The organism is Chitinolyticbacter meiyuanensis (genome assembly GCF_008033135.1).
GTDB lineage: Bacteria > Pseudomonadota > Gammaproteobacteria > Burkholderiales > Chitinibacteraceae > Chitinolyticbacter > Chitinolyticbacter meiyuanensis.
Genome location: NZ_CP041335.1, coordinates 4,004,434 through 4,114,348 on the forward strand (window position 1 = coordinate 4,004,434; position 109,915 = coordinate 4,114,348).

At 63.1% G+C, this 109,915-nt stretch carries 121 protein-coding genes (2 of these 121 running past the window's edge); 38 read left to right on the forward strand and 83 right to left on the reverse strand.

The features are described from left to right. From FLM21_RS19025 to phnG, 7 genes are all read right to left on the reverse strand, one after another. Positions 1-56, reverse strand: the 5' portion of a protein-coding gene (locus tag FLM21_RS19025) for an alpha-D-ribose 1-methylphosphonate 5-triphosphate diphosphatase (protein ID WP_187360000.1). 1,081 nt of this gene lie to the left of the window's left edge; the window shows 56 of its 1,137 coding nt (coding positions 1-56); its start codon is at positions 54-56; its stop codon lies off the left edge, out of view. Then, the gene (gene phnL, locus FLM21_RS19030; RefSeq protein ID WP_148717081.1) at positions 53-754 is read right to left on the reverse strand and encodes a phosphonate C-P lyase system protein PhnL; all 702 of its coding nucleotides are present in this window, start codon (positions 752-754) and stop codon (positions 53-55) included. The genes FLM21_RS19025 and phnL overlap by 4 nt, the downstream gene beginning before the upstream one ends. Before the next feature lie 746 nt (positions 755-1,500). Further along, positions 1,501-2,271: a phosphonate C-P lyase system protein PhnK gene (phnK, locus tag FLM21_RS19035; RefSeq protein WP_148717082.1), complete on the reverse strand. Its 771-nt coding sequence runs from the start codon at positions 2,269-2,271 to the stop codon at positions 1,501-1,503. Next, positions 2,268-3,131 carry an alpha-D-ribose 1-methylphosphonate 5-phosphate C-P-lyase PhnJ gene (locus FLM21_RS19040; RefSeq protein ID WP_148717083.1) on the reverse strand — a complete coding sequence of 288 codons (864 nt, stop codon included), beginning with the start codon at positions 3,129-3,131 and terminating at the stop codon, positions 2,268-2,270. Before FLM21_RS19040 ends, phnK begins: the two co-directional genes overlap by 4 nt. Further along, positions 3,128-4,243: a carbon-phosphorus lyase complex subunit gene (locus FLM21_RS19045; protein ID WP_148717084.1), complete on the reverse strand. Its 1,116-nt coding sequence runs from the start codon at positions 4,241-4,243 to the stop codon at positions 3,128-3,130. Before FLM21_RS19045 ends, FLM21_RS19040 begins: the two co-directional genes overlap by 4 nt. Continuing rightward, positions 4,243-4,833, reverse strand: coding sequence for a phosphonate C-P lyase system protein PhnH (gene phnH, locus FLM21_RS19050; protein ID WP_148717085.1), 591 nt, complete (start codon positions 4,831-4,833; stop codon positions 4,243-4,245). Before phnH ends, FLM21_RS19045 begins: the two co-directional genes overlap by 1 nt. 1 nt (position 4,834) lies before the next feature. Next, on the reverse strand, positions 4,835-5,281 hold the full coding sequence (phnG, locus tag FLM21_RS19055) for a phosphonate C-P lyase system protein PhnG (RefSeq protein ID WP_148717086.1): 447 nt from the start codon (positions 5,279-5,281) through the stop codon (positions 4,835-4,837). A gap of 335 nt (positions 5,282-5,616) precedes the next feature. Here phnG and phnF point away from each other — a divergent pair, with 335 nt between their 5' ends. The 4 genes from phnF to phnN all read left to right on the forward strand — a co-directional run bounded on the left by phnF (position 5,617) and on the right by phnN (position 8,833). Then, positions 5,617-6,345, forward strand: coding sequence for a phosphonate metabolism transcriptional regulator PhnF (gene phnF, locus FLM21_RS19060; protein ID WP_148717087.1), 729 nt, complete (start codon positions 5,617-5,619; stop codon positions 6,343-6,345). A gap of 108 nt (positions 6,346-6,453) precedes the next feature. Further along, positions 6,454-7,608 (forward strand): alpha-D-ribose 1-methylphosphonate 5-triphosphate diphosphatase, encoded by a 1,155-nt coding sequence (locus tag FLM21_RS19065; protein ID WP_148717088.1) that lies wholly within the window; start codon positions 6,454-6,456, stop codon positions 7,606-7,608. Beyond that, positions 7,605-8,294, forward strand: a complete 690-nt coding sequence (locus FLM21_RS19070; protein ID WP_148717089.1) for a DUF1045 domain-containing protein — start codon at positions 7,605-7,607, stop codon at positions 8,292-8,294. Before FLM21_RS19065 ends, FLM21_RS19070 begins: the two co-directional genes overlap by 4 nt. After that, the gene (gene phnN, locus FLM21_RS19075; RefSeq protein ID WP_148717090.1) at positions 8,291-8,833 is read left to right on the forward strand and encodes a phosphonate metabolism protein/1,5-bisphosphokinase (PRPP-forming) PhnN; all 543 of its coding nucleotides are present in this window, start codon (positions 8,291-8,293) and stop codon (positions 8,831-8,833) included. Before FLM21_RS19070 ends, phnN begins: the two co-directional genes overlap by 4 nt. Positions 8,834-8,839: 6 nt before the next feature. Here phnN and FLM21_RS19080 read toward each other — a convergent pair whose 3' ends face one another. The 5 genes from FLM21_RS19080 to phnC are packed head-to-tail and all read right to left on the reverse strand — an operon-like array spanning position 8,840 to position 12,520. Next, on the reverse strand, positions 8,840-9,274 hold the full coding sequence (locus tag FLM21_RS19080; RefSeq protein ID WP_148717091.1) for a GNAT family N-acetyltransferase: 435 nt from the start codon (positions 9,272-9,274) through the stop codon (positions 8,840-8,842). After that, positions 9,271-9,819: a phosphonate degradation HD-domain oxygenase gene (locus FLM21_RS19085; protein WP_148717092.1), complete on the reverse strand. Its 549-nt coding sequence runs from the start codon at positions 9,817-9,819 to the stop codon at positions 9,271-9,273. The genes FLM21_RS19080 and FLM21_RS19085 overlap by 4 nt, the downstream gene beginning before the upstream one ends. Before the next feature lie 32 nt (positions 9,820-9,851). Then, the gene (gene phnE, locus FLM21_RS19090; RefSeq protein ID WP_148717093.1) at positions 9,852-10,646 is read right to left on the reverse strand and encodes a phosphonate ABC transporter, permease protein PhnE; all 795 of its coding nucleotides are present in this window, start codon (positions 10,644-10,646) and stop codon (positions 9,852-9,854) included. Positions 10,647-10,694: 48 nt separating this feature from the next. After that, positions 10,695-11,660 (reverse strand): phosphonate ABC transporter substrate-binding protein, encoded by a 966-nt coding sequence (gene phnD, locus FLM21_RS19095; protein WP_148717094.1) that lies wholly within the window; start codon positions 11,658-11,660, stop codon positions 10,695-10,697. A gap of 23 nt (positions 11,661-11,683) precedes the next feature. After that, entirely contained in the window at positions 11,684-12,520 is an 837-nt protein-coding gene (phnC, locus tag FLM21_RS19100; protein WP_148717095.1) for a phosphonate ABC transporter ATP-binding protein, read from the reverse strand. 219 nt (positions 12,521-12,739) lie between these two features. On the opposite strand from phnC, the gene FLM21_RS19105 reads away from it, so the two are divergent. Then, complete coding sequence (locus FLM21_RS19105) at positions 12,740-13,483, forward strand: SIMPL domain-containing protein (RefSeq protein ID WP_148717096.1); 744 nt, start codon at positions 12,740-12,742, stop codon at positions 13,481-13,483. Positions 13,484-13,550: 67 nt separating this feature from the next. Here FLM21_RS19105 and FLM21_RS19110 read toward each other — a convergent pair whose 3' ends face one another. The 8 genes from FLM21_RS19110 to dusB form a co-directional block, all read right to left on the reverse strand. After that, positions 13,551-13,928 (reverse strand): ArsR/SmtB family transcription factor, encoded by a 378-nt coding sequence (locus FLM21_RS19110; RefSeq protein WP_148717097.1) that lies wholly within the window; start codon positions 13,926-13,928, stop codon positions 13,551-13,553. Then, positions 13,912-14,385, reverse strand: coding sequence for an SRPBCC family protein (locus FLM21_RS19115; RefSeq protein ID WP_148717098.1), 474 nt, complete (start codon positions 14,383-14,385; stop codon positions 13,912-13,914). The genes FLM21_RS19110 and FLM21_RS19115 overlap by 17 nt, the downstream gene beginning before the upstream one ends. 10 nt (positions 14,386-14,395) lie before the next feature. After that, entirely contained in the window at positions 14,396-14,872 is a 477-nt protein-coding gene (locus FLM21_RS19120; protein ID WP_148717099.1) for an SRPBCC family protein, read from the reverse strand. 404 nt (positions 14,873-15,276) lie between these two features. Next, positions 15,277-17,754, reverse strand: coding sequence for a tRNA wybutosine-synthesizing protein 4 beta-propeller domain-containing protein (locus tag FLM21_RS19125; RefSeq protein WP_148717100.1), 2,478 nt, complete (start codon positions 17,752-17,754; stop codon positions 15,277-15,279). 351 nt (positions 17,755-18,105) lie between these two features. Continuing rightward, the gene (gene purD, locus FLM21_RS19130) at positions 18,106-19,380 is read right to left on the reverse strand and encodes a phosphoribosylamine--glycine ligase (RefSeq protein WP_148717101.1); all 1,275 of its coding nucleotides are present in this window, start codon (positions 19,378-19,380) and stop codon (positions 18,106-18,108) included. A 419-nt stretch (positions 19,381-19,799) separates the two neighbouring features. Next, positions 19,800-21,362 (reverse strand): bifunctional phosphoribosylaminoimidazolecarboxamide formyltransferase/IMP cyclohydrolase, encoded by a 1,563-nt coding sequence (purH, locus tag FLM21_RS19135; RefSeq protein WP_148717102.1) that lies wholly within the window; start codon positions 21,360-21,362, stop codon positions 19,800-19,802. Positions 21,363-21,400: 38 nt separating this feature from the next. Then, positions 21,401-21,664 carry a helix-turn-helix domain-containing protein gene (locus tag FLM21_RS19140; protein WP_148717103.1) on the reverse strand — a complete coding sequence of 88 codons (264 nt, stop codon included), beginning with the start codon at positions 21,662-21,664 and terminating at the stop codon, positions 21,401-21,403. Then, positions 21,661-22,692: a tRNA dihydrouridine synthase DusB gene (gene dusB / locus FLM21_RS19145; RefSeq protein ID WP_148717611.1), complete on the reverse strand. Its 1,032-nt coding sequence runs from the start codon at positions 22,690-22,692 to the stop codon at positions 21,661-21,663. The genes FLM21_RS19140 and dusB overlap by 4 nt, the downstream gene beginning before the upstream one ends. A 213-nt stretch (positions 22,693-22,905) precedes the next feature. Between dusB and FLM21_RS19150 the strand changes: the two genes are divergently transcribed. The 9 genes from FLM21_RS19150 (at position 22,906) to FLM21_RS19190 (ending at position 28,283) form a co-directional block, all read left to right on the forward strand. Next, the gene (locus FLM21_RS19150; protein WP_148717104.1) at positions 22,906-24,003 is read left to right on the forward strand and encodes an N-acetylglucosamine-6-phosphate deacetylase; all 1,098 of its coding nucleotides are present in this window, start codon (positions 22,906-22,908) and stop codon (positions 24,001-24,003) included. A gap of 141 nt (positions 24,004-24,144) precedes the next feature. Then, positions 24,145-24,480 carry an ArsR/SmtB family transcription factor gene (locus FLM21_RS19155; RefSeq protein ID WP_148717105.1) on the forward strand — a complete coding sequence of 112 codons (336 nt, stop codon included), beginning with the start codon at positions 24,145-24,147 and terminating at the stop codon, positions 24,478-24,480. A 70-nt stretch (positions 24,481-24,550) separates the two neighbouring features. Continuing rightward, positions 24,551-25,027: an SRPBCC family protein gene (locus tag FLM21_RS19160; protein WP_148717106.1), complete on the forward strand. Its 477-nt coding sequence runs from the start codon at positions 24,551-24,553 to the stop codon at positions 25,025-25,027. A gap of 29 nt (positions 25,028-25,056) precedes the next feature. After that, positions 25,057-25,569: an SRPBCC family protein gene (locus FLM21_RS19165; RefSeq protein WP_148717107.1), complete on the forward strand. Its 513-nt coding sequence runs from the start codon at positions 25,057-25,059 to the stop codon at positions 25,567-25,569. A gap of 21 nt (positions 25,570-25,590) precedes the next feature. Next, positions 25,591-26,022 (forward strand): YciI family protein, encoded by a 432-nt coding sequence (locus FLM21_RS19170; RefSeq protein WP_148717108.1) that lies wholly within the window; start codon positions 25,591-25,593, stop codon positions 26,020-26,022. A 12-nt stretch (positions 26,023-26,034) separates the two neighbouring features. Further along, complete coding sequence (locus FLM21_RS19175) at positions 26,035-26,571, forward strand: SRPBCC family protein (protein ID WP_222846726.1); 537 nt, start codon at positions 26,035-26,037, stop codon at positions 26,569-26,571. A gap of 62 nt (positions 26,572-26,633) precedes the next feature. Beyond that, positions 26,634-27,434 (forward strand): SDR family NAD(P)-dependent oxidoreductase, encoded by an 801-nt coding sequence (locus FLM21_RS19180; RefSeq protein ID WP_148717109.1) that lies wholly within the window; start codon positions 26,634-26,636, stop codon positions 27,432-27,434. Between the two features lie 31 nt (positions 27,435-27,465). After that, positions 27,466-27,816 (forward strand): YciI family protein, encoded by a 351-nt coding sequence (locus FLM21_RS19185; RefSeq protein WP_148717110.1) that lies wholly within the window; start codon positions 27,466-27,468, stop codon positions 27,814-27,816. Then, positions 27,816-28,283: an SRPBCC family protein gene (locus tag FLM21_RS19190; protein ID WP_148717111.1), complete on the forward strand. Its 468-nt coding sequence runs from the start codon at positions 27,816-27,818 to the stop codon at positions 28,281-28,283. The genes FLM21_RS19185 and FLM21_RS19190 overlap by 1 nt, the downstream gene beginning before the upstream one ends. A gap of 7 nt (positions 28,284-28,290) precedes the next feature. Here the strand turns inward: FLM21_RS19190 and FLM21_RS19195 are convergent, their stop codons facing one another. The 32 genes from FLM21_RS19195 to FLM21_RS19350 all read right to left on the reverse strand — a co-directional run bounded on the left by FLM21_RS19195 (position 28,291) and on the right by FLM21_RS19350 (position 55,469). After that, the gene (locus FLM21_RS19195) at positions 28,291-29,064 is read right to left on the reverse strand and encodes a hypothetical protein (RefSeq protein WP_148717112.1); all 774 of its coding nucleotides are present in this window, start codon (positions 29,062-29,064) and stop codon (positions 28,291-28,293) included. A gap of 21 nt (positions 29,065-29,085) precedes the next feature. Further along, the gene (locus FLM21_RS19200; protein WP_148717113.1) at positions 29,086-30,345 is read right to left on the reverse strand and encodes a hypothetical protein; all 1,260 of its coding nucleotides are present in this window, start codon (positions 30,343-30,345) and stop codon (positions 29,086-29,088) included. Between the two features lie 12 nt (positions 30,346-30,357). Beyond that, on the reverse strand, positions 30,358-30,546 hold the full coding sequence (locus tag FLM21_RS19205; protein WP_148717114.1) for a hypothetical protein: 189 nt from the start codon (positions 30,544-30,546) through the stop codon (positions 30,358-30,360). Between the two features lie 24 nt (positions 30,547-30,570). Further along, the gene (locus FLM21_RS19210) at positions 30,571-31,536 is read right to left on the reverse strand and encodes an H-type lectin domain-containing protein (RefSeq protein ID WP_148717115.1); all 966 of its coding nucleotides are present in this window, start codon (positions 31,534-31,536) and stop codon (positions 30,571-30,573) included. 43 nt (positions 31,537-31,579) lie between these two features. Beyond that, a complete protein-coding gene (locus tag FLM21_RS19215) occupies positions 31,580-33,118 on the reverse strand; it encodes a tail fiber domain-containing protein (protein WP_148717116.1) in 1,539 nt (512 codons plus the stop codon). After that, the gene (locus FLM21_RS19220) at positions 33,118-33,603 is read right to left on the reverse strand and encodes a hypothetical protein (protein WP_148717117.1); all 486 of its coding nucleotides are present in this window, start codon (positions 33,601-33,603) and stop codon (positions 33,118-33,120) included. Before FLM21_RS19220 ends, FLM21_RS19215 begins: the two co-directional genes overlap by 1 nt. Positions 33,604-33,640: 37 nt before the next feature. Then, positions 33,641-35,521, reverse strand: coding sequence for a hypothetical protein (locus FLM21_RS19225; RefSeq protein WP_148717118.1), 1,881 nt, complete (start codon positions 35,519-35,521; stop codon positions 33,641-33,643). A gap of 4 nt (positions 35,522-35,525) precedes the next feature. Further along, positions 35,526-37,049: a baseplate J/gp47 family protein gene (locus FLM21_RS19230; RefSeq protein WP_148717119.1), complete on the reverse strand. Its 1,524-nt coding sequence runs from the start codon at positions 37,047-37,049 to the stop codon at positions 35,526-35,528. Further along, a complete protein-coding gene (locus FLM21_RS19235) occupies positions 37,039-37,455 on the reverse strand; it encodes a GPW/gp25 family protein (RefSeq protein ID WP_148717120.1) in 417 nt (138 codons plus the stop codon). Before FLM21_RS19235 ends, FLM21_RS19230 begins: the two co-directional genes overlap by 11 nt. A gap of 88 nt (positions 37,456-37,543) precedes the next feature. Beyond that, positions 37,544-38,191: a hypothetical protein gene (locus FLM21_RS19240; protein WP_246120760.1), complete on the reverse strand. Its 648-nt coding sequence runs from the start codon at positions 38,189-38,191 to the stop codon at positions 37,544-37,546. Between the two features lie 2 nt (positions 38,192-38,193). Further along, positions 38,194-38,832, reverse strand: a complete 639-nt coding sequence (locus FLM21_RS19245) for a phage baseplate assembly protein V (RefSeq protein ID WP_148717121.1) — start codon at positions 38,830-38,832, stop codon at positions 38,194-38,196. 90 nt (positions 38,833-38,922) lie between these two features. Continuing rightward, entirely contained in the window at positions 38,923-39,987 is a 1,065-nt protein-coding gene (locus FLM21_RS19250; protein ID WP_148717122.1) for a peptidoglycan-binding domain-containing protein, read from the reverse strand. Positions 39,988-39,998: 11 nt separating this feature from the next. After that, a complete protein-coding gene (locus FLM21_RS19255; RefSeq protein ID WP_148717123.1) occupies positions 39,999-40,550 on the reverse strand; it encodes a hypothetical protein in 552 nt (183 codons plus the stop codon). Next, entirely contained in the window at positions 40,547-41,434 is an 888-nt protein-coding gene (locus FLM21_RS19260) for a DNA circularization N-terminal domain-containing protein (protein ID WP_148717124.1), read from the reverse strand. Before FLM21_RS19260 ends, FLM21_RS19255 begins: the two co-directional genes overlap by 4 nt. A gap of 2 nt (positions 41,435-41,436) precedes the next feature. After that, the gene (locus FLM21_RS19265; RefSeq protein ID WP_148717125.1) at positions 41,437-42,480 is read right to left on the reverse strand and encodes a contractile injection system protein, VgrG/Pvc8 family; all 1,044 of its coding nucleotides are present in this window, start codon (positions 42,478-42,480) and stop codon (positions 41,437-41,439) included. Next, positions 42,477-43,685, reverse strand: a complete 1,209-nt coding sequence (locus tag FLM21_RS19270; protein ID WP_148717126.1) for a hypothetical protein — start codon at positions 43,683-43,685, stop codon at positions 42,477-42,479. The genes FLM21_RS19265 and FLM21_RS19270 overlap by 4 nt, the downstream gene beginning before the upstream one ends. Further along, a complete protein-coding gene (locus tag FLM21_RS19275; RefSeq protein ID WP_148717127.1) occupies positions 43,682-44,491 on the reverse strand; it encodes a hypothetical protein in 810 nt (269 codons plus the stop codon). The genes FLM21_RS19270 and FLM21_RS19275 overlap by 4 nt, the downstream gene beginning before the upstream one ends. 3 nt (positions 44,492-44,494) lie before the next feature. Then, complete coding sequence (locus FLM21_RS19280) at positions 44,495-44,887, reverse strand: hypothetical protein (protein WP_148717128.1); 393 nt, start codon at positions 44,885-44,887, stop codon at positions 44,495-44,497. Between the two features lie 86 nt (positions 44,888-44,973). Then, positions 44,974-46,392: a phage tail sheath subtilisin-like domain-containing protein gene (locus FLM21_RS19285; protein WP_148717129.1), complete on the reverse strand. Its 1,419-nt coding sequence runs from the start codon at positions 46,390-46,392 to the stop codon at positions 44,974-44,976. Between the two features lie 751 nt (positions 46,393-47,143). Beyond that, on the reverse strand, positions 47,144-47,779 hold the full coding sequence (gene hisG, locus FLM21_RS19290) for an ATP phosphoribosyltransferase (protein ID WP_148717130.1): 636 nt from the start codon (positions 47,777-47,779) through the stop codon (positions 47,144-47,146). Positions 47,780-47,791: 12 nt separating this feature from the next. Further along, positions 47,792-48,196 carry a DUF4870 domain-containing protein gene (locus FLM21_RS19295; RefSeq protein WP_148717131.1) on the reverse strand — a complete coding sequence of 135 codons (405 nt, stop codon included), beginning with the start codon at positions 48,194-48,196 and terminating at the stop codon, positions 47,792-47,794. Then, positions 48,196-49,446, reverse strand: a complete 1,251-nt coding sequence (gene murA / locus FLM21_RS19300) for a UDP-N-acetylglucosamine 1-carboxyvinyltransferase (RefSeq protein WP_148717132.1) — start codon at positions 49,444-49,446, stop codon at positions 48,196-48,198. Before murA ends, FLM21_RS19295 begins: the two co-directional genes overlap by 1 nt. Before the next feature lie 111 nt (positions 49,447-49,557). Beyond that, on the reverse strand, positions 49,558-49,737 hold the full coding sequence (locus FLM21_RS19305; protein ID WP_148717133.1) for a hypothetical protein: 180 nt from the start codon (positions 49,735-49,737) through the stop codon (positions 49,558-49,560). Next, a complete protein-coding gene (locus tag FLM21_RS19310; RefSeq protein ID WP_148717134.1) occupies positions 49,734-49,970 on the reverse strand; it encodes a BolA family protein in 237 nt (78 codons plus the stop codon). The genes FLM21_RS19305 and FLM21_RS19310 overlap by 4 nt, the downstream gene beginning before the upstream one ends. An 8-nt stretch (positions 49,971-49,978) precedes the next feature. Next, positions 49,979-50,734 (reverse strand): ABC transporter permease, encoded by a 756-nt coding sequence (locus FLM21_RS19315; protein WP_148717135.1) that lies wholly within the window; start codon positions 50,732-50,734, stop codon positions 49,979-49,981. Next, positions 50,731-51,630, reverse strand: a complete 900-nt coding sequence (locus FLM21_RS19320; RefSeq protein ID WP_148717136.1) for an ABC transporter ATP-binding protein — start codon at positions 51,628-51,630, stop codon at positions 50,731-50,733. The genes FLM21_RS19315 and FLM21_RS19320 overlap by 4 nt, the downstream gene beginning before the upstream one ends. Continuing rightward, positions 51,627-52,502, reverse strand: coding sequence for an MlaA family lipoprotein (locus tag FLM21_RS19325; protein ID WP_148717137.1), 876 nt, complete (start codon positions 52,500-52,502; stop codon positions 51,627-51,629). Before FLM21_RS19325 ends, FLM21_RS19320 begins: the two co-directional genes overlap by 4 nt. Before the next feature lie 6 nt (positions 52,503-52,508). Beyond that, positions 52,509-52,772: an STAS domain-containing protein gene (locus FLM21_RS19330; RefSeq protein ID WP_148717138.1), complete on the reverse strand. Its 264-nt coding sequence runs from the start codon at positions 52,770-52,772 to the stop codon at positions 52,509-52,511. After that, positions 52,769-53,374: an MlaC/ttg2D family ABC transporter substrate-binding protein gene (locus FLM21_RS19335; RefSeq protein WP_148717139.1), complete on the reverse strand. Its 606-nt coding sequence runs from the start codon at positions 53,372-53,374 to the stop codon at positions 52,769-52,771. The genes FLM21_RS19330 and FLM21_RS19335 overlap by 4 nt, the downstream gene beginning before the upstream one ends. Next, entirely contained in the window at positions 53,371-53,856 is a 486-nt protein-coding gene (gene mlaD / locus FLM21_RS19340) for an outer membrane lipid asymmetry maintenance protein MlaD (protein WP_148717140.1), read from the reverse strand. Before mlaD ends, FLM21_RS19335 begins: the two co-directional genes overlap by 4 nt. Positions 53,857-53,878: 22 nt before the next feature. Next, positions 53,879-54,673 (reverse strand): lipid asymmetry maintenance ABC transporter permease subunit MlaE, encoded by a 795-nt coding sequence (gene mlaE / locus FLM21_RS19345; protein ID WP_246120762.1) that lies wholly within the window; start codon positions 54,671-54,673, stop codon positions 53,879-53,881. Continuing rightward, positions 54,666-55,469, reverse strand: coding sequence for an ABC transporter ATP-binding protein (locus tag FLM21_RS19350; RefSeq protein ID WP_148717142.1), 804 nt, complete (start codon positions 55,467-55,469; stop codon positions 54,666-54,668). Before FLM21_RS19350 ends, mlaE begins: the two co-directional genes overlap by 8 nt. 236 nt (positions 55,470-55,705) lie before the next feature. Between FLM21_RS19350 and FLM21_RS19355 the strand changes: the two genes are divergently transcribed. Next, positions 55,706-56,872, forward strand: a complete 1,167-nt coding sequence (locus tag FLM21_RS19355) for a type II secretion system protein GspD (protein WP_187360001.1) — start codon at positions 55,706-55,708, stop codon at positions 56,870-56,872. A 339-nt stretch (positions 56,873-57,211) separates the two neighbouring features. Here the strand turns inward: FLM21_RS19355 and FLM21_RS19360 are convergent, their stop codons facing one another. The 7 genes from FLM21_RS19360 to FLM21_RS19390 form a co-directional block, all read right to left on the reverse strand. Beyond that, on the reverse strand, positions 57,212-57,526 hold the full coding sequence (locus FLM21_RS19360; RefSeq protein WP_148717144.1) for an H-NS histone family protein: 315 nt from the start codon (positions 57,524-57,526) through the stop codon (positions 57,212-57,214). Between the two features lie 178 nt (positions 57,527-57,704). Next, a complete protein-coding gene (locus FLM21_RS19365; RefSeq protein ID WP_148717145.1) occupies positions 57,705-58,385 on the reverse strand; it encodes a helix-turn-helix transcriptional regulator in 681 nt (226 codons plus the stop codon). Positions 58,386-58,493: 108 nt separating this feature from the next. Further along, positions 58,494-59,567, reverse strand: coding sequence for a DUF8838 domain-containing protein (locus FLM21_RS19370; protein ID WP_148717146.1), 1,074 nt, complete (start codon positions 59,565-59,567; stop codon positions 58,494-58,496). A 2-nt stretch (positions 59,568-59,569) separates the two neighbouring features. Beyond that, positions 59,570-60,772 (reverse strand): NAD-dependent epimerase/dehydratase family protein, encoded by a 1,203-nt coding sequence (locus FLM21_RS19375; RefSeq protein ID WP_148717147.1) that lies wholly within the window; start codon positions 60,770-60,772, stop codon positions 59,570-59,572. Beyond that, on the reverse strand, positions 60,769-61,191 hold the full coding sequence (locus FLM21_RS19380; RefSeq protein WP_148717148.1) for a hypothetical protein: 423 nt from the start codon (positions 61,189-61,191) through the stop codon (positions 60,769-60,771). The genes FLM21_RS19375 and FLM21_RS19380 overlap by 4 nt, the downstream gene beginning before the upstream one ends. A 23-nt stretch (positions 61,192-61,214) precedes the next feature. Continuing rightward, positions 61,215-62,150 (reverse strand): permease, encoded by a 936-nt coding sequence (locus FLM21_RS19385; protein WP_148717149.1) that lies wholly within the window; start codon positions 62,148-62,150, stop codon positions 61,215-61,217. 28 nt (positions 62,151-62,178) lie between these two features. Next, positions 62,179-63,024, reverse strand: coding sequence for a ferritin-like domain-containing protein (locus tag FLM21_RS19390; protein WP_187360002.1), 846 nt, complete (start codon positions 63,022-63,024; stop codon positions 62,179-62,181). 195 nt (positions 63,025-63,219) lie between these two features. Here FLM21_RS19390 and FLM21_RS19395 point away from each other — a divergent pair, with 195 nt between their 5' ends. The 4 genes from FLM21_RS19395 to FLM21_RS19410 are packed head-to-tail and all read left to right on the forward strand — an operon-like array spanning position 63,220 to position 66,742. Continuing rightward, the gene (locus FLM21_RS19395) at positions 63,220-64,095 is read left to right on the forward strand and encodes a phosphate ABC transporter substrate-binding protein (RefSeq protein ID WP_148717151.1); all 876 of its coding nucleotides are present in this window, start codon (positions 63,220-63,222) and stop codon (positions 64,093-64,095) included. Between the two features lie 18 nt (positions 64,096-64,113). Beyond that, positions 64,114-65,022, forward strand: coding sequence for a phosphate ABC transporter permease subunit PstC (pstC, locus tag FLM21_RS19400; RefSeq protein WP_222846728.1), 909 nt, complete (start codon positions 64,114-64,116; stop codon positions 65,020-65,022). Continuing rightward, a complete protein-coding gene (gene pstA / locus FLM21_RS19405; protein WP_148717152.1) occupies positions 65,019-65,882 on the forward strand; it encodes a phosphate ABC transporter permease PstA in 864 nt (287 codons plus the stop codon). The genes pstC and pstA overlap by 4 nt, the downstream gene beginning before the upstream one ends. Before the next feature lie 14 nt (positions 65,883-65,896). Beyond that, positions 65,897-66,742 carry a phosphate ABC transporter ATP-binding protein gene (locus FLM21_RS19410; RefSeq protein ID WP_148717153.1) on the forward strand — a complete coding sequence of 282 codons (846 nt, stop codon included), beginning with the start codon at positions 65,897-65,899 and terminating at the stop codon, positions 66,740-66,742. A gap of 18 nt (positions 66,743-66,760) precedes the next feature. On the opposite strand, the gene FLM21_RS19415 is transcribed toward FLM21_RS19410, so the two are convergent. Next, positions 66,761-67,462 carry a hypothetical protein gene (locus FLM21_RS19415; protein ID WP_148717154.1) on the reverse strand — a complete coding sequence of 234 codons (702 nt, stop codon included), beginning with the start codon at positions 67,460-67,462 and terminating at the stop codon, positions 66,761-66,763. Between FLM21_RS19415 and FLM21_RS19420 the strand changes: the two genes are divergently transcribed. Both FLM21_RS19420 and FLM21_RS19425 read left to right on the forward strand, forming a co-directional pair. Further along, entirely contained in the window at positions 67,452-70,661 is a 3,210-nt protein-coding gene (locus FLM21_RS19420; RefSeq protein ID WP_148717155.1) for an outer membrane lipoprotein-sorting protein, read from the forward strand. The two genes, FLM21_RS19415 and FLM21_RS19420, sit on opposite strands and share 11 nt — an antisense overlap. Continuing rightward, the gene (locus tag FLM21_RS19425) at positions 70,662-71,912 is read left to right on the forward strand and encodes a hypothetical protein (protein WP_148717156.1); all 1,251 of its coding nucleotides are present in this window, start codon (positions 70,662-70,664) and stop codon (positions 71,910-71,912) included. Between the two features lie 69 nt (positions 71,913-71,981). Here the strand turns inward: FLM21_RS19425 and FLM21_RS19430 are convergent, their stop codons facing one another. The 12 genes from FLM21_RS19430 to FLM21_RS19485 form a co-directional block, all read right to left on the reverse strand. Beyond that, the gene (locus FLM21_RS19430) at positions 71,982-75,068 is read right to left on the reverse strand and encodes a TrlF family AAA-like ATPase (protein WP_148717157.1); all 3,087 of its coding nucleotides are present in this window, start codon (positions 75,066-75,068) and stop codon (positions 71,982-71,984) included. A 185-nt stretch (positions 75,069-75,253) separates the two neighbouring features. After that, on the reverse strand, positions 75,254-76,441 hold the full coding sequence (locus FLM21_RS19435; RefSeq protein ID WP_148717158.1) for an MFS transporter: 1,188 nt from the start codon (positions 76,439-76,441) through the stop codon (positions 75,254-75,256). Positions 76,442-76,466: 25 nt separating this feature from the next. Next, positions 76,467-77,240: a sulfurtransferase gene (locus FLM21_RS19440; protein WP_187360003.1), complete on the reverse strand. Its 774-nt coding sequence runs from the start codon at positions 77,238-77,240 to the stop codon at positions 76,467-76,469. A 46-nt stretch (positions 77,241-77,286) separates the two neighbouring features. Further along, entirely contained in the window at positions 77,287-78,309 is a 1,023-nt protein-coding gene (arsB, locus tag FLM21_RS19445; RefSeq protein ID WP_373281787.1) for an ACR3 family arsenite efflux transporter, read from the reverse strand. A gap of 68 nt (positions 78,310-78,377) precedes the next feature. Further along, positions 78,378-78,878, reverse strand: coding sequence for an arsenate reductase ArsC (locus tag FLM21_RS19450; RefSeq protein WP_148717161.1), 501 nt, complete (start codon positions 78,876-78,878; stop codon positions 78,378-78,380). Positions 78,879-78,880: 2 nt separating this feature from the next. Further along, positions 78,881-79,378: an arsenate reductase ArsC gene (locus FLM21_RS19455; RefSeq protein WP_148717162.1), complete on the reverse strand. Its 498-nt coding sequence runs from the start codon at positions 79,376-79,378 to the stop codon at positions 78,881-78,883. Between the two features lie 14 nt (positions 79,379-79,392). Then, on the reverse strand, positions 79,393-79,869 hold the full coding sequence (locus FLM21_RS19460) for an ArsI/CadI family heavy metal resistance metalloenzyme (protein ID WP_148717163.1): 477 nt from the start codon (positions 79,867-79,869) through the stop codon (positions 79,393-79,395). A 15-nt stretch (positions 79,870-79,884) separates the two neighbouring features. Further along, positions 79,885-80,220, reverse strand: coding sequence for an ArsR/SmtB family transcription factor (locus FLM21_RS19465; protein ID WP_148717164.1), 336 nt, complete (start codon positions 80,218-80,220; stop codon positions 79,885-79,887). Between the two features lie 66 nt (positions 80,221-80,286). Beyond that, a complete protein-coding gene (locus FLM21_RS19470) occupies positions 80,287-80,724 on the reverse strand; it encodes an SOS response-associated peptidase family protein (RefSeq protein ID WP_187360004.1) in 438 nt (145 codons plus the stop codon). A 60-nt stretch (positions 80,725-80,784) separates the two neighbouring features. After that, complete coding sequence (locus tag FLM21_RS19475) at positions 80,785-80,967, reverse strand: SOS response-associated peptidase family protein (RefSeq protein ID WP_148717166.1); 183 nt, start codon at positions 80,965-80,967, stop codon at positions 80,785-80,787. Between the two features lie 2 nt (positions 80,968-80,969). Beyond that, on the reverse strand, positions 80,970-81,149 hold the full coding sequence (locus FLM21_RS19480) for a hypothetical protein (protein ID WP_148717167.1): 180 nt from the start codon (positions 81,147-81,149) through the stop codon (positions 80,970-80,972). Between the two features lie 115 nt (positions 81,150-81,264). Further along, positions 81,265-81,591 carry a helix-turn-helix domain-containing protein gene (locus tag FLM21_RS19485; RefSeq protein ID WP_148717168.1) on the reverse strand — a complete coding sequence of 109 codons (327 nt, stop codon included), beginning with the start codon at positions 81,589-81,591 and terminating at the stop codon, positions 81,265-81,267. 162 nt (positions 81,592-81,753) lie between these two features. Between FLM21_RS19485 and FLM21_RS19490 the strand changes: the two genes are divergently transcribed. Beyond that, complete coding sequence (locus FLM21_RS19490; RefSeq protein ID WP_148717169.1) at positions 81,754-82,404, forward strand: hypothetical protein; 651 nt, start codon at positions 81,754-81,756, stop codon at positions 82,402-82,404. Between the two features lie 61 nt (positions 82,405-82,465). Further along, entirely contained in the window at positions 82,466-83,572 is a 1,107-nt protein-coding gene (locus FLM21_RS19495; RefSeq protein ID WP_148717170.1) for a type II toxin-antitoxin system HipA family toxin, read from the forward strand. Between the two features lie 349 nt (positions 83,573-83,921). Here FLM21_RS19495 and gmtX read toward each other — a convergent pair whose 3' ends face one another. Genes gmtX through gmtY form a run of 3 tightly spaced genes read right to left on the reverse strand, consistent with a single transcriptional unit; the run spans position 83,922 to position 89,042 of the window. After that, positions 83,922-84,632 carry a gamma-mobile-trio protein GmtX gene (gene gmtX, locus FLM21_RS19500; RefSeq protein ID WP_222846730.1) on the reverse strand — a complete coding sequence of 237 codons (711 nt, stop codon included), beginning with the start codon at positions 84,630-84,632 and terminating at the stop codon, positions 83,922-83,924. Then, entirely contained in the window at positions 84,619-87,561 is a 2,943-nt protein-coding gene (gene gmtZ / locus FLM21_RS19505; RefSeq protein WP_148717171.1) for a gamma-mobile-trio integrase GmtZ, read from the reverse strand. The genes gmtX and gmtZ overlap by 14 nt, the downstream gene beginning before the upstream one ends. Then, positions 87,561-89,042, reverse strand: coding sequence for a gamma-mobile-trio recombinase GmtY (gmtY, locus tag FLM21_RS19510; protein WP_148717172.1), 1,482 nt, complete (start codon positions 89,040-89,042; stop codon positions 87,561-87,563). The genes gmtZ and gmtY overlap by 1 nt, the downstream gene beginning before the upstream one ends. A gap of 271 nt (positions 89,043-89,313) precedes the next feature. Here gmtY and FLM21_RS19515 point away from each other — a divergent pair, with 271 nt between their 5' ends. From FLM21_RS19515 to FLM21_RS19560, 10 genes are all read left to right on the forward strand, one after another. Then, complete coding sequence (locus FLM21_RS19515; protein WP_148717173.1) at positions 89,314-89,934, forward strand: type II secretion system protein GspD; 621 nt, start codon at positions 89,314-89,316, stop codon at positions 89,932-89,934. Then, positions 89,931-90,977: a tetratricopeptide repeat protein gene (locus tag FLM21_RS19520; RefSeq protein WP_148717174.1), complete on the forward strand. Its 1,047-nt coding sequence runs from the start codon at positions 89,931-89,933 to the stop codon at positions 90,975-90,977. Before FLM21_RS19515 ends, FLM21_RS19520 begins: the two co-directional genes overlap by 4 nt. After that, positions 90,974-92,677: a GspE/PulE family protein gene (locus tag FLM21_RS19525; RefSeq protein ID WP_148717175.1), complete on the forward strand. Its 1,704-nt coding sequence runs from the start codon at positions 90,974-90,976 to the stop codon at positions 92,675-92,677. The genes FLM21_RS19520 and FLM21_RS19525 overlap by 4 nt, the downstream gene beginning before the upstream one ends. After that, complete coding sequence (locus tag FLM21_RS19530) at positions 92,677-93,873, forward strand: type II secretion system F family protein (RefSeq protein ID WP_148717176.1); 1,197 nt, start codon at positions 92,677-92,679, stop codon at positions 93,871-93,873. Before FLM21_RS19525 ends, FLM21_RS19530 begins: the two co-directional genes overlap by 1 nt. After that, the gene (locus FLM21_RS19535; RefSeq protein ID WP_148717177.1) at positions 93,870-95,312 is read left to right on the forward strand and encodes a hypothetical protein; all 1,443 of its coding nucleotides are present in this window, start codon (positions 93,870-93,872) and stop codon (positions 95,310-95,312) included. Before FLM21_RS19530 ends, FLM21_RS19535 begins: the two co-directional genes overlap by 4 nt. Then, complete coding sequence (locus tag FLM21_RS19540; protein ID WP_148717178.1) at positions 95,309-95,887, forward strand: hypothetical protein; 579 nt, start codon at positions 95,309-95,311, stop codon at positions 95,885-95,887. The genes FLM21_RS19535 and FLM21_RS19540 overlap by 4 nt, the downstream gene beginning before the upstream one ends. Then, positions 95,884-96,156 carry a hypothetical protein gene (locus FLM21_RS19545; RefSeq protein ID WP_148717179.1) on the forward strand — a complete coding sequence of 91 codons (273 nt, stop codon included), beginning with the start codon at positions 95,884-95,886 and terminating at the stop codon, positions 96,154-96,156. Before FLM21_RS19540 ends, FLM21_RS19545 begins: the two co-directional genes overlap by 4 nt. After that, positions 96,153-96,881, forward strand: a complete 729-nt coding sequence (locus tag FLM21_RS19550; RefSeq protein ID WP_148717180.1) for a hypothetical protein — start codon at positions 96,153-96,155, stop codon at positions 96,879-96,881. Before FLM21_RS19545 ends, FLM21_RS19550 begins: the two co-directional genes overlap by 4 nt. Then, on the forward strand, positions 96,878-97,603 hold the full coding sequence (locus tag FLM21_RS19555; RefSeq protein ID WP_148717181.1) for a prepilin-type N-terminal cleavage/methylation domain-containing protein: 726 nt from the start codon (positions 96,878-96,880) through the stop codon (positions 97,601-97,603). Before FLM21_RS19550 ends, FLM21_RS19555 begins: the two co-directional genes overlap by 4 nt. A gap of 200 nt (positions 97,604-97,803) precedes the next feature. Then, entirely contained in the window at positions 97,804-98,433 is a 630-nt protein-coding gene (locus tag FLM21_RS19560) for a type II secretion system protein (RefSeq protein ID WP_148717182.1), read from the forward strand. Positions 98,434-98,452: 19 nt separating this feature from the next. Here the strand turns inward: FLM21_RS19560 and hda are convergent, their stop codons facing one another. Beyond that, positions 98,453-99,115, reverse strand: a complete 663-nt coding sequence (gene hda / locus FLM21_RS19565; RefSeq protein ID WP_148717183.1) for a DnaA regulatory inactivator Hda — start codon at positions 99,113-99,115, stop codon at positions 98,453-98,455. A 165-nt stretch (positions 99,116-99,280) separates the two neighbouring features. On the opposite strand from hda, the gene purM reads away from it, so the two are divergent. The 4 genes from purM to FLM21_RS19585 all read left to right on the forward strand — a co-directional run bounded on the left by purM (position 99,281) and on the right by FLM21_RS19585 (position 103,425). Then, the gene (gene purM / locus FLM21_RS19570) at positions 99,281-100,318 is read left to right on the forward strand and encodes a phosphoribosylformylglycinamidine cyclo-ligase (RefSeq protein ID WP_148717184.1); all 1,038 of its coding nucleotides are present in this window, start codon (positions 99,281-99,283) and stop codon (positions 100,316-100,318) included. An 83-nt stretch (positions 100,319-100,401) separates the two neighbouring features. Further along, positions 100,402-101,004, forward strand: coding sequence for a phosphoribosylglycinamide formyltransferase (gene purN, locus FLM21_RS19575; protein WP_148717185.1), 603 nt, complete (start codon positions 100,402-100,404; stop codon positions 101,002-101,004). A 6-nt stretch (positions 101,005-101,010) separates the two neighbouring features. Next, positions 101,011-102,150 carry a DUF3108 domain-containing protein gene (locus FLM21_RS19580; protein ID WP_148717186.1) on the forward strand — a complete coding sequence of 380 codons (1,140 nt, stop codon included), beginning with the start codon at positions 101,011-101,013 and terminating at the stop codon, positions 102,148-102,150. Positions 102,151-102,162: 12 nt separating this feature from the next. Next, entirely contained in the window at positions 102,163-103,425 is a 1,263-nt protein-coding gene (locus tag FLM21_RS19585; RefSeq protein ID WP_148717187.1) for an RsmB/NOP family class I SAM-dependent RNA methyltransferase, read from the forward strand. 70 nt (positions 103,426-103,495) lie between these two features. On the opposite strand, the gene FLM21_RS19590 is transcribed toward FLM21_RS19585, so the two are convergent. The 7 genes from FLM21_RS19590 to FLM21_RS19620 form a co-directional block, all read right to left on the reverse strand. Continuing rightward, positions 103,496-103,930: a ClpXP protease specificity-enhancing factor gene (locus tag FLM21_RS19590; RefSeq protein WP_148717188.1), complete on the reverse strand. Its 435-nt coding sequence runs from the start codon at positions 103,928-103,930 to the stop codon at positions 103,496-103,498. Positions 103,931-103,997: 67 nt separating this feature from the next. Next, positions 103,998-104,603, reverse strand: a complete 606-nt coding sequence (locus FLM21_RS19595; RefSeq protein ID WP_148717189.1) for a glutathione S-transferase N-terminal domain-containing protein — start codon at positions 104,601-104,603, stop codon at positions 103,998-104,000. A gap of 179 nt (positions 104,604-104,782) precedes the next feature. Next, positions 104,783-105,565 (reverse strand): cytochrome c1, encoded by a 783-nt coding sequence (locus FLM21_RS19600; protein WP_148717190.1) that lies wholly within the window; start codon positions 105,563-105,565, stop codon positions 104,783-104,785. A gap of 11 nt (positions 105,566-105,576) precedes the next feature. Further along, a complete protein-coding gene (locus tag FLM21_RS19605) occupies positions 105,577-106,929 on the reverse strand; it encodes a cytochrome b (protein ID WP_148717191.1) in 1,353 nt (450 codons plus the stop codon). Between the two features lie 10 nt (positions 106,930-106,939). After that, the gene (petA, locus tag FLM21_RS19610) at positions 106,940-107,530 is read right to left on the reverse strand and encodes a ubiquinol-cytochrome c reductase iron-sulfur subunit (protein ID WP_148717192.1); all 591 of its coding nucleotides are present in this window, start codon (positions 107,528-107,530) and stop codon (positions 106,940-106,942) included. A gap of 108 nt (positions 107,531-107,638) precedes the next feature. Next, positions 107,639-108,139 (reverse strand): hypothetical protein, encoded by a 501-nt coding sequence (locus FLM21_RS19615; protein WP_148717193.1) that lies wholly within the window; start codon positions 108,137-108,139, stop codon positions 107,639-107,641. Next, entirely contained in the window at positions 108,136-108,891 is a 756-nt protein-coding gene (locus tag FLM21_RS19620; RefSeq protein ID WP_148717194.1) for a Nif3-like dinuclear metal center hexameric protein, read from the reverse strand. The genes FLM21_RS19615 and FLM21_RS19620 overlap by 4 nt, the downstream gene beginning before the upstream one ends. An 11-nt stretch (positions 108,892-108,902) precedes the next feature. On the opposite strand from FLM21_RS19620, the gene FLM21_RS19625 reads away from it, so the two are divergent. After that, positions 108,903-109,915, forward strand: the 5' portion of a protein-coding gene (locus tag FLM21_RS19625; protein WP_148717195.1) for a Do family serine endopeptidase. The gene runs 145 nt beyond the window's last position; the window shows 1,013 of its 1,158 coding nt (coding positions 1-1,013); its start codon is at positions 108,903-108,905; its stop codon lies off the right edge, out of view.

The following is a 109,915-nucleotide window of genomic DNA, read 5'->3' on the forward strand; positions in this document are numbered from 1 at the left end:
GTGAATACTTCGTCAGCGGTGACAACACGGGCATTGCTCAGGGTGATCGTGTTCATTGCAGCGCCTCCTGCGGGGCGGTGAGGACAAAACAGCGGGTAGCCACGCGTTCGCGCACGGCAGCGTCGTGGAAGATGCCGACGATGGCCGCCCCGCCCTCGCGCGCCGCGATGATCAGTTCTGCCACCCGCTCGGCATTGGCGGTATCAAGTGAAGCGGTCGGTTCATCAAGCAGCAGGATGGGCTTTTGCGCGATCAACCCACGTGCAATGTTCACCCGCTGCTGCTCGCCACCGGAAAAGGTGGCCGGCGGCAGCGACCACAACCGCTCGGGCAATTGCAGGCGGGCGAGCAGCGCCGCTGCGCGTGCTTCAGCCTCCGCCGGGCTCGCTCCCAGCTCCAGCAAGGGCTCGGCAACGATGGCAAGCGTGGCCACGCGCGGGATCACGTGCAGGAACTGGCTGACGTAGCCCAGTGTGCGGCGACGCACCGCCAGCAGTTCACGCGGGTTGGCGGCAGCCAGATCGAGCCACTCGCCATCGTGCCGCACGCGGATCGCGCCGGCGCTGGCGAGGTAGTTGCCATACAGACAGCGCATCAGCGTGCTCTTGCCGGTGCCGGAGGGCCCGGTCAGCGCAACACATTCGCCAGCGGCCACGGCGAAATCGATGGCATCAAGCACTGGCAACTGCGCGCCGCCTTGCGGATGCAGCGTGAAGGTTTTGGCGAGATGGCGGGTTTCGAGCATGGAGGTCATGGGGAGGGCTCGGTGTTGGATGAGTTTTTCAGCGCCTGCGGCGCGGGGTTGATGCGCGTTCCGCCGCGCTCACGGGTCCATTTCTTTTGCTTCGCCAAAAGAAACGAACCAAAGAAAAGGCGACCCTTGCCTTACGGCCCTCCGGGCTGCCCTTAGTCGGTCGCGAGCCTAGGGTCTCGCTCCACTCCTTCGGCGCTTGGCAAAGGGGAGGAAAACCACGCGCTGGTATTTGCTGGATAGTTCCCGCACGCGGCCCACTAGCGCCAGTACTCCACTGGAGGGAAATCGTCCGCGCTTGGCTGTACGTCAAACCAATCCAGAGTGGGTGGCGCACCACCCGAAATCCCCTCAGGAGTGCCGAGCGAGGAACAAGCGGGGCGGGGTTTCGCCGAGGATGTTTGAGGCCGCAGACCGAGTGCCGCAGGCGCCGACTCGATTGTCCGCAGCGAGGGAACCCGAAGGGCGCGAATGCGGGGTCGCCTTTTCTTTGGTTCATTTCTTTTGGCGAAGCAAAAGAAATGAACCCGTCCGCCGGGCGGAACCGGCAGCCGATCACCGCGCCGCAGGCGCTGCCCGCGCCTTTCCCGGCTGGGACTTGCGAAACAGCGAAGGCCGCGTGCCTCATCCGATCTCCTGCTCGGTTGAGCGGGGAACGGCTCGGGCGGCTCGGCACGACAGACAATGCACACGCCGCTTGCCTGCTGCCTTCTGCGATCAAAGCAGTCTCCACCACTGACTTCCTCCCCCTACACCTGTAACACCGAGGACACCAGCAACTGGGTATACGGGTGCTGTGGATCGTCGAGCACTTGATCGGTCAGTCCCGCCTCCACCACCCGCCCGCGCTGCATCACCAGCATGCGGTGCGCCAGCAGCCGCGCCACGGCGAGATCATGGGTGACGATGATGACGGCCAGCCCCAGCCGGCCGACCAGATCGCGCAGCAGGTCCAGCAACCGCGCCTGCACCGATACGTCGAGCCCGGCGGTGGGTTCATCCATCAGCACCAACCGCGGCCCGGTAACGAGGTTGCGGGCGATCTGCAGCCGCTGCTGCATGCCGCCGGAGAAACGCGCCGGCAGCTCGTCGATGCGCGCCGGGTCGAGCTCCACCCGCGCCATCCAGTCGGCGGCGATGGTGCGGATATCGCCGTAGTGGCGGGCGCCGGCGGCCATCAAGCGCTCGCCGATGTTGGCGCCGGCGCTCACGTTCATTCGCAATCCATCACGCGGGTTCTGCTCGACGAAGCCCCAGTCGGTACGCAGTAGCAAGCGCCGCTCGGCTTCCGACAAGGTCGCGACGTCGACCAATCCACGATCGGGCAATTGGTATTCGATACGGCCGGCATCCAGCGCCAAACGCGTGGCCAAGAGCTGCAGCAACGTCGATTTGCCCGAGCCCGACTCGCCGACGATGGCCAGCACCTCACCCGGCCACAGGTTGAAACCGACATCGATGCAACCAAGGTGATTGCCGTAATGCTTGGTGAGCCCGCTCACCTGCAGCAACGGATTCATGCGGCCTCCCTGGTGGCGTTGCCGGCGTGGCCCGCAGCCTGGCGCTCGGTGCAGTATTCGGAATCGGAGCACACGTGCATGCGCCCGCCCGCATCGTCGAGCACCACTTCATCGAGGAAGCTGTCGGTGGCGCCGCACAGCGCGCACGGCGCATCCCAGCGCTGCACGGTGAACGGGTGGTCGTCGAAATCCAGGCTGCGCACGGGGGTGTACGGCGGCACGGCATAGACGCGCTTCTCGCGCCCGGCGCCGAACAGTTGCAGCGCCGGGCTGCAATCGAGCTTGGGATTGTCGAACTTGGGGATGGGCGACGGCGCCATCAGGTAGCGGCCGTTCACCAGTACCGGGTAATCATAGGTGGTGGCGATATGGCCCCAGCGCGCGATGTCCTCGTAGAGCTTCACGTGCATCAGCCCGTAGTCGGCCAGCGCGTGCAGCGTGCGGGTGGCCGCTTCGCGCGGCTCCAGCCGGCGCATCGGCTCGGGTTCGGGCACCTGGTAGACCATGATCTGGCCCGGCAACAGCGGCGTTTCCGGAATGCGGTGGCGGGTCTGGATCACCGTGGCCTCGCGGGTGACGCGGGTGGTCGCCACATCGGCGGTGCGGGCGAAGAAGCGGCGGATGTTCACCGCATTCACGGTATCGTCCGAGCCTTGGTCGATCACCTTCAGTACGTCGCTGCGGCCGAGGATGGCGGCGGTCAACTGGATGCCACCGGTGCCCCAGCCGTAGGGCAGCGGCATTTCGCGGCTACCAAACGGCACCTGGTAGCCGGGGATGGCCACCGCTTTGAGCAGCGCGCGGCGCAACATGCGCTTGGTCTGCTCGTCGAGATAGGCGAAGTTGTAGCCGGTGCTCATGCCGGGTGCTCCTGGTCGGTGGGCGCCGCAACCATCTCGTCTGCCATCGCTGCCGGGGTAGCGCGCATATGGCGCACCAGCTCCAGCTCGGACTGGAAATCGACGTAGTGCGGCAGTTTCAGATGCTGGACAAAGCCACTGGCCTCGACATTGTCCGAGTGCGACAACACGAACTCGGCCTGCTGCGCCGGCGATTTCACCTCCTCGCCCAGCTCGTCGCTGCGCAGCGCGCGGTCGACCAGCGCCATCGCCATCGCACGCCGCTCGCCCTCGCCGAATGCCAGGCCATAGCCGCGGGTGAACTGCGGCGGCGCGGCCTTGGAGCCGCCGAACTGGTTGACCATCTGGCACTCGGTCAGCGTCAGCTCGCCGATCTCGATCGCGAAGCCCAGCTCTTCCGGCATGATTTCCAGCGCCACCTCGCCCATGCGGATCTCGCCGGCAAACGGGTGGGTGTGCGAATAGCCGCGCTGCGTCGAATAGCCCATCGCCAACAGGAACCCCTCGTCGCCACGCGCCAGGTTCTGCAACCGGGTGGGTCGCTCGGCCGGAAAACCCAGCGGTTCGCGCGATAGATCGACCGGGGCCGGATCGCCATCGGGCACGGGCTCTGGTTCGATCAAGCCTTCCGCGCCCAACAGATCGGTCACGCGCGGCATGGCACCGGCTTCGGGCTCGGCGACCGCGGCCTGGGGCTCGCCGCCTTCGGCCAGCAGCGCGAAATCGAGCAGACGCTGCGTGTAGTCGTAGGTCGGGCCCAGCACCTGCCCACCGGGCAGCTCCTTGAAGATGGCGGAGATGCGTCGCCGCGTGTGCATGGCGGCGGTATCGACCGGCTCGGTGTAACCAAAGCGCGGCAGCGTGGTGCGGTAGGCGCGCAGCAGGAAGATGGCCTCGACTGCATCGCCGGCCGCCTGCTTGAGCGCCAGCGCGGCCAGTTCTTCGTCGTACAAGGAGCCTTCGGCCATCACCCGCGCCACAGCCAGGCGCATTTGCGCGCGGATTTGCGCCACGGAGAGTTCGGGCAAATCGGTGTCGCCCCGCCGCGCCTCGGCGAGCAACGACCAGGAATTGACGATGGCGGTTTCCCCGCCCTTCACGGCGACATACATCAATCCACCTCCACACGCGTGGTACGCGGCAAGGCCGCGAAGCGCTCGCCCGCCACCAGGATCAGGTCCACACCGAGCGGGAAACGCGCGTGCTGCGCGCGCCAGTCATCCCAGAAACCGGCTGGCAAGCCAGTCACACCCAGTTGGGCCATGCCGGCGATGCCGGGGCCGGACAAGGTGAGGCCGTGCCCGGTGAGACTGGCCACCTGCAGCACCAGCGTGGCCGAGCGATCCGGATATTCCGGCTCGCCCTGGGCAAAGTCGGAGAGCGGCGGCATCGCGGCCGGTTGATCGATGAAGACAAAGCGCGCTGTGGCAGGCGCATCGACCAGTGGGCAGGCGCAATGGAAGCGCAGCCATGGTGCGGCCTCGGGCGATTGCAGCCACACCGGCGTTTCGAAATCGCACAAAGTCAGCGCCACCGCGCCAGCAGCCGGCGCCAGCGGCACGGGCACGGGCACGGGCACGGCCAGCGGCCGGTGCAGCGTGTGGATGCGACCGGGATGGGCCAGCGCATCGAGCAATTGGCGAAACAGCGTTTGGGCATCGTCGACCGGATCGGGCCAGCCGGGCAGCAGGGGGGCGTTCATCTCAGTCTCCCCGCGCCATGGTGTAGAAGTTCACCCGGGTGGCCGCAGCCTTGCCGCTGGCAGCGCTGCGCGCCGCGGCCTGGCGGGCAGCCAGCGGCACGATCAGGCTGCGCCACAGGTCCGGCCGATGCATATCGTGCTGCAGCAGCAGATCGAACAGTGCCACCAGCTCGGCATGCCTTGCACTGCGGCCCTGTACATAGCCAACGCCCAGCCGCCCTTCGTCATCCTGCACCGCGCAGCGGGTCACACTGACTTCGCCCAGATTGAACTGCGCGCCACTGCCGCCGGTGCGTGCCCGCACCATCATCAGCCCGGTTTCCGGGCGGCGCAGCCATTGCAGCGCCGGCAGCGCCAGCGTGGCCGCAAAGGGTTCCAGCTCGGCCAGCTGCGCCTTGGCCAGCACCGCCAACCAGTGCCGGCGAGCGCCGGCGTCATGATGTTCCATAACACTCACTCCTGTATACATATCTATACAAGTTTCGGAGCGCAGTATGGCCGCATCGGGCCGGCGCAGTAAATCACCGATCCGTGAATCTTTTTTGACGGTGCTGCAAAGGCGGCGCCGATTGCGGCAACATCGCGGCTTTGGCCCTTTCGGACAGGTGCAGAATTGGGGAAGCGTCGTAGCTTCGCTGCCGCACCCTGATCGCGGCGCGGTGCGGCTCGCGGCAAAATGGCCCTGCCCAAGCAGCAAAGATCCGACACCGCCGTGTAGCGCCGACGCGCCTAGTCGAGCATCAAGGCTGCTGGAAGGCCCTTTCAGGACAAGGAGATACGCGCATGATCCAGCGCGGTTCCGGCGTCGCAGTCTGGCGCCAGATCGAGCAGGTGCTCGAACAGGAAATTGGCGGCAAGCACTACCGGCCGGGCGAGCGGCTGCCCACCGAGGGCGAATTTGCCCAACGCTTCGAGGTGAACCGCCACACCATCCGCCGCGCCATCGCCTCGCTGGAGTCGCGTGGGCTGGTGCGCGTGGAACAGGGCCGCGGCATCTTCTTGCAGGACTACGCCGTCCACTACTCGGTGGGCAAGCGCGCGCGCTTTTCCGAATCGCTGAAACGCCAGCAGGTAGAGGGCAGCCGCAGCATCCTCAAGGTGCTGGAAATCCCCGCCACCGCCAAGATCGCCCAAGCACTGGCCATCGCCGAAGGCGAGCCGGTGATCCAGCTCGATACCGTGGGCGAGGCCGACGGCCGGGTGATCAACGTGGCCTCGCACTACTTTGCGGCCGCACGCTTCGCCGGCATCGATGCGGTCTTCGCCGAAACCGGCTCGATCACCGAGGCACTCAAGCACTACGGCGTGATGGAATACGAACGCCTGGAAAGCCGCATCACCGCCCGCATGCCCGACGACACCACAGCGCGCCTGCTGCAGCAACCGAAGCAGCAGCCCATCCTGCAAGTGGAAGCGATCAACGTCACCCTCGACGGCGTGCCGATCGAATTCGGCATCGGTCGCTTCGCCGGGGATGCAGTGCAGTTGGTGGTGAACAATCGGGAAGGGTGAGTGCAATAGGTGGCCACACCTGAATCCACCACTCACTTGTCTAGATAACCAATAAAACCGTCATCTGCGTCGGCTAGAATCGGCCTCATCTTCCCGCTGGAGACGCCGATGCCCGCCGCAATCACCGCCCGCCGCGTGCTGCTCGCCGATGGCGAGTGGCACGACACCACGCTGCAGATCGAGGATGGCCGCATTGCGGCCATTGGCGGACCGGCCCAGCCGGGCACAGTCGACGCCGGTGATTATCTGGTGTTACCGGGCATCGTCGATCTGCACGGTGATGCGTTCGAGCGGCAGATCCTGCCACGGCCGGAGGCGGCTTTTCCGCTGGCCATGGCCATGTTGGATACCGATCGCCAACTGGTTGCCAACGGCATCACCACCGCCTACCACGGCGTCACCTGGAGCTGGGAGGGCGGGCTGCGCGGACGCGACAACGCAGTTGGTATCCGCCGGATACTGAACCAGCTCAAGGCCAAGCTGGCCGCCGAGCACCGCATCCATCTGCGCTGGGAAACCTTCAATCTCGATGCCGAGGCCGAGCTGGCCGATTGGATCGCCAGCGGCCATGTGCACCTCTTGGCATTCAATGATCACCTGGACATGGTGGTGGCGCGGCTGAACGACGACGGCAAGCTGCGCAAGTACGCCGAGCGCGCCGGGCAATCGCTTGCGAACTTCCGGGCACTGGTGGAGCGCACGGCAGCGCGCGAAGCCGAGGTGCCCGCCGCGATCGCGCGGTTGGCCGCCGTGGCACGTGGCGCTGGCGTACCCATGGCCTCGCACGATGACGACACCGTGGCCGAGCGCGAGGCGTTCCACGCCATCGGCTGCAGCATCAGCGAATTTCCACGTACCAGCGAGGCCACCGAGGCCGCGCACCGGCTGCAGAGCCCGATCGTGTTCGGCGCACCCAACGTGGTGCGCGGTGGCAGCCATTGCGGCGCGCCCACCGCCGCCGATATGGTCGCGGCCGAGCGCTGCGATGTGCTCGCTTCCGATTACTACTATCCCGCCCCGCTCGCCGCTGCCTGCCATCTGGTGCGCGACGGCATCTGCGGCTGGGCCCGTGCTGCTGCGCTGATCGCGCGCAATCCGGCCCGTGCAGCAGGTCTCACCGACCGGGGCGAGCTGGCCGTCGGGCAGCGCGCCGATCTCATCGTGGTCGACGCCAGCGATCTGACCACGCCGCGCGTGATCGCCACCGTGGTCGGCGGGCGGCTGGTCCATCAAGCCGAAGAACTGGCAAGGATCGCCGCATGAGCCGCCGCTACGCGCTCTACCTCGCCCCACCAAACCGTCATCCACTATGGGCGCTCGGTTGCGCCTGGCTGGGGCGGGATGCCGAAAGCGGCGCCCACACGCCACCGCCTGCGGGCATCGGCGCCGCCTGGTGGCAAAGCATCACCGCCGAACCACGCCGCTACGGCCTGCACGCCACGCTGAAGGCGCCGTTCCGGCTGGCCTCGGGGCAGCACGAGGATGATCTGCTTGCCGCCCTCGCCCGCTTTGCCACCGCGCGCGCGCCGTTCGATTTGCCGCTGGTGGTGTCCGAACTGTCCGGCTTCGCCTGCCTGCGTCCGGCCGCCGAATCGATTGCACTGCAGGGGCTGGCCGACGCGTGCGTACGCGAGTTCGAACCGTTCCGCGCCGCGCTCACGCCCGAGGAACTGGCCCGCCGCCATCCGGATCGGCTGGACGACACCGGCCGAGCGCTGCTGGAGCGCTGGGGCTATCCGCACGTGTTCGAGCGCTTTTGCTGCCATTTCACGCTGTCCGGCACGCTGACCGATGCCGAGCGCGGCCTGCTGCTGCCGCAGCTCGTCAACCGCTTTGCGCCATCGCTGGTTGAGCCGTTGCGCATCGACCAGTTGGCGCTGTTCGTCGAGGACCATCCCGGTGCCGATTTCCGCCTGGTGCGGCGCTTCGCTTTCGAGGGCACGGCATGAGTGGTCGGCTGATCATGGTGGTCGGCCCCTCCGGCGCCGGCAAGGACAGCGTGATCGGTTACGCGCGGCAGGCGCTGGGCTGCAACCGCACCGTGCGCTTCGCCCGCCGCTATATCACGCGGCCCGCCACGGCCGGCGGCGAGGATCACTTCGCCATGGCCGATTGCGAGTTCCAGGACTGGCTGGAACACGGCCGGTTCGCACTGGCTTGGGATAGCCATGGCTTGCACTACGGCATTGGCACCGAGATCGATGCCTGGCTGGCCGGTGGTCTCACCGTGGTGGTGAACGGCTCGCGTGCGCACTTGGCCGAAGCGCAGCAGCGCTACCCGGAACTGGAAGTAGTGCTGATCAGCGCCAGCCCCGCCACGCTGGCCACGCGGCTGGCCGCGCGCGGCCGCGAAAGCGCGGACGAGATCACGGCGCGACTGGCACGCGAAGCACCGCTGCCGTCCACGCTGCACATCAGCCGGATCGCCAACGACGGCGCGCTCACCGATGCCGGCGAAGCGCTGCTCAGGTTGCTGCGCGGGGCTTGAGCAGCGTCAGCGGATCGGTTCGACCACCAGACTGATGCCGTGCTGGGCAAAACCCAGCGCGCGGTAGAAGGCATGGGCGTCGAGCCGGCGCTGGCTGGACGACAAAGCCAGTTTGCCGGCGCCTGCTTCGGCCGCCAGCGCCATCGCGGCCTGCATCAGGCGCTTGCCCCAACCCTGGCCGCGCAGCGCACGGCGCACCACCACGGCATCGACCACCGCTTGGCGCTGGCCGCCATGCACCAGCAGCGGATACACCAGCAGGCAGAATGCGCCGACGGCTTCGCCTTCGTGCTCCAGCAGGTAGTAGCTGCCACCGGCCGATTCCAGTGCGCGCCATAGCGGCAAGGCCTCGGTCATCGACAACGGCGGTTCATCGTCGAGTTCGGCCAGCAGCGCCAGGAGCTGCGGCAAATCGGCCTCCAGCGCGCGGCGCACGCTCATGCGCGAACGCAGCGCTCAGCGATGGCGAGGTAGTGCACGAGCGGCGGCGTTTCCTTGCCGAGTGTCTTGGCGAGGTCGTCCCACTCACGCAGCAGCACCGCATCCTCGGCATAAGGCTGGGCGATGAACTCGGCGGCCGCTGCCTGGGTGTAGGTGCCCCCCTGCAGTTCCAGGCTGCGCTGCGAGGCGAACGACAACGCGGCGTGATAGCCCGGCCGGGTCGCGCACAGGTAGCGCTTGGCATCGACATGCAGCTTGATCGGCGCCAGCACCGCATCGTCGAACAACGAGCGCAGGAAAGGCAGCGCCAGGAACTGGTGCACGTCGTCCACGCCTTCGGCGGCAGGATCGTCGCCCAGCTGGTGCACCAAGTGACCGAAGTCATGTAGCAATGATGCGGTGATCAAGGCATCGCTGGCGCCGGCTGATTCCGCCAACTGGGCGCATTGCAAAGCATGCGCCAGCTGCGAGACGCCCTCGGCGCCGTAGTATTCCTCGCCCCGGCGGGCGAACACTCGGTCGATATCGGCAATGCTGATGCCCACGGCGGTTTCCTCTTCAGCGATAGTTGATCGCGCTACACCACGGCCTTGCGGATGCGCGCCGAGATCAGGTCAATCAGCGATACGGTGGCCACGATCATGATCATCACGGCGCAGGTTTCGGCGTACTGGAAACCACGGATAATTTCGTACAGGATCACCCCGATGCCGCCGGCGCCGACCATGCCGACCACCGAGGCCGAGCGCACGTTCGATTCGAAGCGGTATAGCGAGAACGAGATCCACAGCGGCAGTACCTGCGGGATCACGCCATAGATCACTTCTTCCAGCCGGGTGGCGCCGGTGGCGCGGATGCCTTCCACCGGCTGCGGATCGATCGCCTCCACCGCCTCGGAAAACAGCTTGGCGAGGATGCCTGTGGTGTGGATCCACAGCGCCAGCACGCCGGCGAACGGTCCAAGCCCGACGGCGACGATGAACAGCATGGCGAACACCATCTCGTTGATGGCGCGGCAGGCATCCATGGCGCGGCGCACCGGCTGATAAACCCAGGCCGGCACGATGTTGGACGACGACAGGATGCCGAACGGCACGGCACAGATCACCGCGAGCACCGTGCCCCATACGGCGATCTGCACGGTGACCAGCATCTCGCCGAGGTACACCTTCCAGTCGCGAAAGCTCGGCGGGAAGAAATCGCTGGCGTACTGGGCCATGTTGCCCGAATCGCGTACCAGATCGAGCGGGCGCATGTCGGCACCCTGCCAGGAAGCGGCGAGCACGAACAGCAGCGCGGCCCAACCGACCAGCGTCCACCAGCTGCGTTTGGGGGCGATCGGCACGACGGCCGAGGCGGCAAGATGAGTCATGAGTATTCCGGATGCAAAACGGCCGGGCGAACCCGGCCGCAAAGGCGATTACTTGGCGGAAAGCTTGGCAAGTTCGGCAAGCTTGGCATTCACCTCGGCGAGCTTGGCCTTCTTGTCGTCGGCGGACAGCGTGGTGTCGTCCTCGATCTTGGACTTGGCGCGCGCGAGTTCCAGCTGACGGGTCGGCACCAGTTGCAGATCGCTGGAGGCGCGGAAGCTGCCGGTGTTGTAGATCGCCTTGAGGATGCCCTTCTCGCGCTCATCCTTGCCGTAGGTGGTGAAGAAGGTGCGGATCTTGGCCTTGAGTTCCGGCGAAATATCCTTGCGCCACACCAGTGGATCCTTCGGGATCAGCGGCGACTTCCACAGGATGCGGATCTGCTCGTAGCGCTCGGGGGAGGTCTGCTTGAGCTTCTCGACGATCTCGGTGTTGTTGGTCGCCACGTCCACCTGGCGATTGAGCACCGCCATCAGGTTGGCCTCGTGGTTGGCATTGCGCACGGTCTTGAAGTGGGTCTTGGGATCGATGTCGTTCTGCGCGAACAGGTAGTAGCCCGGCACCAGGAAACCCGAAGTCGATTGCGGATCGCCCAGGCCCAGGTTGTACTTGCCCTTGCCTTTGAGCACCTGGTCGACATTGGTGATGCCGCTGTCCTTGTGCGTGATCAGCAGCGACCAGTAGCCGGGTGCGCCGTCGGCATCCACCTGCTGAGCGAACACCTCGCCGCCAGCGCGATCCACCGCCTCGATCGCCGACTTGTTGCCGAACCAGCCGATGTCCACCTTCTTGAAGCGCATGCCTTCGATCACGCCAGCGTAATCGGTGGCGAAAAAGGCATTGACCTTCACGCCCAGCTGCTTGCTCATGTCCTCGATCAGCGGCTGCCACATCTGCTTGAGCGCGCCGGTCGATTCGGTGGAAATCATGCCGAAGTTCAGTTCCTTCGGTGCGTCGGCGGCAAAGCCGGGGGCCATGGCAACGAGGGCCGCGGCGGCAAGAAGACGGCGAAACATGGAGTGCACTCCTGGTTGGGGGGTCAAACGAGTGCCGGCGCCATGCCGGCCAGCTCCGGTGCGCGGGTGGGCGCAACGGAACCATGGGAAATCAGCTCGGTGGCGAGCGGGCCATAGATCTCGCACAGCAGCGCCGGGGTCAGCCGCGATGGCGGGCCGTCGTACATCACGCGGCCCTGGTGCAGCGCGATCACGCGCTGGCAGTAGCGCACCGCCACGTCCACCTGGTGCAGCGATACCAGCACCGTGGTGTGCTGCTCGCGATTGATGCGCGCCAGCGTTTCCATCACCTTGCGGGCCGCTTCCGGATCAAGCGAGGCAATCGGCTCGTCAGCCAGGATCAGGCGTGCCTCCTGCACCAGCGTACGGGCAATCGCCGCGCGCTGCTGCTGCCCGCCGGACAGCGTCGAGGCACGCTGCCAGGCATGCTTGGCGATGCCCACCTGGGTGAGCGCCGCCATGCCACGCTCGCGCTCGGCGCGGGTGAACCACTTGAACACCGAGCGCCACAGCGGCACACGATGGAGCATGCCGGTCAACACATTGGTCATCAGCGGCATGCGGGCGACGAGGTTGAACTGCTGGAACACGAAGCCGATCTGGCTGCGGATATCGCGCGCATCGCGCGCCAGCCGGCCGCCGTCCTGCATGGTCCGGCCATGTACCACGATGCTGCCGCCATCGCGATCGGCGATGACGAAGCCGGCGATATGGCGCAGCAACGTCGATTTGCCCGAGCCCGATGCACCGAGCAACGCCACCATCTCGCCCTGCTCGATGGCCAGGTGCACGTCGTCCAGCGCCTTGTGGCCGGCGACGAAAGTCTTGTTCAGATGGCGGATTTCCAATGCCGCGGCCATGGTCGGCCTCCGGGTAGCTGCAATAGCCGCGGATTGTGGTGGTCGCAGATGAAGGGGAGATGTCTACACAATTAAACTGCTGTGACAGCAGCCGGGCGCAAACGTGGCAATGGGTCGCGGGCGAAGGTCGTGGGGCAGAACCGTTAGTGGCAAACGCCCATCCTTGTTGCTGCCTTGCCCGCATGCTCTACTGCTGGTTTCGTCAATCAGGAGAAAGCAATGGCGGGGATGCGGGATTCAGTACTGGGTTTGGGCATCAGCATCGCAATCGGGCTGGTGCTTTCTGCCGCCATCGTCAGCTACACCGCCGGCCGCATCAGTGACAACAAGCAATCGGTGTCGGTAAAGGGTTTGGCGGAAAAAGCCGTCACCGCCGATCAGGCGCGCTGGCGCATCGTGGTACAGGGCGGCGCAACCAGCTTGCCCGAAGCATTTGCAGCGCTGCGTACCCATCGCCCGGCAGTGGTCGACTTCCTGAAACAACAGGGCTTCACCGAGCAGCAGATTTCTTTCGATCGCGAGAACTATACCGTCGTCCACCGGCAGGATGAGGAAGGCCGGCAGACGCGGGAGATCGAGCAGTATGTCGCCAGCCAATCGGTACAGCTCGCGAGCAACGACGTAAAACGCGTCGACGCGGCTGCCGGAAAGATCGTGCAACTGGTGGAAAGCGGTCTGCCGATCGCGGTGGAGGACCCGGAATACCTGGTCAGCACGCTCGAAGCGGTGAAGATGTCGCTGATCGCCGATGCCACGCGCAATGCGCGCGACCGCGCCGGTGAATTCGCCAAGACGGGCGGCGCCCGGGTCGGCGCGATGAAGTCGGCGAACCAGGGGGCGTTCTACATCCTGCCAGCTCAAGGAGGCGGTAGTGACAGCGATTACGGCGGCGCCTACGACAAATCAACCATCGCCAAGCTCGCCCGCGTGGTCGTCACCGTGGAATACGCGATCAGTCAGTAAATCGGCATACCGTCGCTGTGGGCGGGCCACAGGCACCGACAAACGCCGGTGGCAACGCCCGGCAGCGCTATTGCGCTTCGACGAACAGCTTGAGCTTGTTCAGCGCCACGTCCCATTCGCGGCCAATCGCCTCCAGCGTCTGCCGTGCCAGTGCCACCTGCGCCGGGTCAAGCTGCCACAGCCGCTCCCGCCCCACCTTCACATCGCGCACCACGCCGGCATCGGCCAGCACTTGCAGATGGCGGGTCACGCCCTGGCGGGTAATGTCGGTGCTGGTGGTCAGCTGGGTGATGGAGAACGCGCCACCGGCACAGAGAATGGCGACGAGCTTGAGCCGGATGGGATCGCCCAGCGCAGCAAAGATGCGAGCCAGCGCATCGCCGGATTCGGCAAAGGCAGGCAGGGCGAACCCCGCCTGCACTTCGGGTTTATTGTTGTTGGGCATAGTTGGAAATGTTCAGGAGCTGCGCCTGCCAGCCCTGGTTGTTCATGCGGAAGGCCTCGAAACGCCGGTGCGGCGGCACACCATCGAAGCCCGATTCGACCACCTTCAACAGCGTGGCGCTGTCCGGCGCATCGGCGAGCGTGAACTCCACGCGGGTGGGCTGCTCCAGCGTGTAGTCCACCTTGGGATCGACCGGGTACGGATGCCAGTGGAAGGAAAAACGCTGCTGCGGCTCGATGCGATCGACCACCACATCGAAGAACACATGCTCGAAACCGCAGATCGCGATCCGCCCGCGCACGCGGCGCCCCGGCTCGAACACCTGCCCCGCAAGCTCGGCGCCGAACCAGGTACCGAAGGTCTCCGCGTGCGTAAGCGAGCGCCACACCTTGTCGCGCGAGGCGTTGATCACGATGCTGCGCTCGATGCGGTCGCTTTGTTGTGCTTCGGTCGTCATGCGCTACTCCTCAGGCTGCGGCACTGGCCGGGCAGGCTTCGGTCGGGCGGAACGGCTCGCCCACACCGGTCTCGACATAGTGCTGCAGGCTGGCCATGAAATGCTGCCAGCCGTTCTGGCACAGATCGTAGCACTCGAATGACGGCACGAGGCCGACATGCTCGAAATCCAACCGCGTCCTACCTTCACCTGCAGGCGCAAGGCGGAACAACAGCTGCGTGCCCACCCATTCATTCTTGCTCTGGAATCGATCCATATCGATATGCGCAACCGTGCACAGCCAGCGCACCTCCTGCCCCGGCGAGAGCTGCTCGATGCGCATGTGCTTGTAGTGGGCGCCGAAACGAAACTTTATGGTGCCGCCAACCTGGGTATCGACATCACAATCCTGCGTCCACCAGCCCTGCAGCCCGGCTTTTGTAGTCAGCGCGGCGTAGACGACCGCCGGATCGGCCGCCACGGTGAGGGTTTGCTGATAGTGGTTCATGGCATGCTCCCATAGCAACAAAATAGTTGCATATTTAGCATGCACCTCCCCGCTTTAAATTGCAACAAAAAAGTTGCTCTTTAGAGCTTCAAGGGCCTAATGTGATACGTAGTGGAAAATGAACTTCCGCAAATAGGGAAGGCTATAGACCTCTCGGGCCTATGTGGCTCGAACAGCACTGGGGTACCACAAAGAATTTGGTATCAACCGCGGTAGCCCCGGTATGAATCATGAAACCGAGCCTTGGTGGGCCTGGCTCGCGACCTGATCGCAGCACGACACTGCGATCGAAAGTAAACATCTACCAAAGAAAACCGCCGATTCCCCGGCGGTTTTCTTTGGTATTAAGACGGAGCATTACTGTCCGTCAGCCGTTGGCGACCACATACGACAGGCAAGCGCCACTATTGAATGAGCTGCAGCGTGTAATTGCCGAACCCCGCAGGCTGGGCAGCAGTAACCTCGATCAGATAATCGCCGTCGTTTCCCGAGACCAGCTGGATGTAACCCGATGGCGGTAGACGGGAATCGGTGCTACCCGGACCCACATTGTCATTCGACCCGCTAAATTTGCCATAGGGATCGAATAGCGAGACATAGCTATCGAAATCCCCCTTGACCACGACGGCAAAGCGCATGCCCGGGGTGCCGCGGAACAGGTAACGATCACTGACGTAATTGCCGCCCCGGTAGCTGGCGGTGCAATCGCTGGTCTCGAGTTTGCCAAGCACAGTCTGATTCGGTGGGATCGTGATCGGCTTGCAATTGATCGGCAAGGGACTGCCCTGCTGGTTGATGGTGATTTTGGTCGAGCCAAAGCTCAGTATGCTTGAGCGCGCGGCGCCATAGTTGACCGCCGGTGTGTAGCGCACTGTCGCCGAGGCGCTGCCCGTGCTCGACGAATCCCAGCGCAGCCAATATGGCTTGCCGGTAATCGACCATTGGCAGCCGCTGGTAGTATTGACCGTGAAACTGAATGGGCTGCTGGTGGCGTTCGCACCTACTGTCTGCTCGTTTGGCGCAAAGGTTGTGTTGGCACATAGTGCCGCCTGATTCGCGTACTGGCTGATCACAAAGCTACGACCGGCAATGTTCAGCACCGCACTACGTGCCACGCCAGGGTTGGCAGCAATGCCGAAGCGCAACTGGCTCCCCCCCAAACCGGTATTCCCAGAGGTGATCGTCACCCAGCTCGGCAGGTCGGCCACAACCCAGCTGCAGTTCGCGCCGGTGGTCAGTGTAGTGGTGGCACTGCCTCCGCCAGAGGACACAGCGGTCGAAGACGGTGACAGCGCCGGATTGTCGCACTCCGGCGTAGCCGACGATTGTGTCAATGCAAAGATGCGGCCGTTGATCACAATATTGCCGCTGCGCATCGCACCCGGATTGGCCGCCACCGTAAAGAACAACTGGCCATTGCCGCTGCCGTTGGCATTGCCCTGAACCTGCACCCAGGTCGGCAAGCTGCTCACGCTCCAGGCCATACCAGCCGTTGCGCTGATCGACAAAGCACCGCTACCACCGTTGACATTGAAGGTCTGGCTGGTCGGGCTCAGCGTCACACTGGTCGGCGTGGTCGACGACTGCGTGATGTTGACCGAGACATCGTTTAGCAGCAGCGTGGCTGACCGGGTTTCGCCGGCACTGGCTGGTGTGAACGGTGCAACATTGAAGTGCAGCGGGCCGCTGCCGCTGCCCTGTGTGGTACTGGTCGTAATCCAAGTCGGCAGCCACGACGGCGACCACAAGCACTGGGCCGGCAGGTTGATATTGACGATGCCGGTGCCGCCCTGAATCGGGAAGGCCTGCTGAATGGGGCTGATTGCATTCGGTACAACGGCGCACGCTGGGTTGAACCATTCGACGGCGCCGACCCCTGCGCGGAAGCTGCTGCCGCTCAGAATGACCGTTTGGCCATCGCCAAGCAGAGCCAGTCGGCTATTGGGTTGGGACCGGATCAATTGCCCGGCCAGCGCCCAGGTATTGCTGGTTGGGTCGTAGAGCTCGATGGCCCGGCTGCTGCCACCCGAGAGCAATACGCGGCCATCGGCCAGCAGCACGGTTTCGTTTATGTAGTGGCTGGACTGGGTCGGGCCGGTATTGCTGAAGGCACCGGTCGCCGGGTCGAACAACTCGGCGGCAAAATCGCAGTCGGTACATTGCCCGCCTGCCACCAATACCTTGCCATTGGCCAGCAGCGTGGCCGTGGCATAACGGCGCGGCTGGGCCAGGGTTGCATTGCTGCGCCAGCCACCTTGCATCGGATCCCACAGCAGCGTGCTGTTGACGGTGACTCCGGCCGAGGTCGCACCACCGGCGAGCAGGGCTCGGCCATCAGGTAGCGCCACCAGCGCGAAATCCTCCAAGCCTTGCGGCAGGTTCCCTGCATCGCTGAAACTATTGGTTTGTGGATCGAACAGCTCGGTGCTCAAGGTGGACGCGCTGCCACCGACAATCAACACCTTGCCGCTCGGCAACAGCGTAGCCTTGGGCTCGGCTCGGCCGATCTGCAAGGGGATCTGGTTCCACTGGTTGGTAACCGGGTCGTAAATTTCGGCGGTAGTGAGGCCCGGTGGGCGAGCGCCAGTAGCGTTGTAACCACCGACGGCCAGCACCCTGCCGTCCTGCAAGCGCACCGTGGCATGCCCGGCCCGGCCAGTATGCATCGGTGCAACGAACTGGAACTGACGGGTCTCGGCGTTGAACAGCTCGGTGGTCTGCGTGACCACCACTTCAGCACCAGGCAGGATTTCCCCGCCCACGACCAGCACCTTGCCATCAGCCAGCGTAACCGAGCCATGCCTGAAGCGGCCTTGTTGCAGTGGCTCGAGATCGGCGGCGGCCTGGCTGAGTGTTATGCCGAGCAGCAGGCCCAGCCCCATTAAGCCTTGCCAGAGTCGCAACCAGCGAGGTGACTGCGATGATGAATTCAGAACGGGCTCCAAAACCTTCTCCTTGTGAATGCACCAGCGCCCGCAGTGGCAGGAATTGAATACGTAGCCGCGGCTGGGCAACGCGGCACGCACCAGTATTATTCATCCGGAATAAGAAAGCGATTTCGCAGTTCTCTGCAACCAGAGGTCTGCGTTGGAAAAGCAACGAGAGACTGGATGACTTGCGGCAGGCGCATTGCAGACACACGGCAGTCCCGTGTGCGATGAATCCATGCGACACCCGGCGAATCAAAAATAAAAGCCGCCCAAAGGCGGCTTTTATTTGGAGAAGGATCGGGCTCACTTTCTCGCAATCGCCCGCCAGCCAATATCGCTGCGGTACTGCATGCCGTCGAAGTGCACGCCAGCTACCAGCTCGTAGGCGCGCTTCTGCGCGGTTTTGAAGCTGTCGGCCAGCGCGGTGACGCACAACACGCGCCCACCGGCGGTGACGACTTCGCCGGCAGCGTTCAGCGAGGTGCCGGCGTGGAAAATATGGCCGTCTTCCTCGTTCACCGTATGGCCAGTGATCACGTCACCCTTCTTTGGCGTTTCCGGGTAGTTGGCGGCGGCCAGCACCACGCCCATGGCGACGCGGCGATCCCATTCGGCTTCGACCTGGTCCAGCGTGCCGTTGATGCCAGCCTCGATCAGCGCGACGAAGTCGCTCTTCAACCGCATCATGATGGGCTGGGTTTCCGGATCGCCGAAGCGGCAATTGAATTCCACGACCTTCACCGCATTGTCGGCGCCGACCATCAGGCCGGCGTAGAGGAAGCCGGTGTACTCAATGCCATCCTTGGCCATGCCAGCCACGGTCGGCAGGATCACCTCGCGCATGGCGCGGGCGTGTACCTCCGGCGTGACCACCGGGGCCGGGCTGTAGGCGCCCATGCCGCCGGTGTTCGGGCCCTGGTCGGCATCCAGCAGGCGCTTGTGGTCCTGGCTGGAGGCCATGGCCAGCACGTGCTTGCCATCGACCATCACGATGAAGCTCGCTTCCTCGCCTTCAAGGAAATCCTCGATCACCACGCGCGCACCGGCATCGCTGAACTTGTTGCCGTCCAGCATCATGTCGATGGCGGCGTGCGCTTCGTCCAACGTCAACGCCACCACCACGCCCTTGCCGGCGGCCAGGCCGTCGGCCTTGATCACGATAGGGGCACCGCGTGCGGTAACGTAGTCATGCGCTGCCTTGGCATCGCTGAAGGTTTCGTAGGCAGCGGTGGGAATGCCATGGCGCTTCATGAAGGCCTTGGCATAGTCCTTGGACCATTCGAGCTGGGCGGCGGCACGGGTCGGGCCGAAGATCTTCAGCCCTTCAGCACGGAAGGCATCGACCACGCCCTGCGACAATGGCGCTTCCGGGCCAACCACGGTGAAGGCGACCTGCTCGCGGCGGGCAAGCTCCAGCCACTCGGGGATGGTGCTCGCCGCTACATTGACAAGATTCGGGTCCAACGCCGTTCCGGCGTTGCCCGGCGCGACGAACACCTTGGCGACACGCGGGCTCTGGGCAAGCTTCCATGCCAGCGCGTGTTCACGGCCACCGTTACCAATCACAAGAATATTCATCACAGCACCTTGGGAAGGGAGAAGGGGGAAGAGCGAAGGGATGCTGCCACGCCCTTCCCGCTCCTACCTTCAATTCAGAATCTCGAAACGAGCGGCCGCAGATCATGCCGCTTTGGTACTTCAAATCTTCGGCACCACGCAAAAGCGAAGCACCTCGCGCAATCGCATCCCACAGTTGGCCAGCAAGCCCAACCGAACCGAAAACCTCTACGCACACCAAACCCGCGATTCGGGGGTGAGCCGCACGAGGGCGCGGAACTCGTGAAAACGTCTACGTCAAGGTACACCGCCGCGCAAACCCTCACACGGTGCAACTCAGGGCGAGCGAACAGCCCGAGGACGCGAAGCCAGCGCCGACGTGTACGTTAAGGTACACGAGGCGCGCAGCGACAAAATCTTCGGGCTGCGCAGCCGCCCTCTCAGTGGCGGAAGTGGCGGATGCCGGTTACCACCATGGCGATGCCATGCTCGTCGGCTGCCGCAATCACCTCGTCGTCGCGCACCGAACCGCCCGGCTGGATGATGGCGGATACGCCGTTCTCGGCGATCACGTCCACGCCGTCGCGGAACGGGAAGAAGGCGTCCGATGCGGCCACCGAGCCACGCAGATCGAGGCCGGCATTGCGGGCCTTGATGGCGGCGATCTTGGTACTGTCCACCCGGCTCATCTGGCCGGCGCCGATGCCGAGGGTCTGGCCCTTGCCGCAGAACACGATGGCGTTCGATTTCACGAACTTGGCCACGTTCCAGGCGAACAGCAGATCCTTGAGCTGAGCTTCGGTCGGCTGGATCTTGGTCACCACCTTGAGATCGGCCAGCGTCAGCGTGTGGGTATCCGGGGTCTGCACCAAGAGGCCACCGCCGACGCGCTTCAGGTCGAACTTGTTCTCTCCCGTCTCGATGGCGACTTCGAGTACGCGCACGTTCACCTTCTTGGCCAGCAGCTCCAGCGCAGCCGGCGTGTAGCCCGGGGCGATCAGCACTTCCATGAACTGCTTGGATACGGCCTCGACAGTATCGACATCGATCGGCTTGTTGAAGGCGATGATGCCGCCGAAGGCGCTGGTGGTATCGGTGGCGAACGCCAGCTGGTAGGCGCTGTACGGATCAGCCGCAACAGCAACACCACACGGGTTGGCGTGCTTGACGATGACGCAGGCCGGTTGCTCGAACTGCTTGACTGCCTCCCAGGCGGCGTCGGCGTCGGCGATGTTGTTGTAGCTGAGTTCCTTGCCCTGGAACTGCTTGTAGTTGGCGAGGCTGCCCGGGGCCGGATGCAGGTCGCGGTAGAACGCGGCGCTCTGATGTGGGTTCTCGCCGTAGCGCATGTCCTGCACCTTCTCGAACTGCAGGCTCAGCCGCTGCGGGTAAGCGGCCTTCTCGCCCTCGGCAGTCAGGGCAGTCAGGTAGTTGGAAATGGCGCCATCGTAGGCCGCGGTGTGGCTGAAGGCCTTCTTGGCCAGATTGACGCGGGTGGCGAGGCTCAGCGCGCCGCCATTCGCCTGCATTTCCTCGACCAAGCCGGCGTAGTCGGCCGCATCGGTGACGATGGCAACGTGGGCGTGGTTCTTGGCGGCGGAGCGCACCATGGCCGGGCCACCGATGTCGATGTTCTCGATGGCGTCCTCGAAGCTGCAGCCGGGCTTGGCAATGGTCGCTTCGAACGGATAGAGATTCACGCACACCAGATCGATATTGCCGATGCCGTGTTCCTTCATCGTGCCGACGTGCGCTTCCAGGTCGCGCCGGCCGAGAATGCCGCCGTGGATCTTGGGGTGCAGCGTCTTCACGCGACCGTCGAGCATTTCGGGGAAGCCGGTGTAGTCCGAGACCTCGATCACCGGCACGCCGTTCTCGGCAAACAGCTTGGCGGTGCCGCCGGTGGAAAGGATCTCAACGCCCTGGCCGGCGAGGGCCCGGGCGAATTCGAGAACGCCGGTCTTGTCCGAAACGCTGATCAGCGCCCGCGTGATTTTGCTCATCTCATGCACCTGTTTATCTGTTTGCTATGGCGTGGGTATTACAGTAGATCGTAGGTCTGCAGCTTCTTGCGCAAGGTGTTGCGGTTGATGCCAAGCACCTCGGCCGCGCGGGTCTGGTTGCCGTCGACGCGGGCCAGCACCAGCGTGAGCAACGGCTTTTCCACCCGACCCAGGACCATGTCGTACACGGCGCAGGGCGCCTCGCCGTCCAGGTCCTGGAAATACTGTTCCAGCGAAGCCGCAATGGCTTCGGCAATGGGATCGCTCACCGCACTCACGGCGCGATCATCGTTATGGTTCATGCTTCCCCCGATTGTTCTTGGCCTGCAGCCACGTCGTCGACGTAACACAGGCGCTCGCTCTCCTGACCCAGGCGCGCAAAAAACGCGCGGGTCGCCTCCCTCTGCTCGGTGGTGCTCTCCAGCCGGTACATGGCCTGCCGGAATGTATTGCTGCCCGATAACCCCTTGGTGTACCAGGCAATGTGCTTGCGGGCGATGCGACAGCCCGAGTATTCGCCGTAGTGCGCGTACAGCCCGTCGAGGTGCTCGAGCAGCACTTCGCTGATCTCGGTGACGCGCGGCGGCGGCAGCGTCTCGCCAGTGGCGAGGAAGTGGCCGATTTCGCGGAACAGCCATGGCCGACCCTGCGCCGCGCGGCCCACCATGATGGCGTCCGCGCCAGTGGCCGTCAGCACCTCGCGCGCCTTCTGTGGGCTGTCGATGTCGCCATTGGCGATGATGGGCATGGCCACGCTCGCTTTCACCTCGCGGATCAGCGCGTAGCGGGCATCGCCGTTGTACATGTCCTCGCGGGTGCGGCCGTGGATGGCAAGCGCCGCAATGCCGGCCTGCTCGGCCATGCGCGCCACGCGCAGGATGTTTTCCTCGCCGTTCCTGAACCCCAGCCGGGTCTTCAACGTCACCGGCACGTCCACTGCCTGGACCACGGCCTCGAGAATCTCACCGACCAGCTGTTCATGCTGCAGCAGCGCCGAGCCTGCCAGCTTGTTGCACACCTTTTTGGCCGGGCAGCCCATGTTGATGTCGACGATCTGCGCGCCGTTCTCCACCTGGTAGCGCGCGGCCTCGGCCAACTGCGCCGGATCGGAGCCGGCGATCTGCACCGAGATCGGCGCCAGCTCGCCATCGAAATCGGCGCGGCGCAGCGTCTTCTTGGTCAGGCGCAGGCTCTGGTCAGCCGTGATCATCTCGCTCACCGCGTGGCCCGCGCCAAAGCGCTTGCACAGCTGGCGGAACGGCTTGTCCGTCACGCCGGCCATGGGCGCGACGATCAGGTTGTTGGCGAGTTGATAGGGGCCGATGCGCATGGCGGCAAGGCAGGGGGGAACGGGCGAAAAGGCGCGCATTCTAACGCCTGCCTATTTTTTGGGCAAATAAAACCGCCCTCTGGCACGGCCTCAACCCGTTGTCCTGAACCCACGGGCATCGGCGCATTGCGCCGCTTGCCCGGTTGCGGGCAAGCGCTTGCATCACGGCAGCCCGCCGGTGACGATGGCGCTTTGGCCCAGGAGGACTTCGGCATGCTGCATGGCAATCTGCTCACCCCCGATGGCTGGCGCTATGGCACGCTGCAATTCGACGGCGAGCGCATCCGCGCCATCACCGCCGAACCGGTCGATCCAGCGCACAACGACGCTCACTACCTGCTGCCAGGCTTCATCGACCTGCATATCCACGGCGCGCTCGGCCACGACTTCATGGAAGGCGCCGCTGCCGCCAGTGCCGTTGCCGGCCTGCACGCGCGCTCGGGCACCACCAGCCTGCTCGCCACTACCGTCGGTGCCGACCACGCCACGCTGACTGCCGTGCTGGGAGCACTCGGACAGCTGTGTCGCGAGCGCCCGACCAACAGTGCGCGGCTGATCGGCATCCATCTGGAGGGGCCCTATGTGAACCCGGGCCGGCTCGGCGGCCTGCCTGATACGGTGCGTCCGGTGGACTTGGCCGAGATCGATGACTACCGCCAGCTCGCTCCCGTCGCCGTGATCACGCTCTCGCCCGAGTATGCCGGCAACGCCGGGCTGATCGCCGAACTCGCCCGGCGTGGCATCCGCGTGCAGATCGGCCACTCGCTTGGCAGCTATGAAGACGGTGTCGCCGCGCTGGATCATGGCGCCGCCGGCTTCACCCACCTCTATAACGCGATGACGCCGTTGGCGCACCGTGCACCAGGCATGGTGGGTGCCGCGCTGGCGCACGCCGAATACAGCGAGCTGATCCCGGACCTGATCCACGTCCACCCCGGCGCGATGAAGGTGGCACTGCGCTGCATTCCCAAGCTCTATTGCGTGACCGATGCCACGCAGACCGCCGGCCTGCCCGACGGCAGCTACCCGATTCACGGCCGCACGCTCAGCAAATGCCTCGGTGCCGTCACGCTGCCCGATGGCACGCTGGCCGGCAGCGCCCTGACCATGGATCTGGCGCTGCGCAACCTGGTGCAGCTGGGCCTCACGCTGGAGGACGCATCGCACCGGGTGTCGCGCAATCCGGCCGATTACCTCGGTCGCAGCGACATCGGCCGGCTGGTGCCGGGCGCGCGCGGGGATGTAGTCGAGCTTGATCGCGACCTCAACGTGGTCGCGGTCCATATCGATGGCGCGCCTTTGCCACGCTGACTGCACCATGCCATGCCGCCGTCTGGTGGCGTGGCTTGCTGACAAAAACTCACCGCTGGTCAAAAAGCTGCTTTCACTTGCTTGACGTAGCGGCACGCGCCGTTTAATTTACCAAATAGTTAATTAACCAATGAGCAATACATGCAGTCCGATCCCCTCAGCGCCACCTTCGCTGCCCTGGCCGATCCCACCCGGCGCGCCATTCTGGCCCGCCTGTCGCTGGGCGAAACGTCGGTGAAGGAGCTGGCCGAACCGTTCGACATCAGCCTGCCTGCAGTGACCAAGCACCTGAAAGTGCTGCAGCGCGCCGGCCTGATCACCCAGGGCCGACAGGCCCAGTGGCGGCCCTGCAAGCTCGAGGCCAAGCCGCTGCAGGACGTGGCGGACTGGGTGGAGCAATACCGCCGTTTCTGGGAAGCCCGGCTTGATCGGCTGGAAGCCTACCTGCTGGAGCTGCAGGCCAAGGACGAAAACTGAGCCGTTGCCTGCAAGCAACAGGCTCACCGACCCCGCGCCGCACAGACGGCCACATCGAAAGGAAACCGCCATGCTGTTGTCCAGTAGCGCCGCCCTGTTGGCCGCCGATCGCGAACTCATCATCACCCGCAACCTGCCGGCACCCCGCCATCTGGTGTTCGCCGCCTGGAGCTCGGCCGAGCACCAAGTGCACTGGATGGGCCCCAAGGATTTCACCGTGCCATCGTGCGAGATCGATTTCCGCGTCGGCGGCGCCTACCGTGCCTGCATCCGTTCGCCCGAAGGGCAGGACTACTGGATGCGCGGCCACTACCGCGAGATCGTCACCCCCGAGAAGCTGGTGTTCACCTTCGCCTGGGAAGAGGACGGCGAGCGTGGCCTGGAAAACCTCGTAACCATCCAGTTCGCCGACCTGGGCGACAGCACCCGCATGGTGTTCCGCCAAGCACCGTTCCAATCCTCGGCTGAGCGCGACAGTCACCATGGCGGCTGGAGCGAATGCTTCGACCGGCTCGCCGCCTACGCCAGCCGCGCTGCCACCCACTGAGCCCCAACCCCTTACCCAGTCCACACGCCATGTCCAACCACGCCCTGCCCGGCTTCGAATCGCAGATCGTCGTCGCCCCGCCCAACCACCACGACATCGTGCTCACCCGCGTGCTGCCCGCACCGCGCGCGCTGGTGTTCGATGCCTGGACCGATCCCGAACACCTGCCGCACTGGTGGGGGCCGCACGGCTTTGCCGGGCTGCGCTGCGAGATCGACCTGCGTGTCGGCGGCCACTTCCGCCTCGACCTGCGCGGCCCGGACGGCATCGACTATCCGTGCGAAGGCACCTATCACGAGGTGGTGCGGCCCGAGCGCATCGTCTACTCGGGGATGATGGATGACCGCCATCCCTGTGGCGCCGGCATTCCGCCGCATAGCCTGGTGACGGTGACCTTCACCGACCACGCAGCGGACGCCACCCGCATCACCATCCATGCCCGCGTCGCCAGCACCGCGACCGATGCCATCGTTGCCGCCGGCTTCATCGCCGGCTGGCGCGACGCATTCGAGCGGCTGTCCAGCACGCTCTCCCCCCGATAACCCAACGAAAGGAGCCATCCCATGCGCGTCATGATCATCATCAAGGCAGACCAACACAGCGAAGCCGGCGAACTGCCCAGCGAGGCGCTGCTTACCGAGATGGGCCGCTACAACGAGGAGCTGGTCGCCGCCGGCATCATGCAGGCCGGCGACGGGCTGCATCCCACCTCGCGCGGCGCGCGGGTGCGCTTTGCCGGAAAGGAACGCAGCGTGATCCGCGGCCCCTTCCCCGATACCGGGGACCTGATCGCCGGCTTCTGGCTGTGGCAGGTGAAATCGCTTGATGAAGCGATCGAATGGGTGAAGCGCTGCCCCAATCCCATGCTCGGCGAAACCGAAGTCGAGATCCGCCCGCTGTTCGACATGGCGGATTTCGGCGACGCGCTCACGCCCGAACTGCGCGAGCAGGAGCAGCGCCTCGCCAGCGAGCTCGCCGCCCGCAACGCGCAGTAGCCGGAGTCCGCCATGCTCGTGGTCAAATGGATCCTTGTGGTGCTGGTGGTGGCGATCGCGGTCATCGCCATCCTGGCGGCCCGCAAACCCGACACCTTCCGCGTCTCGCGCACGCAGCAGATCAATGCACCGGCCGAAGCGATCTTTCCCTATCTCAGCGATTTCAAACGCTGGTCGGCCTGGTCGCCATTCGAGGGACTCGATCCTCACATGAAGCGCGAGTTCGGTGGCGCAAGCCAGGGCGTCGGTGCGGTCTATGGCTGGAACGGCAGCGGCAAGGCGGGTGAAGGCCGGATGGAGATCACCGAGGCCAGCGCACCACACCACCTGACCATTGCACTGCGCTTCATCCGGCCGTTTCCCGGCGAGAACATCGCCGAATTCAGCCTGGTGCCCACGGATGGCGGCACCGCGGTGAGCTGGACCATGCACGGCCCCAACCCGTGGATCGCCAGGGTGATGCAGGTGTTCTGCGACATGGATGCGCTGATCGGGCGCGACTTTGAAGCCGGCCTTGCCAAGCTCAAGGCGGCTGCAGAAAGCCGCTGAGAGGTCTGCCAGCCGACGGGCCGGCGCACTCATCCGCATCCGCCTTATCGACAGGAGGTCTCATGCTGCTCCAGGACAAGGTCGCCGTGATCTACGGCGGTAGTGGCGCCATCGGCAGCCAGTGCGCGCGGGTGTTCGCCAGGGAAGGCGCCACGGTGTTTCTCGCCGCACGCCATCCGGACCGGCTCGCGGCGGTCGTGCGCGACATCGAGGCCGCTGGCGGCAAGGCCTACGCCCACCCGGTCGACACGCTGATCGAGCATGACGTCGAGCGCCATGTGGCCGAAGTGCTGGATCGCGCCGGCCGGATCGACGTGGCCTTGAACGCCGTGGGCATGGTGCATGTACAGGGCCCGGGCCTGCTGGAGTTGTCGCTAGCCGATTTCGAGTTGCCGATCGCCAGCTATACCCGCAGCAACTTCCTCACCGCCCGCGCAGTGGCCCGCGCCATGGTCCGCCAGCGCGCCGGCGTGGTGCTCACGCTGAGCACACCCGGCTCGCGCCTTGCCGGCACCGGCTTTCTCGGTTTCGGCATGGCCAATGCGGCGGTGGAGACGCTGACGCGCCACCTCGCTGCCGAGCTCGGCCCGCATGGCGCACGGGCCATCTGCCTGCGGCCCGATGCGATCCCGCAAGCGCTAGCGCAAGGCTCGCACGCCGCCGAGGTCTTCGCGGAGTCGGCGCGGCGCGCCGGCCAGCCCATTGCCGCGATGCTGGCCGCGCACGCCGAATCCGGCACGCTGTTGAAGCGCCTGCCCACGCTGGCGGAAGTGGCCGAGTTCGCTGCCTTTGTCGCCTCGGATCGCGCCAGTGCCATGACCGGCGCCATCGTCAACCTCACCTGCGGCTCGCTGGTCGACTGACCCGCAACCGCAAACAGCCCCGGACCCGACCATGGACTTCCTGCTCATCATCGCCCATGACGATGCTTTCGAGCCTTCTGCCGAGCTGATCGGCGAGGTGCACCGGTGGGTAGCCGACACCACGGCTGCCGGCATCCGCCGCTATGGCAACCCGCTCGCTTCGATGCAAGAGGCAGTGACCGTGCGTGTGCGCGATGGCGCCGTACACGCCACGCCCGGCCCGTTCGCCGCGGGCGACGAGCAGATCTGCGCCTACGACCTGATCTCCTGCGCCAGCCGCGAGGAAGCCGTGGCCGTGGCCAGCCGGCACCCGATCGCCCGCGTCGCCGCGATCGAGGTCAGGCCGATCTGGCAGAGCCTCGCCAACCAGGGAGCTGCGTAATGGTAGGGAGCAAGCGCAACGAGCGCCAGATCGTACTGAGCCGCGAGCTCGCCTTCCCGCGCGAGCGAGTGTTCGCGGCCTGGACCCAACCCGAGCACATCGCCCACTGGTGGGGACCAGACGGCTTCACCAACACCGTGCATACGATGGATGTGCGTGCCGGCGGCAGTTGGCGCTTCGTGATGCACGGCCCGGACGGCAGCAACTATCCCAACCGCATCGTCTACACCGAGGTCGACCCGCCCGCTTGCCTTGTGTACCAGCATGGCGGCGACAACGAGCCCTTCGTGGCCGACTTTCACGTGACAGTCCGCTTCGAGGCCACAGCCAGCGGCACGTTGCTGACGCTGACGATGGAATTCGCCACGGCAGCGGCATGCGAGAAAGTGAAATCGTTCGGTGCCGTCGAAGGTGGACGGCAGACGCTGGCCCGGCTGGCCGACCATCTGGCCGCCATGCCTGCCTGAGCGTACGTCAACCGGGCGAAAAGCCCGGCTGCACCTGGGTCTGGTATTCGATGTGCTCGATGCGCGACACTGGCTCCGGCGTACCGACACCGAGCGCCAGCTCCAACTCGCCACGCACGGCCAGCAGCACCGTCACGTAGGGCCAATCACTGCTGCCGAGCCGCTGCGATGTCGACTCGACGCGGGCCGGCCAGGCCAGCGGCCGATACAGCCGCAGCGCCAGCGGCCCGTCACCCGGCACGACCAGATCAACCACATTGGTATCGGCAAGGCGGGCGAGAACGGCGCCGGTCACCTCCCCGGCCAGTTCGCTCGCCACGGCGCCGGTAGCGGCCCACACTGCCAGCGTCAGCGCCAGGCTGGCCGACTGGCGTTCGGTATAACCCCGCGCAGCCTCGCCGCGCAGGCGGGCCAGCACCGGCGCGGTGGGCGGCGTGAGGAACTGCAGCGTCTGGCCCTGCTGCACATAATGGTCCGCCGCATTCAGCAGTCGCCCCGGCGGAGCCTGGACATCGGCCACGGCAAACCCGGCCGGCACCGTGAAGTTGCCGGGCTGGCCGGCCTTGGCCGCGAGCGTGCGCGCCTGCAGTCGGTAGGCCGGGCCGCGGGCGCCGCCGGCTTCGTCGCCGGCCCAGCCGGTTTCCAGGCTGCCCGCACTCAGGCAGACCGCCGGCTTGGCCGCCGTGGGCACCGGTGCCACCGGCCCCAGCACCAGGCTGGCACGGTCGCCGAGCAGTTGCTTCAAGTCGGCATCAAACAGTTTTTCGAGGGCGTGCAGCATGGGAGTTCCGTCGAACAGGAGTCAGGAAGCGTCGGCCGGCACGGTATACACCGCCAGTTGGGCCCAGCGGGCCGCGTCGCCAATGGGCAGCCACGGGCCAGCGTCGACGCTGAACAAGGTATCGCCCGCCACCGTCGGGCGCTCCGTGCCGGTGTACCACAGCGCATCACCGTGCTGCGCGCTGGCGACCAGCCAATAGTCGCCCTTGGTCAGCGCCAGTGTTTCCGGCCAGCGGGCACGAATCCAGTCCGGCGTCGTCTTCTCGGCAGCCACCTGCAGCATGCCCCCCAACGGCGGGCCACCCGGCTGACCGCCGTCGTCGGCATACAACGCCAGCGCCAGTTGCGGTTCCGCTTCGGCGCGGCGCGCAAAAAGCGCCACGGCCGACACGACCTGCGATGTTTCGTCCCAGCGAAAACGCTGCGCAACCCGATAGGCGTCGCTCAGGCGTCGCGCTTCGATCGCCGCAGGCACAGCAACCGGTGGCAGCGATGCCACCTCGCCGGGCCGAGGCCGGTGCGGGTTTTCGGGCGCGGGGCCGCCGCCGTCCGGGCGCGGATCGACGGCTTCGGCCTGCAAAATGGCGTCGAAGCGTTCGATCCGCAGCTTGCGCGTCGCCGCGGCCGTCAGGCGCAGCGGCACCACCCGGCTGCCGGGATGGTCGAGCAGGTAGCGGTTGACCAGGCGGGCGAGCCCACCGACCTCGACCGGCACCAGCGGCAACACGCCGGCCTGACGGAAGAACGGTGGATCATCACCGACCGCCAGCGCCACATGGCAGGGCTGGTCGGACACAGTGAAGCTGAGCCCACCGACCTTGGCAGCGCCAGGCACCAGCACCTTCTGGTCGTTCTGCGCCAGCACCTCCACCGACACGGCACTGGCCGCCAGTGGGGCAAAACCCTGGTTGGCCGTCGTGATCGGCAAGGTATCGAGTGGCATCAGCGGTAGCCAGATGCCATCGCTGAGGATGCGGATACGGCCCGCCGCATTCGCCGTATTGGCCGCGAAGGCCAGGCCGGCAAGCGCGCGCTCCTCCGCCCATTCGGCGCGCACCCAGCGCGCGGCATTGTTGGGCAGATCGGCCACGTCGCCGCTGACTGTGACGCCGGTTGCGGCCTTGGTCGCGCCGCTGTCCGCCCGCAATGCGAGCGTGATCCGCTCCAGCTTGCGGCCCGGCGGCACTACCAGCTGCAACAGCAGGCCGTCGGCGCTGACCTCGAGCGCACGGCCGCTTGCCGGCTTATCGCTGCTCAACAATTGCACGGTAGCGTCGGCCATGGCGATTCCGCGTCAGGCCGCCGGATGATCCGGCGCAGCATCGGCAGCCAGCATTTCTTCCAGTACCTGGATCGCGCCACCGATGCGCAGCAGCGTCTGGCTCACCTCGTTGCTGCGGCGCTCCAGTTCGGCGAGCATCTGCTGGCCGGAATCGTATTCGTGGCGCAGTTCGGCAAGGCGGGCTTCAATCTGTGGCTTCATGGAGTTATCTCGATTGCGGGTGGGTCAGCTGCCAAACGCCAGCCAGGTTCCGGTGGCACCGTAGATCACGGTATCGTCCCAGGTTTGTACGGCAATGCGGAAACCGGTGCTGCTGATGTTCTCGGCCCAGGTTTTCAAGCGCAGGTTGCGGGTTTTCTCGGCATCGACGAAACCGATCGCGACCAGCACCGTGGGCGGGTTGCGAAAGCCACTGAGGCCGATATCAAAATACTTGATGGTCTTCTCGAAGCGACCGCCGCTATCCCAGTTGCCGCCGCGGATGACCACTGCGGAGGTCTGCCGGCCCCCATCGGCAAAGGTCAGCCCGCCACGCGCCACCAGTTCGCCTTGCACGTCGAGCTTGCCGTTGCCGCCCCATTCCTTGCCGATCACCATGCCGCTCTTGTTGAGCACGTAGAGCAGCTCGTCGCCGGCAATATGCAGGCGCCCCGGGCAGAACACCTGCTCGCTGGCCTTGATGCGGATGCTGCCTTCCACATGCAGCCGCGCCTGCGGGCTGGCGGTGCCAAGGCCGGTGTTGCCGTTGACGATCAGCGCCGGGATCGACAGCGTCTGCTGCGGAATCAGCGCCAGCTGGCTGCTGAGCGAGCTGATGCTGGTCGTCAGATCGCTGCGCGCCTTGTCGAGACTGGTCTTGCCCTGCTCCAGCCCGGCGAAGGCCCGATCGAGATCGGCCAATACATCGCGCGCGCCGATCTTGAGGCTGTCCTTCAGCGTGAGGCTGCGGGCGGCGATCTGCGCCTCCGGATCGATGCGGCTGCCGTCGATCGCCCGCTCGCGAATGCCCTCGCGCGGAATCGCCCGGCCCAGCGCGGTGTGATCGTGGTTGGCGATGTCGGTGCGCGCCAGCACCTGCGCGGTATTCCAGTCGTCCGCACGGATGATGTCGCCGGCCGATTTCTTCACATACGGCGCCACCGTGGCGCCGAGTTCGCCGGTCCTGAGGACGTTGTCCTTGATGTCGGGCATGGCTGCTGTTTCCTGGGCGGCGACGCAAGCCGCCGGGCTGTGGTTATCGGGCCTGCAGCGCGTCGATCTGCGCCTGTTGTGCCTTGATGGCTTCGAGCAGCAACGGCACGAGGCTGAGGTAGCTGACCTGCTTCATGCCGTCCGGGCCGTCGCCGACCAGCTGGGGCAGCACCTGCTCCACTTCCTGCGCGATCAGGCCAAGCTGCCGCTGCCCCTCGGCCTCACCGTTCTTCCAAAGGAAGCTCACGCCGCGCAGGCGCCTGACGAGGCCCAGCGGATCGGCCAGCGGTTCGATCGCTTCCTTGAGGCGGACATCGGAGCTGTTGCGCAGCTGCATGGCGATGGTGTCGAACTGGAAGTAGCGGTTGCGCGACCAGTCGTAGACGTAGAGGTTGTCGTCGATGCCGATGTAGGCCTGGCCGCCGTACCGGTACAGCACACCGTCGCGCTTGATGTGCGCACCGAGGTTGTTCTCGAACACCACGCCGTTGTTCACCTCGAGCTGGCCGGACATGGTGGTATCGCTGGTCACATGGAAGCTGCCGTTCACTTCCAGCCGATCCCATACGCTGACGCGGCGGGTGTTGCCGTCGTTGGCCTTGTTGCCGATGATCATCAACGTCTTGTAGCTGTTGATGTCGTTGGAAATTTCCGCCCAGCCGTTGCCGCCGTCGGGCTTGCCGCTCCAGCCGGACGAGATCCGCAGTGGCGAGCCGCTGCTTTGCAGCAGGTCCACCGCTTTGGTCTGCAAGGTCATGTTGACCTTGGCCTCGTTGACGAAACTCAGTGGATGGGCGCTACGCGTGCCGATGATCATGCCGGCCGGCGCACCGTGAAATCCGCTGGTATGCGCGGTCACCCGGCCATCGACGGCACCGGCGCGCACCGACAGCTTGGTGGTGCTGGTGCTGGTGATGTCGAGCACGCGTGCCCAGCTCTCGCTGTTCTCCACCGCGGTACCGCCGATGGCCAGATGGCTATCGCGCAGGTAGCTCAGTGTCGAGCCCAGTACGGCGACGTTGTTGCCCTGACCGTTGGCCTCGACCCGGTAGAAGCGGAATTCCTGGCCGTCGCCACTTTCTGCCTGCATGTGCAGGTTCACGCCGGCACGGCCGTTGTCGACGCGGCGCCAGGCGCCGTCGTAATAGGCGTTCGAGCCGAAGTTCGACCACTTGCCGTCGCCTTCCTCGATGGTGGTCAGCGTGCGCAGCTTGATCGGGCCACTGCTTTGCAGGCCGTTGAGCCGGCTGGCGCCCTGTACCGTCAGATCGCCCTTCACCACCACGGCACCGTCGATATTGCCGCCGACGCGATCGAACTTCGCATCGCTCGCGGTCTTGAGGCTTGCCGCCAGCGCATCGAGCGATTGCAGCAGCGATTTGCCGCTGAACTTGAGATCGCCGCTCAATGTGAGCTCGGTCAGGCGCGCGGTGCTGCCGGGCTCCAGCCGGCTGCCGTTGATGGTCTGGCTGCGCACCGTCTCGATGTCGGCGCGGGCCAGGACCTGCATTTCGTTCCAGTCGGCGGCGAGCATGATGTCGCCAGCTTCCTTCTTGATATAAGGCGCGGGACGATCAGCCATCAGAAGATCACCTCCCAGGTCAGCGTCAGTTCCAGGTTGCCGGAGCGGTTGATCGGCGGGAAGGTGACACGGTTGTACAGCACCGACTGCTCGTTGGAGAGCGACAGCACGATGCCCGCCTCCTGCAGCTCCTGCACGTCGCCACCGCCACGGGCTGGCAGCGTGGCCTGGACCTTGGCCAGCACGCGCGGCAGCTCGCCATCGCCGATGGCTTTCGCTTCCAGCGACGGCACCGACGCCTCGGCGACATCGAGCGGCTTGTGCAGGCCCACGTCATCGGGCGAAGCCGGCTGGCCGCTGCCGCCGACGGCGATCTGCAGGCGGCCCGGCGCGACGGCGCCGGTCATCAGCTGCGCCAGCACCTGGCGGCCGGCGGTGGTGATCAGGTTGTTCACGCGACGCTCCTCGACGATGCGGCCGTCGAGGTCGCGCACCACGATGCCGAGTACGCCCGCAAGGCCATTCACTTCTCGTAACGCGGTCATGCTGTGTTCTCCAGAGGACTGTTTGTTGCGTGCAGGGTCATGGCAGGCGGCTCCAGTCGAAGCGAGTGGCGTCGAGCACCAGATCGAAGGCGAAGCGCCCTTCGTCGAGCGTCTGCACATCGGCCAGCGGTTGCTGGGCAGTCAGAGTGAGCCCGCCCTCGGCCGGCTCGTGGGTCTCGCGATGCGCCTGATGCAGCGCCAGCGCCAGTGGCGAGACCTCGCTGTCGTGTGTCTCGTGGTAGGGCGGCACCGGGAAATCGATCAACGCACGCACCCCGGCGGCACGGGCACGCTCGATGTCCTGCCGCATCAGCGCCACCGCGCCGCGCAGTTCGGCGTCGACCACCCACGGCGTCTTGGGCACGCGCAGGCGGAAGGTGGCAGGCGGGCGAGCCAGCCATTCCAGATGCAGCGCCAGTGGCGGCTTGGCCGCAGAATCACCATCGTCCTCGCCGGCGGTATCGGTCTGCGTCAGCGATTGCAGCAGCAAGGCGAGGAAGCTGTGTTCGGAATGCGCAAGATCGCCATCGATCAGCGCGAAGCGAGTGCCGTCCTTGTCGTTGGGGCCGGCGAAGACCGAGAGATGGCTGGTCTCGTCGGCGTCGGCGAACTCGGAATCCGGCTTGGCGAAGGTCAGCAACATCAGCGCGTTGTCACCGCTCACCAGTTGTGGCGTGCGCACCGCCTGGTCGAGCACGCCGCAGCGCATGGCCTCGCCTGCGCCGCCGCCGAAGCGGGAATTGACGGCGTCGAAGCGATTGCCCCACAGGTAGAAGACATCGCTGCTGACATCGCGTTCGGGTCGGCCTTCGGCCGTCACCACCGCGCGGCCGCCCGGATATTGCTGCAGCCAGCGATGATGCTCGGCACTGCCATTGCTGTCGTACGCGGGCAGGTCGATGCCCAATGCATCGGGATACAGATGCAGCGTTTCGCCGGGCTTGAGCGTGCCGGCGAACAGCGTGATCTCGCCGGTGCTGCGACTCTGGATCGCGGGATAGGCAATCGGCCGCTGAGTGGCGGTCAGCCGCAGGATGGGCCGATCGGCGAGCAGGCTGGCATTGTGCACGCCGAACACCCGGCGCAGCCGCGGCGCCGGCTCACGATGCTCTTGTTCCAGCACCGGATTGTCGGTCAGCTGCGCTTCGAACAGTGCGCCTCCCGGTGCGGTGCACGGCGCCTCCGGCCCGGTGCCGGCGCAATGCGGGCAGCGCTTGCGGCTGCCCAGCGGCATGGCCTGGGCAATCAGTGTGTCGCCTTGGCGGCGCATCGCCAGGGCCGGCTCGGCGCCGAGGTCGGCGATGGCCAGCGCCAGCAGCGCGCGCGGCGTGGTGATGCCACCGGTCAACAACGGCGCGGTCAGCTGCAGTCGCTGGCGGTAGGCCTCGCCGCCCTCGGGCACCAGCAAGGCACGCAGCCGGTCCATCGGTCCGGGATCGTCGTTCAGCGGCGTGACGTGCAGCGTTTCATCGAGCGAGGCGTGATCGAAGCGCAGGCCGGGGAACAGGTCACCGAGCAGGGCCAGGCCGCGTGCATGCGCCTCGCTGTCATCCGGGTTCCAGCCCACGCCCAGCAGATCGCGCAACGCATCGTCCAGATGCCGCGAAGTGGCGAAGTGCAGGTGCAGCCCGAACTCGTCCTCGGTCACGCGCTGCATCGCCAGGCGGGCAGGCAGCCGGTACACCTGCAGCAGATGCCCCAATCGCTCGACCGCGCTGTCGAGTTCGCCCAGGCGCTCGCCGTGCGCCAGCGGGCTCCAGCGGTCGTACAGCACCCGGGTCAGGTCGGTATCCAGGCGCGACAGCGCGCCGGCCATGCCCGCGATCACGGCACCGACGGCGCTATCGGCCGGCTGCGCGGTGTAGATGCGCGGCAACAGCTCGAGCAGGCGCTGGCGACGGAGGACGCTGCTGCTCATCGCGCTAGTCCACCCACTGCACCGGGTTGAGCAACAGGCGCTCGCGGTTGCCGAAATCGTCGCCCCGCACATTGGCCTGCAGCGCCGGCAGGTTGCCGTCGCCCAGCTCCACGGCGCGGCCATCGCGATCGTGGATCACCGTGGCGCGCACGTGATGAATCAGCTTGGCAAGCTCCGGCTTGTCGGCCTTCAGCGTGATGGCAAGCTGCTTGCTGTCCAGCCGTGCCGAACGGCGCTCGCCCACGGCATCATTGATCGATTCGACCAGCTGCTTGAGATCGTTCTCGATGCCCGGACGGTTGGCGGCCGGATCGGCCTTCAGCTGCACGGTCAAGCGCGCGTTGACCACCGACGGCTCGAGGCTGAGTCGCGGTGGCAACTGCTCCAGATCGACCACCACCCTGCCGGTGCGGCCCGGGGCGATATCGCCGTTCTCGACCACATAGCGGCTGACCTGGGAAGCCAGGCTGCCATTGGCCTGTTTGATGTACGGGGTCAGCAGTGCCAGGCCCGGCGTGTCTTCGACGCCCAGCACTGCGTCGTGACTGGCGAGGATGGCGCGGATCTTGGTTGCGCGGACCGTGTCGCCGATGGCGAGCTGACCGATGTAGTCGGCGAGCTGCTGCGTCAGCCGCGCCTCGATGGCCTTGCGTTCGCGCTCGCTGCGCTCGCCACCGGTCTCCAGCGTGGCGGTGATCTGCACATAGATGGTTTCGGCGCGATCGCACTGGAACAGGATGCCGGCAGGGCGCACCGCTTCGATGCGGCGCCGCGCCTCGTCGCGCACGTCATCGCCGATATCGGCGTCGCCAAGGATGATGGCGATCTCGCCGGGCCGCCCGTTGGGCTGCTCGATGATGCGCACTTCGTTGATGCCGACCGAGCGCGCCGCCTCTTCCATCGCCGACAGCGTACCGGTATTGGCGGCGCGCACCAGCCCCTGCGCCCGCTGCCGCAGCTCGGCATCGGTTTCCTCGCGCTGGCGCAACAGCAGGTCGCCCGGGTTGTGCACGGTTTCGATGCCGGCGATGGGGCGCGGCATCACCGCCAGCTGCCCGGCCTTGACGGTGCCATCGAACGCTTCCTGCGCCCGCACGCCCACGCCGACCTGCAGCTCGCCACGCGCAAGCACCGCCGAATCGACGGTGGCGCACAGCGGCACCCCACGTCCGGCCACCAGGGTGCCGGCGGGGATATGGATGTCCTCATTCGCCGGCGTGCCGCGGCTGAACTGTACCGAGCCCTCGAGAAAACCGCCGCGGCGGCGCTTCAGGCCGAGCAGCGCCACCACGTTGTCGAGCGCACCGCCCTCGGCGGTCTCCAGGTAGGCATTGCGGTAGACATGGTCGAGCTGCTCGTAGCACACGGCGAGCTCGCGGGCGAACGCCTCGGCGAGAGTGCGCACCACGCTGCCCTCGGTCACGTCGGTCAGCGGCTGGCGCCCACCGCCACCGGCGGCCATGTCGGCGAGCAGCGCCTCGGCGACGTCGGCAAATGATTTCTTCTGGAACGGCTGGTCAAGCGGCATCGAACACCACCTCTACTTCGGCCATGTCGCCGTCCCCCGCCAGCACCTGCGCCACCACTTCGACGGCATCGCGCCGGGTGCCGGCCACGTTGACCTTGACCGACAACACCTCGGCCACGCGCGGGTCCTGCAGCAGCGATTGGCGTACATAGCGCCGCATCAGCTCCAGGTTGGGTCGATCCAGTGTTTCGCCCAACAGGTCACGGATGCGGCTGCCGTAGCGGGCGTGGCCCAGGCCGGTGAGCTCGCCACGATCGACCAGCAGACGCAGCGCCAAGGCCTGCACCAGGTTGTCGACGCCGCTGACGGTGTCCAGGTCCTGCATGCCGACCGCCAGGTCGGCATCCTCGCCACGTGCGCCGAACACCAGGCGCAGATCGGTTCCATAGGGATCGGATATCACCACGATGCGGTTTCCTTGTTGGGGCGCGGATCACTTGCCCGCGCCGGTCGGCCAGCCTGCCCAAGCGGTGTATCCAGTTTCATCGCGGCGCTCACATCAGTCGTCCGGGACCGGCGCTGGCGCCGGGCGAGCACGGAATGCCCGGCGCGACCATCACCTGCGCAGCGAACTGCGTCAATGCAAGATCGACGGTGTTGGCCATCGCCTGCGCCAGATCGGGCGCGTGCTCGCCACGCAAGCCGTCGCGCTGCATGAAGCCCATGGCCGCCCCCTCGACCGACGAGGCCAGCGGCACCGGTTGCAGCATGCCGGGTGCGGTGGTGACGAAGCCGGCAATGGCAATGCCGGGCATCACCATGGTCTGGCTGGCGAACAGCTGGATGCCTTGGGCAATGGTCGCGGCCATGGTCTTCGCGAGGCCCGGCGCATCCTCGCCCTTGATGCCCTGGGCGGTCAGCTGCGCATTGCAGATGCCCTCGAGCTGCGGCGCGATCGGCCCGCCGGCAGGCGGCGGCATCAGCCGGCCGGGGCCGGCGGTGGCGCCATTGCCCGGCGGCGGGACTGCTGCAGCCGGAATGCCCGGCAGCACCATGCCCTGCGCAGCGAACAACGCCAGCGCCTGGGCCGTCGATTGCGCCAGCGCCTTGGCGAGGCCCGGCGCATCCTCACCCTGCAGCGCGGCGGCACGCACCATGCCGTCGGCGATCGATTCGAGCTGGGAAGCCTGCGGCGCCGGCATGGTCAGCCCTTGGCCTTGACGGTTTGCGACGGCACCAGCGGCTTGCCGGTGAAATAGCACTTGTGGCTGGCCTCGGTGATCACGCCGGCGCCGCCCTTGCCCAGGTCGATGTTGCCGGAGGCATCGATGGTGCAATCACCGCACTTGATGGTGGCATTGCCCTTGACCTCGATGTTCACGTCAGCCTCGCCGGCGATTTCGACATTGCCGTCCTTCTTCACCGTGACCACGGTCTTGCCGGCGGTGACGACGAAGGATTCCTCCTTGTCGATCGCGATATGCGTAGCGCCCGCCAAGGGCGAATGCACGCGCCATTCGTTCTCGTCGAACAGCGGCGGCGTGGCGTTTTCCGAGTACAGCCGACCGATCACCACCGCGCGGTTCGGGTCGCCACCGACGTAGCTCAGCAGCACCAGATCACCCACTGCCGGGCAGCTCGCCATGCCGATGTGCGGCGTGGCGATCGGCACCTTGCGCAGCTCCAGATCGGCCTCGCGCAGCTTCACATTGCACTCGTAGTGATGGGCATCACCGGCATCGGTATGCGGGAACACGCTGGTCACCACGCCCAGGTCACCCAGGCGCAGGTTGCGTAGCTCGTCGCGCACCACGGCGCGGATGACGGCGATCGGATCGCTCACGGCTCTTCCTGATTTGAGTTGCCTGCCCGCCAGGTGGCGTACAGGCGTATCGGTGCGGGCCCGGCATCGGCCGGCCCGCGATTCATGCGTTTACTGCGGTGCTTCCGGCTCGGCCTTGTAGCGCTTGGCGCGCTTGAGGCTTTGCGTTTCGGTATCCAGGTGCAGCAGGCGGTTCAGCGTGGCCTTGTCGAGCTTGCCGCTGAGCTCCAGGCCGTTGATCTTCTGGAAGGCCTTGAGACGTTCGGCGAACTTGTCGGAGAACACCTTGCGATCGAGGCCGCTCGGCACCGGATAGCCCAGGCCATCGAGGATGGTGTTGGCTTCAGCGATGTCGGCACCGGCCTTGTCGCCGGCAAACTGCAGCTCGAACACCGTTTCCTGGTTGTTGGCATCGCCCCATTTGCCGATGGTGCGTTGCGGCAGCTTAGCATTGGTGGCCAGCCAGACACGGCGCGAGCCGAGCGAGGTGAGCACCGCTTCGCTCGGGGTGGCGCCCTTGCCGAAATTCTGCAGCTTGAAGGTGTTGCCGAGGCCCCATTGCAGCAGGCGCAGCTTGCCGGTGGTTTCGATCAGCACGTGGTCGGTGGTTGCCGCGGCCAGGTCGTCCTCGCTGGTCTTCAGGTCGATGGACAGCAGCTTGTAGAGCTCGCGGCCGATCACTTCCAGGTCCTCGGGCTCGGGCACCTTGTCGGCGATAGCGACGATCTTGTCGATCACGCTGCCCACGTCCGGGATCGGCGCACTGGCGCTCGGCTCCTGGCCGATGGCGAGTTCCAGCGCATTGACGAATTCCTTGCTGGTGGCCTTCTTGATGAACTCGGCCGACACCTCGACCAGCGCCTTGGCGGCATCACCCTGGATCAGCAGGTCGGTGGCATCGAGCGAGAAGCGCTGCAGATAGCCCAGCGCGGTGACCAGCACATCCACCGTCTTGCTGACGCCGCCGGCGATCACGTCGTCCTTGAACTCGCGCACGCGCACGATGCGCACCCAGCGCGGCGCCTTGCTCGGGGCCTTGCTCGATTCGAGCGAGGTGCGCACCGCTTCGAGCAGCAGCGCCAGCGCGCGGAACGGGTTGTCGGCGCGATCGCCGGGAACCGGGACGGGTGCCGGCGTTTGCGGGGCGGGCGTGGCGGGTACGGGTGTATCGGGCATGATCGAGCTCCTCAGGACGTAACGGCAGCCGCTTGGGCGGCGGAAGGGTCGGCTTTCAGTTCAAGGACGGCCTGGCCGAGCGCATTCAGCGACTCGATCAATCCGGTCCATTGCTCGGGCGCCGTCAACGCGACGACGCCCTCGGCAATTTCCACGCTCTGGTCCAGCACGTCGGACACCTGGCGCAACGGTACGGCGACAACGCTGGCGGCCTGCGCCGCGTCGTCGATGTTGAGCGGATCGCCCTGCGGCAGCGCCAGGCTCTGCACCCACACGGCGATACGCTCGCTCATGCCGGCCATGCCCTCGGTCAACGGCGGCACGAGGCCCAGCAGCGCGACCAGCGCGTCGGCATCGATCACCATCCGGTGCAGCGGCACCGCGCCATCGCGCAGCTGGTCGAGCAGGCCCTTGGCCCGGTCGACCACTTCGTTCAACTGCTTGGTCGCACCCAGATCGCGGGCGATGTTGGGAATCTCCCTGGCCGTGTCGGTCTGCAGCAGCGCGGCGAGCGCATCGACCAGCGCGGCAAGGTCGCGCACGATGTCGGCCGGCGTGCTCATCGGCGCTCTCCACGGACGATGCGATCCAGTTCAGGCGGCAGCTCCAGGTTGCCGATGTCGGCGACGAGCTTGCCAGCCTTGTCCGCCACGTTCTTGAGGGCGGAAAGGAAGTCGAGGCCGCCGGCGAACGCCCGCATCAGCGAGCCGGCACGGCTCCAGTCGAAGTTCTTCAGTTGCTCGATCAGGTTGGCGCCTTCGGCGAGGTACTTGTTCAGCATCTGCCCCAGGCTGCCGGCCTTGCCGAGTGCATCGAACAGCCCCGATGCCTTGGCGGGATCGAGCGCACCCACCGCGCCGATCATGTCGCCAAGCTGGCTGGTGTCGAGCTGGTCGAGGCTATTGCCGATGGCGGCCCCCAGCGCGTCGGCATCCAGGTTGTGGATCAGCGCCGGGTTGTCGGTCAGCGCCTGTGCCAGCGACGCCGGATCCTGCAGCACCGCGGCGGCACCGACTGCACCGTCGCTCCAGGCGGCGGCATCACCAGCGATGTCGCGATTGACCGGCGCGAGCGCGGCACTGGTGGATTGCGGCGGCTCGACATGCTCGCGCAGGCGCAGGCTGAAGCGGTAGCGATCCGGGTAACCAGCCACCTGCCGTACCCGGAAGTCCTCGATCACCACATCGGTCAGATCACTGCCGACCACGATATCCGCGGCGAATGCCTGCGGCTGCGCCTTGGCATGCGCCACCCGCAGCGTTTCCAGCGCGCTCATCACCTCGTCGCCGAACAGCAGCCCGTCGATGACCACGGTGACCGGCTCACGCCCCAGATCCTGGAACACGCTGCCCTGCTGCTCCGGCACCCGCTGCTCGACGAGGGTACGCGCCTCCTCGGTGTGCAGGTTCTGCACGCCCTTGAGTTCGATCTTGCCGATGCGGACCATGGTCAGAACCCCACCCGGGTGACCAGACCGCGCGCGCGGTCCAGCGTGTGGCGCACCCGGCGTACCCGCAACGGCCCGCACCCCGCCAGCAGGCGCGTGGCCGGGTGCTGCGCGGGCAGGCGCTCCAGTTCGATGGTGTCGCCCGGCTGGATCGCGGGGGCAGCAAATACGTCCAAGTAGCCACGCACCGATCGGGCTGCCAGCGCCCGCATGCGGTTGTCCGCAGCCGCCTGTACCGCCTCACCGCTGCGCAGCGCGCCGTCGATGAGCTGCAACGGGGCGTCGCCAAGCTTGCCGCTGGTGATCTGGCCACGCTGGCCCAGCGCCGCCTTGCCGGCCACGCCGGCCAGATCGGTCGTCAGCCAGTGCGCCTTGTCTGCACCCTTGGCGCTGGCTGCGCCCTCGCCCCAGGCCTCGACGCTGTCGAAGGCCGGTGTTGCCGGCTGCAGCGCCAGCGCGATCACGGTCTCGCCGTAGCGGAACCGGTGCGTGTTCCCTGCCGTGGTGGCGGCCAGCACCTGCACCGCCCCCTGGCCATCGCAAAACGGGATCGCGCCAGCGAGGCCCGCCAGGCGCTGCACATGCGCGAGCACCGACGGGGCAGGATGGACCGCGTATTGGGCCAGCTCCGGCCCGGTAGCGACCTGACCGGCCTTGGCGCCGACCTTCTGCAGTAGATCCTTGATGATGAAATCCGCGCTGACGCTCTCGTAGGAAGCGGCCAGCCGCACGCGGGACAGCAGGGCGAGCGCATCCCAGGCCTCGATGCGCTCGCTGGCAGCGCCAAGGCGAACCTGCCCAGCCGTTCCGGTGTAGACGGTGGTGGCACCATCGCCGGTATTGAGACTGACCGAGACCGCGTCGCCTGCCGCCACCGGCGCATCCTCGCCGGCCGCGAATTCGATCAGGCACACGCCACCGGCCGCATCGAGGTCGATATCGACCACCAGGCTCAGCAGCTGGCGATCGCCGCGGTCGCGGCCGCTGCTGGCGCGGTAACTGCCCACCTTCACGCTGTAATCGGTACGTTGCTGGCTGGCGCTCATACATCCAGCCCCTGTCGCCGTGCCGCATCACGCAGCCACTCGGCCAGCGCCTCGCGCAGCGCTTCCGGATCGTCGGCGAGCTGCGGCGTGCCGCCACCAACCGCGACGTTGACATTGAAATGGTTGTTCACGCGGGCCGCCGGCTCGGCAGGCTGCTCATCGCTGGAGGCAACACCGCGAGCCTCGCCCACATCGAGCTCGGCCATGGTCAGGCCATAGGCCCGATCGAGCATCGGCTCGACCGCCCGCCCGACCCGCCGCAGCGTCTGTTCCGCTCCCCTGCTGAGCGTGTTTTCCGCCGTCGTCGGCATGGCAGCCGAAGCGGCAACGGGTTCGGGCTTGCGGGGCAACCACACGCCGGGCAACTCGGCGCGACCCGCAGCGCGCATTGCTTGCGCCAGCGCTGTCGAGCTGGCGGGTTGGAGGTGTTCAACAGCGGCAGCAACGCCGTGTACAGGCTCAAGCGCGTGCCGGCGCCCGGCGGGCAGAACGCGATCGGTGGGTAGAAAAGGTACCGTCGATGATTGCGCTGGCGGCTTGCTGGCGTTGGGCGCTTGAAACTCCGGCGCTTGAGCCTGACTGACCGAAGCTGGCGCGAGCGGCAAACCCGGCGTTGCGTCGCCTCCACCAAGCGCTTCAATGGGCGCCGATTCGCCATCGCGAAACGCCAGCTTGATGCCGGCTGCCGGGGGCAATGCCGGGACAACGTCGCTGCCTTGAGCGCCATGTGAGACGATTCCGGGCGCTGCTGCCGTTTGCACCGCCGCTGCCAGCAGCTGCGGCGCCAGCGGCGTGACGCGCCCTCGGGCATCGATATGCACCGCCACCTGCGCGCCGCGAGTGGGTGCCGCAACGACCGGAGCTTGCGTGCGATGGTGCATGCCCGCTTCGCTTGTCGAAGCCGGCACAGTCGAGGTCGGCGTATCGATGGCCGATGAGGGAGCGGCTGTGGCAGGTACTGCGTGAATCGGCACTGCAGTGCCTGCATGTGTTGCGGCCGATGGCGCTGCCAAGTACGGCGCGGCCCCCGGCCTTGCGCTGGCGGCAGGTACAGCAGGCACGCCATGTTCATCCGGCTCGGCAGCCTCCTCGAAGGCGTCTGCCTCCGGTTCGAACGCCAGGCCCAGCTGGCGGCTGGCCTCCTGCAACGACGAGACCAAGGGCCGCAGCAATCGGGCGCCCAGATGTTCCAGCTCGAAGCTCACGATGGATCGTCCTCGATCTGGATCACGAAGGCATCCGGGTGATCAGCGAGGCGCGGCTTGCGCGACGCAGATGCACGCGGTGCCGGTTCGGGCCTCTCGACCACGGCCATCAGCTGCAACAAGCGCTCGATCTCCACCGCCGGCGCCGCCCATACCTGGCTCGGTGTCCAGCCCAGTGCGCGGCAGGCGCGCAGCGTGCGCAGTGCCGTCTCCCGCGCAACCGGGCCTGCCGCCAGCAAGGCACGGTCTTCCTCGGCCACCACGTTCAGCGCCACGGTGGCATCGAAGAGGCGCCGCGTCGCAGCGGCATGCAAGGTGTCGATGGCCTGAGGCGGGGCAAGCTCCTGCACGGTGGCCCGGGTCATGCGGTCCAGGTAGCCGACGGCATCGAACCAGGCACCGTCCTCGTCGCTGTCGATCAGGCATTCGGCCAACGCCTGGCCGCGCTCGCCCTCGCTCCACGGCTGCAGGCGCGCAGCAGTGCCATCCAAATCGAGCCAACCGGCCTCGGCTGGGTTCACGGCGGGCTCATCGGCCCCACTGGCCCACCACAGCGCAATGGCGGCAAGTTCCTGCTGACGCGCCACCGGCACGTCCGAGCCTGCCAGCACGGCCTCGGCAAAGCCGGCGTGATCGAGCGTGGCGCCTTGCAGCGAGACGGTGACGCAGGATCGCAAGGCAGCCAGGTGCGCGGCGTAGGTCCACGGCTGCAGCGTGTAGCACTCGCCTTCCGAGCTGGTGATCGCCAGCGCGCTGGCGCCGCCCTGATGTTGCAAGGACCAGGCCGATCCGGCCACCTCCACCACGGCTTATTCCTCGCGGATGCGGGTCGCGGTGAAGACGTACTGGGTCAGCACAGTGCCGCCGGCGCCGATGGCGAAGTCCTTGGATTCGATGTAGCAATCGTCGAACGACAGCGTGCGCTTGGGCGAATCGGCCGCGTCGTCCTTCTTCAGGTTGGCGACCAGCTGGAACTTGGCCTGCAGCTCCAGGTGGCTGTCGAGCTTGTAGTTGGCCGAACGCACGGCCAGCTCACCCTGCACGGTGCGCAGGCCAAAGCTGACGCCGATGCGCTCGGCGCTGCCGACGGCGCGGATGTCCTCGCGCTCGGTGACGACGCGGAAAGCCAGCGACTGCAGGCCTTCGATGGCCTCGCCGTCGACCAGCACGTTGCTGCGGTTCGCGGAGAATACGGTGGGCATGATTCAAACCTCGAGTGGGGCGGCGCTCGGTGAGGTCGGCGCCTGCCTGCGGAAACGGGGAACGATGGATGATCAGGCGTTGCCGATCATGTCTGCACCAGCACCGTCGCGTAGATGTAGTCGATGGCGCGTACCGGCCGGACCGCGAGGTCGACGCGGACGATGCCCTTGGCGAAATCGTCCTGGCTGGAATACACGTTGACCTTGAAGGCCGGATCACTGCCGTCGGTCGACGGCACGATGGCGCCTTCCTTCTGCATCTGCACCAGGAACTCGACCAGTTTCTGTTTCAGCGCGCCACGGCCTTCCTCGTTGTTGAGTCGGCCGATGAACAGCTCACCGATCACCTTGATGCCGCGCACGGCATGGTCGGCCACGCGACGCACGCTGATCTGGTCGCCATCGGTGGTCAGGCCGCGCACCACGATGATGCCGCGACCGCGCTGGCTGACCACCGGCACCACATTGCGCTTGAGCAGCTCCTGCTGCAGCTCGACCGACAGCGCCGGTGCGGGCTCCGGCAGCGCAGCCAGCCGCTTGAAGGTAGGCGACTGGAAGTAATCGAGGCTACCGAGCGTGCCGGCCACCGCGCCAACCACGCCAGCCGGAGCCACCAGCACAAAACGGTCGGACACCAGGGTGGCGGTGAGCTTCTCGGCAGCGGTTTTGACGCCCGCTGCGTTGACGCCCGGCACCTGGCCCAGGCCGATCCGGCCCTGGCTCAGTGCGGACATGCGATCGCAGTGCGCGATCACGTCGCTGTAGATGCGGGCCAGCCGGGTCAGGTCACTCTGGTCCTGCACCGAGACCAGCACCATGTCGACATCGGGCTCGTTCTCCAGCAGTGCCAGCGCGGCACGATACTGCTCGGCACTCGCATCCTTGCCATCGGCCAGCGTAAACGAGGCGGGCTCGGCTGCGGCCTTGGGCTCCTTGAGCTTGTCCGCGTCCTCGACCACCCGCAGCAGCTGCGATTGCTGCGCCAGCACCTTCTGCACATTGCGAGCCTGGGCGGAACCGACGGAGAGATTGCGGTGCACTTCCTTGTATTCGGTCCCCGGCAGGCTGATCGTGAGATCGATCAGCAGCTGGGTGACGGCCTTGCCCGCCGCATCCTTTTCCTCGGTCTCGACGCTACGGGTCACCAGTTGCACCAGCGCGCCATTGGCCCACGGGCCGGGCGCGCGTGCCTGCAGCGTGAATGCGGTACCAGATGAAGCGGGGATCTTGACGCTGGCGGCGGTGGCACCGGTCACCGGGCTGACCACCAACTCGAATACGCCGTTGGACAGGGCGGGCGACGCCTCCGGCATGGCGAAGGCGGCCGCGGGGCCTGCCGATTCGATGAAGGAACGCCAGCTGGCGGCACGGGCAACACCACGCACGGCGCCCTTGTCGTCCAGCTCGGCCACGCCCACCAGACCCAGCACGCCGGACGGCGCCAGCTGCGGTGCCAGCACCTCCTTGACTACCTTGACCTCTACACCCGGGATGATCAGCGTCATAACCGCCCTCTCCTCACGTTCATCTGCTCAACGTCCGACGGGACGCCGACCGTGCATCGGAATGCATACGCGCGAGTTTATAAATTCAAAAGACATATTTTTCAAGTAATTTACCGAACGCTGATATTAATTTTTTGCTTCGTTGACTTATAAGTCGGCAAGTGATTACAGCTATCCGGCAAACTGAGGGACACTGCCGCGTAGCCGCGTGAGGGGATACCGATGGCCGGAAATGGCCAATCAGCTAGGGCGGCGCCGAAAGCTGCGCCAGACAGAAACTGAAGGATAGTGTCAGCGAGTGGCTTGAATCGAGGTGACTGCGCCCCGTCGCTCGACCTTCCCCGACGACCAGAACCCTTGGATAAAGCTTCGGCTTCATCGGGTCGGCGAGTTCGAATAGCCTGTCGCTAGCTTGCAACGCGGTACAGCACCGGTCGAAGGCGGCGCGGGTCAGCCAAGCCGGACCGGCTGCAGGACAGGGGTGCTGGTCTGTGGGAAATCACGAAGAGACTGGGCATATCACCGCGCCGGGCGATCAATCCGATCTGCAGCGTGCCGTTGGCGAGCGCAATGCTGTCCCGGGCAGGCGGGCAGCTAGCCCTCGTGGCGAAATCGACGGGCCGAAAACGCCACTTGATGAAGAACGGGCCGACCCCCAGCAGGTCGGCCCCATCGTACATGGCTACGTCGATATCGAACGACGGTGATCTAGCGGATGGCGCCGAAACGCCAGCTCATCCGCCCATCGTCATTACACGATGGCGCCAGCAAAGGCGTCGATCATCGGTTGGATGCGGGCGCCCTTGAGCTTGAGCGCGGCCTGGTTGACGATCAGCCGGCTGGAGATATCGCGGATATGCTCGACCGCGACCAAGTCGTTGGCCTTGAGCGTGCCGCCGGTCGACACCAGGTCGACGATGGCGTCGGCCAGGCCCACCAGCGGCGCCAGTTCCATCGAACCATAGAGCTTGATCAGGTCGACGTGCACGCCCTTGCCGGCGAAATGCTCGCGCGCCTGCTCGGTGTACTTGGTGGCGATGCGCAAGCGGGCGCCCTGCTGAACGGCACCGGCGTAGTCGAAGCCGTTGCGCACAGCCACCATCAGCTGGCACTTGGCGATCTCGAGATCGAGCGGCTGGTACAGACCAGCACCACCGTGTTCGATCAACACGTCGCGCCCGGCCACGCCGAGGTCGGCCGCGCCGTATTGCACGTAGGTGGGCACATCGGTGGCGCGCACGATGATGAGCCGCACGTCGTCGTGGTTGGTGCCGATGATGAGCTTGCGGCTGGCTTCCGGATCCTCGTTCGGCACGACGCCGGCAGCGGCCAGCAGCGGCAGCGTTTCCTCGAAGATGCGGCCTTTGGAAAGCGCGATGGTAATCATGGACAGGGCTGCTTATTTGAAGAGTTTCAGCGTCACCGGATACTTGGACCGCCAGCCATTGATGGCCTTGGCCGCTTCCCACAGCGCGAACATGGCCGAGCCGATGGCCACCCACCAGATCGGGAACAACGAACCGATGCTGCCGCTGGTGATCATGGCAATCACGTAGAGGCAGCCCATCAGCAGCTGGAAGTTGCAGGCCTGCACGGCATGCTGCTCGACGAATTCCGAATGCACGCGGGCAAACTGCAGCGTGAGGAAGGGAATCAGCAGCGCCAGCACCGGCATCGGCAGGTAGGGAATCCAAAAGAGGCCTGCCAGATGGGCCAGTACGGCAAAACCCTTCTCAGCCTGGGTCGGCGGCTTGGGCTTGCCGTCGGCATCGTCGCCGGCGGGCTTGGGGTTCAGCGTCAGCATCAGCGGATCCGCTCGATCTGCGCACCGATGCCGGCGAGCTTGGCCTCGATGTGCTCGTAGCCGCGATCGAGGTGGTAGATGCGGTCGACGATGGTTTCGCCATCGGCAATCAGGCCGGCGATCACGAGGCAGGCAGAGGCGCGCAGGTCGGTTGCCATCACGGTGGCGCCGGAGAGCTTCTCCACGCCGGTGACGACGGCATTGTGGCCGTCGACCTTGATATTGGCACCCATGCGCGCCAGCTCAGGCGCGTGCATGAAGCGGTTCTCGAAAATGGTCTCGGTGATCACCGCCGTGCCTTCGGCCACCGCATTAAGCAGCGTGAACTGCGCCTGCATGTCGGTCGGGAATGCCGGGTATTCCAGCGTGCGGATGTCGACCGCCTTGGGGCGCGATTTCATGTCGAGCGCGATCCAGTCGTCGCCCGCCTCGACATGGGCACCGGCCTCGACCAGCTTGTCGAGCACGGCGCCGAGGATGTCGGCGCGCGTATTGCGGCAGACAATGCGGCCGCGCGCGGCGGCGGCAGCCACCAGGAAAGTACCGGTCTCGATGCGGTCCGGCACGATGGCGTGCTCGGCACCATGCAGTGCCTTCACGCCTTCGATGGTGATGGTGTCCGAACCATGGCCGCTGATCTTGGCGCCCATCTTGATCAGGCACTCGGCCAGATCGACCACCTCGGGCTCGCGCGCGGCGTTCTCCAGGATGGTGGTACCTTCGGCCAGCACCGCCGCCATCATCAGGTTCTCGGTGCCGGTCACCGTGATCATGTCCGAGCGGAAACGCGCGCCTTTCAGCTTGCCGCGCGCCTTCACATAGCCGTGCTCGATCACGATCTCGGCGCCCATAGCCTGCAGGCCCTTGATGTGCTGATCGACCGGACGGGCGCCGATGGCGCAGCCACCGGGCAGTGACACCTGTGCCTCGCCGAAGCGCGCCAGCGTCGGGCCCAGCACCAGGATGGACGCACGCATGGTCTTGACCAGCTCGTACGGCGCGATGGTGCTGGTCACCGGGTTGGCAGTGATTTCGTACTCGTGGACATTGTCGGTCATCACCCGCACGCCCATGCCCTGCAGCAGCTTCTGCGTGGTCTTCACGTCCGCCAGCTGCGGCACGTTGGTGAGCCGCAGCGTATCGGCCGTCAACAGGCTCGCGCACAGGATGGGCAGGGCGGCGTTCTTGGCGCCGGAAATGGTGATGTCGCCGGCGAGCGGCGCGCCGCCGGTGATTTTGAGCTTGTCCATCGCAATCTTTCTTTCAAATCAAAGGCCCGCGCTGCGTGGCGGGCTGCACGCGCCCACTGGCGGGCGATGGCCGGCATTATCGCGCGTAAGCGACCTGCCGTGGGGGCTGGTTCAGAAGAATTTGACGTAGGCCCAGACGAGCAGCGCAATCACGATGGGCAGGTTGGCCAATGCCATCAACCGACTCGCACTGCGCTTGTTCTCTGGCGAACGCGCAGCACGCTTTGCGGCTTCGATCCGAGCCCGCTCGGCCTCGATGGCGGCAAGGCCAAAGCGCTCGCTATCCCTCACGGCTGCGCCTCTTGCGGGGTGCGCGTGGCACGCAGGCTGAGCGCATGCAGTTCGCCCGAATCGAAATGCGCCTTGAGCTTGTCCTTCACCAGGCGGTGACGATCGAGCAACTTGAGCCCCTCAAAGGCCGAGGAAACGATGGTGGCGTAGAAGTGGCTGCCATCGCCTTCCACTTCCACGTAGGTACAGGGCAGCGCTGCTTCGATCAACGCCTTGACGCTTTCAGTCTTCATTTTGCAAATCAGTGTCTTATCTTGTAGCCGGATTTTATCAGCCAGTATGCCCAGCCGGCGAGCAGCAGGAAAAAGCCCGAGACCACCGCCAGCGAGAACCATGGGTTCACGTCGCCCTGACCGAAAAAGCCGTAGCGGAAGCCATCGATCATGTAGAACACCGGATTCCAGTGCGAAACCGCCTGCCAGAACGGCGGCAGGCTATGGATCGAGTAGAACACGCCGGAGAGAAAGGTGAGCGGCATGATCAGGAAGTTCTGGAACGCCGCCAGCTGGTCGAACTTCTCTGCCCAGATACCGGCGATCAACCCCAGGATGGCCATCACGCCACAGCCCAGCGCCGCGAACACGACGATCCACAGCGGATGGGTGAATGGCGGCACGGCGAACCATAGCGTGACCGCCAGCACACCAGCGCCGACGATCAACCCACGCACCACGGCGGCCAGCACATAGGCGGCGAAGAATTCGAAGTGCGACAACGGTGGCAGCAGGATGAAAACCAGATTGCCGGTGATCTTTGATTGAATCAGGCTGGAGCTGGTGTTGGAGAACGCGTTCTGCAGCATGCTCATCATCGCCAACCCGGGAATCAGGAAAGCGGTGTAGCGCACGCCGGGATACGGTTGCACATGCGCATCAAGCACATGGGCAAAGATCAGCAGGTACAACAGGCCCGTGAGCACGGGCGCGGCCACGGTCTGGAATGCCACCTTCCAGAATCGCAGCAGCTCCTTGATGAACAATGTGGTGAAGCCGGTCATGCAGCCTCCCGCATCGTGGCGACGAAGATGTCTTCCAGATCCGGCTTGCTGACTTCGAGATCGCGGATCGACAAGCCGGATGCCTGCACGGCGAGCAGGATGCCCGGCAGTGCATCAGGATCGGCCAGCCGCAACTCGAAGCCGTCGTCCCGCTCAGCCACCAGCAGCGGCTTCAAGGTGTCCGGCAACTGCGCAGGCTTCACCCGCAGGAACACGCTGCGCGCCTTGTTGCGCTTCATCAGCGCCGCCTTGTCCTCCAGCGCGATCAGCCGGCCCTGCTTGAGCATGGCGATGCGGTTGCACAGCGTCTCGGCTTCCTCGAGGTAGTGCGTGGTCAGCACGATGGTGTGGCCATCGGCGTTCAGCTTCTGGATGAAGGCCCATAGCGTCTGCCGCAGCTCGACATCGACCCCGGCGGTGGGCTCGTCGAGCACGATCACGGGCGGGCGGTGCACCAGCGCCTGCGCCACCATCACCCGGCGCTTCATGCCACCGGAGAGCTGCCGCATATTGCTGTGCGCTTTGGCGGTGAGGCCAAGATTGGCCAGTATCTCGTCGATCCAGTCGTCGTTGCGCTTGATGCCGAAATAGCCGGACTGAAACTGCAGCGTTTCGCGCACGGTGAAGAAGGGGTCGAACACCAGCTCCTGCGGCACGATGCCGACGGCGCGGCGCGCGGCGCGATAGTCGCTGGCCACGTCGTGCCCCATTACCGACACCTGGCCCGACGTGGCCTGTGCCAGCCCGCCCAGGATGGAGATCAGCGTGGTTTTGCCGGCACCATTGGGGCCCAGCAGCGCGAAGAAATCGCCCAGCTCGACGGCGAAGCTGACTCCCGAGAGGGCCTCGAACGCGCCGTAGCGCTTGACCACGTGATCAAAGACGATGGCGCTCATTGCACCTCCAACGTGCCGTCTTCCTCTTCATCACCGATGCTGAAGCGCGCGCCACCACGGTCGGACTTGGGCGGCGCCGAAGCAGGCTGCGAAGCACCGTCCGCCACCGGGGCGGACGCGCTGTCGGCGGCCGGCGCTGCCGCATCGGTCGGACCAGGATCAAAGCTGTCGTCCGCGTCATCGGGCTCGCCCAAGGGCAGCGGATACGGCGGATTGCCGTCGTGGATCTTGCTCCAGCGGCGCTGCAGATAACCGTCACGGATGTATGCGTATTCGTCGGGCTGCGTCGCCAGCAGATCGCTGATAGGCAGGACATCCGCGCGGGCATCGACGATCCAAAGGCTGTAATAACCCACATCCCAGATGGGGCTCTGAATGAAATCGAGCGGCCCCATGAAATAGCGGCCGATCGGCTCGGCCGAATCGCGCAGCGTCAGTGGGCCGTAGAACGGCACCATCAGGTAAGGACCGCTCGGCACGCCGTAGAACCCCAACACCTGGCCGAAGTCTTCGTCACTCTTCTGCATGCCCAGACCGGTGCCCCAGTCGATCACCCCACCAACGCCCACGGTGGTATTGACCAGCACCCGGCTGAAGCTGTGCACGGCCTTGGTACCCTTGAACTGCGCAGCGGAGGCGAAGATGTCGAAGAAATCGTCGATGTTGCCGAAGAAATTCTTCACGCCGGTCTGCACCGGCTGCGGCACGTGCGCAACGTAGGCGCGCGTCACCGGCAGCAGCACCTTCTTGTCGATATCGCGATTCATCGCATAGAAGGCGCGATTCATCGGCTCGAGCGGATCATAATTGTTCTGCGGCGTGGCACAGCCCGCCAGCAGCAGCACGCCAACGAGGGCGAGCAGCCTACACATGGTTTTTCACTCCACGAACGGAAGCAGCGTATCTACACCATAGAGCCTGGCGAGCTGCAGCAAGCTCGCCGGCGCACCGACGATGGCGAGCGAGGTGCCAGCCGCCTGCGCCCGGCGCAACCAGGCAAGCAACACTGCCAGCGCAGCCGAATCGACGCGCGTCACCGCCGAAAGATCCAGCCTGACCGCCTCGCCAGCGATATCCGGCTCGGCCAGACGCGCAGCGGCGCTCGCCAGCGTGAGCTCGCCACCGAGCAACCAGGTGCTCACTTGGCAGCGGTTCCGTTCTTGGCGGCGTTGTTACGATCGGCCAGCTGCTTGATCAGGCCGTCTACGCCGTCCTTGCGGATCACTGCGCTGAACTGGTTGCGGTTGTTGACGATGAAGCTGATGCCGTCGACCGAGATGTCGTACACCTTCCAGCCGGCATTGCCCTTCTCGAAGCTGAAGTCGATCGGGATCACCTTCTGGCCAGGCAGCGACACTTCGGAGCGCACGCTCTGCTCGTTCTCGGTCTGGCCCGGGCGGGAGCCCTTCACTTCGACCTGAGCATTCTTGTAGACGGTGAGCGCCGACAAGTAGGTGCGGACCAGCATGGTGCGGAATTCACGGGTCAGCGCCTGCTGCTGTTCGGGTGTTGCCGTTTTCCAGTAACGACCGACAGCGAGCGCAGTCATGCGGGTGTAGTCGGCCAGCGGAGAGACACGCACGTCGACCATGTCGCGCACCTTCAGCGGGTCCTTGTCGTTCTGCTTGATGATGGCGAGCACATCCTCACTCACCTTGCGCGTGAGCTGCTCGGGGGTCTCTGCTGCGGCCAGCGCCGCCAGCGACATCAGGCCCATGACGAGGCCCATCAACCATTGCTTCATTGCGTATGCTCCTTTGCTTGTTCGCCCGCCGTTTCGGCCTTCGAGAACAGGAAGCGGCTGATCAGCTGCTCCAGTACGATGGCCGACGACGTGATCGTGATCCGGTCGTCCTGCTTGAGATTCTGTTCGTCGGCCCCCGGTTCAAGGCCGATGTATTGCTCGCCCAGCAGGCCCGAAGTCAGGATCTCGGCGCTGCTGTCGCGGCTGAAGTGGTAGCGGTTGTCGAGCGCCAGCGTCGCGCGCGCCACGTAACGCTCCGGATCAAGCTCAATCCGCGTCACCCGACCGACCACAACGCCGGCGCTCTTGACCGGCGCGCGCACCTTGAGTCCGCCGATATTCTCGAACTCCGCCGTGACTGTGTAGCTGCTGGATGCCGGCTGCGTGCCCTGGCTGCTGACCTTGAGGGCGAGGAACAGCAGCGCGGCCGCGCCCGCCACGGCAAACAGCCCCACCCAGAAATCGATCATTCCACGTTTCATTGCCATTATTCCAAGTGAATGTTCACGCGCCGCGAAACATGAAGGCGGTGAGCACGAAATCGAGCGCCAGGATCACCAGAGAACTCGTGACCACCGTGCGCGTGGTGGCATGGGAGACACCCTCGGCGGTCGGCGGGGCATCAAAGCCTTCAAACACCGCGATCAGGCTGATCGCCACCCCGAAGAACACGCTCTTGATCACGCCATTCATCACGTCCTGACCAAAGTCGACCTGCGACTGCATCTGGCTCCAGAAGCTGCCGGCATCGAGCCCGAGCAACTGCACGCCAATCAGATAGCCTCCGAAGATACCCATCGCACTGAACATCGCAGCGAGCAACGGCATCGAGATCACACCGCCCCAGAACTTGGGCGCGACGACGCGGGCGATCGGGTTGACCGCCATCATCTCCATCGCCGCCAGCTGCTCGGTCGCCTTCATCAGGCCGATCTCGGCGGTGATGGCCGATCCAGCACGACTGGCGAACAGCAACGCACCGACCACGGGCCCCAACTCGCGCACCAGCGACAACGCGACAAGGATACCCAGCGACGACGAGGCGCCGAAGCGCACCAGCGTGTCGTAGCCCTGCAACGCCAGCACCATGCCGACGAACAGGCCGGACACGGCAATGATCAGCACCGACAGCACACCGGCGAACCAGATCTCGCGCATGGTCAGCGAGAAACGCAGCCAGGAGGTCGGCGAATGCCGCAGCACCGCGACGAAGAAGCGGCAGGCAAAACCGAACTTGATGATGGCATCGGTCAGTGGCGCACCGATACGCAGGAACAACCGGACCACGGGATTAGCCACGCGCCACCCCCAGCTCCGCGGCATAGTCGGCGGCGGGCTTGTGGAAGGCCACCGGGCCATCCTTATGCCCGTGGATGAACTGGCGCACGAACGGATCCTCGGATGCCTTGACCGCTTCCGGTGTGCCCTCGGCGATCACCCGGCCACCAGCCAGGAAATACACGTAGTCGACAATGGCCAACGATTCGGCCACATCGTGCGTCACCACGACCGAAGCAGCGCCCAGCGCATCATTCAGCTCGCGGATCAGGCCACCGATGGTGGTGAGTGAGATCGGATCGAGCCCGGTGAACGGTTCGTCGTACAACATCACCTGTGGATCAAGCGCGATGGCACGCGCCAGCGCCACCCGCCGCGCCATGCCGCCGGAGAGCTCATTCGGCATCAGTTGCGCCGCGCCGCGCAGGCCGACCGCCTGCAGCTTCATCAGCACCAGATCGCGTATCAACGATTCGGGCAACCGAGTGCGTTCGCGCAAGGGAAAAGCAACGTTGTCGAACACCGAGAGATCGGTAAACAGCGCGCCGAACTGGAACAGCATGCCGAGCTTCTTGCGCCGCTCATAGAGCGCGGACTCGGACAGCCCAGCCATGTCCTCGCCATCGACCTGCACGCTGCCCCCCTCGGCGCGCAGCTGCCCACCGATCAGGCGCAGCAGCGTGGTCTTGCCCGAACCGGAACCGCCCATGATGGCGACCACCTGCCCACGCGCCACGGTCAGTGACACGTCGTTCAGTACGGGAGAGCCGTTGTAAGCAAAGCTCACCCGGTCGAAACGGACGAGGGCATCAGGCATGAAATTAGACTGGAGAGTACAAACGCGCATTTTAACGATCGTCTCCCGACAAGGCCAGTGCAATGCAACACAAACCCACTTGAGCAAAATCGACCGTCAGTCGCCTCGTTGTTAGGTTGTCAGCAAGTGACAACTATACCGAACCTTGATAATGCCAAAAGCATATTACTTACATTTCAGAGTATGACTACAGGCAAAAAAGCGCGGTGATACGAGGGTGCATAGCATATCAGTTCATGCTCAGGAAATATAAAGTCAGCTGCATATCAGTTTCCTTGGTGCTCCTGCTTGCCGGATGCGTATCGCGAACGGGGCTGGATGTCGAGGCACATCGGCACGTCACTGCAGCCAAACCGGTCGCAGGAACCATTCCCAAACCTCTCCTTTCCTCGCCCCCACTCCCCAAGCCAGCAGCGGTGCCGCGCCAGGAAACCTACAGCGTTGTGGCACATCGGTTACCGGTGAACAGCCTGCTGTTCGCACTGGCGCGGGACGCGCGCGTCAACCTCGACGTTCACCCTGGCATCAGCGGCGAAGTCACGATCAATGCGCTCGATCAGACGCTGCCGCAGATCCTCAACCGCATTGCACGCCAGGTGGACCTGCGCTGGTCGCTCGATGCCGGTGTACTCACCGTGATGCCCGATACGCCTTACCTCAAGACCTACCACGTCGACTATCTGAATCTGGCTCGCGACATGCGCTCCAGCGTGACGCTGGCCAACTCTGTTGCCGGTACCGGCAGCCCTCAGGGTGGAGGCAGCGGCGGCAACAGCTCGAATTCCCGGATCGAAAGCAGCAGCGAGCATCGCTTCTGGCAACGGCTGCAGGCAAACATCGAAGCATTGCTGGAAGCTGCGCCTGCCGCAGCCCCTGTCGCTCCAACAGCCACGTCGGCCTCGGGCGCTGCGGCCGTCGCAGTTGTTGCCACTTCCGCTCCTGTGGCGGCCGGCAGCACGCTCGTCATCCTGCACCCCGAAACGGGCACGCTGACAATACGTGCCTCCGAGCGCAACCATGCGCGCGTCGCCGACTATCTGGCCTCGGTCGAAGCCGGCGCGCGCCGCCAAGTGATGATCGAGGCAACCATCGTCGAAGTGGTGCTTTCCGATCAGTATCAGGCCGGCGTCGACTGGAGCCGGCTGACCGATGGCAGCGCCGGACTCAACCTTGGCACCAGCTTTACTGGCGGCAACCTCGCACAGTCCCCGTTCAGTGTGTTCAGCTACACCGATGTCGACGGTGTCTTCGGTGGCACCTTCAATCTCACGGTACGCCTGCTGGAGCAGTTTGGTCGCACGCGGGTGCTGTCCAGCCCACGCGTGATCGCGCTCAATAATCAGACCGCGAGCCTATGTGGAGTAAAAGCACACATATTGTGCTCAAAGCGAGGCAGTACCTAGCATCCAGAATTATTAAGATTCATACTTAACAGTCATAATTGCTTTAGCTGCACCAGTCGCGCCCCCACGCTATGACGGAAGCAGAACATACGTTTGGCCGACCTCTACAAGCGGTACCGCCGCTTCGCCGATACCCCCACTGAACGACTGTGGACATGTAACCCTGCTGTCGTGGATATGGACACGAGATGCGAGTCGAGCACAGCTTAGCGAGCGAGCATCGAAGTCCCTCTAGCGGGAGGGGACTTCTCACTTCTTTGGCTACTAAGTGTGCTCCCGACTGAAGAAGGCCAATAAAAAAAGCCCCATATTCCGGGGCTTTTTTCATAGCAGCGAATACTAGATACGCAATCCATCAAGCGGTTTGCCCGCCTGCAGCCAATCTTGCACCCACTGCGGCTTGCGGCCGCGGCCGGTCCAGGTCTGACTGGCATCAGCAGGATTGCGGAACTGCGCAATACCAGTGCTCTTGGCTGCCTTGGTACTCAAAGCGCCGCCGAGCACGTCTTGTAACGAAAAGCCTTTGGCTGCAGCGAGATTTTGCAGCTCTGCGATCAGGTTCTTTTTATCGCTGACCTTGCGCTGTTCGATTTCAGCGCTCAGATCTTTCTGCAGTTGATACATTTCGGGCAGTGACAGATTGGATAGATCCACAAAGCTCTCCTTTTCTATAGTTTGGGAAGTCAAACCACATTTAAAAGATAGCTCCGTAAAAAGACAAGCCAAACTTACAATATTAATATTATGTAATAAATCAGAAGCGCCGAGTCAGCAAAGACCTATGCAATTGAGGATTGGGTCAATGCGATGAAGTGCTTAACGAGCAGAGTCATTACGTCGCTGTGGCCACTCTCAATGCGAGTTCGGTCCGATTCGTGACATCGGCTTTCCGGAACAACGCGTGGATCTGATTGCGCACTGTATTTGGGCTGGACCCCAGCTCACGTGCAATCTGCTTGTTACTGAGCCCGCTTGCCAGAAGCTTGAGAATTTCGATTTCACGAGCGGTGTAGAGATACCACTCGAAGGCGGGTGCCTGCTTGGCTGCTGTTCCATATGAGAAGCCCGCCGCTTCATGAACGCAGGCCGCAGCGGTGGCAAGCTCCTGACTCACCGATTTAACCAGCTCCACATCTTCCCAACGATTCACGGAGCTCATAACGGCAAAGATCAGGTGATGTTCGCCAAGTTCGATGGCATGGATGGCAAAGCGCCGGCCAAAGCGGGGCTCCAGCATCAGCAGGCGCCTACCCACACAGGAACATTGCCCCAGATCCACCAAGGACGGGGCACGAACAGCGTTCCAAACCGCGAGCAGCGAGGCGCAATGACTTTGGAGCGTCTGGGGCTCTTCGTGTATTTCGCCATCCAGATACAGAATCTCTTCGATCTGAACCGCCGAGTGTTCAACCGTAGCGGTGCCTACCGCGAGGCAGTCGACATCGAGACGCTTGAAACGCGGCGTCTCGCCGAGAGCCCGTAGGTACTGCCAATCCAGATGCGTTTTTTCCATATCCTCATACTCCCACTGCAAAGAGGGCGAAACATCATTTCCACTCTGGACAGGATTGTATAAGAAGACGTGTGCACGTTGATACACACCAAAGAAAGGTTTTGCGTCCTAGCAGCAACCTCCGCCAGGCTCGCAGCATGAAGCTGCCACCGCACCAGCAAAGGGCGCTAACCCCTTGGTGACCTTGGGATCGCGCAACGCCGGCGTATTGCAATCGAACAGCTCAGCTTGGGCCAAAGCAGGTTCATTTACGCTACGCAGGCCGACGAATTGGCCCTGATAGGGGGCGCGCATCATCAGATCAAAGGTCTTCGCACAAACCGCAACGCGTTGGCCACGGCGATACACGTGGCCATCATCGTCCCGCACTTCTCGCCATGGCCCTTTGTACATCACCGCTTGGCCGAGTTCGAAACAAGGGCCCTGTTTTCCACGATAGGCCTCGATGAGGCACATCCGGATATCCGCGTCGCTAATTCGGTCCACCGCGATCGGGTCTATCTCAGTAGACCAGTGGACGGTCACGCCGTGGAACCCTGCATCTTCAAACGACTTGAGCAGCGCACCTTCCGTGGGAATGTGCAACGAAGGCCCAGGCGGGGCGGCCCTAACCGCGTATGCCGAGGCGATGGGTTCGTCAGCAACCAGGGCTATGCAGTACACCACACCTTCGCGAGTCTGAACGCGGAATGCCTCGCTCAGCATGCTTGGAATCGTGCTGGGGTCGATGCGATTGAGCACGAAATCGAGCACGATGCTGTGTGCCCAACTGTCCGCTACTGCCGGAGCATTGGCGAACAAGCCCTTCAGCTTTTCCTCCAGCACCAGATAGCCTTCGATATCCCGAACGCCGGCACCCGACATCGCGGCCTCGATCGCTCGCACATCTCGGCGTAGGTTGCTGAGCTCGAGCAAGCGAACGGTCTGCGAACGTTCGCCAGCCAGACTTTTGGCTCGCCGCAATTGCCGCGTTTCAACATCCGCGATGACGACCTCTGATTCTGCCAATCCCAATTTGCTTTCGGCCAGAAGCTCCGAATAGCCGCCACCAAGCCAGAGCACGTTTCTGTCCCCACGCTGCGCGGCGGCTTCCAGACATACCCGCAACTCAGACGCCAACTGGCTCAGCTCGTGGTCCCACGGAGACAGGCGCGCTCCACTCCGATTTTCAGGTGAGTTCATGATCAGGCCATGGAAAGTGACAAGGACGAGGTGTGTTCGTGGTGCTGTCGATACTCGACACGTGCTGGTAACTCGTTGCCGAAACGCTCCAGGTAACGCTGTAACAGCGACGAAGAGCGGACAAAGCGGTCCTGGCAAATCTTGATCGTGTCCGCGGTGGTCTCGGTGAACACCAGCCCGCGTTGGCTGAGTTGCTCGAGCCAACCGCGTTCGAATTGCCAGGGATAGGCTCCGATCTCAAGGTTGGTCTGGGCAAACGTGAGATAGGCCCGTTGCCGCATGTGAATCGCTTTGAGATCGACCTGGCGCATGTGGTCGTAGAACACCACGCTATGTGGGCGGGTCACTTCGCAAATCATCTGCCATAGCTGCTTCATGGACGGCGCACTGCGATTACTCACCACCAGGTTGATGTGTTCGCCGTCCGGCACCCAGCGCAGGATGCTCGCCATCGAGGCTTGAAACACGTCCTGGTGCAACAGGTTCAGCGGCTGGTCCGTGGCAACGGTGTGCAACTCGTCGTGGTAACGATCCGAGAGCAAGCGCTCGATCCCCATCCATTGCTGGTAGAGCCCGTAGCGCTTTCCGCTGTAGCGGCCATCCTTGGCGCTGCCGATCACAATGGACGGCCGGATCACCAGGAACGGGATGCCCGAACTGGCCACCACGTGCTCGGCTTGACGCTTGGTCAACGTGTAATCGGTGGGATCGCTAGCCGGCGTCTCCAGCGCGCGCTCCGGGATTGGGGCGCCAGAATAGCCACCTGCATAGGCCGTAGAGATGAAGATGAAGCGCGCCACGCCCGCTGCCTTGGAGGCATCCACCAAGCGCTGCGTGAATTCCACATTGAGTGCCTGCAGGGCAACGCTATCGAAGTAGTCGAGACATCCCGCACAGTGGATGACGGTATCCACGCCGGCCAGCATGCTTACCATGTCTTCGCGCGACACCTGCTCAGCGCCCTTCCAGGCGACCACTTCGATGCGGTCTGCCAGACGATCCGGATCTGTACCCAACGCGATCAGTTCACGGTGGATTTCCTCCGGCATCGTGCCGGCAGCCTGGGCACGCCGGCTCGGGACGATCAGGGTATCGGCCCAGTCATCGCTGAGCACCTGGGCCGCGAGCAGCGCACCCAGATAGCCGGTGCCGCCGGTGAGGAGAACGCGCTTCCCCTCGCGAGCTGTTTCTCGGAGGGCGTTCAATGGAGGGCCTGCTTCGACGTATTGAGCTGATTCGGCAACGCCTTACCGACCAGCTCCTGGTCCGGAGCGCCACCGTACGAGACCAAGCGCTGATTCACGATCAGCACCGGAAACGCGCTCAGGCCGTGAGACATGAAAAGCTCGCTCACTTGCTGCGCCACCTTGGAGCCGCTGCTGTCGAGTTCGCTTGAGATCTTGCCGAGCGACGACTGTGCTTGAGTCACCGTTACGGTCACTACAGGCCAATCAAGATGTGCGGACTCAAGGGCTGCATGAGCAGCAGCTTCAGTTTCAGCATCGATGTCTGCGGTACCACGCACGCAGCAGCTGGCCGATACAACGGCGACGGTCTCGGGGCTAAGCGCCTGCTTGACCAGGGCGGAATCCTCATCCGAGCCCTTCTTGAATAGACCAAACATGGAGCACCTCCTAAGCGAATGAGTTAGAGCACGAGCGCCACAACGACTCCCAAGATCAACGCGCAAGCGATGACGCTCAGGGTGTGGGCAATAACCAGGGGCAATCTGAAAAGCCGGAACAGCAGCATGATTTCCGGGGGACTGGTTCCGATCGCCGCGACCAGGAACGTCACCAACGGCCCAACCGGAAAGCCTTTTTCGATCAGCGCAAAACCAATGGGCAGAGCGGCAACCGGTGAGATGTAGAGCGGCACACCAACCAGTGCGCACACCAAATAGAGCAATGCGGGGTGAACGCTGTCGACGAGCTTCAACAGCGTGTCCTTGGGCACCGCGCCGTAGATCACCCCGCCGATCAACAGGCCCACGAGCAGATAGGGCGCTATGTCCTTCAGCTCACGTACCGCGGCGATCCAAGCGAAGCGGCTGGCCGCGCTGAAGCCCGGCCATCTCGGCCCGCCGTTCCCCACAAACGTCGCGCTACTTTCCGGTGCCGGCGTCGACACCAAGTAACGCTGCAGACCAAGCCTGCCAGCGAGGACCCCGACTGCGGAGGTGAGCGCAAGGCCCACCACGATGAAGGTAATGCCTGCGACAGGCCCTTTCGTGGCAAAGAGCAGGATGAAGACGCCTTCGTTGACCACCGGCGAGGACACGAGGAATGCAAAGCTGGGGACGAAGCCCACACCAGCACGCAACATGCCGCTCAACACGGGAATGGTGGAGCACGAGCAGAACGGCGTGATCACGCCGCCCACGCTGGCAGCAAATGCGGAACGCCAGCTCGTTGCGCCTTGGAGCTTGTTCTGGGTCGCCTGGAAAGGTAGCCGCTGCTGTAGCAGCACTACCCCCCAGGTAATCAGCAGGAACAGCCCGATGAGCAGGGCCCCATCCATCAGCAAGAACTCGAAGAACGCGCGGACGGCTGGGGATGCCAAACCGGATTGAAGGGTTTCCACTGCTGCGAACGCCTTGTTGAAGTGACGCTTAGGCCGTAGCCAGTGCCGAGTTCATCGACGGCGTGCCGCCATACGACTGCATCGATTCAATCAGTGCAGCGGTGACCACCGGGTCGAAGTTCGCCTTGTCCAACGTTTCCACGTAGGTATCGAGCGCTTCGATGCGGATCTCGTCGATGTCGGTCTTCAAGTCGCCTAGCGACAGCGAGCCGCAATCGATGCTGAGGCGATCGCACAGGAAATGGCAGCTGGTGCTGACCATGCTGAAGAGCTCAGGCATCACGCGGTGGTGAGCCCACTTGAGGCTCTCATGGACACCTTCCGGATCAGCTTCAAGCAGGCCACGGATCCGGGTCAGGCCGATTTCGAGATGCTCAAGCTCGTCTTCCAGAATCTTGCTGGCGAGGACGGAGGTATCCGGGTCACCCTGACGCTTCAGCGTCCGGTACAGGACGATGGCCATGGTCTCGGTCATCAGGTCCTGCATGATCAGACAGGCAGCCAGATCCTTGTTGTGCACGGCGGTGCTGAAATGGCGGCGGATGTTGAACCATTGCGGTTCGACGATCTCGCGCATGACCTTGTAGTCGTGGCGCTTGCCCAAGCTCGCGAGCATCTGAATGTGCTTCGACTCTTCGTGCGCCTGCTTCACGGTCTCGATCTTGTCATCGGTGGTGGGCATCAGCGGCACCATCTCCGAGTAGTTCTCGACCGCCATGACTTCGCCGGCGATCGCATTCGACGCGATGTAGGCAATCAGGTTGAAGTAGCCGTCGCTCTTATCGTGCTCGGTTTGCAGTTCATTGCGGCGGTTTTGTGAACGCAGGTCGACCGGTGCCAAATCGTCGGCAACTGCGGCGAAAACTTCAGTCATTTTGCAACCCCTCTGTACGTCGACAAGTGAATATTCCTTAGAGCAAATCATTGTCGAGATGAGGGGTGTGGCGCGCCATAGTACATAGGTTCTATTCGGCGCCAGGAAGGGGGCGGAGTACGATCAGATTCTATGCAATAAATCTGCAATCTTACAAAATAAGCCTTTCCTTTTTAATTTAGTGGAGTTTCTCCAATGGCGACACCTTTCCAATCCAAACGTGTTATTGGCGTAATTACTTTATTGATCGCCGGCACTTTAAGCACAATCAGTTTGGTTGGCTGTGATCGCGCGACTGGCTCCACTCAAACATCAGAAAAAGCAGCAGCAGAAAGAATCATGGTGGTGGGTGCAAGCACCATTGCTCCGTTGATGAGCGAAATCGCCAAAGCCTATGAGCAAAGCCATCCGGGCGTTCGCATCGAAGTACAGGCCGGCGGCAGTTCGCGCGGCGTGCTCGACGTGCGTCAAGGGACAGCTGGCATCGGGATGGTCTCACGCGAGCTCAAGTCGGACGAAGCGGACCTGAAGCACGTGATGATCGCGCAGGACGGCGTCGGCATGATCGTGCACAAGAACAACCCGATCCAGCACTTCACCAAGCAACAGGTCATCGACATCTACAGCGGCAAGATCACCAACTGGAAGCAACTTGGCGGTGACGATGCGCCGATCACGGTGGTGAGCAAGGCCGAAGGCCGCTCGACGCTGGAAATTTTCAGCCATTTCTTCGGCGTCAAATACAAGGACATCAAGGCCCACGTCGTGATCGGCGACAACCAGCAAGGCATTCAGGCGGTGGCCGGCTCCCCTGCAGCAGTCGGCTATGTCTCGATCGGCACCGCTGAATACGAAGCGCAGCATGGCGCAGCTATCAAGCTGGTTTCCGTGGACAACCAGGTACCGACTACCGCCGCGGTCGCAGCTGGTGAGTATGCGATCCGCCGCCCATTGAATCTTGTCTTCAAGGAACCGCTCACCGCCACCGCGAAGGAGCTCGTGCAGTTTGCGCAGTCCCAGGATGCAAGCGAGCTGGTGAAGAAGCAGTTCTTCGTCCCGGTCACCAAGTAAGCAGGACGGTCGCGTGCAATGAGCGCAATACTGGAGCTGCCGTTTCCCCAGGCTTCGATGTCACGGCAAGCCGCGCGTATGCAGGCACTGGCGTTCTGGACCGTGATGGCGGGTTTGGCGATCGCAGGCACTTTGATCGTGCTGTTGATCGCCGGCTTCCTCGTTCGCGAGTCGTGGCCACTGATCAGCGAGGCCGGCCCACTGCGGTTTCTGACCGATGCCGGCTGGTGGCCCCGCGACGGCAGCTTCAACATGTCGCCCATGATTCTGGCCAGCCTCCTGCTCACCCTCGGAGCGCTGGTCATTGCGACGCCCTTGAGTCTGGTATTCGCGACATTCACCTGTTTCGTGGCGCCGCCATGGCTCGCAAACGGTATGCGCATACTGGTCGAGGCCAGCGCGGCGGTGCCAACCGTCGTCTACGGTCTGTGGGGCATCACCGTCATCGTCCCGCTGGTGAACCAGATTTCCCCACCCGGCTCCAGCCTGCTTGCCGGCATGATCGTTGTTGCTGTGATGATCTTTCCGACCATCGCGATGCTCTCACGGGCCGCACTGCAAACCGTACCGCCTGGATATGCGCAGGCCGCGTCCGCGCTCGGGGTTTCTAACGCCCAGACGGTGCTTCGCATCGTGCTACCCGCGGCAAAGCACGGCATCGTGTCGGCGATGATTCTTGGGGCGGCGCGCGCCATCGGCGAGACGATGGTGGTGCTCATGGTCTGCGGCAATATCGTCCAGGTACCCAAATCCCTGTTCGAGCCGGTCCGCACGCTGACTGCAAACATCGCGCTGGAAATGCCTTATGCGATGGGTGATCACCGGGCCTCGCTGTTCGTAGCAGGGCTGATGATGCTGCTCTTGGTCAGCGCCCTGGTCGCGCTCGGGGAATGGGTTGGTGCAACCGGCCAGCGGGGTGCGCCATGAGCACGCTCAGCCTGCTCTACTCGCGCGACCGTCTTTGGAATGGTTTTCTGTGGGCCGGGTCGCTGTTGGTTGTTGCGGTCCTGCTCTGGCCGCTGCTGATCGTGGTGTTGGAAGGGAGCCATGCGCTCTCGCTCGATTTCTTCACGCAAAGCCCTAGCGATGCAGGCCGCAGCGGAGGGATCTTGCCCATTCTGGTCTCAACCTTGGCCATCGTCTCCGTCAGCTTGGCTGCAGCGATGCCGCTGGCGTTTGCTATCGCGGTGATGCTCACGGAGGTGTGCCGACCGGATGGCTGGGTCGCTACATCGATGCGGTGCAGCTTGGATGTCCTGGCCGGCGTGCCTTCTGTGGTCTTCGGACTGTTCGGGCTCAGCCTGTTTTGTCGTCAGCTCGGCATGGGCTACTCGATTGCCGCCGGCGGATTGGCGCTGGCCTGCATGATCCTGCCGACGCTCGCCCGCGCCCTGACCACGGCGCTTGAAGCGGCTGGTGAACAACATCGGGTATCGGGAGCTGCGCTTGGGCTCTCAAAGCCTGCCGTGTTGTGGAGCGTGACCGTGCCGGTGGCGCTGCCCGGTATTTGCGCCGGCCTGATTCTGTCGATGACGCGAGCCCTGGCCGAAACCGCCGTGCTGCTCTTCACCAGCGGCTACTCGGACCGGATGCCCGAATCGATCATGGATTCTGGCCGAAGCATTTCCATCCATATCTACGACCTGTCCACGAATGTGCCGGGTGGCATGCCGAATGCCTACGGCTCAGCGCTGGCGCTGTTGCTCATGCTCACCGTTCTGAGCGTGTCGGTTCATTGGGCTACCCGCTGGATGCATAAACACATGACTGGCGCTTCCCAGTGCTGAATCAAGGATTTTCGATGACCCACTCCACCTTGCTGGCAACGCCGCCACTTACTGAGCGCGCCTACGCACCAGCGCAATCGATCGCGGACAACCCACCTTCGTCGGGGCATATCGAGTTTGACGATATTTCAGTGCGCTACGGCCACAACAAGGTCGTGGAATCAGTTTGCCTCAAGGTGCCACGCAATTCGGTCACTGCCATGATCGGCCCTTCCGGCTGCGGCAAATCCAGCATGCTGTATACGGTCAATCGGCTATGCGACCTGATTCCCGGTTGCTGTGTGACCGGGTCGGTAGAGTTCAGCTGGCTCGACAATGAGCAAATGCGCAAGGACGCAATCTTGCTGCGGCGGCAGGTTGGCATGCTGTTTCAGCGCCCGAATCCATTTCCGTTTTCAATCTGGAAGAACCTTGAGTTCGCACTGAAGCAGCATGGCATTCGGGCAAAGGGCGAGGTCAGCGAGCGGATCGAATCTGCGCTGCAGGAAGTCGGCTTATGGGATGAGGTGAAGGATCGATTGTCAGTCTCGGCCTTCGCGCTGTCGGGCGGTCAACAGCAACGGCTTTGCCTGGCGCGTGCATTGGTACTTCAGCCGGCCGTGCTGCTCATGGACGAGCCGTGCAGCGCCCTTGATCCAATCTCGACGCAGAAGATCGAGGACCTGATCCTGCGCCTATCCCGGACCAGAACCATCCTGCTGGTCACCCACAGCCTGGGCCAGGCACGTCGGGTCGCAAGCCAGGTCGCCATGTTCTGGAAGCTGGATGGCGTGGGGCGACTGATCGAATGCGGAAGCGCGCTTGATCTGTTCGATCAGCCCAGGCACGACCTGACCAAATCCTATTTGGCCTACGCATGAGCAATCGCGCTGGTGCGCTCAGTCGGCAGGTTGCCGCGCTGCTTCTAGCTTGGCCCGCATAGCTGCTTTCTGCTCTTCCCGTTCCTTGGAGCGGGCTAGCGCTCGATCGATTTTTCGATCCATAGCGGCTTCGCTGTCGATGTCGTACTTGCGAAGGTTCGCCAAGGCAACCGTGGCGCCCACGATCGTGGTTGCCGCAGCCCAGGCGACAGGCTTGGAAAACAAAGTTAGCCACGATTCGTAGGTTGGGCCTTTGAGCAAGGCACCATAACCAAGGATCTGCACCACCTCGTTTGCCAATACCAGAAGGGTCCCTGCCAGTAACGCCATCGTGGCAAGTCTGCCCACGTATTGCAGACAAGCCGCCAATTGCCGCAGCACAGAAGCTGAAAAACGGATCGGTGTACCGGCGATAAACAGACTACGCCATATCAGCGCGTCCGTTTTATGCCCCAAATGGTCTTCCGTCCACCATGCGTACGCCAATAAAGATAGTGACAGCAGCAGCAGCGCAGTCCCCGTTAGATATGCCAGAAATTGCATCAATGCGTGCTCCCTGAAGAATGCACTTTCATGCCGTCCCAATTTCTCGCGCTTGACGATAGTACATCGCTTCCATTGAGCGTCGCGGCGCGCCTTTCTACCATCAGCTCGAACAATCGCGGCAATTTGCTCGCCGCCAAGATGGCCACTTCCGATACCTTGCACAATGAACGACATCACACACACCGCTGGGCTTTCAGTTCCCGCACGCGACGCCCACTCGAACGCTCCGCGTTTGCTCGAACGATACGTCACATGGGTTGTGGATTACCGGAAATGGGTAATCGGCTTTGTCGTCCTGTTGACCGTCTTCTTCGGCTTGTTCGCCGCCAAACAACAGGTGGTCATCAATCCTGCTGCAGTGGTGCCGCAAGGGCACCCCTACATCAAGGCCACCAACGCAATCGAGAAGATCTTCGGCTCGAAGTACTTGGTGGTCATCGGTGTTACCCCCAAGCAGGGCGATGCGCTGCAGCCCGCTGTGCTCGACACGGTTCGCCGCATCACCGACCAGCTCTATGCCTCTCCAACGGTGAGCAAGCAGACGTTGCTAAGCCTGACCTCACGCCAGGCCAAGAGCATCCGTGGCAATGCGGAGGGCTTTGAGGCCAAACCCCTCGTCGATGCCGGCCATGGCGCACAGATTGACCGAACGGCACTTAAGCAAGCCATCGAAGCCAATCCCATTTATCGCGACACCGTCGTCTCGCATGATTGGCGTACCGCGACGATCATGCTTGAGCTCAAGGAGAACCCGAACGGCTTCGGCGCCATGCTCGCTGATGTCCACAAGATACTTGATCAGGAAAAGCAGGCGGGCCTGCAGGTATCGGTCAGCGGCAACCCGGTCTTCTTGCATCAGGCGGAGATCTTTGCCGAGCGTATCAACTGGCTGTTCCCCATTGCAGTGCTGGTGATCGGCCTGTTGCACTTCGAAGCCTTCCGTACCCGGCAAGGACTGATCCTGCCGCTGGTGACCGCGTTGTTGTCGGTCGTATGGGGCGTGGGTGTGATGGGGCTGATGCGTATCCCCATGGATATCTTCAATTCACCGACGCCAATCCTGATTCTTGCCGTCGCCGCGGGACATGCGGTCCAGCTGCTGAAGCGGTATTACGAGCGCTTTATCGAGCTGGTCGACAACCAGCGCGTTGAGCCGGCGCTGGCCAATCGATTGGCAACGATCCAATCGCTGGTCGCGGTAGGCCCGGTTCTGGTGATCGCGGGCGGCGTTGCCGCGCTGGGGTTCTTCTCTCTGGTGGTGTTCGAGGTTGAAACGGTGCGGGCCTTCGGCATCTTCACCGGCATCGGGATTCTCACCGCGGTCATTCTTGAATTCACGTTCACACCGGCAGTGCGCGCCAGCTTGCGGCCACCATCAGCGGACCAGATCCGCACTGAGAGCCGCGTCCGCTTCTGGGATCGCCTGAGTGCGGGCATCGCGCAAACGGTGATGGCGCCTGGTGGTCGCAAGGTCATCCTGATTGGAACGGCGCTCCTGATCGCGATCGCGATTGCCGGCTGGCCGAAGGTCCAGATCGACAACGCCAGCAAGACGTTCTTCTCCCCCAGCCTGCCTATCCAGCAAGACGATCAGCAGCTCAATCTACAAACCGGCGGGACCAATGTGCTCTACCTGATGGTCGATACCGGCCGAGAGGATGGCATCAAGGATCCCAAGGTCCTGGCCGCCATGCACGCGCTTCAGCTCGAAGCGGCGAAGCGTGCCTACGTCGGCAAGACGCTGTCGATCTACGACTTCCTGCAGCGCATGCATGAAGCCGCTTCAGGCGAGAGCAAGACGGCTGGCCGGCTGCCTGCGGACCAGAATCTGATCGCTCAATACCTGTTCCTCTACTCGATGTCGGGCGATCCCGAGGACTTCTCCGCACATGTCGACTACGGCTACCAGCGGGCAAAGATCTCCGTCATGTTGCGCACCAACAGCAACGCGGAAATCGATCAGTTGGTCCGTGACCTGAAGCGTGAAGCCAGCAAGCTGTTCCCCCGCAGCGTCAGCGTCTCGTTTGGGGGCGAGGTCGCACAGACGCTCGCCGTCACCGACGTGATGGTGCACAGCAAGCTGCTCAACATCGTGCAGATACTGGCCGTGATCTTCGCCGTCTCGGCCATCGCGTTCAGATCATTCGTCGCCGGTGCACTGGTACTGGCGCCGCTCTTGGTCGTGCTGGCGCTGGTGTTTGGGGTGATGGGCTACTTCGGCGTCCCGCTCAACATCCCGAACTCGTTGATCTCCGCAATGGCCGTCGGCATCGGTGCGGACTACGCCATCTACCTGATCTACCGGATCTCGGAGTTTGTCGCCCAAGGGCAATCCCTCAACGCAGCGGTAAATCAAGCAATCAAGACCGCTGGCAAAGCGTGCCTCTTCGTGGCAACGGCCGTCGCCGGCGGGTATGCGGTTCTCCTGTTCTCATACGACTACAAGGTCCATATGTGGCTCTCCTCCTTCATCGTGTTGGCGATGCTGGCCAGCGTCCTCACGGCCCTGACCCTCATTCCCAGCGCGATCCTGATCTTCAAGCCGCGATTCGTACTGGAGCGGCGTTCGGGTGATCGTGGCGCGATCCTGCTGATCGTCCTGGCCACCATCGGCTTCCTGACCTACTCGCAGGTGGCCTGGTCCGCACCGACTGCCGCCGAAATCATGGAGCGCAGTGCCGCAGCAACGCGATTCAGCACGTCGAAATCCTCGGCAGAGTTCGTGTTGGAGAGCAAGGACGGCGGCAAGCGGACGCGTAAAGCCAACATGACCTCCAAGCTGCAGGAGAACGGCACGGACACGATGCGACTGGTCCGGTTTGAAGCGCCTGCCGACATCAAAGGGACCTCCACCCTCCTGATCGAAAAGAGCGCGGCGGATGACGGCATGTGGGTCTACCTGCCCGCGATGAAGCGGGTGCGCCGGCTGGTGGCCTCCAACAAGAAGGACAGCTTCATCGGTACCGATTTCAGCTACGGCGACGTGATGGGCCACAAGGTGGGCGACTGGAAACACACCCTGGTCTCCGAGCAGACCAAGGACGGTGTTGGTTACTTTGTCATCGAGTCCATCCCGGCCAGTGACGCGACGCGGACGGATTCCGGGTATGGCAAGCGCGTCTCGTGGGTGCGCAAGGACAACTGGGTGGCCGCCCTGGTCGAAACCCAGGACACCGGTGGCCAGCCCTACAAGCGCTTCGTGTTCTCGGACATCCAGAAGGTGGATAACGCGAACAACAAGTGGCAGCCCATGAAAGCAGTGGGATCAAATCTGCAGAGCGGGCACACCACCACCATCACCTTCGCGAGCTTCAAGGTGGGCGAGCCGGTTGCAGATACCACTTTCTCGGCGAACAATCTCGCGACCAACTAGATGATCAGGCCGTTCAACAAGCACCGGTTGGTGTCGGTGTGTGCGGTGTTGTCGATATGGGGCTCGGCCCTAGTATATGCCGAGCCGATCGATATCAGTGGGGAAGTGGCAGCGGGGGTATGGTCCTCTACCAGGATGCTGGATGACCGGACCAGCATTGGCGTACTGCGCGGCGATCTGCTGCTGGATTGGCAAGCAACCGAATCACTCCAGCTGCATGCAGCCCTCTGGGCGCTCTCGGCACCGGAAAGGCTGGACCACAAGCGAGAAGACGCAGGCATCAACGAGCTGTATCTGCGTCTTGGCCAAGCGCCGTGCGCACCCACACTAGGCAAACGACTGGTGCTCTGGGGCAGAGCCGACGCAATCAATCCGACTGACCAGATTTCGCCCCGCAACTTCCGCCGCTTGACGCCCGACGACGACGAGCAACGTGCGGGGAATTGGGGCCTTCATCTGGATTGCCAAATCGGTCCGGGAAAACTGCAGCTGCACTGGATGGACCAGCGCGAGCTCAATCAGGTGCCGTTTCGCGAGCAGCCAGGCGTAGTCGTGCTGGATGAGCATCCGGACCGTGCCTCAAGCTTCGCCGCCAAGTACGACGTTCTGGGAGAGGCCGCGGATTGGTCCATTGGATATGTTCGCGGCAATGACTTGTATCCCACCCTCGCGGTGAGTGCGATGACTCAACAGGGGCTCGTCCTGTCGCAGGAAGCCACCCCGTTCCAAATGCTCGGGGCGGACATCGCCTTCGTTCGGGGTGAGGTCGCCTACCGTGCTGAATTTGCATGGGTCACCTATAACCAGGACGCCGAGCCACTGACTGCATGGCGCCGGCCCTATGTGTCGACTGTTGTCGGTGGGGAATGGGCCTTGGGTGATCGGGAAACCCTCGGTCTTCAACTGTTCTGGAAGCACTTGCATGGCGATCTTCCCGCCAACCCGCATCCCATCCAGCAATCGCTGCAAGCGGCCCAAGGCCTGATCAGCAACGAGCTGGATGACAACCAGTACGGCGTCACCGCCCGATATGCCAAGTCATTTCTGGACTCAAGGGCTGACCTAGACCTGTTTGCCGTCTGGTCGCAGCCCAACGAAGACTGGATGCTAAGAGGGCGCCTGAGCTACGCCTATTCGGATCACATCCGCCTACGAACCGGCTTCGATGTTTTTCGGGGCCCTCGCCAATCCTATCTCGGCAATCTTCGGCAAAACTCGCTGCTTTACTTTGAGACTTCCTACCTTTGGTAGGTATGCACATTCTCCTCACGCGACATGCATTCGTTCGACAAGCCAAGCATATACCCCGATATTTATTGGTCACCGCAGTCGATATTTTGACTGTCTATTTTTAAATGCGGGCTCTGTGCCCTCAAGAATTTGGACTACCCTGTCTTTAATTTCTAATTGTTCAATGGCTCCTGACTCATAACAAAATCGACTTGCTGCCTTGTCGCAAGTGGCATGAATAATTTGTTCGGCGTCGCACACAACTGCTAAATTCGGATTGTGCGTGACCATAATGACTTGTCTTCGATCTTTGGCTTTTTTAATACATTTCACCAACACCTTAAAGATTGTTTGGTTGTCCAAATTTTCCTCAGGCTGATCAATCAATATAGGAATATCATCTTTGTCGACTAACAAATAAAACACCAAAAGTAAAAGGCCACGCTCTCCCGGAGAGAGTTGACCAATCTCTTGGCCGTTAAATGTCAAGGAGTATCGCGGGGTAAGATATTCAAAGCCGAAAATATAATCGAGCACTTCAAGTGGTTCAATGCCCTTTTTTACTTGATCTGCCAACCGAGTTCCCCGCGCACTCTGACCATCACGCGTATCGACCTTTAGCGCGTGATCGATTTGGCTTGCAAAAGTGATCGCTTCATCTGCGGTGGCGAAATTAGCCTCATGTAGCATACGCCTTACAACCAGACTGCTTTCCTCAACGCCTGAGAACGTGCCTCGTACCTGCCGGTTTAGTTTATTGAAAAACTGGTCCTGGAATCCAACCTCTTCAATGCGAACATGGAATTCTAGAGGTAAATTCATCTCCATCTGCTCTGCAGACTGCACAAAATTTTGGACTGGGTGATAGAGGCGCTGGTATTCATCAACAGTCGCTTGGATTTTTGCGTGAATCTCTCTTGAAAGCAATGTTCGCTCTTTTTCTAGCCTGAGCAGCTGCTCAGGGAGTTTTGTGAGAGACTCCAATTCTGATTCAAACCAAGCGATTGTTCCGGTTTTTTCTGCGGGGCCAATAATATCCGATTTCAGCTGCCCCCATTGAAACAAGTCTTCCTTATAGCGGACGTAGAGTCGCTGTTTCTCACCCAGCTTACCTTTTGCCTCTTCGATTGATGCGGTTATTTCTTCACTGCGCCTGCTGATGCTCCCTGGCTCTAGCGTTACCAGCAGGCGGTCAGCATTATCGATCACCTCTTGCATTGCAGTGGCGACCTCCTCAATCGGAGCACTGTCTATTTCAACCCTATACACAGAGTCTATTGACAGCTCCGTCCCAAGATCGATCCAAAGCTCCTCTAGCTCTTTTACAAATGACTCGTTATGTCTCTTTTGATTTTCTAATGCCTGTGCAATCCGTTTCGCGACTGCTTGCCTTTTTGCCGCGGCCGCCTTTACATTGCGTTGCTCGACTTCTTCCTGCTTGATTTTCCGAAGCTGCTCTTCGAGTTCGTCGATTGCTGCTGCGGCCCTCTTAGAGTCCTCAAGTGCTTCAGAAGAGGCAGTGGGATCAGCAATTTCTTCAGGTTTTGCTTCTTCTAGTGCTAGCAGCTGGGCTTTTTTTGCAACAAGCTGCTCTTCTAGACTCCTTTTGAACTCTGGCGCCAGCCGGTGCTCTGCCTCAATAATTTCACGATTAATCTTCGAAATACTCTGGCGCAATGCTTGACGGGCGTGATTTATCTCGGAAACTTTGTAGTTGATCAGCGCATCCATTGATGCTTGCCCCAAGCGATCTTCACGTGGAACGTGCGAATATATGATTTTTCTCAATTCTGAATCGAACGTTGCGGAGCCGCCACCCCCCAATTCATTGCAAAGGTCCTCAACATACCTCTGAGGCAGATATTTCACACGCTCAATGCCATTTGGATCTGGGTTTTTGTCCAGCTCCATTGAGGTGGTGCTGCCGTCATGCCAATTCACTGCCCCTGTAAAATTCTGTGCTAAGCGCGTACGTGGATTTCTAAAGCGTGCCGTATTTAAAAAAGAAAAGCTTTCGTGATTTCGCGCACCACCCGCTAAGGCTATGATGTCGGAAAGGGCGCTTTTCCCACTTCCCTTGTTGCCTATAATCGCAACTAAATCTGGGTTGAGAGGCAAGTCGACATCGAACCAAGTTTCGACCAGAGCAGATTCCGCTTTTTTTGTAACCGTGACCGAGCGGATGAACTTGGTTCGGTTCAGGTCGACAAGTTGCAATTTAGGTGGGAGATCGCCGACAAAGACTCGGTCCTCAAACTCTTCAATTGCTTGAAGCAGTCCTTTGAAAGTACTGTCTGCCTTGATCCAAGTAAAACAATTTCCAACTCGGTCTTTGTCTTCTGAAGAGCTCAGCCAATGTGCGTCCGAGCAATCTAGAAGATTTGAATTTACATTCGCATCCAACAACTTGCTTTTGGCCTTGGCATAAGCCTCTGGAGATTCTGCCGCTGTAAACACCAAACTGGCCTCATTAATTAGCGTTTTTTTCTCAGCGATCGTATGGTCGTCCCATTTTAGATTCTCCCACTCGGTCTTGCCGACTGCCAAAACAAATTTTCCCTTCAACGCGTCGTTTTCAAGAGCTTTACGCAAGCCATCTGCGCTTATATTTAGATTATTAAATCCTTCAATTAGCGGAGACCCAAAAGCATCACGCCGCTCTGCCGGGGCTGATTCAATTATTGCCGAGCCAAGTGCCTCCAAACTCGGCCGAGATATCACACAATTCCATTTCCCTTCACCTGCCGACCCTGGAACCAAACGATAGCTTGGTCCAATTGCCGAAATAAATTGCTGGCGAATAAAATCTGGCTCTACCTGATCGAAAATAACGTGGATATTTATCCTACTCCAGGCCGAGGGGGAGTAGCCGTTCTTACCACTTTGAACAACACCGCCGAACTTATCTAGCCTAAGCTCTACAATTGGCAGAACCAAATCGATATTTTTAAGTCGTCCTTCTTCCCGTTTGGCTTTCAGAATTTTTTCATATCCATCCACAAGAACATAATCGTTGATGCCAATTACCTTAAATTCTTCGGGAAGATTTTCGAGATCGGTGATAAAACTCTCCCACGCTTCCTCTTTGCTACCCGGATAGTGATGAATAAAGGAATCAGGAGTGTGGACATGAAGATCCCACTTTTTCCAAGTTGATCCAAGCGAGGTAATGGGCATTGGCACGTTCCATTCTGCGTGAGGTGCTGACTGGCCCCATTTCTGCTAACTACTCTGCTGTAGATGGGGTTGGGGCGGCGCCGGCTCGAGCGCTCAGTCACTATATGTCAAATAACTAAATCATGTGCCGTTCAGGTAGTTTTTCAGATAGCACAGCGGGACCCGTTCCGTACCAACGAGCCATACTATTTGCGGTCGGATCTCGCACCGATGGCTATGAGGGCCAGCCATGAGAATCCCCCTATTGCACCAGTTAATAGCGCGGCACTGCTTCCAAAGCGATCCAACGCATAACCCATCAACGGCGGCGCAAAGGCTTGGCCAATGCGGGCTGGTGCCATAATCCAGCCGAGCCGAGCGCCGTAGCCCTCCGAGCCGAAGAGCGCGAGCGGGACTGTGCCCTTGGCGATGGTCATCACGCCGTTGCCCATGCCGTGCAAGATTGCAAAGACAAAGACCGCGGGCGAGCCCAGGCTCAGCAACAGCAGCACGCCGATCGGGTGGGCTGCAGCGGCAACCCGAGCGGATACCAGCGCGTGGTAACGCCGTAGCCATCCGAACTCGGCGACGCGGCCGAGAACCTGGAACGGTCCCACCAGCGATGCCGCAGCCAAAGCGATCCCAACACTGGCGCCCGAGAGCTGCAATAGCCGCGGCAGGTGAGCTGCCATGGCCGTTGCAATGAACCAAGCGAATCCAAATGCGGCGGCGACCAGAACCACGGCTTTGAACGACCCTTGCGCGGGCGGGTTGCTTCCCTGTTCTGGGCGGTGCGGTGAACTGACCGCAGTGCTGATTTTCGGTAGGGATAGATTTAGTGGCAGCCCAATCACGAGATGAATTGCTGCCCAAGTAAAGCATGCAATTCGCCAGTCAAACTGGTGGGTGAGCAAGCTGGTCAGTGGCCAGCCAACCGTACTGGCAAACCCCGCGATCAGGGTAATGCCGGTGATGGCTTTTCTGGCGCCAGAGCCATACATGAACACCAGTGTGGAAAACGCAGCCTCGTAGAGCCCCAGCCCCATTGCTGCACCCAGCACAACCCATGCGGCGATCAGCGACAGCATTCCTTGACTCAAGCCGAGCAGGGTAAGACCTGCGGCAAGCAAGACGCTGGAGCACACCAGCACGGAGCGGCCACCGGTTCGATCAATCCAGTGACCAACCTTGGGGCCCATCAAGCCGGACAGTAGCAGCGCGCCAGAGAAGGCCAGGAAAATCTGGGCGCTCGATAAGCCAAGTTCAGCGCCTTGTGCCTCTGCCAATACGGCAGGCAAATAGTAGGTTGAAGCCCAGGCTAGCGTTTGTGCACTGCCGAGCGTTGCAATCACTCGAGTCGTATTGGGAGACTGTGCTTGGTGGGCGCTGGGCATGAGTCAGATAGGTGGATGGAGGCCTTCAAGCACCTGTTTCAACGGGAAGCGTCGAATCGGCCGCCCACTCGCTGAAGCCCTGATAGTAGACGCCGACCTGCTCGAATCCAGCTGCCGTAGCGACAAGGCCTGCGAATGAACCGCGACCACCGGAGCCGCAATGCGTGGTGATCTCTTGGGTAGGATCGAAGCCCTCCGCCCGGAGAATCTCCTGCAACGTTTTCGAAGGTTTGATGAGGCCTGCGTCATCGAAGAATTGGCGGTGATCCACATTGATGCCACCTGGAATATGTCCGCCTCTGGCATAGCTGTCCGCTTTGCTACCGTCGAATTCGGCCGGCGTGCGAGCGTCCCAGATCCGTGCAGTTCGTGAAGCGACTTTGAGAGAGAGCTCGGCCTTTTCAACCAGACGGGCCTTGGCCACAGGTGAAAGATCCAGAGGTTCTGTGGAGCCAGCAGCGGCAAACAAAGCAGGTGCCCCTCCGTTCACTACCACCGCCGGGATGCCGAACAGCTGCAGGATGAACCAAGCTCTTGCCGCTTCCGTCATTGAGCCGTCGTCGTACACGACGATGGTTTCGGGCCCATCCAAGCCGAGCTCCGCAAGCTCTACTTCCCAAGGGCCTTGGCGATTCAAGCCTGTGGTCGAGTCTTTCGCTCGGTCTCGCCAAGCACGTGGCTCAAGATGGATCGCGCCAGATACGTGTGATTCGTCGTATTGCGCTTGGGCGCGAACGTCGAGGAATTGCGCTTTTGAAATGGTGTGGGCTTGTGCGGCGGAAACGATCGGGGATGTCATGAAATGCTCCTTAGCTGGGTTGCACGCAGTGCGGCTCCGCGTCCGTTCACACGCTTTTTTCGTACCAGCCCTTGCTAGCATTGACGACCTTCACCACCAGCAACATCACCGGCACTTCGATCAGCACCCCCACCACCGTGGCCAAGGCGGCCCCGGACTCGAAACCGAACAGCGCGATGGCGGCGGCAACGGCAAGCTCGAAGAAGTTCGACGCGCCAATCAATGCGGAGGGGCAGGCAACGCTGTGCTTTTCGCCCACCCGCCGGTTCAGCCAATACGCCAAGGCTGAGTTGAAGAACACCTGGATCAGGATCGGTACCGCCAACAGCAGGATCACCAGTGGCTGCTTGAGGATGGCTTCACCCTGAAAGGCGAACAGCAACACCAAAGTGAGCAGCAGCGCGGCGATGGACCAGGGCCCAATCGCAGCGAGCGCCGTGTCGAATGCGGCTTGCCCACGCGCCAGCAGCGCCTTGCGAAGCAACTGCGCCAGGATCACCGGCACGACGATGTACAGCACCACTGAGGTCAGCAGCGTATCCCACGGCACCGTGATGCTGGAAACACCCAGCAGGAACGCCACCAACGGTGCGAATGCGAACACCATGATCAGGTCGTTGAGCGCCACCTGCGACAGCGTGAAGTACGGATCACCGCCAGTGAGCCGGCTCCAGACAAAGACCATCGCCGTGCAAGGGGCCGCGGCCAGCAGGATCAGGCCGGCGACGTAGCTGTCGAGCTGCGCCGCAGGCAGCCACGGTGCGAACAGCTCACGGATGAACAGCCAGGCAAGGAAAGCCATCGAGAATGGCTTGACCAACCAGTTCACCGCCAAGGTCACCGCGATGCCACGCGAATGTGCCTTGACCTGATGCAGCGCGCCGAAGTCGATGCGCAGCAGCATGGGGATGATCATCACCCAGATCAGCAGGCCGACCGGCAGGTTGACCTTGGCCACCTCCAGCGCGCCAAGCGCGTGGAATGCCTGGGGGAACAACTGACCCAATAGCACACCAACCACAATGCAGATCACCACCCAGGCAGTGAGGTAGCGTTCGAAAAAGCTCATTCCACCTGCCTTCGATTGAGGTGCAGGTTTACATACGGTGGACATGTCCACGACTCCGACTTCGAGGGTTAGGCGGTGGACTGCCCGAGTTCATGGAGCTTGGTCTGCAACGACATGCGATCGATCTTCTCAATCGGCAGGCTCAAGAAAATGCGGATGCGATTCGAGATCTGAATGAATGCCTGGTTGAAGGCATGCTGGCGCGCTTCGAGGTCACCCTCCACCTTGGCCGGATCCGTGAATCCCCAGTGCGCGGTAATGGGCTGTCCCGGCCAGGCAGGGCATGCTTCGCCGGCAGCGGAATCACACACCGTGAATACGAAGTCCATTGCCGGCGCATCCGGTTGAGCGAACTCGTCCCAGCTCTTGCTGCGCAGGCCAGCAGTCTCGTATTGCTGATGCGCCAACGTGGCCAGGGTCAGCGGGTTTACTTCCCCATTGGGAAAGCTGCCTGCACTGAAGGCCTTGAAGCGGCCTTCGCCCAGCTGGTTCATGATCACTTCAGCCAAAATGCTGCGCGCTGAATTGCCGGTACATACAAACAGCACGTTGTAGGTCTTGTCGGTCATGGCTATTCCACCGATGTTTCGCCGATCTCGCGGACCAGCTGCTTGAGGGCCTCGCCTTGCAGCCGCTCCTCAGGCGCCTGCACCAGCAGTTCAGTGCGCTTGCGGATCTGCTGGAAGATCTTCTCAAACGACGCACGCAATGCGTCATCCGTATCGCCGTGCGGGTCCTCGTACCCCCAGTGTGCGGTGGTCGGGTGACCCGGCCACATCGGGCACACCTCGTTCTTCGCGTTGCCGCACACGGTCACCACGATGTCCATGTGCGGGGCATCTGCCCCTTCGAACACGTCCCACGACTTGGAATGCAGCGAACTGGTGTCGTAGCCGATGCCATCCAGCAGCGCGATCGCATGGGGGTTGACGCGGCCACTGGGGTGGCTGCCGGCGCTATAGGCCTTGAAGCGGCCTTCGCCCAGCACGTTGAGCCAGCCTTCGCTCATCACACTGCGGGCGGAATTGGCGGTACACAGGAACAATACGTTGAGAACGGGCGTGCTCATGGGGTCTCTCGGGGTTAGCAGCAGCCGCTACCGGGGGCGCAGCTGTTTTTCGGGGTGATGTTGAAGGTTTGCAGCGCAGGCTTTGGCGGCGCACAGCAGGCGCTTTCTTCCGTGGCGCGATTGAAGGTGGGGATGGCGCCCAGGGTGCGATAGCTCTCCCAGGCAATCCCCGACGGATCGGTCACCCAATGCTTGTCCGATTCGGCATAGCAACAGGCCGTGCCCGGCTCGCTGAGTACGCTGAGGTCGGCGGCTTCCAGCTGTGCCTGCAATGCGACGAGCTCGTCGTCGCTATCCACCTGGAAACCCAGGTGATCGACCCCGGCGGGGGTACCGCGTTGCGAGATGGCGAAGTTGATGCGTGGATCATCGAGCATCCACTTGGCATAGTCCGGCTTCTGCACCGTGGGCTGCGCGTTGAACATCGCGGAGTAGAACCGGATGCTGTCGTCGAGCTGGTCAACAGAGACGTGAACGTGGAATCGCTTCATGGCTAAGCTCCTGCGTCAGTTGCATTTGCCAGCACAGCTGGCGAGTTCATCCTCTACTTCGCAGGCGGAACCTGCGCAGCAGTTTTCGGTGAGGAAACCCAGCAGCTCGTTCATCGCGGCATAGTTGGCCGAATAGAAGATGAAGCGGCTTTCCTGCCGGGCCGACACCAGCTGGGCGTGGGCCAGTTCCTTCAGATGGAAGGACAACGTGGCGGGGGCAACGCCGAGCGCTTCGCCGATGCGGCCAACGGCCATGCCCTCCGGCCCGGCGGTGATCAGCAGGCGAAAGATCGAGAGGCGAGTGTCCTGCGCCAGCGCGGCGAGACGGGAGACAGCGGCTTTGTTTTCCATGATTCTATTTTTATAGAAATACAGAATGCAGGTCAAGCGTGGGGTGCGTGCCTCACCATCACTTCCTCAAACAGCGAGTAACAACGGCTCCAGCAAGTCCGGCCCTTCGGCCCTTGGGTTCGTTAGTGAAGCCATTAGTGCAATCGCCTCCAGATCCGGTGCTGTTGGGTGGGCCAATAGGGGTACACAGTCATGTGCGCCTTTGGTCTGAGGCAGCCATAGCCCGATTGCTTCGCGGGAGAGCAGCACAGGTCGCACCGCAGCACGATCAACCACGCCGCGTTCTTCAGGATGGATCAGGATCGTCACGCCAGAAGGCCGCCACGGATCGGCGGGGTCCACGCTGGTCAGGGCTGCGGCGTAGCAGGGGCGCCCGCCTTTGCGCTGGATGATGAAGGCCCGCCTCTGGCCATCTCGCTCCAGCCATTCGTACCACCCATCCATGGGCACCACACATTGGCGACGGTGCTCCCAGAGCAACTTGAAGTACTTGCTGTCCGGCACCCTCGGGCCAGGAAACGTCGGCTCTGCCGGCAAGTTGCGGCGGTCCGCCCACCCGGGCCGTTAGCCCCAGATGGCTGCGCCGAGCTCGGGATGGCCATGCCCCTGGAACTCATGCATCAACAACACTTGGTCGCCGGGACTGAGGTTGTAGCGAGCCGGCCAGCGGTCCTCGCGCTTTTCTGCACGCCAACCCGCTGCGACCCGGAATACGTCCCGGCCGCTGAATTGCGCAAACCGCTGCACGGCTACTGCTCCAGCGGTAACGGTTCGTCGTCGATGATGCGCTCCTCGCGGGTGTATTCCAGCGGGAAGGCATCAGGGTACTGCTGGCGAAAAACGGTCACTTCTGCCTTCTCGCGACTGGTCATCCAGCGGCTTCGGGCGAGATCGAAGTAGCGGAAGTTGAAGACCTCTACGGTTCTCACGTTCGTCTAGCTCCATCCAGGTTGGGGATGGAAATATAGAACGATCGTTCTATTTCGTCATCGTAGGGCGACAGCCGGAAGGGCGTGAGCGGTGCTTCCCAGCCAGCTCGTGATGCTAGGTGTGATCCGCCGGTAGCTTCCCGCTACTGACTGCTTTGATCAACTGTTGTTTGGTGTCTCGGTCAAGCCGATGGAGCATCAGAATCAACTCGGCGAGCTCATCGTCCGGCTCGTAGAAGTAGGAGACGGGAGTGTTCAGTACTTCTGCCAAATGGGTTGCCATCTGGAAATCAGGCTCGTGTTTCCCGCGCTCGTACTGGTTGATCCGCGCACTGGCTGAAAACTCGTCCACCCCGGCCAGCACGCCCAGACGCTCCTGGCTGAGCTTGGCCGCTTTTCGCAACGTCTTCATCCGCTTGCCAAATGGACTTGTGGCCGACATCACTCAGCTTCCCTAGGAAAGCTAAGAGATTCTGAGTTTGCGCTTGACCGAACACTAAGGATTCCTTAGTTTTTGCACCTATTCAGCTGACATGCACTTTCATAGACGCGTGGTCATCAGCGTATAGGCCAGGCTTGGCCGCAAACAACCAGGAGTCCGAAAGTGGAGTTTCTGCAAACCCGTAAGTCTTACCTTGTGATGGTGCTGCTCTTCCTGCCGGTCTGGTCGATCAGTGGGCTCATTCTCGGGGTGGTGATGAGCTTTGGTCTGACCCAGAACGGCAGCTGGCCCTTGTTCTGGATCGGGTGCGCGATCCCTTTGCTCTGCGTTCTGCTGTTTGTTCGCTTCATCCGCAGCAAGGCGCGCTCGATGTCCGATGAACTGGCGTCAGAAATCGTGACGCCGACCACCGACTACTACCACTACACCAATGTGAGTGCGATTGCGGTCGATGTCGCCAATCGCCTGGTTACCGTACATACCCTGCCACCCGGTGGGAATAGGAAGAAGAAGGCGCGCTATCAGTTCAGCATCGACAAGGTCCGGCGCTATCGGGCCGAGAAGCCCGGCCACACCTCGTATGAAACTTCCAGCATCGACCCGATGCATCAGTCCTTCGCCTATGCCCAAAGCGCCATGTCCGGCGCTCAGGCCTGGCGCAATACTGGCTTGGTGCTGGAGCTGGATGACCTGATGCGGCCTGAGCTCTTCGTGCGCATGGAGTTCGAATCCGCCCGTCGCTGGTTCATGGTGTTCGATAAGCTGAGTGAAGGCACACTGGAACGGCAACGCGCGCCGTTCCGCTTCCAATAGGCGAACCCGGTTTATCCTGATCGGGTTCCTCTCGCAAAGCTTCCCGGTCACTGGATAACCCATGCGTGCATTGCAGCAGCGTGCCTACGTGTTTGTGGCACAAGCCGAAGGTTCCAAGCTCGCTGGCGTGGTGCAGCAAAGCGATGGGCATTTCCAGTTCGACTACGCCGACGCTTGGCTTGACGATCCCGATGCCTTTCCGCTCGATCCTCTGCACCTGCCGTTGTCGCGCGAAACCATTCGCTCACCCTATATGTTCGGCGCCTTCATGGATGCGGTGCCGGAGCGTTGGGGCAAACGGGTGCATGCCGCGATGCACCGGCATGTGCCGCGGAATGAAATCGAATGGCTGCTGGCTGTGCGAGGCAGTGGCGTGGGGGTGCTGCGGTTTTCGGGTTCCAGTGATCGCGTGCTGGATCGCCACCCTGTGGCCAGCTTTGATGACCTGGTCGACATTGCTGCGGTGATTGCTGAGATCGATGTCGGCGCGACGATCTCGAAACCGGCTGTGCTGCAGCTACTCCGCGGTGGTCTCGGTATGGGAGGCGCCCGCCCCAAAACCGTGGTGACGCACCGTGGCCGTGAGTGGCTGGCCAAGTTCGGCCGCCGAAGTGATACCCACGATGAGGTGCGGGCCGAGCATGCCAGTCTGGCCATGGCCAAGCAGATCGGCATCCAGGTGCCGCAGACGGAGCTCGTCGAGATTCAGGGACAGCCGGTGTTGCTCATTGAACGCTTTGACCGGGATGCAGACGGCACGCCGCTGCACTATCTCAGCGCACACACCCTACTTGGGATGCATCGGGTTCGCGAGGAAGACGTGTACGGCCGCTACAGCTATGCGGGGATTGCCGACATCATCAAGCAGCTCTCTGATAGGCCTGAAGCCGACTGCCACGAACTATTCCGGCGCATGGTGCTGAACGTGGTGATCGGCAACACCGACGACCATCTGAGGAACCACGGATTTTCGTATCACTTTGCCGGAGGCTTTCGGCTTTCTCCGGTGTTTGACGTGGTCCCCCAGCCGCAAAACCAGTTGCACGCGATCGGAGTCGGGCCCCAGGGAAGAGCTTCTTCCTTGCAGAATGCCATCAGCGCAGCTCGCTATTTCCTTGTTTCTATTGAAGAAGTGCGCGCTGTCGCAAATCGCGTCCTCTTGCGGTAGGGGCCGTTGAGGCAGAGGAGCCCAGTGCAGATAGTTGAGAATGTCCGGCAAACCGATACGAAATACTCAGGACTCCTGAGGTTTTCGACGATGCCTTCGATGCAAGAAGAGGTTTCGTCCCCTTCGGGCAACCGATTCGAATTTCCAGAGGCAAGTCTCTGATGCAGTTCCGGGGCCGTACCTTCACTGGAACCCAGGATTCCTGTGTATTTGCAATCACGTTAGCCAAATCACCCGTCGCCCGCTCATGAGTGAACCGCGAGGTGGTCACAAGTGATCACAGCAGTGGTTATGTCGGCCCGAATCCACGTTCAGCCGTTCGGTAATCGTCTGCAACTGCGCCGTTCGCTCATTCAGACGCCAGTGCATCAAGCCCATCCTTGCCAGCACTGATCTGTTGCGCCGACTTGCTCGCAGATGCCTCACCGTCGCCGATGATCTTTCGGATTGCCGTGACATACCCAGGCTTGAAGATGACCCGACCGGCCTCGTTGCGAACGCGCCCCTCGACGTCCGTCGTCCAGCCTTCATCCTGCAGCAAGCGATCACTGATGGCGTGGCGCAACGCCTCAACCTCGGAGGGATACAGGCCCATTGATGCGGGAAGTATCTGCACTGTCTCACACGACTCGGCTCCTCGTGGGCGCATGTCGATCACTCGGTTCCCTTCGGCCTTGAGCAGTGTGATTTCCCGGCGCATACGCCTGTTCTCGGCCAGGATGCCATTCATCATCGAACGCAGCGCCGGATTCTCGATTTTGTCGATTAGTGCCGCGTAGGGATTCTCGCTGACCTGGCGCACCTTGCGGGTGACACCCCCTGTGTGCTCGGCCCAGGCCTTGATCAGCCCCTTGTAGTCATCACCCGTCTTGTTGTGGATCGCGCCTTTACTGGGGCCGCCCCGGTCCCCCGCAATGCGGGCGATGGTCGCCACGGAGAAGTCGCGGCTGCCGCGCTCGTACTGTTCTCTGCAGATCTCGTAGATCAGGTCGAGGGTCTTCTGCTTGCGCAGCGTAGCGGTTTTCTTGAGCTGGGCCAGCAGGTCGTCAGGATGCATCATCACTGGAATCCTCCTTGGGAGGGGTAAGCATCCGCTTGGTTTTGGCATGATCAATCAGAATCTGGGCCTTAACCTGGGTGATTTCGTTGAGCACCTGCTCTTTGAGCAAGCCAATTTCTTTGAGCTTGAGTCGGCATTCGGCATAGGGCAGCGCACCCTCGATCGAGCCGGTGCGCGCCTGGATGAGCTGCATCACCGCATTGCCGATCAGCAACTGCTCCTCCTGGCCGAGGTACATCAGCACCGGGTCCATGCCGTTGTAGCGCAGCATGGCGTCGAGCATCTGCGCCCGCCGGATGGTGGCAAAGCCAGCATCGATTTCGGGGTAGATCACCGCATTCTCGCAAACGACTTCCAGTTGGTGCAGGACCGATTGCGACTCGATTAAACCCACCTGGAGGTCAGTCATGCCCCCCTTGGCAACGAGTTTCACGCCGTCTGTGGTCGTGTCCCCGGCGATCTGGATCGAGCGCTGAACCAGGTGATGCGTGGCCTGTAGGTCGTTCATGTATTTGTTGAGGATCAGCGCCTCGGCTTCGACGTACTTGTTCAACTGATCGAGTTCGCGAAACTGCAGGAAGGGCTCGTTTTCCCGTTCGGCCTCGCGTTGCTGGTCCTCAAGGAAGGTCAGCTTGTCCTGCAAGGTGCTGTAGCGCTCGCTCTGGCGGTGGGTTTTCTCGGAGACCGTGTTGAAGTGCGCGATCAGGCCGGGCAAGAAGCCGGGGCCGGTCAGAAAGAACCTGCAGCAGACGCAGTTGCGCTCCTGCGGAAAGCCGGGGACGGGAGCGTAGACTTCATCGTCTTTGCGGGCGTTAAGCTTTTCTCCGCCCACATCGCACAGAGTCGAGCCGTTGGGGCAAATGCCTTTGTCATCAAAGACGAAAGCGGCAATCGCGCCGTTTTTGGCAATGGCCGTGCGCGCCGCATCATCGGAGACATAGGCAAAGCGCTGGCTCACCTGCTCGAAGGTCGCGTCCCGGAGGAAGCGACGGTGATTGGTTTGCTCGGCTTCCAGTTCGTTTTTTTCCGCCTCGCTCAAGACCTCGCGCATGTAGGCCCTGCCAAACTTGGTGTAGTAAAGCGTCATGATGATGGTCGCGTGGCCGGCGATCATCTTGGACACCACCGCAATCGGGAGCTTGAGGTCGAGGATGAAGTAGGAGATCAGCGAGACGCGCAGGGCGTGCAGGGGGAAGGCGGTTGCTGTTTTGGAATCCGGATTGACAAAGCACAGCGGCGTGCCGTCGTCCATAGTCTCGCCCCGATCTGCGCATTGCTGCTCCAGACGCGCCAACAACTTGTACCAAATAGTTTGCAGAGGCAGGTTGGTAAGTGGCTTGTCGCCCTCGCCATCGGTCGGATCGCGGAATAGGAAACAAGCCGAACCGCGTTGCGCCAGCACCTCGGAATGGGGCGGAGTTCCGCCAAAGTGCCTGGTTTCCAACGCAGTCCAGGGTGTTGGCCCGGAAATCGGGTTGTAGCGCTCTTGCCAGTTGCGCAGCTTTTCCAGCCAGTACAGCACCTCATCGTTGCTCCAGGGGATGACATACCCCTTTTCGTTCTCGGCTTTGGTGATGTCGGCGGTCTTGTTGGTGTTGATGTAAAAACCCGCTTCTTTCTCGGTCGCGCTGCGATGCAACACGCCGCGCTGGTAGGGGCGTTTCTCGCTGCCAGTGGCCAGTGGGCTCTGGTTGAGCACGAAGCCGCCACCGCCGGGTGCATGGACGTAACGCCAAGTGTCCGCCTCACCCGAGTCCAGCATACGAACCTGGAAGGTACGCAGCGGCAGTTGCAGCTTGATATACAGCGCTACCGCCCGCACCGGTGACCACAGCTCCCATACTTCGGCTGGATAGCCCTTTTTTTGTATTTCAGTCCTGGTAGCGGGACGCTGCCGCGCTACGCAGTCCGGGTCGTTGGCGTTGATGAGCTTTGGATCGACCACGAACCAGTCGCCCCCGTGGGTTGCTTCTTCCATTGCTTGCTGCGCCCAGGCCCAGTCGCGGAAGTGAAGCCCCTCGGCCAGCATGCCACGCAACTCGCGGATGTAGCGGATCGAGAGCGCGGCCTTGTTCGATTGGGTGTTGGTGGCCAGACCGGAGTTCGTTCGCCGCTGGATGGGGTTATGGAAACGGGAGGTATCCCATACACCGGTTTGGGGATCACCCAGCTTGGTCTCCAGCACCCAATCGAGGAAGTCGGCGGCACAGTTGCAGAAGCCCACATCCTCCGCTTGAAGCGTCTGCGTGCCCCTTTTTTTGGCACCGACGATCACTTGGGCGAAGTCCGGCTTCTCGGTCTCGCGCAACAGGAAGCGCCCATAGTTGCGTTCCAGGTTCTGACCGTGGATGTAGCGGACCAGGAAAATGTCGAGGACGTTGCGGCGCTTAGCGACGGCCATTTTTTGATCCTTCAGCCATTCGGTGGCGAGGCTGCGCCAGTCCTCCAGCTTTGGATCGAGCTCCAGCACATGGGCAAAGCTGAGGTCAGAAATCTTGCCGTGGTTCTTGACTCGCTTTCTCGGGAATGGATTGGCGAGGTGCGGCGGCACAACACGATGACCGTCGGCATCAGCTTGGGCGAGCTTTTGACGGAGAATCCAATCGATGAAGTCGCTGACGGCGTCGTACTTATTGTTGAAACTTTGGTTGCTGAGCAAACCCAACCTCAGTGCCGCATCGAGCGCGGGCAGGGCTCGATCCCGTGCGAAGAATGCCTCGGGCGACAGGCTATGCAGCCCCTGCCCATGAAGGTAGGTCACCAGGAAGGCGCTCAGGGCGGATAGCATTTCGTTCGATTTCTTGGGTATGCCCGCCAAATACTCCTTCGCCCACGCCCGCCAGCCTTCCAGGGCCGGATCAAGATCAAGCAGGAAACGGAAGTCGGGGTCGAATTTTCTGACGATCTTTCTGTATCCTTTTGCGGGCATCAGTTTCTCCGCAGCAATTTCGGGTTCGGGCCAGAGAACAGGCCGAGCGGGTCAACGTCCTTGAAGCCATAGGCGAGGAAGTCGGGCGGCGGCAGCGCCTTGCCGTCGTCGGATTTTTCTGAGCGGGCCATAGCGGCATCGATGGCGCGGTTGAGCTTCACGCGGTCCGGCTCGGTGTAGATGATCTGTGATTCGAGCGACTTGTGGTGCAGCGCCTTCATCAGGAAGATCGCATCGAGTCCCAGATCTGACAGCCGATGGCCATAGGCATGTCGGTGGCCATGCTGCGTGGTGCCGAGCGCCTTGGCCGGCACCAGTCCGATGCGCTTTACCGCGTTGGCATGGGCGTCCTCGAAGGCGTCAATGCCGTAGGGCTTGCCTTTGCGGGTGACGAAGGCAAACGGGTGGTCAGGGTTGAGTTGATCGCGCTGCGCCATGTAGAACACCCACAGTTTCCAGAACAGTTCCCCCGCCCAGCGTGGCGCCCAATGCACATGCATGAAGTGCTGCTTGCTATCGAGCGCATTGCCCTTCCAGCCGGCATGCAGTGTGTGTGAACTCTTGTAATCCGTCCTTGGTAGCAGCCCGTATTTGTCGCGCAGGTAAGTGGCACGGTCACAGGCTACCGGCTTGCTCTTGGCATCGCGCAAATCGCCCGGCGCTTGGCCGAGACTGGGGTGATAAATCTTGACCAGGGCCGTGCCGGGGTCGGTATCGTCAGGAATCACGTCGTGCACGAAGAGGTGAAAGGGCTCGCTCATGCGCAGTCCGCCGTAGTGCATCAACATCGTGATCAGGATGTCGCGCAGGTTCAGCCGCTCCTCGATGCGCGGACTCTTCTGCTTGCCCGGCACGATGAAGCCCTTGAACAGCAGATCGACCATGCGCTCCGCAGGGAAGAACTTGACCGGCTCGTGATCGATGACGGGGTTTCGCTTGAGCAGGACGTTACGGGCCTGGCTGACTTTGAGCGCCGCCACGTCAACGTCCAGGGTGTGACCTAGGAAGCAACGACTCTTTTTGTGCTGCAACGCTGCCCACGCCAGTTGTTCCTCGGCCCACGTAGCCTGCCGCCACGGATTGAGTGGCATCGTGCCTTGCTCTTTCGCCACCCAGTCGCTGAACTTGGAGACGTGGTTCACCAGTACCCGCACAACCTGTGGGGTGCGCGCACCCCAGTACAGGCCGCTGGGGTCGTTGCCATCGACACCCACCGTGCCGCTGTAGAGGCGCTGTACGAAGGTATTGAACAGATCATCTGGGTTATCGAAGGCTTGATGGTTCGCCTCCATATAGTCGATCAGGAGCCCCACTGCCTGCACTAGTTTGTTTGTGCTGCTCTCCGAGAGCATGTGCCGTTGCTTGAGGATGTAGTGAATCAGCGGATGCAATGGGCCGAACTCGGTCAGGACGACTGGAATTTCCTCATGAATGCCAGTGTTGTCGCGCGCGACCTTGTAGTACACGACGGTATGGGTCATGCCATGCCTCCCAGAATTTGAGTCCGCAAGAAATCAGGGCCACTTGACGCTGCGACACATCGGACGGCGCTTCGACGATTCGTGGAGCGAGCCTTACAGGTGGGCTCTGTTCCATCTGCTGTTGGCCGGATCGATTGTTAACTGCACTCATAGTAGTACTAAAAATACTCCATACAATGTGAACTTCAGATTAAAAAAAACCGCCTTCTTGTGCCAAAGCGTTAATTTGGACCCTCAAATATTAGTGGCTAGTTACTCCACATAAGCGCTGATGAAAGTGGTGGAAGAACAGGTCTACTTCACGATCGATATCGAAGAGGATCGCAACACCGACGGCGAGATCACCAACCGCACCTATGACAGTACGCTGCACACAGTCCCGGTAGGCCTGGTGCTGCAAGTGGTGCCACAGATATCGGGCACCGGCCAGATCCTGCTCAATGTGCGCCCCACCATCACCAATATCAGTGGCTACGTCGAAGACCCTGCCGTTGCCCTTGTCGCCGCCAATGCCAATGTACCGGTGAAGAGCCTGGTGCCGGTGCTGCAGGTGCGCGAGTTCGATTCCACGTTGCGCATCGCCAGTGGCGAGGTCGCCGTGCTGGGCGGACTGATCCAGGATGCGCTCGACGCCAATCGCACCGGCCTGCCCGGCGCTTCCCGGCTCCCGCTGGTGGGCGACCTGTTCAGTTACCGGGATGACAAGGTCTCCAAGATCGAACTCGTGGTGTTCCTGCGCCCCCGCATCGTCGAGGTTGCCGATGTTCAGCGCGGCGATCTCAATCACTACGCCAAGCTGTTGCCCGACGACGACTTCTTCGATGCACCGAATGATCAGTCGCTTTCCGCCTTCAGCGGCGGCAGCGTCCCTGCGAGCGGGGGCACGCAGTGAGTCGCCTGCTCGACCATCTGCGCCTGGAACCACTCGCTCAACCGAGCGACGCCCGGCATAGCGAAGCAGCAACTGCAGCGCCAGTTGCACCAACGATAGTCGCGGCTCCCGCCAAGGCGGTAGCGTCAACCACGCCCAGCCCGACACCCCGATCGGAACGCCATACCAAGCCGGGCCTGTTGCTGACCGGGCTGCTCGGCTTGCTGGTCGGCATCGGAGCAACCCTGCTGCTCTCACCGACAGCAATTCAACCCTTGCCATATCGGCCTGCCACGGCCCCTCAACCGACCAGTTTGCCGACACCGCCAGCTACGGCCACGCCGACCGTGCCCTCCGCCCCCACACCGACCAATACCTTGCCCTCGCCACACCCGACCTTACCGAATCCGGATAACCCGCCTCGGCTCCAGCCCCATGCAGTGCTGACTGGCGGAGCACCGCCGGAAGACAAGGTCGCAATCAGCCGAGGGCAGCCCAAATCTGCAGCCTCATCACCCCTGGTCGCAGCTTGGCAAGCGCAGCGGGACAACAAGAACGCGGAAGCCGAAGCACTGTACAAACAGGTGCTGACGCGCGATGCGCGCAACGTGGATGCACTCAATGGCCTAGCCGCCCTGGCGCAGGATCGCGGCGATGCCGTGGCCGCAGCCGCCTTGTATCGCCGCGTGTTGGCGCTGCAGCCAAACAACGCCTACGCCCTCGCTGCACTGGCGCAACTGCGGGGCGGGAATGATGTCGACGAGGCCGCCATGCGGCAGCGTGCAGAGCACGATGCGCCACACGCTTACACCCTGGCCAACCGCCTTGCCGCGGCCGGTCGCTGGCGCGAGGCCCAGGCCTGGTACTTCCAGGCCTACAGCCGCGATGCCGATGAAGCAGACTACGCCTACAACCTCGCCGTCAGCCTCGATATGCTGGGTCAGACCGGACCCGCTGCCGACTATTATCGCCGCGCATTGGCACTCGCCGGGCAGCGCAGCGGCCGCTTCGATGCGGCGACAGTCGAGGCGCGGCTGGCCGAGCTTGCCGGAGCCGCGCCATGAATACGCCGCCCGACAAGCGCCCGCTCGGCGAGCTGCTGGTGGCGCGCGGCTACCTCAGCCACGACCAGCTGCGCATTGCCTTGATGGAACAACAGCGCAGCAGTGCACCGCTCGGCAAGCTGCTGCTGTCGCTCGGCTTCGTCTCCGAGGGTGTGCTGCGCGACGCGCTGTCGGAAAACCTGGGCCAGGAGAGCATCGAGCTCGGCCAGATGATCGCAGACCCGCGCGCGCTGGCCCTCGTGCCGCAGGAGCTGGCACGCCGCCACCTGCTGCTTCCCATCGCCTGGGATGCGCACAACAGTACGCTGACACTGGCCATGGCCAGCCCCAGCAACCTTGTCGCGCTCGATCAGGTACGCCAGCAATTGCCCACCCACTGCCAGCTGCTCACGCGGCTCGCCAGCGAATCGGATCTGGTGACTGCGATTGACCAGTGCTACGGCTACGCCTTGTCAATCGACGGCATCCTCAACGAGATCGAAACCGGCGAGGTCGACGCAGGGTCGCTGGCCAGCAACCACGAATACAGCCAGCCCGTGGTGCGGCTGATCGACGCCTTGATGGCCGATGCCGTCACCCGTGGCGCTTCCGACATCCACCTCGAACCCGAAGCCGGCTTCGTGCGCATCCGCTATCGCATCGATGGCGTACTGCGCCAGGTACGCGTGTTGCACAAGACCTACTGGCCAGCCATGGTGGTACGGGTCAAGGTGATGGCCAACATGAACATCGCCGAAACACGTGCGCCTCAGGATGGCCGCATCTCGCGTGTATTGGCCGGCCGCAGCATCGATTTCCGCGTCGCCGCCCAGCCGACCACCTGGGGCGAAAACCTGGTGCTGCGCATACTCGATCGCAAGAAGGGGCTCTTGCCCATCGATGCGCTGGGCTTGACCGCGCCCAATCTCGCCACGCTGCGTCGCATGCTGGCCCGCCCCGAAGGGCTGATCCTCGTCACCGGCCCCACCGGCTCGGGCAAGACCACCACGCTGTACTCCATTCTTGCCGAGCTCAGCAGCGAACAGGTCAACATCATGACGCTGGAGGATCCGGTCGAGTATCCGATGCCCATGATCCGCCAGACCTCGCTGAACGAAGTGGTGAAGATGGATTTCGCCAGCGGCATCCGCTCCTTGCTGCGGCAGGATCCCGACGTGATCCTGATCGGCGAGATCCGCGACAAGGAAACCGCCGACATGGCATTTCGCGCGGCGATGACTGGGCATCAGGTCTACGCCACGCTGCACACCAACTCGGCGATCGGGGCCTTGCCACGGCTGGCCGATATTGGCGTGCGTGCGGACGTGATGGCGGGCAACATCATCGGTATCGTGGCGCAACGACTGGTACGGCGGCTCTGCCCGCAATGCCGCGAGCCCCATCCAGCCGATGCACTGTCCATGCGCCTGCTCGGCCAGCCTGACGATGCGCCCGCGCCGACGCTGTATCGCGCGCGCGGCTGCTCCGCCTGCGAGCAGCAGGGCTATCGCGGCCGCACTTCGGTCATCGAGATCCTGCGGCTCGATGCCGAACTCGATGCGCTGATCGCTGCAGGCGCTTCCCGCCGCACACTGCTCGATACCGCCACGGCGCGTGGCTTTGCGCCCTTGATCGACGATGCGTGCCGACTGGTGCTCGCCGGCGTGACCACGTTGGACGAAATCGCCCGCGTCGTCGATCTGACCGAGCGGGTGCCGTAATGCGCTACCGCTGGCAAGCCGCCGACGCCGACGGGCGCATCCGCCGTGGCGCGGAAGAAGCCGCCAATCCAGCCGATTTGGAGCGCAGGCTGCGTGTGCAGGGCCTGTCGCTGATCGCGAGCCGGCTGGCGCCCGCGCGTGGCGGATCATTCTGGCGCCGCGTCAGCCGGCGCGACCTGATTGCCTTCACCTTTCACCTGGAGCAGCTTGCCCGGGCCGGCGTGCCGCTGCTCGGCGGGCTGGCCGACCTGCGCGATGCCATGACCTCGCCGGCCCTGCATCAGGCCATCGTGCGCATGATCGAGGATGTGGAGGGTGGCCAGCGGTTCTCCGAAGCATTGGCCCGCCATCCGACCGTGTTCGACCCGGTCTACGTCAGTCTGGTGCGTGCCGGCGAAGAAGGTGGCCAGTTGCCCACCGTACTCGCCAGCCTGACCGAAGCGCTCAAATGGCAGGACGAAATCGCCAGCGAAACCAAGAAGCTCGTCGCCTATCCAGCCTTCGTCGGGGTGCTGGTGCTGGGCGTGATCGGTTTTCTGATGGTGCATCTGGTGCCGCAGATGGTCGATTTCCTCAAGGGCGCCGGCCAGGTCCTGCCATTCTCGACACGGTTGCTGATCGCCACGTCGCATCTGGTTGCCAGCTACGGCTTGGCACTGCTCGCGAGCCTCGCACTGGTGATCGCCGCCCTGCCGTTTGCCATCCGCCGCCACGCGTCACTGGCGGATTTCATCGACCGCCTGCGGCTGCGCATGCCGTTGCTCGGCCCCATTGCGCATCGCATCGTGCTGGCGCGGTTTTCCCAGTGCTTTGCCATGCTGTACGCCGCCGGCGTGCCCATTCTGCAGGCACTGGCCATCACCCGCGATGTGGTGCAGAACCGCGTCGTCGCAGCAGCGCTGGATCGCATCCAGGCACAGATCCGCGACGGCCAGGGCGTAGCCGCCAGTTTCGAGCGCGAACGGCTGTTTCCACCATTGGTACTGCGCATGCTGCGGGTGGGGGAGCAATCGGGAGCGCTCGACACCGCGCTTGCCAATGTCACCTATTTCTACAACCGGGATGTGCGCGAATCGGTAGCCCGGCTGCAGACCATGATCGAGCCCGCGCTCACCGTCGTGCTCGGTGCCTTGCTGTTCTGGGTGATGTCCGCGCTGCTGGGCCCCATCTTTGATACGCTGGGCAAGCTGCGATGAGCACGCTGGACCTGTTCCTCGTCGATACGGCAGCCGTCACGCACTGGCGCTGGCAAGGCGGCACGCTGGTCGCGCTGGCACGGCATGCCACAAGCCAGCTCGACACCCTGCGCAGCCAGACGCTCGCCCGGCGCTGCGCGATTCTCGTCGATCTGCCAGACGAAGGCTTCGTGCTCGATGTGCACAACCACCTCAGCCGCCGTAACCAGATCGCGCGCAGCCGAATACGGCTGGCCGAACAATGGCGGCATACTCCCTATCGCCGTGCTCGCCCGCTCGCCGATGGCAAGTCCACGTTGCTGTGCGCCCTGCCGCAATACAGCAGCATCGATGCGCTGCTGGCAACGCTCAACGAATGCGACACCATCGTGCTTGGTGTTTATTCGGTTGCCCAACTGGTCGCAGACTTCGCACCGCGTGCAGCGGGACCGCGGCTGCTGGCCTTTGCTGCGCCGGGCGGTGGTCTGCGCCAGTGCTTCCAACTGGCTGGCGAACTGCGCTTCTCACGGCTGTCCGACCACGGGCAGGACTACGAAGCATTGGCGGCGGATGAATACGCTGCCCATCTCGCAAGCGAGGTACGCCAAGCCAGCCACCATCTCGTCGCCGAACATCAGCTCACTCGTGGCGACACGCTGCGGATCACGGTGCTGGCGGGCGAGCAGAGCCATGCCATTGCCACTGCATTGCACGGTCTGCTGTACGACGAAGGCGGCTACCACACTGATGCACTGCGCGTGGACCAGCTCGCCGGCGGGCAGCACGGATTGCTCGCAGCGCTCGCGGCGAGACTTGCGCATGCCTGCCCCGACAGCCACTACGGCAGCCCGGCGCATCTGTATCGTCGCCGGCTGCAACGCTTGCTGCATCTGGGCAATAGGGCGGTGCTGGCCCTGGTGGTGGCTGCATTGGGCTACGCCTGCTACGCCCATTTTGAAACAGTCGACATCGTGGTCATGCAGCAGCAACTTGCCAGGGAGAGCGTGGCGAGACGCGACGAGATTGCGCGCCTGAGCCAAATGATCGGGCCGCACCTGGCCGAGACCGAGCAGATGGCCACGGTGCAGGAATTCGATCGGCGCTACATCAGCAACTGGCCCGCCTTGATCCCGCAATTGAAGGCGATCAGCCAGCAACTGGATGGCTTGCCCCGGCTTGCAATACAGCGGGTGCACTGGCAAGTCGAACTCGGCGAAACCGACGGCGCCGTGCCGCAGCCCACGGTTGAACTGGCAGGCAACGCCGCCCCGCCTTACCGGGCGGCCGCCAGCGAACTCGATACGCTGCGGCAACGACTTGGCGAGCAGTTACATGCATCCATGGTCGCCGAAAACCGACCGAGGGCGCTCGATGAAACCACTGCGCTGGAAGGTGAGGATAGCGACGAGGCGACGCACTTTGCGCTGCGTTTTCTCCTGCCACCGGAAGGCCGCCCGTGATGCCCAGCCGCCGCGAATTGCGCCTGTTCCATCGCGAGCTGGCCGTCATGGCCGCCGGATTGCTGCTTGCAATGCTGGCGGCAGCCTGGGCGCATGGGCAGTTGCGCACCGCCAAGGACAGCCACGCCGCCACACGCGCCAGACTGCTTGCCGACAACGCCGAATCGCTGCGCCTTGCCGGCGCCTATGACATCTGGAGCCGCTATCGCGACCGGTACGCCGCGCTGCGCGAGCGCGGGCTGATCGGCGCAGCCCATCGCCCGGAATGGATGGAAGCACTGGAAAAGGAAGCGCTGCGCTACCGTATTGCACCGCGCCAGCCGGTCGCCGGCGCGATGCCGCTGGCAGGCCAGCAGCTTTACGCCACACCCATGACGTTGGAATTTACAGCCACACACGAGGCGACGTTCGAAGCCACATGGGCAAGGGTCAAGGCGCTGCCGGGCTACCCCGTCGATCAGGCCTGCGAGCTGGCACTGGCCGAACCTCAGCCAGGCCATGACTATCCCGAACTCAACGTGCACTGCACGCTGTATTGGCTGCACATCGCACCAGCGCAGGAGCCTGTGCCATGAGAGCACTCCCGCTGATCCTGCTGCTGCTCGCCCCTACCGTTTCCGCCGACGATTGGGGGCGGCTGTTTTTCGACGCCCAGACGAGAAGCCGTATCGACAGCGGCAAGACCGCAGCCGAAGCACCGCCAGCGCCGCGCAATCACCGCCTTGACGGCGAACTGCGACGGGGTGGCCAAGTGATCCATTTCATCGACGGCGAACCCACAACCGCCGCCAAACTCCCGAAGGGCACCCGCGTCGGCGAACTGTGGCAGGAAAATACACAGTGAAACGACAAGCCGGCGCCGCGTTGTTGGCATTGCTGCTCATGCTGGTGCTGGCCTTCGCCACGCTGTGGCTGGCGCAGCCCTGGCAAGCCCGGCTTGCTGCGAGCGCCAGCGCGCATAACGCCGATGTGCTTGGTGAAGCCAAGCGCGCATTGCTGGCTTGGTCCGCCCTGCATTGCACGCAACCTGGCGCCAACCTGGCCAATGTGGTCGCTGGCGAATTGCCACGCCCCGACACCGATGCTCCCGGCACCGCAGGCGCTGGCAGCCAGAACGTGATCGGCGCGCCTCGGCTGGGCCGACTGCCCTGGCGTACGCTGGCGATACCGCCGCTACGCGATGCCAGCGGCGAAGTGCTGTGGTACGCGATTCGTAACGAGTATGGCGACAACGGGGACAACCCGCCCGACCCCTGCCTGTCGCTCACCGTGAGAGACGCAGCGGGCGCGCGGCTTGATGCCGCGCCAGCACGCTGCATCATCGCCCTCGTCCTGGCTCCGGGTGCCGCTCGCCCAGGCCAAGACCGCAGCGATCCGCTCAATGCTGCCGCCTACCTCGATGCCACGACCGTGGGCGGTCATGCGGTCGACAACGCCGCGGCCAATGGCCCCTTCGTGCTTGGTCCAGTTGACGATGGCCATGACGTCAACGATCAGGTGCTCGCCATCACTTGGCAGGAACTACGGCTGCCGAGCAGCAACCGCCCCTGCGTGCTGCCCACGCCATGACGCAGCGCACCTTGCTCCGGCACGTGTCCGGCTTCTCGCTGGTGGAAATGAGTGTGGTCCTCCTGGTGCTGGGCGTGTTGCTCGCCAGTGTGCTCGGCCCCTTGCGCATCCAATGGCAATCGGAACGACTGCGTGAAACGCGTACCCGGCTCGACGCGGCCGAATCGGCGCTGCTGGGTTTCGTACTGCAGCGCGGACGCCTGCCGTGCCCTGCCGATCCCACACTGGTCGGCAGCAGCGCCGGACTGGAGGACTGCGGTCGCGAGCAAGGTACGTTGCCCTGGCAACTGCTGGGCATTCCTGAAGCAGACGCCTGGGGCCGGCGCTGGCTGTACGCAGTCAGCCCCGGCTTTGCCGATACCAGCGGCAACACGCCATCGCCGGTCGCCGGCTGCGCCTCGCCCACCCCGGTTCCAGCCATTGGCATCAGCTTCACCTGGTGCAGCGCTGGAGTCTACACGGTGAGTGAATCAGGTGGCGGAACGAGCATGGTCACCAATGCCGTCGCCGTCTTCGGCTCACACGGCGCGGACGGGCTGGGCGGCCATACGCGCGACGGCACTGCCATGGCCGCAGCAGCTGGCGAGCAGGCGGAAAATGCCGATAGGGACAACGATTTCGTTGCCGGTAACGAAGTGGACGGCAACTTCGACGACCAAGTCCGCTGGTTGTCGACCTACCGCCTGCACGAATGGATGCTCAGGTCAGGTCGGCAGCCATAAATGCCAAACGCATTACGCTTGTCAGAAAAATACTGAATTCTCTTTCAATTCAACAGCTATCACGACAATAAGATGACTCTGTGCTTTGGCTTCATATCCAGAAAACCAACCTTAACCCCATAAATTAAAAGGCTCAAAACGTAGCAGTCATGGATTGAAAACAAACAAAACTGACCAAATACGTCAGAGAGGGTGAACACATGCATTCCCATACTCATCGCCAGCGTGGCTTCACCCTGGTCGAGCTTGCCACCGTACTGGTCATCATCGGCCTGATCCTCGGCCTCGCCTTCAAAGGCAAGGATCTGATCGATGGCGCCAAGGTGAAGGGCGCCCAGGCGAGCTCCAACAAGGTGCTTGCCGCCATGAACATCTACTTCGAGCGCTATGGCCGCTACCCGGGCGACGGCTGCGTCGCGGCAGCACCGGTGGGCAATACCACACCTGCCAATTGCACTGCCGCGCCCAATGGCAGCTACACCGCCGCCGAAGCTACCACCTTCATGCCGCTGCTGACCAACACTGGCATCCTGCCCGACTCCGATGCCCGCAGCCCCTTTGGCGGCGACTGGACAGTGGCACTGGGCACGGTGGCGAGCAACACGCTGCCCACCGCGCTCTATCTCACCGTCGGTGGCGTGGCCGGCAACAACGTTGACCTGCGCTATGTCTGCGCAATGGATACCCAATACGACGATGGCAACCCCACCACCGGCAACATCCGCAGCAACGCAGCAGTCGGCACGGGCGTCAACCAATACCAAGCCGGTGATGACTGCTGGAGCAACAAGACCAGCCTGCAGGCGCTGAGCATCCGCCTGCTGCCGTGAAGAGTGACGCCGCCCTCGGCTAGGCCGATGGAGCCTGCAATACCTCGCGCACCAACGGCACCGTCACCACCCGGCGCTGCGACAGCGCCTCGCGGTTCACCCGCTCCAGCACGGCATTGAGGCTGGGCAGATCGCGCGCGGCATGGCGCAGCAGGTAGTCGGCGACCTCGTCGGTCAGCTCAAAGCCAAGGCCAGCGGCGCGGCGGCGCAAGGCTGCGGCCTTGTCGGTATCCGACAGCGCACGCAGCTGGTAGACGAGCCCCCAACCCAGCCGGGTGGTGAGATCGTCGCGCAGGCCCAGCAGCATCGGCGGCTTGCTGCCGGTAGCCATAAGGCGCCCGTTGCCTTCACGCAGCGTGTTGTAGTGATCGAACAAGCGGATCTGTTGATCGGGTGACAAGGTATCGACGCCATCGACCAGCAATACATCATCGGCGGCCACTTCCTGCGGCAAAGCCGCCGGCGGCACGGTTACCGCAGCGCCGAGGCGGGCGGCTGCGGCACTGGCGAGATAGGATTTGCCGACGCCTGATTCACCCCACAGGTAGAGAAAGCGCACGTCGTCGCTCCCCGCCGCCCATTCGCTGAGCATGAACAGCGGCTCGGCATTGTCGCCTCGCACGTAGCCCTCGAAGCTCGGCACGACCGGCAACTGCAGGTCCAGCACCAGTTGCTGGGTCATGCGCAGCGCTCGCTGGGGCGACGCGGCATGCGACGGGCGATCAGGCGTTTCATGGCGGGATACGGTAAACTATTGCGCTTTCTGGCAAAACCGGGCCCATTCTAGCGGCAAAGCCTGCGCCACGCACGGCAACGCCCGGCCCCTCCGCATCCTCAAGAGGCCTTCATGACCACCCCCAGCCTGAGCTACCGCGATGCCGGCGTCGACATCGACGCGGGTGACCAGCTTGTCGAGAACATCAAGCCCTTTGCCAAGCGCACCATGCGCCCGGAAGTGCTGTCGGGCATCGGCGGCTTCGGCGGATTGATCGAGATCTCCAAGAAGTTCAAGGAGCCGGTCCTGGTCTCGGGCACCGACGGTGTCGGCACCAAGCTCAAGCTCGCGTTCGAACTGAACCGCCACGACACCGTGGGCCAGGATCTGGTCGCCATGAGCGTGAACGATATCCTGGTGCAGGGTGCCGAACCGTTGTTCTTCCTCGACTATTTCGCCTGCGGCAAGCTCGATGTCGATACCGCCACCGAAGTGATCCGTGGCATTGCCCACGGCTGTGAGCTCTCCGGCGCCGCGCTGATCGGTGGCGAGACCGCCGAGATGCCGGGCATGTACCCGGTCGGGGAGTACGATCTGGCCGGCTTTGCCGTCGGCGTGGTGGAAAAATCCAAGGTCATCACCGGCGCCGACATCAAGCCGGGCGACGTGGTGCTGGGCCTTGCCTCCAATGGCGCGCACTCCAATGGCTATTCGCTGGTGCGCAAGATCCTGCATCTCACCGATGCCGACTACGCCGCCAAGTTCGACGGCGACCGCTCGCTCGCCGACGTAGTGATGGCACCGACCCGCATCTACGTGAAGCCGCTGCTGAAGCTGATGGAAACGCTGACGGTGAAGGGCATGGCCCACATCACGGGCGGCGGCATCACCGAAAACGTGCCGCGCGTGCTGCCCGACAACGTGGTTGCCCAGCTCGACGGCAAGAGCTGGACTTTCCCCAAGCTGTTCCAGTGGCTGCAGCGCGAAGGCAATGTCGCGCTCGACGAAATGCACCGCACCTTCAATTGCGGTATCGGCATGGTGGTGATCGTCGCCGCCGAGGATGCCGAGCGCGCCGCCAGCCTGCTCGCCACCGAAGGTGAAACCGTCTACCGTCTGGGCGAGATCCGCGTCCGCAACGGCGACGAGCACCAGACGCAGATCGCCTGACCTCACGCCTGACGGAAGGGAGAAGGGAAGCGGCCACTGCGGCACGCGAACCCCTTCTCCCTTCCCGTTTCCAAGTCCTTGCCATGAAAAATATCGTCATTCTGATTTCTGGCCGCGGCAGCAATATGCAGGCCATCGTTGACGCCGCCATTCCGGAAGCGCGCATCGCCGCCGTGATCGCCAACCGCGCCGATGCCGCCGGGCTTGCCTGGGCAGCCGAGCGCGGCATCGCCACCGCCGTGCTCGACCACAAGCAGTTCGACGGTCGCGAGGCCTTCGATGCGGCGCTGACCGAACTGATCGATGGCTACGCGCCGGACCTCGTGGTGCTCGCCGGCTTCATGCGCATCCTCACTGCCGGCTTCGTTGCCCGCTACGAGAACCGGCTGATCAACATCCACCCATCGCTGCTGCCGGCCTTCACCGGCCTGCACACACACGAACGCGCCATCGCCGAGGGCGTGAAGTTCGCCGGCTGCACCGTGCACTTCGTCACCGCCGAACTCGATCACGGCCCCATCATCGCGCAGGCCGCCGTGCCGGTGCTGGATGACGACACACCCGAGCAGCTGGCTGCACGCGTGCTCAAGGAAGAACACCGCCTCTATCCGCTGGCGGTGCGCCTGTTCGCGCAGCAGCGGTTGCACATCGAGCACGGCCGGGTGCGCGTGCTTCCGGAACAGTAAGCGCCGATGCGCTGGCCTTGGCTGAAACGGCGACAACTGCTGCTGGCGGCATTCGTGCTGTCGCTGTTGCTGCACGTGTTCGGCCTGACCGGCGATACGCTGTTCCTGCTGGCCGAAACCCAGCGCCAAGCCCCCGATACGCCGTTGCGCAAGGCCAAGCAGCAACTGGCGCAAACCGATATCTCCAGCTTGGTGCTGCCGCCCGAGCTCGCCGGCGTGACGCCGGTGGAAACATTACAGGTTGCGCTGGGGCGCCCCCCTGCGCCGGCGCAACCGGCAAAGCCAGCCACGGCCGCCCGCGCCACCACCCCGGCGCCAGCGCCACGTGCGCAACCGACGGCAGTACCAACGCCAGTCCCGACGCAACCAGCGACACCAGTTCCAACTCCCGCTACGCTTAGCGCTTCGGCCAGCGCAGCAGCAACGCCAGAACCGACCGCCGCGCCGTCGCCCACACCGGCACCGACGCCGGCCACCGCCACCGCCACCGCCACCGCGCGCAAGCCGGGCTTCCCGCGCAATGCCGAGATCATCTACTTCTGGGGCCCCATTCCGGCCAAGCTCACTTGGCATGTCGAGCATGGCCAGTATGAGGTGAAGCTGCGCGGCTCCCTGCCGGGCAACAGGCGCGAGCTCACCAGCCGCGGCGAAATCACCGCCGAGGGCGTCCGCCCGCTCGACTTCACCGACCTGCGCAACGGCCAGATCCGCAACCAGGCCGTGTTCGACTGGGCCAATGGTACGGCGACGCTGAACGACAAGGGCACCCTACACACCGAGCCGTTGTCACCCGGCGACCAGGATCTGTTCTCCGCCGCGTTCCATCTGGCGATGCGCGGCCTTTCCGACAGTACCTTTGCCCTGTTCAACGGGCGCAAGCGCTACCCGGACGTCCACTTCACCATTGCCGGCGAAAGCACGCTGCACGTCGGTGACCAGCAGGTGGACGTGCTGTTGCTGCGTGGTCGCTACGAGGACCGCGAGTTCGATTTCTGGCTGGCGCCCAAGTGGCACAACCTGCCGGTGCGCATGCAGGCCAAGATGGGCAAGGACGGCAGCAGCTACGATATCTGGGCAGGCAGCATGACCATCGAGGGCGAGCAGGTGTTGCGCCCGGCCCTCAACGCGCAACAGCGCCGCCCCTAACCGAGCACGACCATGATCACTCAGACCCAATACCACGCCATCCTCGACGCGCTCGAGCAGGTGCTGCCCTTCACCCAGCCGGCCGATGTCTGCCTATCCCGCTTGTTCCGCGAGCAGAAGAAGCTTGGCGCGCGCGACCGGGCAGTCATCGCCGAAACCGTGTTCGGCCTGCTACGCGCGCTGCCCAAGCTGGAATGGCTGGCGGGCGAATATGCCGGCCCGCGGATGTGGCTGCTGTGCTATTTCGCCGCGATCGAAAAGCGCAACCTCAAGGAGATGGCGAGCATCTTCAACGAGGAACAACTGGAGCGCGCCCGGCTCTGGAAGGCCGTCGACTGGCAGAGCGCGCCGCTGCATGTACGCGCCGGCCTGCCGGCCTGGATAGCTGAAGCGCTGCAGGCCGAAGGCCGCAGCGAGGACGAGATTGTCGCGCTTGGCAGTGCGATGCTGAGCGCTGCGCCACTCGACCTGCGGGTAAACCTGCTCAAGGCCAAACGCGATACGGTGCTTGCCGCGTTGAACGAAAGCGAATTGAAGACCGAGGCCACGCCCTACTCGCCATGGGGATTGCGCCTTGCCGGCAAGCCGGCACTGAATAAACACCCGCTGTTCCTCGATGGCAGCATCGAGGTGCAGGACGAGGGCAGCCAGCTACTGGCACTGCTCACCGGCGCCAAGCGCGGCCAGATGGTCGCAGACTTCTGCGCCGGCGCTGGCGGCAAGACGCTGGCGCTCGGCGCCATGATGCAGAACACCGGCCGGCTCTACGCCTTCGATATCTCGGAAAAGCGCCTCTCCAACCTCAAGCCGCGGCTGGCGCGCTCCGGCCTGTCCAATGTGCAGCCTCAGCTGCTCGCCAGCGAACATGATCAGAAGGTAAAGCGGTTGGCCGGCAAGATGGACGCGGTGCTGGTCGACGCGCCCTGCTCTGGCCTGGGCACGCTGCGGCGCAATCCAGACCTGAAGTACCGCCAATCTGCGCAGAGCGTGGCCGAGCTCAATGCCAAGCAAGCCAGCATCCTTGCCTCCGCCGCCCGCCTCGTCAAAGCCGGCGGCCGCTTGGTCTACGCCACCTGCAGCGTACTGCGCAGCGAAAACCAGGCCATTGTCGATGCGTTCCTCGCCGCACACCCCGAGTTCACCTTGCTTGATGCCAGCGAACTGCTGGCCAAGGACAAGATCACGCTGCCGCTCGCCGGACCGCTGCTGCAGCTGGACCCACGCCAGCATGGCACCGACGGCTTCTTCGCCGCCGTGCTGCAGCGTCAGAGCTGACCGATAAATAGCTACGCAACAAAAAGCCCGCAGAAATTGCGGGCTTTTTGTTGCGCTGCGCGCGCTGGCGTTACTTGACCACGCGCAGCTGCGGGCGACCACCACCACCGCTGGGGCGCGGCGGCTCGTCGTCACCCGGGTTGTCCTCGCTGCGCGGCGCATCGGTCGGCGTTTCCGTGGCTTCATCAGGCAGGCCTTCGTATTCGAAGCCCATGCCCTCGCCGTTCTCGCGCGAGAAGATCGACACTACGGCGCCGACCGGGATGGTGATGTCGCGCGACACACCGTTGAAACGGGCGGAGAAGCTGACGTAATCGTTGCCGAGCGTCAGGTTGCGCGTGGCGTTGTAGCTGATGTTGAGCACGATCTCGCCGTTCTTCACGTACTCCATCGGCACCTGCAGCTTGCCGCGCACGGCCACCACCAGATAGGGCGTGTAGCCATGGTCCGAACACCATTCGTGGATGGCGCGGATCAGATAGGGCTTGGTCGAAGCGGATTGCATAGGGTGACCTCGGCGAAATACGGAAGACGGCAACGGGGGTGCAACCGCCACCCCCTTCTACAACATATTACTTGCGCATCGCCTTTTCGTTCGGCGTGAGCGAGTCAATGAAGGCCTGGCGGCTGAACAGGCGCTCACCATACTTCATCACCGGCGCCAGCGCCTTGGTCACTTCGATGCCGTAGTGGTCGAAACGCCACAGCAGCGGCGCGATGGCCACGTCGAGCATCGAGAACTCCTCGCCCAGCATGTATTTCTGCTTGGCGAAGATCGGCGCGATCTGGGTCAGGCTGTCGCGGATGGCGACGCGTGCGCCTTCCAGCGCCTTCTTGGTGGCAGCACCGTCTTCCAGCGTCTTCACGTGGACGAACAGTTCGCGCTCGAAGTTGAACAGCATCAGGCGGGTGCGGGCACGCATCACTGGGTCGGCCGGCATCAGCTGCGGGTGCGGGAAGCGCTCGTCGATGTATTCGTTGATGATGTTCGATTCATACAGTGTCAGCTCGCGCTCGACCAGTACCGGCACTTCGTTGTACGGGTTCATTACGGCCAGGTCTTCCGGCTTGCTGTGCACGTCGACGTCGATGATCTCGAAGTCCATGCCCTTCTCGAACAACACGATGCGGCAACGGTGGCTGAACGGGCAGGAGGTGCCGGAATAAAGCTTCATCATGGGGCGGATTCTCCGGAGGACGATTTCGGTGAAACAGCGATTTTACCAGTCGAGGCCATGCCGAATCCAGAAAACGTGCATAAGCGACTGTTATGAAATGGAATTTCGTGATCGAGACAGATATCGACACCCGATAAAAAAGGCGCCTTGCGGCGCCTTTTTTTACATACTCGTGCAACTCAGTGGATGTCGCGCCAGTATTCCTTTTTCAGGAAGTAGGTCAGCGGCACCAGGATGAACAACAGGAACAGCAGGATGGCATAGCCGATCTGTTCGCGCTTCACCTTGGCCGGCTCGCCCATGTAGACGAGGTAGTTGACGAGGTCGCCTACGCGCTTGTCGTAGTCGCCCTGATCGAAACTGCCGTCCTCGGCCACACGGGTCAGCAGGCCCGGCTTTTCCAGCTTCAGCGATTCAATGTGCTGCTCGTCCTTGCCGGTCTCGTGGTTCTTCACCGTCTTCATCACCGGCACCTGCTGGCCTTGCAGCTCCCACAACACGTGCGGCATGCCCACGCTCGGGAACACCAGATTGTTCCAGCCGGTCGGACGCGCGTCGTCACGATAGAAGGTGCGCAGGTAGGTGTAGAGCCAGTCGGCGCCACGCGAGCGGGCGATCAGCGACAGGTCGGGCGGTGTGGCGCCAAACCAGGCCTTGCCATCGGCAGCCTGCATCGCCACGCGCATCGGATCACCGACCTTCTCGCTGGCCGCCATCAGGTTGCTCTTGATCTGCGCCTCGGTCAGGCCCAGGTCCTGCAGGCGGCTATAGCGCATGGCAACAGCACCGTGACAGGACAAGCAGTAGTTGGTGAAGGTCTGCGCGCCGCGCTGCAGCGATTCGGCATCACGCAGGTTGACTGGCGCGCGATCGAGATGCACGCCGGCTTCGGAAGCCTGGGCGGCAAACGGCACCGCGCACAGCGCCAGGGTGACCAGCCATTTCTTCATCTGTTGTCTCATCGTGGCTTCCCTCAGATCACCATGGCGAACACGGTCGCCAGCACGATAGTCAGGGCGAACAGCGCAACAAAGCGGACCTGACGACCCAGGTTGGTATCGGTGACACGCTCGGGAACTGGCTTCGGCGTACCCAGCTTGCTGTACCACGGCATGCCAATGAAGAAGGCGAAGTAGATCACCGACAGGATCTGCGCCACGATGGTCCGAGTGTTGGTCGACGGCAGCGCGCCCAGGATGCCGAGGCCGATGAAGGCAGCGACGAACAGCACTAGCGCCCATTTGAACACCGCGCTGCGATAGCGGATCGACTTCACCGGGCTGCGATCCAGCCACGGCAGGAAGGCGATCAGCACCACTGCGCCGCCCATGCCGAGCACGCCCCAAACCTGGGTACCCAGGAAGGATGGGATCGCACGCAGGATGGCGTAGAACGGGGTGAAGTACCACACCGGTGCAATGTGCGCCGGGGTCTTCAGTGGGTCGGCCGGGTCGAAGTTCGGCTTCTCGAGGAAGTAACCGCCCATTTCCGGCAAGAAGAACACCACCAGCGAGAACACCACCAGGAACACCGCCACGCCCAGGATATCCTTGACCGTGTAGTACGGGTGGAACGGGATGCCATCGAGCGGGATGCCGGTCTGCGGATCCTTGTTCTTCTTGATCTCGACACCGTCCGGATTGTTCGAACCCACTTCGTGCAACGCAACCAGGTGGGCCACCACCAGCGCCAGCAGCACCAGCGGCACAGCGATCACGTGCAGCGCGAAGAAGCGGTTCAGGGTGGCATCCGACACCACGAAGTCACCACGGATGAAGGTCGACAGATCCGGACCGATCACCGGCAGCGAAGCGAACAGGTTCACGATCACCTGCGCGCCCCAGAACGACATCTGGCCCCACGGCAGCAGGTAGCCGAGGAAAGCTTCGGCCATCAGGCACAGGAAGATCAGCGTGCCGAATACCCAGATCAGTTCACGCGGCTTCTGGTACGAGCCGTAGATCAGGCCACGGAACATGTGCAGGTAGACCACGACGAAGAACATCGACGCACCGGTGGAGTGCATGTAGCGGATGATCCAGCCACCCGCCACATCGCGCATGATGTACTCGACCGACATGAAGGCGGTCGAAACATTGGTGCCTGGGATCAGGTTGCCGTCCGGCTTGTAGTTCATCGTCAGGAAGATGCCGGTGACGATCTGGATCACCAGCACCAGCATGGCGAGCGAGCCGAAGAAGTACCAGAAGTTGAAGTTCTTCGGTGCGTAGTACTCGGAAACGTGCGCCTTCCAGGTCGACGTCAACGGGAAGCGGTCGTCTACCCAGCCCAGCACTTTTTGAGCGGATTGTTCTAGTTTGCTCATGCTCTACCCCTTACTGGTCTTCGCCGACGAGCAGCATCGAATCGCCGCTGCCGAAGAATTTGTACGGCGGGATATCGAGGTTCTTCGGCGCAGGAACGCCGGAGAACACCCGACCGGCCAGGTCGAACTTCGAGCCATGACAGGGGCAATAGAAGCCGCCCAGCCACTCGGGGCCCAGATCGGCCGGCGCGAGGTCCGGCCGATAGGTCGGCGAACAGCCCAAGTGGGTACAGACGCCCACCGCCACCCAGATGTCGGGCTTGCGCGAACGGCCTTCGTTCTTGCAATAGGTAGGCTGGTCGCTGGCTTCGGATTTGGGGTCGACGAGCTTGGGATCGTTCTTGGGCAGGCCGGCCAGCATGTCCGGCGTGCGCTTGACCACCCACACCGGTTTGCCACGCCATTCGACGTTGATCTTCTCGCCCGGCTCCAGCTTGCTGATATCGACTTCGACCGGTGCACCGGCCGCCTTGGCCCGCTCGGACGGGAGGAAACTTGCTACGAAAGGGGTCGCGATGCCGGCCACGGCCACGGCGCCTGCGCCGCTGGCCGCGACGAGCAGGAAGCGCCGCTTGCTGTTATCAACCTGCTGCTCACTCATGTCCAGTCCCTGATAGTGGAAGTTCTGGCTTATAAACCGCCGAATTCTAACCGAGCATGGCGGGAACTGAAAGCCGCGCACCCGCTCGGTGCATCTCCATTTCCACGTTTAGTTCCACGTTCCCGCAGTCTTGTAGCGGGCAAACTCCTGCAGCAGGCGATCCGACACCGCCGAAGTGATATCGGCGACCTTTTCCTTGGCGGTGCCGGGGTAGCTGATCTGATAGGCTCGTGCAGCCACCTTCACTCCGCCCTTTACCGTCTGCAGCGTATAGCGCACGCGGGCCTGGGTCGGCCGCTTGGCCCGCGCCACCGGGGCTGCGAACTCGATGCGATTGCGGGTCTTGGACACCACGGTCATGCCACGGGACAGGCGGTACTTCTCGATGTCGGCCATCACGTCGGGCACGGTACGGCCCTGCAGCGTGATCGTCGGCGCATTCTTCATCCGCTTGAGTTCTACTTCGGGCAGCACTTCGTCCTGCGGCGGCGGCAAAGGCGTGGGCGTGACGACGACCGGTTCGGGTGTGGGTGTCGTGGTCTGCAGCATGCTGCAGGCGGACAACAGGCTGATGACCGCGAGCGGCAGCAGGAACTTGAACGAGGTCATACGGGGTTTTCACACTCCAGGTGAACGACTTGCAATGCCAGCTGCGACGCCAGGTGATCACCCAACGCCCGCACGCCGTAGCGTTCGGTGGCATGGTGACCGGCTGCGACGAAGGCGATGCCCGATTCACGGGCAAGATGGGTGACGAACTCGGATGCTTCGCCAGTGATGAAACAATCGATGCCGCCGTGCAACGCGAGTTCGTGGAAATAACTCTGCGCGCCGCCGGTGCACCAGGCCACGCGCCGGATCGGCCGATCGGGATCGCCGATCAGCAACGGCGCGCGCGCGAGCGCCCCCTCGATGCGCCCGCCCAGCTGCGCCAGCGAGGGCGCACCGATGGCCTCGCCCAGCCAGACCATGTCCTGCTCGCCGCAACGCCCCGTTGCAGCAAAGCCAAGTAGTCGGCCAAGCTCGGCATTGTTGCCCAGCGTGGGGTGGGCATCGAGTGGTAGGTGATAGGCGAGCAGATTAACGTCGTGAGCGAGCAGACGAGCGATACGTGCCTTCTTGGTGCCGACGATGGGGGCGGCCTCGCCTTTCCAGAAGTAGCCATGGTGGACCAGCAGGGTGTCGGCACCGATCTCGATCGCAGCGTCGATCGCTTCCAGGCTCGCTGTCACGGCGGTGGCGATGCAGCCGACCTGATCGGCCCCCTCGACCTGCAAGCCATTTGGGCAGTAATCGCGCCAGCGCTCTGGTTGCAGCAGTTGTCCGATATAATCGACAAGTTGCGTTCTCGGTACGGCCATCTACCCGGTCCATGAAAAAACTCTGGCTGATTTTCGCACAAACCACCACCGTCGGCCTTGCGGTCTGGTTCCTGATCACCCTGCTGCAGCCACAATGGCTGCCTCAAGCCCGGCCGGCACAACAACTGGTCACGGTCGAAGAGGCCGGCAAGCACGCCAGCAGCCCGGCCAGCGCCGCTGCTTCCTATCGCGGTGCCGCGCAGCGCGCGATGCCGGCCGTGGTCAACATCTACACCGCCAAGGAAGTCCGTCAGCGCCATCCGCTGCTGGATGATCCGGTATTCCGCCGCTTTTTCGGTGATGGCCTGGAAGGCGACGACACGCAACGTGCCTCCAGCCTCGGCTCGGGCGTCATCGTGTCCGCCGATGGCTACATCGTCACCAACAACCACGTGGTTGAATCCGCTGATGAGATCCAGGTGGCACTTGCCGATGGCCGCACCGCCCAGGCGCGCGTGGTCGGCACCGACCCCGAGACCGATCTCGCGGTGATCCGCATCGAGCTGCCCAAGCTGCCCACCATTGCCTTCGCCGACGACAATCAAGTACAGATCGGTGACGTGGTGCTTGCCATCGGCAACCCATTCGGCGTCGGTCAGACCGTGACCATGGGCATCGTCTCGGCCACCAAACGCACCCAGCTTGGCATCAACACCTTCGAGAACTTCATTCAGACCGACGCTGCGATCAACCCTGGCAACTCCGGTGGCGCACTGATCGATACCGAGGGCAATCTGCTCGGCATCAATACCGCCATCTATTCGCGCACTGGCGGCTCGCTCGGCATCGGCTTCGCCATCCCGGCAAGCTCAGTGCGCCAGGTGATGGAAGCGATCATCAAGGATGGCAGCGTGGTGCGCGGTTGGCTCGGCGTCGAGCCGCAGGACGTGACCACCGAACTCGCCAACTCCTTCAAACTGAAGGAAGCGCGGGGCGCACTGGTCGCCGGCGTAGTGCGCGGCAGCCCGGCCGATCTCGCCGGCGTGCGCCCGGGCGATATCGTGCTCGACATCGCGGGCAAGCC

Bases quoted from the DNA above. Each gene is read 5' to 3' on its own strand.
- FLM21_RS19220 (WP_148717117.1), bottom strand. From the start codon at position 33,603: ATGACCGCGTTACGAGAAGTGAATGGCCTTGCGGGCGTACTCGGCATC.
- FLM21_RS19115 (WP_148717098.1), bottom strand. From the start codon at position 14,385: ATGACGACCGAAGCACAACAAAGCGACCGCATCGAGCGCAGCATCGTG.
- FLM21_RS19045 (WP_148717084.1), bottom strand. From the start codon at position 4,243: ATGTATGTCGCCGTGAAGGGCGGGGAAACCGCCATCGTCAATTCCTGG.
- FLM21_RS19295 (WP_148717131.1), bottom strand. From the start codon at position 48,196: ATGCTGACGCTGAACCCCAAGCCCGCCGGCGACGATGCCGACGGCAAG.
- mlaD (WP_148717140.1), bottom strand. From the start codon at position 53,856: ATGAAACGTGGAATGATCGATTTCTGGGTGGGGCTGTTTGCCGTGGCG.
- FLM21_RS19200 (WP_148717113.1), bottom strand. From the start codon at position 30,345: ATGGCCGACGCTACCGTGCAATTGTTGAGCAGCGATAAGCCGGCAAGC.
- FLM21_RS19210 (WP_148717115.1), bottom strand. From the start codon at position 31,536: ATGCCCGACATCAAGGACAACGTCCTCAGGACCGGCGAACTCGGCGCC.
- FLM21_RS19615 (WP_148717193.1), bottom strand. From the start codon at position 108,139: ATGACCTCGTTCAAGTTCCTGCTGCCGCTCGCGGTCATCAGCCTGTTG.
- FLM21_RS19160 (WP_148717106.1), top strand. From the start codon at position 24,551: ATGCTGTTGTCCAGTAGCGCCGCCCTGTTGGCCGCCGATCGCGAACTC.
- gmtX (WP_222846730.1), bottom strand. From the start codon at position 84,632: ATGATGCATCCTGACGACCTGCTGGCCCAGCTCAAGAAAACCGCTACG.
- purN (WP_148717185.1), top strand. From the start codon at position 100,402: ATGAAAAATATCGTCATTCTGATTTCTGGCCGCGGCAGCAATATGCAG.
- FLM21_RS19280 (WP_148717128.1), bottom strand. From the start codon at position 44,887: ATGCCCACCGTATTCTCCGCGAACCGCAGCAACGTGCTGGTCGACGGC.
- phnE (WP_148717093.1), bottom strand. From the start codon at position 10,646: ATGACTCATCTTGCCGCCTCGGCCGTCGTGCCGATCGCCCCCAAACGC.
- FLM21_RS19325 (WP_148717137.1), bottom strand. From the start codon at position 52,502: ATGTGTAGGCTGCTCGCCCTCGTTGGCGTGCTGCTGCTGGCGGGCTGT.
- phnG (WP_148717086.1), bottom strand. From the start codon at position 5,281: ATGGAACATCATGACGCCGGCGCTCGCCGGCACTGGTTGGCGGTGCTG.
- FLM21_RS19390 (WP_187360002.1), bottom strand. From the start codon at position 63,024: ATGACTGAAGTTTTCGCCGCAGTTGCCGACGATTTGGCACCGGTCGAC.
- FLM21_RS19190 (WP_148717111.1), top strand. From the start codon at position 27,816: ATGGTAGGGAGCAAGCGCAACGAGCGCCAGATCGTACTGAGCCGCGAG.
- FLM21_RS19515 (WP_148717173.1), top strand. From the start codon at position 89,314: ATGAAAGTGGTGGAAGAACAGGTCTACTTCACGATCGATATCGAAGAG.
- FLM21_RS19180 (WP_148717109.1), top strand. From the start codon at position 26,634: ATGCTGCTCCAGGACAAGGTCGCCGTGATCTACGGCGGTAGTGGCGCC.
- FLM21_RS19355 (WP_187360001.1), top strand. From the start codon at position 55,706: ATGCTCAGGAAATATAAAGTCAGCTGCATATCAGTTTCCTTGGTGCTC.
- FLM21_RS19230 (WP_148717119.1), bottom strand. From the start codon at position 37,049: ATGCCGCTTGACCAGCCGTTCCAGAAGAAATCATTTGCCGACGTCGCC.
- FLM21_RS19425 (WP_148717156.1), top strand. From the start codon at position 70,662: ATGATCAGGCCGTTCAACAAGCACCGGTTGGTGTCGGTGTGTGCGGTG.
- FLM21_RS19585 (WP_148717187.1), top strand. From the start codon at position 102,163: ATGATCACTCAGACCCAATACCACGCCATCCTCGACGCGCTCGAGCAG.
- FLM21_RS19205 (WP_148717114.1), bottom strand. From the start codon at position 30,546: ATGAAGCCACAGATTGAAGCCCGCCTTGCCGAACTGCGCCACGAATAC.
- FLM21_RS19485 (WP_148717168.1), bottom strand. From the start codon at position 81,591: ATGTCGGCCACAAGTCCATTTGGCAAGCGGATGAAGACGTTGCGAAAA.
- FLM21_RS19440 (WP_187360003.1), bottom strand. From the start codon at position 77,240: ATGACATCCCCGATCGTTTCCGCCGCACAAGCCCACACCATTTCAAAA.
- FLM21_RS19065 (WP_148717088.1), top strand. From the start codon at position 6,454: ATGCCCGCCGCAATCACCGCCCGCCGCGTGCTGCTCGCCGATGGCGAG.
- FLM21_RS19285 (WP_148717129.1), bottom strand. From the start codon at position 46,392: ATGACGCTGATCATCCCGGGTGTAGAGGTCAAGGTAGTCAAGGAGGTG.
- phnD (WP_148717094.1), bottom strand. From the start codon at position 11,660: ATGTTTCGCCGTCTTCTTGCCGCCGCGGCCCTCGTTGCCATGGCCCCC.
- FLM21_RS19140 (WP_148717103.1), bottom strand. From the start codon at position 21,664: ATGAACCATAACGATGATCGCGCCGTGAGTGCGGTGAGCGATCCCATT.
- FLM21_RS19150 (WP_148717104.1), top strand. From the start codon at position 22,906: ATGCTGCATGGCAATCTGCTCACCCCCGATGGCTGGCGCTATGGCACG.
- FLM21_RS19580 (WP_148717186.1), top strand. From the start codon at position 101,011: ATGCGCTGGCCTTGGCTGAAACGGCGACAACTGCTGCTGGCGGCATTC.
- FLM21_RS19165 (WP_148717107.1), top strand. From the start codon at position 25,057: ATGTCCAACCACGCCCTGCCCGGCTTCGAATCGCAGATCGTCGTCGCC.
- FLM21_RS19560 (WP_148717182.1), top strand. From the start codon at position 97,804: ATGCATTCCCATACTCATCGCCAGCGTGGCTTCACCCTGGTCGAGCTT.
- FLM21_RS19265 (WP_148717125.1), bottom strand. From the start codon at position 42,480: ATGAGCGCCAGCCAGCAACGTACCGATTACAGCGTGAAGGTGGGCAGT.
- dusB (WP_148717611.1), bottom strand. From the start codon at position 22,692: ATGCGCATCGGCCCCTATCAACTCGCCAACAACCTGATCGTCGCGCCC.
- FLM21_RS19395 (WP_148717151.1), top strand. From the start codon at position 63,220: ATGGCGACACCTTTCCAATCCAAACGTGTTATTGGCGTAATTACTTTA.
- FLM21_RS19310 (WP_148717134.1), bottom strand. From the start codon at position 49,970: ATGAAGACTGAAAGCGTCAAGGCGTTGATCGAAGCAGCGCTGCCCTGT.
- FLM21_RS19415 (WP_148717154.1), bottom strand. From the start codon at position 67,462: ATGTCGTTCATTGTGCAAGGTATCGGAAGTGGCCATCTTGGCGGCGAG.
- FLM21_RS19590 (WP_148717188.1), bottom strand. From the start codon at position 103,930: ATGCAATCCGCTTCGACCAAGCCCTATCTGATCCGCGCCATCCACGAA.
- pstA (WP_148717152.1), top strand. From the start codon at position 65,019: ATGAGCACGCTCAGCCTGCTCTACTCGCGCGACCGTCTTTGGAATGGT.
- gmtY (WP_148717172.1), bottom strand. From the start codon at position 89,042: ATGACCCATACCGTCGTGTACTACAAGGTCGCGCGCGACAACACTGGC.
- FLM21_RS19040 (WP_148717083.1), bottom strand. From the start codon at position 3,131: ATGAGCACCGGCTACAACTTCGCCTATCTCGACGAGCAGACCAAGCGC.
- FLM21_RS19335 (WP_148717139.1), bottom strand. From the start codon at position 53,374: ATGAAGCAATGGTTGATGGGCCTCGTCATGGGCCTGATGTCGCTGGCG.
- FLM21_RS19545 (WP_148717179.1), top strand. From the start codon at position 95,884: ATGAGAGCACTCCCGCTGATCCTGCTGCTGCTCGCCCCTACCGTTTCC.
- FLM21_RS19525 (WP_148717175.1), top strand. From the start codon at position 90,974: ATGAATACGCCGCCCGACAAGCGCCCGCTCGGCGAGCTGCTGGTGGCG.
- FLM21_RS19420 (WP_148717155.1), top strand. From the start codon at position 67,452: ATGAACGACATCACACACACCGCTGGGCTTTCAGTTCCCGCACGCGAC.
- FLM21_RS19215 (WP_148717116.1), bottom strand. From the start codon at position 33,118: ATGGCTGATCGTCCCGCGCCTTATATCAAGAAGGAAGCTGGCGACATC.
- purH (WP_148717102.1), bottom strand. From the start codon at position 21,362: ATGAGCAAAATCACGCGGGCGCTGATCAGCGTTTCGGACAAGACCGGC.
- FLM21_RS19120 (WP_148717099.1), bottom strand. From the start codon at position 14,872: ATGAACCACTATCAGCAAACCCTCACCGTGGCGGCCGATCCGGCGGTC.
- FLM21_RS19370 (WP_148717146.1), bottom strand. From the start codon at position 59,567: ATGAACTCACCTGAAAATCGGAGTGGAGCGCGCCTGTCTCCGTGGGAC.
- FLM21_RS19380 (WP_148717148.1), bottom strand. From the start codon at position 61,191: ATGTTTGGTCTATTCAAGAAGGGCTCGGATGAGGATTCCGCCCTGGTC.
- FLM21_RS19595 (WP_148717189.1), bottom strand. From the start codon at position 104,603: ATGATGAAGCTTTATTCCGGCACCTCCTGCCCGTTCAGCCACCGTTGC.
- FLM21_RS19225 (WP_148717118.1), bottom strand. From the start codon at position 35,521: ATGAGCAGCAGCGTCCTCCGTCGCCAGCGCCTGCTCGAGCTGTTGCCG.
- FLM21_RS19110 (WP_148717097.1), bottom strand. From the start codon at position 13,928: ATGCCCAACAACAATAAACCCGAAGTGCAGGCGGGGTTCGCCCTGCCT.
- FLM21_RS19240 (WP_246120760.1), bottom strand. From the start codon at position 38,191: ATGCCGGCGCCGCAGGCTTCCCAGCTCGAATCGATCGCCGACGGCATG.
- FLM21_RS19350 (WP_148717142.1), bottom strand. From the start codon at position 55,469: ATGCCTGATGCCCTCGTCCGTTTCGACCGGGTGAGCTTTGCTTACAAC.
- purD (WP_148717101.1), bottom strand. From the start codon at position 19,380: ATGAATATTCTTGTGATTGGTAACGGTGGCCGTGAACACGCGCTGGCA.
- FLM21_RS19155 (WP_148717105.1), top strand. From the start codon at position 24,145: ATGCAGTCCGATCCCCTCAGCGCCACCTTCGCTGCCCTGGCCGATCCC.
- purM (WP_148717184.1), top strand. From the start codon at position 99,281: ATGACCACCCCCAGCCTGAGCTACCGCGATGCCGGCGTCGACATCGAC.
- phnL (WP_148717081.1), bottom strand. From the start codon at position 754: ATGACCTCCATGCTCGAAACCCGCCATCTCGCCAAAACCTTCACGCTG.
- hda (WP_148717183.1), bottom strand. From the start codon at position 99,115: ATGACCCAGCAACTGGTGCTGGACCTGCAGTTGCCGGTCGTGCCGAGC.
- FLM21_RS19175 (WP_222846726.1), top strand. From the start codon at position 26,035: ATGCTCGTGGTCAAATGGATCCTTGTGGTGCTGGTGGTGGCGATCGCG.
- FLM21_RS19600 (WP_148717190.1), bottom strand. From the start codon at position 105,565: ATGAGACAACAGATGAAGAAATGGCTGGTCACCCTGGCGCTGTGCGCG.
- FLM21_RS19250 (WP_148717122.1), bottom strand. From the start codon at position 39,987: ATGCCCGATACACCCGTACCCGCCACGCCCGCCCCGCAAACGCCGGCA.
- petA (WP_148717192.1), bottom strand. From the start codon at position 107,530: ATGAGTGAGCAGCAGGTTGATAACAGCAAGCGGCGCTTCCTGCTCGTC.
- FLM21_RS19195 (WP_148717112.1), bottom strand. From the start codon at position 29,064: ATGCTGCACGCCCTCGAAAAACTGTTTGATGCCGACTTGAAGCAACTG.
- FLM21_RS19315 (WP_148717135.1), bottom strand. From the start codon at position 50,734: ATGACCGGCTTCACCACATTGTTCATCAAGGAGCTGCTGCGATTCTGG.
- FLM21_RS19185 (WP_148717110.1), top strand. From the start codon at position 27,466: ATGGACTTCCTGCTCATCATCGCCCATGACGATGCTTTCGAGCCTTCT.
- FLM21_RS19535 (WP_148717177.1), top strand. From the start codon at position 93,870: ATGAGCACGCTGGACCTGTTCCTCGTCGATACGGCAGCCGTCACGCAC.
- FLM21_RS19125 (WP_148717100.1), bottom strand. From the start codon at position 17,754: ATGGGGCTGGGCCTGCTGCTCGGCATAACACTCAGCCAGGCCGCCGCC.
- FLM21_RS19410 (WP_148717153.1), top strand. From the start codon at position 65,897: ATGACCCACTCCACCTTGCTGGCAACGCCGCCACTTACTGAGCGCGCC.
- phnN (WP_148717090.1), top strand. From the start codon at position 8,291: ATGAGTGGTCGGCTGATCATGGTGGTCGGCCCCTCCGGCGCCGGCAAG.
- FLM21_RS19455 (WP_148717162.1), bottom strand. From the start codon at position 79,378: ATGAGCACGCCCGTTCTCAACGTATTGTTCCTGTGTACCGCCAATTCC.
- FLM21_RS19070 (WP_148717089.1), top strand. From the start codon at position 7,605: ATGAGCCGCCGCTACGCGCTCTACCTCGCCCCACCAAACCGTCATCCA.
- FLM21_RS19495 (WP_148717170.1), top strand. From the start codon at position 82,466: ATGCGTGCATTGCAGCAGCGTGCCTACGTGTTTGTGGCACAAGCCGAA.
- phnC (WP_148717095.1), bottom strand. From the start codon at position 12,520: ATGGCCGCGGCATTGGAAATCCGCCATCTGAACAAGACTTTCGTCGCC.
- arsB (WP_373281787.1), bottom strand. From the start codon at position 78,309: ATGAGCTTTTTCGAACGCTACCTCACTGCCTGGGTGGTGATCTGCATT.
- FLM21_RS19605 (WP_148717191.1), bottom strand. From the start codon at position 106,929: ATGAGCAAACTAGAACAATCCGCTCAAAAAGTGCTGGGCTGGGTAGAC.
- phnF (WP_148717087.1), top strand. From the start codon at position 5,617: ATGATCCAGCGCGGTTCCGGCGTCGCAGTCTGGCGCCAGATCGAGCAG.
- FLM21_RS19080 (WP_148717091.1), bottom strand. From the start codon at position 9,274: ATGAGCGTGCGCCGCGCGCTGGAGGCCGATTTGCCGCAGCTCCTGGCG.
- FLM21_RS19435 (WP_148717158.1), bottom strand. From the start codon at position 76,441: ATGCCCAGCGCCCACCAAGCACAGTCTCCCAATACGACTCGAGTGATT.
- FLM21_RS19260 (WP_148717124.1), bottom strand. From the start codon at position 41,434: ATGGTCCGCATCGGCAAGATCGAACTCAAGGGCGTGCAGAACCTGCAC.
- FLM21_RS19620 (WP_148717194.1), bottom strand. From the start codon at position 108,891: ATGGCCGTACCGAGAACGCAACTTGTCGATTATATCGGACAACTGCTG.
- FLM21_RS19460 (WP_148717163.1), bottom strand. From the start codon at position 79,869: ATGAAGCGATTCCACGTTCACGTCTCTGTTGACCAGCTCGACGACAGC.
- FLM21_RS19430 (WP_148717157.1), bottom strand. From the start codon at position 75,068: ATGCCCATTACCTCGCTTGGATCAACTTGGAAAAAGTGGGATCTTCAT.
- FLM21_RS19555 (WP_148717181.1), top strand. From the start codon at position 96,878: ATGACGCAGCGCACCTTGCTCCGGCACGTGTCCGGCTTCTCGCTGGTG.
- pstC (WP_222846728.1), top strand. From the start codon at position 64,114: ATGAGCGCAATACTGGAGCTGCCGTTTCCCCAGGCTTCGATGTCACGG.
- FLM21_RS19320 (WP_148717136.1), bottom strand. From the start codon at position 51,630: ATGAGCGCCATCGTCTTTGATCACGTGGTCAAGCGCTACGGCGCGTTC.
- FLM21_RS19170 (WP_148717108.1), top strand. From the start codon at position 25,591: ATGCGCGTCATGATCATCATCAAGGCAGACCAACACAGCGAAGCCGGC.
- gmtZ (WP_148717171.1), bottom strand. From the start codon at position 87,561: ATGCCCGCAAAAGGATACAGAAAGATCGTCAGAAAATTCGACCCCGAC.
- phnK (WP_148717082.1), bottom strand. From the start codon at position 2,271: ATGAATCCGTTGCTGCAGGTGAGCGGGCTCACCAAGCATTACGGCAAT.
- phnH (WP_148717085.1), bottom strand. From the start codon at position 4,833: ATGAACGCCCCCCTGCTGCCCGGCTGGCCCGATCCGGTCGACGATGCC.
- FLM21_RS19450 (WP_148717161.1), bottom strand. From the start codon at position 78,878: ATGACCGACAAGACCTACAACGTGCTGTTTGTATGTACCGGCAATTCA.
- FLM21_RS19255 (WP_148717123.1), bottom strand. From the start codon at position 40,550: ATGAGCACGCCGGCCGACATCGTGCGCGACCTTGCCGCGCTGGTCGAT.
- murA (WP_148717132.1), bottom strand. From the start codon at position 49,446: ATGGACAAGCTCAAAATCACCGGCGGCGCGCCGCTCGCCGGCGACATC.
- FLM21_RS19530 (WP_148717176.1), top strand. From the start codon at position 92,677: ATGCGCTACCGCTGGCAAGCCGCCGACGCCGACGGGCGCATCCGCCGT.
- FLM21_RS19105 (WP_148717096.1), top strand. From the start codon at position 12,740: ATGGCGGGGATGCGGGATTCAGTACTGGGTTTGGGCATCAGCATCGCA.
- FLM21_RS19465 (WP_148717164.1), bottom strand. From the start codon at position 80,220: ATGGAAAACAAAGCCGCTGTCTCCCGTCTCGCCGCGCTGGCGCAGGAC.
- FLM21_RS19365 (WP_148717145.1), bottom strand. From the start codon at position 58,385: ATGGAAAAAACGCATCTGGATTGGCAGTACCTACGGGCTCTCGGCGAG.
- hisG (WP_148717130.1), bottom strand. From the start codon at position 47,779: ATGATTACCATCGCGCTTTCCAAAGGCCGCATCTTCGAGGAAACGCTG.